Here is a 115,343-nt window from a genome sequence, read left to right as displayed (position 1 = left end):
ACAAAATGAGCTAGATATAATGACAACAACACGGCGGCGAGTGTTTAACACCCAGGTGATCTTATACTCAGCCGGGCCGCGAAATCAAATCTAGGAGATAGATCGATGAAAAATTCAACACTCGGTTTTTCCGCGGCCACCAAAGCACGCACGGAAATCGCTAACGCCCCAGTATTGGTTACTGTTGCACCACACCGCTACACCAAAGCTTATCGCATTTATGCTGCGGTTTCCGGTATCGTAGAGAGCTTCAAAAACTACATGGAGCGTCGTGCAACCGTTCGCCAGCTCTGGGACCTGAACGATCGTGAACTGAACGATATCGGCCTGAGCCGCGGCAACATCGAAGCAACTGTTAACAGCCTCTATGCTGAAGCCGTTGAGAAAGAAACCAAATCTTTCAAACCAGGTTTTGCTTTCCTGTCTTCTTCAGATTTCGTTTCCACGAAAGATACCAAGGCAGCTGAAAACCTGAACAAGGCAGCCCGCGCAGCATAATCCCCCCTTATGCCCGCGACTGCATTGGCAAAACGCGACGGAGAGAAATCTCTGTCGCGTTTTTTATTCCCGACCTAATGAAACATTGCTGTCAGTTGAACGTCTGTTCCGCTTCCCGTTCTACTTCGAATGTCTGTGATATCCTATCCAGGTAGCCACTTTTCTGAAGGATCGCGAGCGTATCGTTCACACTGCCTTGCAGTATTTTTCCCCGATTGGTATCCCGAAACAACATGACAATGTTGGATCTTGAAATAACATAATCAGGGTCAAACCAGGGAAGAGGAGCCAGTTCCAGTTTCTTGGCAATCACCTTTGTCTCAAAAGGGAAAGAAACAACCGCATCTACTCTTTCGGAATACAGCATTTTGACAAGTGAGACCTGATTGGTCGCGCTGATCAGACGGATGTCGTCGATCTCTTCCAGATTGCCATAGATATAGCCCAGCGTAACTCCAACCCTGAGCCCTTTCAGATCTTCAGGTGATGTGATCGCATCCCTGCCTGGCAAGGTCAGGACATGGCGGTCGATTGTAGCAAGTGGGTTTGAGGCGAGAAAATCACCATCAAGCTCGCGGCCAGGCGTCAGCTCTTGCTGGTTTAGCGGATAGGGAACAAGAATATCCCCCTTGCCCGACGAAAACAGTTTTGATGCTCTTTGGGCAGGAAGGATCGATAAAACGAGATCAAGTCCACCTTCTTCGTGAATCCTTGAAATCAGTTTGCTGAAAACACTCGCCTCAAGGTCGTCAAGATATACAGGGATTTGCTTTCCCAGCACCTCTATTCGCCCCAGATCTCCTTCAGATTTGGCTCCGGGGCCCTGGGCAAAAGAACAAAAAGGTGTCGACAGAAGACCAACCAGAGCAAAAGCAATGCTCTGGATCGTCCGCCTGCGGATTAACCTTTTACATATAAATAAGATTTTCAAACTCATACTTAAAAAGCATAAATCCAGATACCTAAATATAGGTAAAGAGAATGAGAAAACCTTTTACCGTGACAGAACCAATGTCGCCCACTCGCCGAGGTGAAGCTCGCGGATAACCTTGAGGCCTTGTGCCTCCTGCGCCTTTACGACCTGTTCCTGCTGGGTAATCAACAACCCGGAAAGGACGGCAATACCGCCTGGAGCAAGATTTTTTTCAAGTTCCGGCGCCATCTGGCATAGAGGTTCAGCCAGAATATTGGCCACGATCAGATCAAAGGGAGCCTGTTGGGAGACTTCAGCTGTCGCATAACCATCACCACAGATCCCGGTAATTCCAGACACCTTGTTCAGTGTCGCATTCTCAAGGGCAACCCGTACCGAATCAGCATCAATATCAATCGCCAATACCGGGCAATCCCAGAGGATTTTTATCCCCATGGCCAGGATTCCAGAGCCACAGCCCATATCAAGTGCAGAGGTAATCTTACGATCGTCGGCCAGATCCGTCAGGGCAATCAGACAGCCTTTGGTGGTATCGTGCTGCCCGGTACCGAAAGCCACATTGGCCTCGATCAGTAAAGGAACAGATCCTTCGGGAGGTGCCTGGGTAATATGAGACCCGTGCACAAAAAACTTTCCGGCAACGATGGGCGGCAGAGCCTTCTGGCTTTCCGCAACCCAGTCGATATCCGGGAGCTGTTCAATCAGAGCCTCCGGGGTTTGCCCCCCCATAACACCAGCGGTGTCCGACAAGAGTTTCTCGACCTGCTCCTGTGATGGTTTGCCATCGACATAAACTTTGGCCGAAATCATCCCTGCCGCGTCCGGGTTGGTAACGACAATCGCGCCTTCCAAGGGCTCAAGCGCCAATTCATAGATTGCCAGATGAGCCTCGGGCACATCAAAGGAAATGCACCAGACGGCGCTGTTGTTTTCACTCATTACATTCCTGCCTGTGATGCGGGGACAACAAAGTTGCTCAGCACTTTTTTCGTGCCCGCCTTATCAAATGAAATTGTCAGGCGTTCGCCTTCTACAGAAGTGACCAATCCATAGCCAAACTTTTGATGGAAGACCTTTTCGCCCCGGCTAAAGCCACTTTTACCTTCAGATATTTTCTGTGCTGCCTTGCGAACCAGCTGGGATTCTCCGCTCTGGTAGCTCCGTGCCCGTTGCATTCCCGGGCTCAGACGATCTGAAGACCGATCTGCATCCTGCCAGCGGCCACTGCCAAAACCACCATAGGAAGGCTCAAGCGGGGCTGAATAGATCCCCCGGTCACTTTCGCGTTCGACATGCTCGGGCGGCAATTCGTCAACAAACCGCGAGGGAATGGCCGATGCCCAGGAGCCATGCATCCGGCGATTGGCCGCAAAGGAAATCACGGCCCTCTGCCTTGCCCGGGTCAAACCGACATATGCCAGACGACGCTCTTCCTCAAGCCCCTTTAATCCCTGCTCATCCATGGCGCGTTGATTCGGAAACAGCCCTTCTTCCCAGCCTGGCAAAAACACTGTGTCAAACTCCAGCCCCTTCGCCCCGTGCAAGGTCATGATCGAAACCATTTCCTGTCCGACCTGACGATTGGTATCCATCACCAGACTGACGTGCTCAAGAAAACTTGCAAGACTCTCGAATTCCCCCAGAGCATTGACAAGCTCGCGCAGGTTCTCGACGCGCCCCTTGGCTTCAACTGACTTGTCATTTTGCCAGAATTCAAGATAGCCACTTTCTTCCAGCACCAGATCCGCCAGCTCCGGCGGCGCCATATCGGCTTTACGTTCGTGCCACCGCTGCATCTGCGTGACAAACCCCGCCATGGTTTTGCGGGCAGCAGGGCGCAATTCATCTGTTTCAACAATTTCGCACGCGGCCATGAACAGCGAGCAATTCCTCTCACGTGCCAGCATATGGACAACGCTGACCGCAGCAGGACCGAGCCCGCGCTTGGGTGTGTTAATAATCCGCTCAAACGCCAGGCTGTCATCCGGCGAATTAACCAGACGCAGATACCCCAGAGCATCACGGATTTCCAGCCGTTCATAAAAACGAGCCCCGCCGATAACCCGATAGGGAATACCCAGTGTCAGAAAGCGTTCTTCGAACTCGCGGGTTTGTGCTCCGGCCCGCACCAGAATCGCCATACTGTCGAGGGACTTGCCCTGCCGCTGAAAATTCTCGACCTCTTCGCCAATAAAACGGGCTTCGGCTTCCCCATCCCAAAGGCCTCGTACCCGGATTGGTTCTCCCTCGTCATCGTCTGTCCAGAGCGTCTTGCCCAAGCGGCCTTCATTGTGGCTGATAACCGAAGAAGCAGCAGCCAGAATCCGTCCGGTTGAACGATAGTTGCGCTCGAGCCGAACAACCTTGGCACCAGGAAAGTCTTTCTCAAAACGCAGGATGTTGCCAACTTCAGCCCCGCGCCAGCCGTAAATGGATTGATCATCATCTCCAACACAGCAGACGTTCTGATGCCCCTGTGCCAGCAGCCGCAACCAAAGATACTGGGCCACGTTGGTATCCTGATATTCATCGACCAGAATGTAGTGGAAGCGGCGATGGTAATCAGCCAGTACATCCGGATATTTCTGGAAGATGGTCAGGGTATGTAACAACAAATCGCCAAAATCACAGGCGTTCAGCTCCTTCAAACGTTGCTGATAACTCACATAGATCTTGTGGATCCTGCCACCAGCAAGTTCACGGGCCTCGTTGCTGGAAACCTGATCTGGTCCCTGCCCACGATCTTTCCAGCGCTGTAACGCCCCTAGCACCGCTTTCGGAGGCCAATTTTTGTCATCAAGATTTTGCTCTTTCAGCAAGGTCTTGACCAAACGAAGCTGATCATCCGTATCAATGATGGCAAAATCACTGCCCAGCCCCGCTTTCTCGGCATGTGCCCTTAACATGCGAACAGCAACAGCGTGAAAAGTCCCGAGCCACCAGCGTTCAACCGTTGGCAGGTTCAGAATCGAGGCCACCCGCTCTTTCATTTCCTGCGCAGCCTTGTTGGTGAAGGTCACCGCCAGTACCTGGCCGGGAAAAGCCTTGCCCGTGGCCAGAATGTGCGCCAGCCGCGTTGTCAGGACACGGGTTTTCCCTGTTCCCGCACCGGCAAGGACGAGCACGGGCCCGTCAGTTGCCTCAATGGCCTCAAGCTGGGCTGCGTTCAAGCCATCCATATAGGGCGCTTGTTCAGTGGAAATTTCAGTAGGGTTATATTGCGATTCGTCCATCATGTCTGGTTTATAGCGCAGCCCGCCCACAAGCTCACCCTCTTTTAACAGATGACCCTCTATTGATTGATCTTTGTACCTGAAGGTATGCTACGGCCTCTTTCAAGACAGAATCCAGACAGGACAAAAAATGGCCCGCCAAACAGAGCGCCACCCGCTTATCTCTGAAACTCCCGGAACTCAGAGAAACGTTATTTTTCACCGGTATGGTGCGGGAACTCCTGGTAAAAAAACCTATATCCAGGCAGCTCTGCATGCTGACGAAACTCCAGCTATGGCGGCAGCTCATCACCTGCTGCAAAGGTTGGAAGAAGCTGACAAAAAAGGCCTCATCAAAGGCGAGATTGTTGTCGTCCCCTATGCCAACCCCATTGGACTGGATCAATTCAGCAGTGACGTTTTACTTGGACGCTTGCATACCGGAGGAGAAGGCAACTTCAACCGCAGCTGGTACGATCTGACAGAAATGACCCGGGATCGGCTCAAGACCCGTCTGGGCAAAGATGCAGAGGAAAATGTCAGCATCATCCGTTCCGCGATGCAAGAAGCGATCAACGAGCTTGTCCCTGTAAGCGAGTTTGACAGCCTGCGGAAACTTCTTGTCGGTGAAGCATCTCGAGCAGATTTTGTTTTTGATCTGCACTGCGATGATGATTCCCTGCCCTATCTCTATATTTCAAGTCATAACTGGCCTGATTGCCAGGACTTTGCCGCCGACTTTGGCTCTTACGCTGTGATGATGGCTGAAAACTCTGGCGGCAACAGCTTCGATGAAGTCTATACACGTCCCTGGGCTGAACTGGGACGCCTTTATCCCGACCATCCGATTCCACAGGCAACCATGTCCATGACCGTGGAACTTCGGGGACGACCCGATGTTTCTGATGAGATCGGTGCCAAGGACGCAGCTGCCCTGTTCAACTTTCTGGTCCGCCGGGGACTTGTCGAAGGCAGCGCTCCTCCTCTTCCAAAAGCCCTTTGTGACGCCACCGGCACCAATGCCTGTGAGATCATCACCTCACCCGGTGCAGGTTTTGTCACCTATTGCCTGGAGCTTGGCTCAATTGTGAAAAAGGGCCAGCAGATCGCCACCCTGATCGATCCCACGGCTGAAGATCCGACCAATGCCCGGACTCCCATCTATGCCGGAACCGACGGCATTTTCTTTACGGCAAAGCAGCATAAGGCTGTGAAACCCGGAATGGTGGTTGCCAAAGTGGCTGGCACCGTTGCCCTGAAAGAAGGCTTGCTGCTTGAAGATTAAGGACGAACAGTTTCCGTAGAAAATCTTTTGATCAACAGGAGGGGATTATGGAAATGATCCTCTCCTGCGCTTTTCAGTTCCGACCTCTTAACCAGGCCTGATCCAGTATCGGGTCCTGTGTCAGGATTCCCCGCGTTCTTCTGCCCGCGCCTGCTCCAGAGCTTTTTTATAAGCAAGCGCCACATCGTGTTCGTGCAGGACACCCTTCAACACACAGTCCTCCGCATTGTTCACAACAGGAACATACACTTCCCCGCTCGCACCATGAAGCTGCAACGCCTGTTCCAGATTGGCGTTCTCAACAAGGAATACCGGTTTGCGGCGGGCAATCTCCAACGCGGTGGCGGTTTCGCCGCTCTCCTCCTGCTGTTCCAGTCCTTCCGCGAGCTCGATAAAGGAAATACTCCCTTTCAGGCTGCCTTTTTCATCGACAACAAACACCTGCCCCAATTTGGTTCGGCGGAGTTCCTGCCGCACCATCGCAAGTCCAGCGTCGGGTGCAATGGTCGTTATATCCTGCTGCACCATGTCGACAACCGTCACCCCCCTCATCAGGCTGGCTTCCCGCCCGCCCCTGATTTCAATCCCCCGTCTTTCCAGCTGCCACATAAAGAAAGAGCGCCCGTGGACCTGTTGAGTAATAACGGTGGCCAGAGAGGTCGCGATCATTACCGCAATGGTCAGCGCATAGTCATTGGTCAGCTCAAAGATCATCAGAATGGTTGAAATCGGTGCCCCCAGAACAGCCCCAGCCACAGCCCCCATACCAATGAGTGTGTAGGCCCCGTATCCAGATGACAATTCCGGAAAAAAGCTGGTCGCGATAATTCCGTAGGCTCCACCAACCATCGCCCCGATAAAGAGGGAAGGCGAAAAGACCCCGCCGGAAAAACCGCTGCCGAATGAAATCGCCGTCGCCACTGTCTTGACAACAATCAGCGCCAACAACAGCCAAAGCGGATAAAGTTCTGAAATGGCGGCATCTGTTGCCTCATAACCCACTCCGATAATCTGGGGGAAAACCAGCGCCATCAGCCCGAGTACCAGTCCACCCGCCATAGGCTGAAGCCAGAAAGGCAATTTCAGTTGCCCTATCTTGTCTTCGGCAAAGATCACCGAGCGCATAAAAGCAATCGCCGCAACAGCTGACACAACACCCAACAGGGCAAAAGCGGGAAACTCCCAGAAAGACCCCAGCGACATGGCCTTGGGCAAGATAAAGGCAGGGAAATCACCGTAATAAATCCGGCTGATGATCGTTCCCACAACCGATGCGATTACAATCGGGGCAAAGGCGGACAAGGCGTAATGGCCTACAACCACCTCAAGCGCAAAAAACACACCTGCAATCGGCGCATTAAAAGAACTGGCCACTGCAGCCGCAACCCCGCACCCCAAAAGGGTGCGCGACAGAATATACCCCAGAGAAAGACGCTTTGAGAGCCAGGAACCAAGGCTGGCCCCAAGATGGACCACAGGTCCCTCACGACCAACAGAGGCTCCAACCCCTATTGAAAAAGCCGAGGCAATTGCTGCTCTTATGCCCGTTCTGAAGGACATACGCCCGCCCTTGAGAGCCACTCCTTCGATCACATGTTGAACACCCTGGGCTTTTCCATCCGGCAGAAAATAATGGATAAAAACCCCGACAATCCCCCCGCCGATTACAGGCACAAGAACAATCTGCCACCACGGCAGGTCCATGATGCCTTCACTCACATTCGGTCCGGAGAAACCATAAAAAAACAGCTGGACCATATCAATGAAATGGCGAAAACCCACCGCAGCCAGGCCGGCAGCTGCGCCGATCACAATCGCCAGCACGGAAAGCACGACCTGTTCATTCCGAACAAAAAGACGAATCTGATGAAAGAGTGGCAGCCTTGGCGCCCGTTTTTCTGACATGGTTCTCCCCGTACCGGCAGCCCTCAGGCTTTAACGTTTTGCCAGCATCATTCCCCTAAGCATGTCATCAAGTAGTAACGCTTTCAGAAATCTCTATCCAGCACTCTTCTTGGTAAAGAGAACTTTCCCGTCAATCACTCACACCGCCCAACAGAGCCTTCTGCACAAATTTTCTTGCCATCCAGCCAGAGAGCACCCGAAAGGTCAGCCCGGGTTAAATCAGCATCTGTGAGCTGCGCATTTGTCAAGTTTGCCCCCCGAAGGTTTGCCCTGAAAAGGCGGGCACGTTTCAGGTTTGCGTTGGTAAAATCCACGGCAGTCAAATTTGCTTTGGTAAAATCCGCTTCCGGTAACGACGCTGAATGGAAAACCGCAGACTGCAGTTCTGTACTGATGAACTTGACCCGAAAAGCTGAAATCGCTGTCAGGTCTGCTCCCTTTAGCGAACTGCGCAAAAAACTCGCATCACGCAGCCGCGCACCGGTCAGATTGACTTCATCATAATCAAGGCCATCCATGTTACATCTTTGCCAGTTCACCTCAGGTTGGGGAGGATCAACGCAAGCCGCCTCTGATTTCAGCGGCAGCATAAAAGCCAGGAACAGGAAAGCCGATGCGAGATATTTGTGTTTCATATCTTTCATGTTAGGAAAATTGACCTTCACTTCAAGCTGTTTCGTCTCAGGTCTAAAGACAGATACAGTACCAACTGCCCTCTCGACAAACGATCAGGTAGATACCCAGACAACTTTACCGATAACCAGAGCCCCTATCCCCACGACATAATCGACCGTCCGATGTTAAGCGGTAAAGGTCTTTCTTTTTGTAATTCAAGAATTTTTCCAAGATTATCCATTAGAAAATCTGGCATGGGACAAGACTGGCGTCGTTTGAGATCGACATGAACTGAAATCCATTCCGAAGTTGCGGCCAAGTATCCTTCTGTATCGTGAAAAAGGGCATGATGGTAACTTAACTTTTTACGATCAAAACCGAGCAACCGGGTTTCCACCCTCATCTTTGCCCCCTTATGCAGCTCCCGCATATAGTTGACATGGTTTTCGACAACAAAAGTAGAACAGCCAGTTTGCGCCCGATACTCCTGATTCGCCCCGGAAAACTCGAGAAATCCATCCGTTCCGTGGCAGAAGACATGCATGTAATAAGCGACATTCATATGTCCGTTATAATCCAGCCAGTCAGCAGGCACCTGCCCCCGGTATGAAACAAGTGGATCGACGTCCCCGGGTTGTATCGTCACAAAAAAATCCTTTCCAATTAGTTGCTTTTTTGTCGCGTTTTCTCTCGAATCGACCAGAGCGTTAAAAAGCGGAGAAACCATTAAAATATCATTACATTTACCCATCACAAGTGAGGAATATTCCCTAAAATTTTATAAAAATGACGCACAACTGGTGCATTTATACCACAGTCATCTTTCTCTCCCGGATTTGTGGCGCTTATTACTGGTTTTACCCCCATGTCTGTGATAATTAATTTCACAAGATTGTATTTGCACCTGAAAGCTAGGGGATTTGTAAGCTTTCTGGTATACAACAGATACAGTACCAAGATTTTTTATTTTGAGTGTTCGCTTGTGTCTGGAATTTAGTCGCAGCGGTTAAGGCATGCAAAACTTTCGGAATGCGGGGGAAGCTCTGGTGAACCATAACAAAGATAGGCGAAATGTCGTGGGGTTAGGTATTTTGTCCGAGATCAATTCTCGACTCATCAATCGTGTTGCAGCTCTTGCAGCTGTCGCCGTTCTCGTAGCAGGTTGCGCCAGCCAACCAAACTCCGCGTTGCAGGATGATGCATCCAGCAATCAGGATGATCAGTGGGCGCAGGCCGATGCCTCTGCAACGGTAGAAGCCGGGGACAATGATCCTATTGAATCTGTTAACCGTTTCATTTTCGGATTCAACAAAGTTGCCGACACCCTGATTTTCAAGCCCGTCGCACAGGGCTATCGCTTTGTAGTTCCAGAACCCGTACGGGATGTGGTTCGCAACTTTATCCGCAACACCTACACACCAGTCATTCTTGCTAATGACCTGCTGCAAGGTGACATTGCCAAAGCAGAGAACACTTTTGCCCGCTTCCTGATCAACACAACTCTTGGCGCAGGCGGACTTGCCGATGTTGCCGAAGTTGTTGGTCACAGCTATGTCAAAGAAGATTTTGGCCAGACCCTGGGAACCTGGGGCGTATCAGAAGGACCATATCTGGTTCTGCCGATCCTCGGCCCCTCCAACGTTCGTGATGGTGTCGGCATGATTGCTGACACATTGATGGATCCCCTGACATATATTGCCAGCACCGAGGTTCTGATTGGTCGCCGTGTCACAGACGGCATTGATACCCGTTCGCGCAACATCGAGACTGTCGAAGAGCTGGAACGTGATTCCATTGATTTTTACGCCCGTGTTCGTTCTCTCTATCACCAGAAACGTGAAAACGAGATCAATGACGGGGAATACGAGCCAACTCAGGCTCCCGGCCTGACAGAGATCTTCCCTGAAGATGATCAGGTTTCCGATCTGGCAAACTGAGATGAACCGGATGAAACGTCTTATCTCCCTTACAACAGCCCTCTTTATGGGGGCTGCTTTGTCCCTGGTCCTCTCACAGGTGACCAGAGCTGATGATGATGCAGGCCAATTCCTTGTTGCCCTTCAGGGAAAAGCTCTAACCCATCTCGCCAACAACGACATCAGTGAAGACGAGCGCGAGACAAGATTTCGCGCGCTGATGAGTGAAAATTTCGATCTTGATGGGATTGCCAGTTTTGTGATTGGCAAATACTGGCGGAATGCAGACGAAACGGCCCGGAGTGAATTCAAACAGATCTTTGAAGACATTATGGTCCAGCGCTTCCTGCCGACCTTTAATAACTACGCAGGTGCCGCTTTCAAGATAACCAAGGTTACACCAAAGCAGGACTTCTATATCGTTTTCAGTGATGTCAAAACAGAAAACGGAGAGACTGCTCAGGTACTGTGGCGCATCGAAAAGAAAGCAGACGAAAGCTTTGTTATCACAGATGTTGCAGCAGAAGGCATCAGCCTCCGGAATACCTATCGCTCGGATTACACCTCCGCGTTAAAAAGCGTTGATGGCAATCTTACGACCCTGAATCAAAAGCTTCGGGAAAAGATAAAAGCCGGTGATTTTGCCCCTAGAACCAACAGCTAACATCGCTTTTTAGCTACTCATTAAAAAAGCCTGCTGAGAACCTCAGCAGGCTTTTTTGTGTCTAAGTTCCCAGTAGTCCCTCAAGCGGGGCTTCCGCTTCAAAAAAAAGCCCCGGAACGATACCGGGGCCTTTCTCAAACAATCAATTTTTTAAATCAACCGAGTTGTTACCTTTTCAAGGGCTTGTACTTGATCCGGTGCGGCTGGTCAGCAGCAGCTCCAAGGCGACGCTTCCGGTCGGCTTCATAATCTTCATAATTCCCCTCGAACCAGACGACCTGACTATCACCCTCAAAGGCAAGGATATGGGTTGCGATACGGTCAAGAAACCAGCGGTCATGCGACGTCACGAGGACACAGCCGCTGTATTCAAGGATGGCCTCTTCGAGAGACCGCAGAGTATCAACATCAAGATCGTTGGTCGGCTCATCGAGCAGAATAACGTTTGCACTCTTGCGTAACATCTTTGCCAGATGAACACGGTTACGCTCACCGCCAGACAGCTGTCCAACTTTTTTCTGCTGGTCGCCGCCTTTGAAATTAAAGGCACCAACATAAGATCGGGACTGATAGGTGTGTTTGCCAATCTCGATAATATCCAGACCATCCGCAATTTCCTCCCAGACAGTCTTGTCTGCAGCCAGGGCATCACGGCTCTGATCAACATAGCCGATTTCGACAGTATCACCGACGTTCAGCGTACCGCTATCAGGTTTTTCCTGCCCGGTGATCATCCGGAAGAGTGTGGTTTTACCTGCACCGTTAGGTCCGATAATCCCGACAATCGCCCCTTTCGGAATTTTGAAGCTGAGGTCTTCAACAAGCAAACGATCGCCGAAAGCCTTACCAATATTGGTTGCTTCAATAACCAGATCGCCCAGCCGCGGCGCAGGTGGAATAACAATTCGGCCCGGGTCCGGTGCCCGCTGACTTTCTTCCTGGACCAGGTTTTCATAGGCCTGCAAACGAGCCTTGGATTTGGTCTGACGCGCTTTGGCTCCCTGACGTACCCACTGGAGTTCGTCCTTAAGGAATTTCTGTTTGGCGCTTTCCTGCTTTTCTTCCAACGCCAGACGTTTGTGTTTCTGTTCCAGCCAGCTGGAGTAATTCCCTTCGTAAGGGATACCTTCCCCACGATCCAGCTCCAGTATCCAGCCCGCAACGTTATCGAGGAAATAGCGATCATGGGTTACACAGACCACGGTCCCTCTGTATTCCTCAAGGAAACGTTCCAGCCAAGCCACTGATTCAGCATCAAGGTGGTTGGTCGGCTCATCAAGCAGCAGCATGTCAGGACTGGAAAGCAGCAGACGACAGAGGGCGACACGGCGGCGCTCCCCACCGGAAAGCTTGGAAACATCGGCATCCCCTGGCGGGCAGCGCAGCGCATCCATGGCAATCTCAACCTGGCGGTCCAGATCCCAGGCATCAAGGGAGTCAATTTTCTCCTGCAGCTCACCCTGCTCTTCGATCAGAGCATCCATTTCGTCGGGATCAACCTCGGCAAACCGCGCGCTGATTTCCTCGAACTTTTCCAACAGCGCCTTGGTTTCTGCAACTCCCTCAAAAACGTTCCCCGCAACTGTCTTTGAAGCATCAAGTGCCGGTTCTTGCGACAGATATCCGACTTTCACCCCGTCGGCCGCGCGAGCTTCACCGTTGATTTCGGTATCAAGGCCAGCCATGACTTTCATCAATGTTGATTTACCCGAACCGTTCAGACCGAGAACACCAATCTTGGCGCCGGGCAGGAAGTTCAAACGGATATTTTTCAGAACCTGTTTACCGCCAGGAAAGGTCTTTGAGACCCCGTCCATCTGATAGATATACTGATATGATGCCATTCGGCGCTCCAGAAAAGGTGTTATCTCTTTTGCAGATCACTGCACTGGAGCGGTTTTACCCCATCAGTCCGACGGGTGCAATCTTATCGCGCAGGCTCTCTTTACATCAATTCAGTTCAGAGAAACTCATCGCGCCCTCACTCTCCGGCCCTGATCTGCTCCTGGTCTTCTTCTACAGGGAGAAAAACACCAAAGACTGATCCCTTGCTACTTGATTCAACCAGTTCAAGACGTCCGCCAAAATACTCGACGATCTGCCGTGAAATGCTTAACCCCAACCCGGTACCATGAGGTTTATCTGTCAGGCCTTCCCGGCTTTGATGAAATTTTTCAAATATCTTTTCTCTGGAGATCCAGGGAATGCCCCGGCCGTTATCCGAGACAAGAACCACGAGTTCTGGTCCTGACCTGCGTACCGAGACCTTGACCCGCCCCTTTTTCGGATCACAGAATTTCACCGCATTGGAAAGCAGGTTGACGATGACCTGCATCAGGCGGTCCCTGTCACCCTTTACCGCTGGTAGATTGGCCCAGATATCCTTTTCCAATTGAATAGTTCGCTCTGAGAGCAAAGCACTCATGGCCTCCACCGAGTTCTCGATGACCCGGGCCACGTCCAGCTTTTCTACCACCCATTCCATCTGCCCGGCCTCAATCTTGGCCAGATCCAGCACCTGGTTGATCAAGCGGGTCAGACGTACACTCTCTTTAACAATGATCCGGAGAAATCTGCTTTTTTCGATTTCGTCAAGATCCGGATGGTCACTCAGGATCTCGCTGAAGGAACGGATGGAGGTCAGGGGAGTTCGCAACTCGTGACTAACTGTTGAAAGGAACTCATCCTTAAGGCGATCGAGCTCCTTGAGCCTTTCATTGGCTGCCCGCAACTGCCGTGTTGTACTTTCAAGTTCGAGAGATTTCTGTTCAAGGCTCTGGCTATATTCGATAACCTGGGAGGTCTCCTCGAGGATTTTCATCACCTCTTCAATCCGTACAGCCTCCCCCTTGACGACAGAGGAAATCATCACCCTGGCCGAGGCCGTTCCGATGGCTCCGGCCATTAAGCGCTCGGTGAAGTTAACCAGATCAGCATCTGCCGTGGTCACCCGGCGACGTTCCAGCCCCCGGTCGCGAAAATAATTGCTGAAAGCGCGATCAGCCCGCGCACGCCCGATAAACCGGACCAGAAGATTAAACAGATCTTCCACCAAGGCTGATCCCTGCCATATCTGAGAGCGTGGCCCCTGATCTGCATAGCGAAAAACATCAACAAAGAGAGCTCCCTGCACCCGCTCCAGGGCTGAATGTTTGCTGTAAAGCGAAATAAAAACATAGGCACCAACATTTACTACCGTCGTCCAGAACAGGGCATGAGTGAGATTATCAAGCCCCTGCAGACCAAACAGGGCATAGGGCTTGAGCATTTCGATACCCAATGGCCCTTCTGTGATAAAGGAATGTGGCAAGATGCCGGATTTGGCAAAAGAAGGAAGCAGGAGTGTGTAGGCCCAGACAACGAAGCCCAAGAACAATCCTGTTAAGGCCCCCGACCGGTTGCCGCCCTTCCAGAACAAGCCACCAAGCATGGCAGGAGCAAACTGGAAGACTGCCGAAAAGGAGATCAGGCCAATCGTGACCAGAGCATCACTTTCACCCAGAAAACGGAAATAGGCATAGCCGAAAAACAGGATCAAAAGAATACTGCTGCGCCGGACAAAGAGCACAATTCCTGTGAAATCGCCTCTCTCAGTCAGACCAAGCCACTTCAATTGTAAAAGAGCTGGCATAACCAGATCGTTACTCACCATTGTGCTCAGGGCAATGGTCGCGACGATCACCATTCCCGTCGCTGCTGACAAGCCGCCCAAAAACACAAAAAGTGCCAACCACTCTTGATGATGTGCCATCGGCAAAGTCAGGACGAAGGTGTCGGCATCAACGACTCCCCCCGGGAACTGAAGCAGCCCCCCAAGTGCAATGGGCAGGACAAAAATATTGATTGCCAAGAGATAAAGCGGAAAAAGCCAGGCACCCTTGCGCAATTCAGGCTCATTGACATTTTCAACAGCCATGACCTGAAACTGACGGGGCAGACAAATTGCCGCGACCATAGACAATGTGGTCAGGGTCACCCAGGTGGTATAGGCCCCCTCCTGCTCGAAGGTCATTAACTTTACCAGCTCCGGATAGGCAGAAGCCTTGGCAAAAAGATCCCCAAATCCATCGTACAGGCCATAGGTGACAAAAATCCCGACCGCCAGAAAAGCCAGCAACTTAACCACGGATTCAAAGGCAATCGCCACCACGACGCCTTCATGATGCTCACTGTTATCGACGGTTCGGGTACCAAAAAGAATGGCAAATAGCGCCATCACCAACGCAACCCAGAAAGCCGTATCAGCCACCGTGGCAATTGGCGGCGAATAGCTGGGCACAATGACTTCAGGATACTGCTTGAGCACGTTAAAGCTGATGGCAACAGCTTTAAGCTGTAAGGAAATATAAGGAACGATCCCGACTATCGCGATAACTGTAACAAGGATACTCATCCTTGAGCTCTTGCCGTAGCGCGAGGAGATAAAATCGGCAATTGAGGTAATACGATGCGCTTTGGTAATCCGGATAATCTTGCGAATCACGAGCCACCAGAGAATAAAAACCAGCGTTGGGCCAATATAAATAGGTAAAAAATCCAGCCCGCTTGAAGCTGCACGTCCAACGGAACCATAAAAAGTCCAGGAAGTACAATAGACCCCCAGAGACAGCGCATAGATATAGGGGTGTGATGTTATCCCGGCCCCCCGTTCCGCCCGCTTGTCTGCAACATAGGCTACCGCAAAAAGAATGGATAGATAACCAATTGCCGCCAGAACAATAAACCAGTCAACCAGCATCCCTGGGCTCCGGCTTATTTGAAAGATCATCTTCTTTGGAAATAGAGGTATTCTCTTGGTTCATGACAGCTTCTTCGTTCATCGTCTGTTGTGAAGCTGCCAACGCCGCATCCCCCTCAAGATTGCTGCTTTCTCTTGGCTCCACCCCGGAGGGGAGTCCATGTTCAGGGACGAATTGTGCGCTCACGCCCGTGACATTATCCAGCCCGGGGACCGCGCCACCCGACGAAAGAGGTTCCCGTGGCAGATTATCATCCCCTTGTTCTCTCCAGGATGACCAGCCCACGGCAAGAATGATCACGCTCCAGGCCGCAAAAAGATAAGCAAAGAGCGGCGGCAGTCCAAAAAATAGAGCGTCATGACTAAAAATAGACAGAACCTGAGGACTAAATAACAAAACGGCCAAAAGGAAAAGTGCGATACTCCGATCAGCCTTCTCACCCGGACGTCTCATGTCTCCTCCCCGATTAAAGAAGCAAGAAGCCCCCTTCAACGGGGTACATTAAAATTCACGCTTTGCTTATGCTGTTTTTTCTTCAACACCCAGATGCTGCCGAACCAGCCGGACAATTTCCTTGGTGGAAAAAGGTTTGGTGACAAAATCGTCAGCACCGAGTTCCATCCCCTTTAAACGGTCCACATCACGACCTTTGGCCGTCAGAAGGATGACCCGTATATCCTGCCATGCTGCATTGGCCCTGACCGACTTTAAAACATCAAAACCGTCCCGCCGGGGCAGCATGATATCCAGCAACATCAGATCCGGTGGGCAGCTTTCCACCATCCGCAAGGCGGCATCACCGTCGCGTGCAATAAAGACTTCAAAACCTGCCCTCTTCATCAGAAAGCTGAGTGAGTCTACAATATGGGGCTCGTCTTCAACTACGAGAACCGTTTGAGGCATTTTCTGCCTTTCTCCGCAATCCGGTTATCTCTGTTTTTTGTATTCCCTGTTACCGCCAGACTAACGTTAGCCCAAGCCATTTGCCAAGGCGAGATTTCACCTTGGCTGCATTATCTTTGCCACGACGGGAACAATCACGATCAAATGGTCATTTTTCTACGGAGCACCGAACGTTGGGTTACTCTGCGCAATTATTTCTTCACGGGTGGCAACACACTGTCGGGATGCGTGAAATCCAGACCGTCAGCGTAAACCATATGGCGGGCAAAGGAGATCTCGCACCCCAGGCTGACGGCAAAGGTATTTCCTGCCTGCCCCACCATGGTACCCGGTTTTGTCACTGTGCGGGTGATAGAAAAATAAATAGCCATGTCTTCCGCTCGCATGGAATGGGTGCTGATTCTTCCCGGCTTGAGGAAAGCATCCTGGACCCCCCATTGCGCAGGCAACACACCATAGCGGGGAATTCTTAATCCAGAAGCACTAAAGCGTTTCGAAATCTGTCCGGCAAGATCAACCCTGACAAAATGAAACGGCACCCCTTCTTCCTGTGGTTTTTGCAAGGTGGTCAGGCGGTGGCATACCTGCTCGAAGCCGACCCGGAAACGCCGTCGCAACAGATCGATATCATGACGCAATTCAAAAGCTGCCTTGCGAAAGGCAGCGTAAGGCATCATCAGAGCACCGGCAAAATAGCTCCCCAGTGCTTTCAGGCAAAGTTGCCTGGCCTCGTCACTGCTCACATGCCCCCGTGCCAGCGTTTTTTCCAGAACGTCAGCATAGGCAACTTCGGCAACGACCCGGGCAAGACGAAAAACCAGCGAACTGACCGAAAGTGTTTCCATCAGTCGAAGCACACCGCCGTCCTCCCCTTCCAGTTCCCACATCCCTCTTTTGAGCGAGGGCTGTGTTGTCACCGGAACGATCTCGACAGATATTCCGAGCTGCTCATCCAGATAGTGAACCAGGGCATCAAAAAGTCCATAGGGCTGGGGGTTGCCAATTCTTTCCCGCAGTTGTTCAGCCGCCTCTTCCAGCTCAGGAAAATAATGATCATTAACCGAAAGCATATCCACCACTTCATCCGTGGGGGTTTCACTCAGGCTTGCGGATTCCAGAGACTCACCATTGATAAAGTCAAACAACTCCCCAACCATCAGGGTCAGTTTTTTGCTCTCGTCCACCAGGACATCGGTAAAACGTCCGCGCTGGTGGTCTGAGAGATCGTCGTTATCCTGGAGAATTTCAGCAAACGAACGTATCGACGTCAGCTGGGTCAACAGCTTGTGGCTGGTGTCCGAAAAGTAAGGGTCAGCAGAGAGGCTTTCCCGGGCCTTGAGGCGATCCTCGCGCGCATTGCGAAAGGCCCGGTAAAGCTTGAGTACCGCCCGGCAAATCTCGGGATGAACCGCGACAAAGTCACCAAGTGTTGCGCCTCCAGGACGGTTACGATCAAAAAGCGGGTCGGAAAAAAGCTCTTCCAGGGCCGACAGCATTCTTGCTTCCTCCCCCCCGGAGAGTTCCCCCTCCTTAACTGGCAGGACACTCTCCAGTTTTTTCTGCAGCTTTCTTGAAAGGGGGCGCTGGTTATGCTCAACTAGATTGAGATAGGCCGCAGAAATACCCAGCTGCCCGGCCATCGCCACCTGGGTCAGACCCAGCTGTGCTCTAAGGTGGCGAATTTTTCGCCCTGCAAATATCTGACGCGCCATATCTTTTACAACATTCACAAATATCTTTTTCAATTGATAAATATATTTACAAATATTGCTCTGCACGACAACGCTTTATTGCCGAGCTTCTGACCCCGCCCTAGTCTTCTTCCAATCCTGTATCGGACAGAAGATAGCCAACTGTCTTTCGTTTCGGCACATGAGGTATCTTCGGCTTTTTCCGGCTCGGTGAGCAGAAAAAGGAAGGACCGGAGGTTTTCGCGATCTGGTCACCGCCAACTTTGTGACCAGAGAAGCTCTATCGACCCTACTGTACGGGAGAGGTTTTCCTCTCTCGTTTTTTTGTTTCAGAGCCGGAGTAGCAGAACTTTCCGGCCCTATTATGGGGGTGATACTACACCACGACGAACTGATTAAAAGCCATATAGGCAACAATCGCGACCGTGGATATTGCCAGAAACAGGTTTACAGCAAACCGTCGCCCCGGACTCTGGATAGAAGAGATCAAACGATCCCCGCCCCAGGTCCAGATACAGTTGGTCGGGAAACCGCCAAACAGAAAAATCACACTCATGACCAGCCATTGTTCCCAGGCAGGCCTGGAATGATCAGAAAACTGGGCAAAAACCGTGGTTGCCATCAGCCATGCTTTCGGATTCATGGGGTGAACAATCAGGCCATTTATCAAACCGACAGATTTGGCGGCCGCTTCTCCCGATGATTTTTTCAAATCAATCCGGGCGATTTTCCAGGCCAGATACAGAAGATAACAGCTGCTTCCCACCGTTATCACCGGCCCCAGAGCCGGGAAGCCATCCAGCAGCGCTGTAATGCCAAATCCCGCAACAGCAAGCACCACTGTAAATCCGATAAAAACACCACAGGTAAAAGGCAATGCCCGGCGAAACCCCAAGGCCGCGCCTGTTGCCATCAGGATCATGTTTGCCGGACCCGGTGTTCCGGACATCACAACGGCAAATATCCACGCTGGTAAAATGTTTTCTGAAAGCATGTCTCTGATCCCGCCAATATTGTAAAAATCCCAAGCTCTCTCAAGGTTCTGACGAGCTTGGATATCTCCATATATCCGCTTGCATTGTTCATTGAACAATATCTATATTGTTCCTATGACAATTCTTTCTCTCATCAAGTCTCATGTCCCTGCAACGGGGCAGAAATATAGTCAGCTGGAAAACCTCTTTCGCCAAGCCATCCGGGAGGGAACTCTGCGACCAGGCGAAAAACTCCCGCCCCTGCGGGATGCTGCCTGGCAAGCTGGCTGTAGTCTGGGCACCATGTCCCGTGTATACGCGGCACTGGAGCGGAGAGGTATGGTAACTGCCGAAGTCGGTCGCGGTACTTTTGTTCGCGAAGAGACCAGCATTGGTGCCGATATCATCCTGCCACGCCCGGCACAGAACAGAAGTGATGTGAAGCTGGCAGATCTCGGGGTTATTGATCTCGCCATGAATGCCATTGCCAACGAAGAAGGAGAAGATCTGCTGCGCTGGGCTTTGCATCGGACTGCTGAGAAAGCCTCTTCCCTGACTCTTATGACCTATCGCGATGGTTATGGCACCGCGCCACAAAAACTGGCGATGCGAGCTTTTCTTCCCGCTTCTCTGCAGCAGATAGGAGAAGAAAGATTATTGATCAACCATGGTGCGCAAAATGGAATTTTCACGGCGCTCAATCGCCTGACCTCTCCGGGAGACACCATCTGTCTGGAACCCCTGTGTTATCCCGGCGTCTCAGCGGCTCTCAGCCAATCAGGCCTCTCCAGTGTCATTGTTGACTGCGACGATTTCGGAATAGATCCAATCGACTTTGAGCGGCTCTGTCGGGCCGGGCGACTACGTCTGCTCGTTACCACGGCGACAGGGCATAATCCAACCTGCATCACCACCCCCCTTGAACGTCGGCAGCTTATTGGCGAGATCGCCAAAAAATATGATGTGCTTATTATCGAAGATGACATCTATGGCTTTCTTTACCCCGACGCCCCTCCTCCCTATGCCACCCTGTTTCCGGATAATGCAATTTACCTGACCGGCCTGGCCAAGCGCCTCACCCCTTCTCTGCGTATCGGCGTATCAGTGGCTTCGCCCCAGATCACCATGCTGATGGCCCAGGGAATCACGGCCCAGAGCTGGATGGTATCCCCTGTTCTCACTGTCGCGGCGTCTGAACTGGCTCTGCGCAGCGACAGTTTACAAAAAATGACCGACACCTCTCTCGTCCAGGCGCGTGAAAGAGAGCGGCTGACCCGGGCAGAGCTGGAAGATAAAGTGGTCTCCCTCAAATTTTGCCACTCCCACGCCTGGGTCGAGCTCCCTGATCTTTGCAAAGTAGACCTTTTCATCAAGCAGGCTGAGCTGGCTGGCGTTCTCCTGACATCAGGACACCGTTTTTCCAATCGGCCTGGCTGCGGAAACAGACATGTAAGACTATCAATCATGGCCCCGGGAAAAACAGAAACGCTCGGGGTCGCCCTCAGAAAAATTGGCGCAATCCTCTCCACTCCAACACTCAACACGGCCGAATACTTTTAAAATCCTCCAGACAACTCCTGTCGAATAAACCAAAAAATACTTGAAAAAAAACCAGGATAAATTACATTATTGGAAAGATTCTAAAAAGATAGACCAACTCCCCGTAAGGAAAGAGATTTCCTTTTCTGAAAAGCTAAAAACTGAGGAACGCATCATGAAGGGCGACAAAAAAGTCATTGAGCATCTCAACATTGCTCTGACCCACGAACTCACCGCAATTAACCAGTATTTCCTCCACTCAAAGCTCCTTAATGACTGGGGTGTGAAAGCCTTAGGCAAACACGAATACAAGGAATCCATCGAGGAAATGCACCATGCGGACAAACTGATTGACCGCATTCTGCTCCTGGACGGCTTCCCGAATTTGCAGAGCCTGAACAAGTTGAAAATTGGCGAGGACGTTGAAGAAATCCTCAAGGCTGATCTGGCTGGTGAACTTGAAGCTGTTGAAGTTTACAAAGCCGGGATCAAACATTGTGAATCAGTTCAGGATTACGGCAGTCGTGATCTGCTGAAACAGATTCTGGTCGATGAAGAAGAGCATGTCGACTATCTCGAATCCCAGTTTGAACTGATCAAACGCATCGGAATTCAAAACTATGTGCAGTCCCAGAGTGGCTTGCCTGATTCAGACTAACGTCTGAAATCGTCGATATTTTAAAAGGCTGGTGGCAACACCGGCCTTTTTTGTTGCCGTAAAGCCCCGTTCATTTGTTCATGGGAAGGCTGTGAAATAAATTCTGAATTTGCAATCATCCTTGAACAAAGCCAGGTCTATCTTTCCCCAAAAAATCACATATTCAAAATTGCAACTCATTCTCATTCGTGTTAGCAGTTGCGAGTAATAATCAAAATCTGTTGATTTGACGAAATACTTCAGGGCCGTTGTTCAGGCGATCCTTCATCGCGAACTGACCCGTCCAGGAAAGGGAAATACATTGAGCCATGCATTAACGAAAACCGCACATCTTGCTGGTGTTGCCGCGCTATTAACCGGTCTCTCCACCACTGCCTCGGCAGAAGCTGTGAGTCCTGCCGACGTTCTTAACAACTATGCCAACATTGCCCTGGCTGGTTATGAAGACTCCCTGACAAGTGCCAAAGCGCTTGACAGTGCGATCAGCAATCTGGTCACAGCACCGTCCGAAGATAGCTTGACCGCCGCACGATCTGCCTGGCTGGCAGCCCGTGTGCCCTATCAGCAAACAGAAGTGTTCCGCTTCGGCAACCCCATCGTTGATGAATGGGAAGGTCGGGTGAATGCCTGGCCATTGGATGAAGGCCTGATCGACTATGTCGACACGTCTTACGGCTCAGAGTCAGACGACAACGCCCTTTACACTGTAAACGTCATCTCCAATGCCACGCTTACTGTCAATGGCAAGGAGATCGATGCAACAGAAATTACCCCGACCCTTCTTTCCGAAACTCTCCATGAAGCAGAAGAAGTCGAAGCCAATGTCGCCACTGGGTACCATGCGATTGAATTTCTGCTCTGGGGCCAGGATCTCAATGGAAATGATGCCGGTTCGGGTGCCCGTCCAGCGACTGACTTCGATGTAAAAAACTGCACTGGCGGCAACTGTGACCGTCGGGCACAGTATCTTCAGGCAGCCTCCACCCTGCTGATGTCTGATCTGGAAGAGATGATCGGCAACTGGAAAGCAGATGGAGAAGCCAGAACAACACTGCTGAACGATCCTGCTGCTGGGCTTACAGCCATACTGACCGGAATGGGTTCTCTGTCTTATGGTGAACTGGCTGGTGAACGCATGAAACTCGGTCTCCTGCTGAATGACCCGGAAGAAGAGCATGACTGCTTTTCTGACAACACCCACAATTCCCACTACTACGATCAACTGGGTATTCAGAATGTTTATCTTGGTGCCTACAAACGCATTGACGGTACAGCGGTAAAAGGCCCTTCCGTTTCTGATCTGGTTAAGGCTGGCGACGCTGCGGTTGATGCAGAGCTTGTTACCAAGCTTGATGCAACTGTTACCGCCATGGCTGCGATGAAAACCCGTGCTGAAAGCGTAGAAGCCTATGACCAGATGATCGGTGCGGGCAACACAGTCGGCAATGCTATCGTCCAGGCAGCCATTGATGGTCTGGTTGATCAGACACGTTCGATTGAACGCGCGGTTGCCACACTGGGCCTGACGACGATCGAAGTTGAAGGTTCCGACAGCCTCGACAATCCAGGTGCGGTCTTTAACTAAGACCAAAAGGAGGGGGCAGAAACACTAAACTGCGACCAACTGCCCATGTCTCCCTCATTCCATCTATGTTACTGCTGTGGGCAGCCCCTTTCAGGGCTGCCCACAGTTTTTATAAAGCGTGATCGCTCTCACCAGATACCCAGATATAATGAAACCAGACCTTATGCGGCTTGTGCACCTAACAAACACCTTCTGTCTTGCGATCCTTTTGTCTTTCTTTTCAGGAACAGCTTCAGCCGCCCCGGAAACATTGCCCTGGCGCACCGACCTTTCACAGGAAGAGTTGCAAAAGGTTCTCGCAGTTATCCAGCCTGCCGCGCTTTTTGCAAAAGCTGAAAAGTTTGAACAAAAACAGGCCGGGTCCACAACCTCTACCCGGGTAATCAACAGCGATGCCTTTTCCCATTTCTCAGAGAACCTCAGCTTTGAGGGCGAACGCGATTTCAAGCTCGGGAACGGTCTGTTCAAGAAAATTTGGGTTTCCTCTCCTTCATCCACCCGGGCTTCCGATGGGTTGGGCCCCCTGTTCAATGCCAGGTCCTGCCAGCGCTGCCACTTGAAAGACGGACGGGGACACCCACCGGAAAGCAATGAAGACATTGCAACCTCCATGTTCCTGCGCCTGTCAGTCCCTCCCCGCACAGAAGAGGACAAGGCCGCCATATCCTCTGGTCGTCTACAACGTATCCCCGAACCGACCTATGGTGGACAGCTTCAGGATCAGGCTACACCCGGCCTTCCTGCCGAAGGGCGTATGCTGATCAGCTACAGAGAAGAGCCAATTGAGCTTTCTGGTGGCGAGACAGCAACCCTGCGCCATCCCAGCTATTCTGTTGGTGAGCTGGCTTACGGCCCGATGGCCGACGATGTCATGTTGTCTCCCCGCATTGCCCAGCCAATGATTGGGCTTGGCCTGCTCGAAGCCATCCATGAAGGCGATATTCTGGCTCTCGCCGACCCTGATGACCTGAACAAGGACGGCATCTCTGGCAAGCCCAGCATGGTGCTCAACCCCGGCGACACTCAAAAACAGCTTGGGCGGTTTGGCTGGAAAGCATCGAACAGTTCCGTGCGTCATCAGTCAGCCAATGCCTTTGCTGGTGACATTGGCATTTCCACTCCCGATGTCCTCGCACACTGGGGGGATTGCACCACCGGACAGAAGACCTGTCTTGAGCAGCCCAATGGCGTCCAGGCGAACCTCGGCACCAGCGAAGCCCCAGACCCGGTACTCGACCTCGTTACCTTTTATTCCCGCAATCTCGCCGTGCCCGCCCGACGAGATGTAAATGATCCCGTGGTTCTGGCTGGCAAGAAAGTTTTTTACACCACGGGCTGTGCCTCCTGCCATCAACCCAAGTTTGTCACCCGACGGGATGCCGCGCAAAAAGAGCTGCAGTTCCAGCTGATCTGGCCCTACAGTGACCTCCTTCTCCATGACATGGGCGACGCACTTGCCGATGGGCGCCCTGTTGGGGATGCGACCGGACGGGAATGGCGCACAGCGCCACTCTGGGGAATTGGCTTGACCCAGACGGTAAATGGGCACAGTTATTTTCTTCACGATGGCCGGGCCCGAAGCTTGCTCGAAGCAGTACTCTGGCACGGTGGAGAAGCCCAGGTCGCGCGGGACAAGGTCATCGCCATGCCACCTGAAGATCGAAAATCCCTGATCCGTTTTCTGGAATCCCTCTGATGCTGAACCTCTTTCCCCGTTTACGTCTTCCTGTCATGTCTTTACTTCTCGCAGGTCTTTGCCTGAAGGGTCTTTCGGCGCAGGAGCCTCCTTCTCAAGCAGATTTCGCCCCTGTTATCAGACAGATGGTCGAGCGTTCAGTGCTTCCCGGTTACCAGAAATTTATTGCCGCAGCCAAGGCGCAGGGAACTGCGCTTGAAGCACTCTGCCAGACACCCGGACCGGAACAGCTACAACAGGGCCGGAATGAATTTGAAAATCTGGTCATCGCCTGGTCGGGGGTCGAGATGTACCGCTTTGGACCTGCACTCACAGACAACCGGCAGGAACGATTGTTTTTCTGGCCGGATCGGCGCTCCCGTGGCCTGAAACAGGTCGAAGACCTGATCAGCCAGCAAGATCCAACTGCTCTGACTGTCGGGGAGTTACGCAAAAAATCAGTTCCGACCCAGGGCATGCTGGCACTGGAATATGTTCTTTTTGGCCGGGGTTCTGAAAATCTGGCCACGGCTTCTGCCGAAAACTTTCGCTGCCAATATGGCGTAACCCTTACAAAGGCCATTACCCGGACCAGCGACGAAATTATCGCCGAATGGAAAGCTCCCGAAGGTTTTGCAGCGCTGCTCTATAACATCGGCCCTGAAAACCCGATCTATCGAAGTGAGGCAGAAGCCCTACAGGATTTTTTGCGGGTTATCAGTGAAAACCTGCAAAGCAGCCGGGATATGAAACTTGCCAACGCCCTGCGCGAAAGTCCGGCAGCATCGAAGGCCAAACTCGCCCCTTTCTGGCGATCCAGCCTCACCCTTGTTGCCCTGCAGGCCGACCTCTCCAGCATCAAACAGCTGGTCGAAGTGGGGGGACTGGCAACATTGGCCCCCCGGCTTTCAAGCTCCCTCGGCTTTGAGATCGATCAGGCAAATCAGGTTTTTTCTGAACAGCTGGAAAAACCGCAAAGCTGGACAGATCTGGTCAAAGAACCCGCCGCGCATAAACGTTTGAGCTATAGCCTGATCCCGCTGGCTGGTGCACAAAATATTGTTGCAGATTTCCTGCCCGCATATCTTGGGCTTAGCCTTGGGTTCAACTCTCTCGATGGTGACTGATTCAATGGACGGCATTACGCGAAGAAAACTGCTGGCTGGAATAGGCTGCACAACATTTCTCACTTCCATGATGATGCCCTTTGACAAAAGCGCTGCAGCGCATTCAGGAGCAGGGCAGCCAGCTTTTATTGCCGCGCGCAAAGAAGCTGGAGAACAGTTCTCTGTTGCCGTTCTGGACAGAAAAGGCGAACTTCTTTTCAGTGAGAAGCTCGAAAACCGGGGCCACGCAACGACCCTGTCCCCGGATAAGAAAACCGCCGTGACCTTTGCCCGTCGCCCCGGGCACATCGCTCTGGTTCTTGATCTCGAGAACTTCTCCCGCCAGCAGTTCTTCACACCACCACAGGGGCTGCATTTTTATGGGCACGGCTTTTTTTCACCAGACGGTCGTTTGCTTTATGCCACTGAAAATGACTATGAGAATGAACGTGGCATTCTGGGCATATACGATAGCCGCAACAGCTATAAACGTCTGGGACAGTTTGATACCCACGGTATCGGCCCTCATGAAGCCCTGCTCCTGTCAGATGGCAGGACCATCGCTGTTGCCAACGGTGGAATACTGACCCATCCGGACTACCCGCGAGAAAAGCTCAACCTTGCGACGATGGAGCCTTCCCTGGTCTATCTCGATGCCAGAGATGGGCGCTTGCTTGAGCGGGTAAAGTTACCTGCAGAATACTATCAGCTCTCAATCCGCCATATGGCAGAAGCCGGAGACGGATCTGTCTGGTTTGGCGGACAATATGAAGGGAACCCTGCAGACAGCGTTAGCCTCGTTGGCAAACACAACAGAGGAAGTGAAATAGCTTTCTCGGCCCCGCCAAAAACTTTTGCTCACATGAAGCAGTACATTGGATCCGTTGCCGCCAGCAAAGACGGCAAGCGGATCGCCACCTCCGCGCCAAGAGGCGACCGTGTCGCCATATGGGACTCCCGGGATGGCAGTCTTCTCGAAATCAAAGAACTCGTCGATGCCGGGGGCGTCGCTGCCAATCCTGACGATCCGGCAGACTTTGTCATTTCCGATGGACTGGGCAGCCTTCACCGGAAAGGGGAACGGCTCTGTCATACCCCCGACATAGCCTGGGACAACCACCTCACTTCACTGTAAGCCGCGAAGCGATCCTGTTCAATTTCGAGGCTTTGTTGCAGGCATGCTCTTTTTGCAGGGAACTCTTGCGGATCTCTGTACCTTTGGCAAAAGGATGGCTATCCTTTCCGCAGTCTTTTCCTGCTGGATTATGATCGAGGCCTTCGTATGATTCTCACCATTCCCGACTTGCTCAACAAAAGTGACCTGGAAAAAATCCAAGGCCTGCTGGAACAGGGAACCTTCAAAGACGGCAAACTCACTGCAGGCTGGCATGCGCGCCTGGTCAAGAACAACCAGCAACTTTCAGGCCGCGATACAATAGCACAGCAAGCTAAAGCGGTCCTGACCCGTGCCCTTCAGCAAAATGCCCAATTTGGCCTGGCGCTCCAGCCCCGGCGGATGCGCCCACCACTGTTCAGCCGCTATGAAGCAGGAATGGAATACGGCTTTCACGTCGATGACGCCATTATGGGCGCCGACCGGGGCCTCAGAACCGATATTTCCTTCACTGTTTTCCTGAATGATCCGGCCAGCTATGAAGGCGGAGAACTGGTGATGGAAAGCTCGACAGGAGAACAGAAATTCAAACTTCCTGCCGGCTCGGCCATTACCTACCCCTCAACCACACTGCACAAGGTTGCTCCGGTTACCAAAGGGGTACGGCTGGTTGCTGTCAGCTGGGTCCAGAGCCTTGTGCGCTCTGCCGAGCAGCGCGAGATTCTCTATGATCTTGACCGGGTACGTCGAAGCCTGTTTGACCAAGAGGGCAAGAGCCGCAATTTTGATCTGCTGAGCAAAAACTATGCAAATCTGCTCAGGCTCTGGTCTGAAACCTGAACTTTTCTGTTTGTCCGTTATCACTATAAAAAAATAGGCTGCCACGAAGGCAGCCTAAGTCTCTTGGGGAATTTAACAAGTAATCAAGCTGATAAAAACGAAAAGATCGTATCCTTCAACACCAGACGCTCTTTCTTGATCTCGGCAATATGATCATCGCTCAAGACCTCGACTTCGCTTTCGTGACGATGCACCACCCGGTTAACCCGGTGATAATCATCAGCCAGTTTGGCAAAGTGGGCATCGGACAACTTCTTGTCACGAATGCTTTCCCGATACTCCGGGAATTCGTCCATAAGTTCGTGCGGTGTATGTTGAGACATCTCTGCTCCCTTATGCCAGCCGTCTACAGCATCAGAATAGGGTGTGGTTTCAGAGCCAACCTTGACTTACGTCAATCCCCCCGGAGAAAAACACAGGTGACGGTCAAGTTAACATCAACGCAAATAGGCAACAAAATGGTTGCATTTATTTTTTTACCATAGCACATTTTACGCAACCAAGGAGTTGCGCGTGACGAATAGCATTGAACGAACCCTCGACCTGAACGCCCCAATAGAACGGGTCTGGCAAGCTCTTGCCGACTACAAAGAGTTCGGCACCTGGTTTCAGCTCAGGCTGCATGGGCCGTTTCAGGCAGGTAAGGTGACAACAGGGGAAGTCACCTCTTCCTGCCATCACGGTCTGCCTTTTTGGATGCGTCCGGAAACCATTGAACAGCCAAATCGCTTCAGCTTTGTCTGGCCGATGGATGAAACAATCAGCCCGGATGACCCGGATCTTCAAAGCAAGGTTACTCTGGTGGAATTCACGCTGACAGCAAAAGGCCCGGGAACAAGGATGACCCTCCGCGAAAGTGGCTTCGACAAGCTACCGGATAACAAAGGTATAAACGTGTTTCGCAATAATGAAGGGGGGTGGAACGCTCAAATGGAGAACATCAAATCCCATGTCGAATAATCTCGCACGATCCGTAGAGACCACTGACCTCGCCATGACCTTTGCCGCACTTGGAGACAAGCGGCGGCTTGCCCTTGTCGAGAGGCTCTATAGCGCTGATGCACTATCGGTTTCAGTACTTTGTGAGGGCATGGACGTATCGAGGCAAGCCATCAGCAAACATCTGAAAACCCTCACCGACGCACGTCTGATTTCCTCTGAAAGATCCGGACGGGAAACACTTTACTCTCTGGAAAAGAAGAAACTGGAAGAGGCCAACGCATTTTTGATGCTGGTTGGCGAAAAATGGGATGACGCACTCGGCAGACTGCAGGTGCACCTTGCCACTCCCGCAACAGACCAACCCGCGACAAGCCACCCCGTTGCGATCAACTCAGAAACGGGAAAATTGGCCCAGAGTAACCCCGCAGCCAACCACACTGACTTCACCACTTCAAAGAAACAGAACAGGGAAAAATGAAAATGACAGCCAAATTTTCTGGCGGCAAGAACATTGCCATGAAGGTTCCACCACACCAATACGATGCAACAGTAAAATTCTACCGCGATCTTCTTGGCCTGGAGCAGATCGGAGGACCTGCCGGTGATGCCGTCGGGTTCAAGTTCGGGTCGAACAATCTCTGGATCGACAAGGTGCCTGCCATGAGCCAGGCCGAATTGTGGCTGGAAATCGTGACCGACGATACCACCGCCGCAGCGAAGGTTCTGTCAGAAAGCGGTATCGTCAGGTGCGACGAGATCGAGGATCTCGGCAAGAGCTTTGACGGTTACTGGGTTTCCAGCCCCGCTTCGATCATCCATCTGGTCAATGCGCAGGACGGGTCCTGGGACTGATCGGCAACTTCGCAACAAACGAGTAGCTCGCATGACCAGAAACAGGCCTGGAGTCTGTCGATCATCTATAAGCCCGCCAGCAGGCGGGCCTCTTGGTCCGAGAGTGCAACGCCTCCCAGAAGCATATCAACATCCTGACCATTACTTGCAAGGGGTAATACCAGGCACTCGACTTCCTTGATTTTAATCTTTTCCCCGACATAGGGTAAAACAGCTCGAACCGGTTTTCTGCTGCTTACCACCTGGCTATAAAGATCAAAAATCATGCTTGGCGCACATTGATCGGGGATTTCGCTTACTCTTAACCCCGTGTATTTGCCGCGGGTAATATGATCGATCTTTGTTCCTAGCAAGCGGTAAATAAAATCCAGAGGCTCGCGTTCCACATCGATCAGTTCGCAATAGGGAAGCAACTGGGGAATATCAAGCGGATCAATGTCTTTACGTCCGGGAAGGGAGCCGGGAGGGGCCTGCTTGTTCCAATAGGCAAGCAACTCGGTCAGAAAATGACTCTCCAGTCCCAATTAATCCATAAATTTTCCTTCTGCTCCAGAGAGACTATACCTCCCCGTCTTACTCTCTACTTTACACAGTTCCTTCCTGTAAACCAAGAGATCAGAAAGTATTCCCCAAAGCGGTTACAGGCACGAACAGACTACCGCTGCAGAGCAGATATCATCCAAAATCATAGAAAGAGAGAGGTTTAAAAACCATCAGGTAGAATACAATCATCACAGCAGGAAAGGCCAGTGTCCCCAGCGCAATCCACCAGCGGTCATAATGCCAGTAACGAGGCGGCAGTTCTGTTTGGTTTTCCACACAGTGTTGCAAGATGGTAGACATGCGGATCTGTAACCAGACGACGGGCAACCAGCAGGCCCCGGCAAAAAAATAAAGAGCCAGCCCCCAGAACAACCAGCTCTCTTCAAAGCTCGCCCCCGTAACTTCAACCAGGGCCAGTCCGGTGAGCAATTGGATAATAACCGCAGGCGTGGTGAAGATCCAGTCGGCACGGACTACCTGCCGGACCACAAAATAAATCACAGCGGGATTTCTGCTGCGATTGGCAACAAACATGTAAAAAGCACTGCCAATCCCGGTGCCAAAGAGTATGGTGGAACTGACGATGTGAATCCATTTAAGCAGAAGATAATCCATCCATTTATCAAGCCAGAAGCTCTCTCAAAAGAACAGCCCCTTTCCGGGTCCTAGCCATTAATTTTCTGCTCACCGCAGATGCTCTACAGAACAGTTTTTCGATGCCGCTCTCCCCACAGACTACCCGCCCTCTTTTTGAGAAAATATTCGGTGCAGACTGGGAGAACCTCCCACCTGTCCTGCAGAAGCACTATGCCATCCGCCCCTTCAGCCATGACAGTGTCACAGCAGAAGGCACCCTTGATGTAATCATATCTCCCGCTATGGCAATCCTGGCCCGTTTGACCGGGATGCTGGTCGCTGATTCAGGCAAGAACATACCCGTTTTCGTTACCTACAGAAGTTGTCAGAAAAATGTGTTTCGTCTGGAGCGACGGTTTCACTTCCCTGATAAACCTCCGGTGAGCTTTCATTCAACCATGGAGCCAATCGGGGAAAACAAGCTGGTCGAATTCATGCGCTTTGGTATTGGCTGGAAACTTTCCTATGACTGGGATGGAGAAAAAATATCCCTGCGCCATCAAGGGTATGTCTGGCGAGTTCTTGGTCAGTTAATCCCGATCCCCCTATCCTTTTTGATTGGCCGGGGGCATGCAGAAGAATTTGCTCTGGACGAAAGCAGCTTTCGCATGTGGACCCACGCAAGACACCCCCTGTTCGGTGTTACCTTCGGCTATGCAGGCGAATTTAGAATTACAGAGGTATCATGCAACAACCCGTTCTGATTCTTGGTGGTTACGGCAATTTCGGCAAACGCATTGCCACAGCCCTGACCAACGGAAAAACTGCTGCACCTCTTCCGGTCATCATTGCCGGACGGAATGCTGACAAGGCAGCTGCTTTCGCTCGGGAACTTGCTCCTGGTATGGCAAGCTTTGCCAGCTTTGACGTCTTTACCGGGCTGGATCAGCACCTCACCCGTCTCAAACCAGCCGTGGTGATCAACACCTGTGGCCCCTTTCAGGATAGTGACTACAGCATCCCTGACTGCTGTATCAAACATGGTATTCCCTATATTGATCTTGCAGATGGCAGGGATTTTGTCACCGGGATCACCTGCCTGGATGCTAGCGCCCGCAACCAGAAGGTCGCGGTTATCAGTGGAGCAAGCACAGTTCCGGGCCTTTCCTCTGCCGTGATAGAACATTTCTCCGGAGAATTTTCAGCAATCGAAAGCTGTTCTTACGGTATCAGCCCGGGCCAGAAGGCCGAACGCGGCCTCGCCACCACCCGTGGTATTCTGGGCTATACTGGCAAAGCATTAAAACTCGCTCCCGGACAAAAATTATCCCGTTATGGCTGGCAGAATATTTTCCGGCAATCCTTCCCGCTCCTCGGCAAACGCTGGATGGCCAACTGCGACATCCCGGATATTGACCTTTTCCCGCAGAAATACGGCCTCAGAAATCTGATTTTTTCTGCAGGGCTGGAACTGGCACCGCTTCACCTCGGCCTGTGGGCTTTGTCGTGGCTGGTCCGATGGGGTCTGCTCTCGAAACTGCAAAAACACGCCGAGCTGCTGCTCAGGGCCAGTAATTTTTTTGACCGTTTTGGATCAGCAGATGGCGGGATGTTTTTCCATATCTCCGGACTTGATCACCATGGCAAGCCCCACAGCCGCAACTGGTTTATCATCGCGCTTGATGGCGACGGACCGCAAATTCCGACAATCCCGGCAATTATCCTGGCGCGAAAACTCGCCTCACAAAAATGTGATCTTGTCGGTGCGATGCCCTCTGTCGGGCTGGTCAGGCTCACTGAATACCTTGAGGAATTGAAGCCCTTTAAAATTCAGGTCTTCACCGAATGAAACGCATGTTTCTGCTGATACAACAGTCTTTCCTTCCGGAACACCTTTCACCAACCCTGGCGGGTTCCTATATGTGATCTCCGACACTATCCCCACCGATAATGCAACCCGTCAAACATGACCATAGCGACAATACGGAGTTCAAGACGTGAGTGAAGCAAACACATACACACCGCCAAAAGTCTGGAAATGGGAGTCTGAGAATGGTGGTACTTTTGCCAAGATCAACCGCCCCATAGCTGGTGCGACCCATGAAAAGAAGCTCCCGGTAGGGAAACACCCCCTTCAGCTCTACTCCCTTGCGACACCGAACGGGGTAAAGGTTACTGTGATGCTGGAAGAGCTGCTTGCCCTCGGATTCAGCGGCGCAGAATATGACGCCCATCTCATCAGGATCGGCGATGGAGACCAGTTTGGCAGTGGCTTTGTCGAGGTCAACCCCAACTCCAAAATCCCGGCCCTGATGGACCACAGCACAGCAACGCCGACCAGAGTTTTTGAATCCGGTGCCATTTTGTTGTATCTCGCCGAAAAATTTGGCGCGTTGCTGCCGACAGACCCGACCAAACGGACCGAATGCCTCTCCTGGCTTTTCTGGCAGATGGGCAGTGCCCCCTATGTGGGCGGCGGCTTTGGTCACTTCTACAGCTATGCACCGGAAAAAATCCAGTACTGTATTGACCGCTTTACCATGGAGGTCAAACGCCAGCTGGATGTACTGGACCGACACCTCGCTAACAACCACTATATCTGTGGCGACGAATACAGCATTGCCGATATTGCGATCTGGCCCTGGTATGGCGGGCTCGTGGTAAACAACCAGTACGACGCCACGGAATTCCTGGACGCCCGGTCATACAAACACGTAAGCCGCTGGGCAGAAGAAATCAAAGCCCGGCCAGCGGTCAAACGTGGCCGCATGGTCAACCGGACCTTTGGCCCGGAAGAAGAACAGCTGCACGAACGCCACGACGCCAGCGACTTCGACACAAAAACGCAGGACAAGCTGGCAGCGAAGAACTAGAAACTAAACTACCCTGATCAGTAATACCGACTCTATCACAATGAATTGATTTTCTTCTGCCTTCCTGTACCCCTCTAGTACCTGTCTAAATCTTAAGTGAGGTACTAGAGGGGAGGGCTTACTCTGTTAACAAATATAATCAGGGGGATATAACGTGGCTCATTCAGCAAATTTCTGGGACAAGATCGCCGTCAAATATTCTAAACGACCCGTTGGAAATGAAGCCGCCTATCAACAAAAGCTTCAGAAAAGCCGGGAGTACTTCCGATCTGACATGGAAGTCCTCGAAATCGGTTGCGGCACAGGAACAACGGCGCTCAGCCATGCCCCTTTTGTCAAACACATCCGGGCAACCGACATCTCCTCGGAGATGCTCAAGATCGCACGGGACAAAGCCAAAGCCCAGAACATTAAAAATGTGACCTTTGAACAATCCGATATTGATCACCTGACAGTGCCGGATCAAAGTCTTGATGCTGCTCTGGCACTCAGTCTTTTACACCTCGTCGAAAACAAGGAAGATGTTATCAAGCGCGTGTACAAAATGCTTAAACCCGGAGGTTATTTCATCACCAGTACGGTATGTCTGGGCGATAACATGAAATACTTCAAGCTCATTGCCCCCATAGGAAAATTTTTCCGCCTCATGCCCCTGCTCAAAATCTTCTCGGCCAAAGAGATGGAAACTGCCCTGACCGATGCCGGTTTTGAAATCGACCATCTCTGGCAACCGGAAAAAGCCGTGTCTATATTTATCATTGCCAGAAAAGTGCCTTCCACCTGAATATCTTGTACAATACCTACTCCAACACTTCTTATTCCCCTTAATTGGTCATAGAAGGGATATCTGGTTCAGCTAAAGTTAATCCAAACAATGTCTTCAATTCCTTGGGATACTGAATCTGAGAAATGTTTTTGATGTACCCGACTGAATTTTCCCTCATCTATCAGTTCATCTAAAGCTCTACTCAAAACTAGACTGATACTCTGGGTCATTTAAATCCCGATGATTTCATACAGATATAATGATAATGTTTTTACTGTATGGGTTTGCCGACTTTTAGGAGTGGGAAATTGATAGCAGAATTTGAGAAGGTTGTTGTGGATGTCACCAATTTAGAAGAGGGACTTACGTTTTGGTCTAAGCTGACAGGCCTAGAGCGATCACTCAAAGACCCGGCGGGCCGTTTTCATGGCCTCGGCATTAAGACTGTTCAGGGAGAAGAAAATAGTGTGATCCTTCTCCAACTTGTCGATGAAGTTAAGCCCGGGGGAGGAACTCATATTGATCTCAGGGTGAAAAACGTTGAAATCGCAGTTGAACAGGTGCTTAAAATTGGTGGAAAATTACGGAAGAAACCAGATTTTTACCCAAACAAATCTAGTGCATTTCTCGAGTGGGCCGTTATGCAAGATCCATACGGGAACCCATTCTGCTTGATTCGAACACAGCTGGAATAACCCTATCAAACCAATCGTTATTGCTGAGCAAGTTTCAGAATACGAGTTACCCAAACTTACACTGGGACGAGCCTCTTAAAAAAAATGCAGATCCTGCACGAGGCGACCGCCCTCTGCTCAAGATAATATCTGCCAGAAGGCCTAGGCGAGTAAAAATACTGTAAATACAAGGAGCCCAGATTTTTATAACGGGTCTGGGAAATGGTGGGCCCGGCAGGACTCGAACCTGCGACGGCTCCGTTATGAGCGGAGGGTTCTAACCAACTGAACTACAGGCCCACTTGAGGTCGCTAATGTTGCCCAGACAAAGAGAATCTTCAAGTGCTAATTCACGATTCTCAAATCCACAACAGCTTTTTTATTTCGATTTTCTGCAGAGGGGCGATCTGCCCTCAGGCATAGGATACCCGCGCGACACCATAGGCGACTGTTTTACTCACCGGATCAACCCGCATCAGATCTTCACCCACCAGCACCGGACCGTCGAAACTCTGTTTCACTTCGGCCAGTAGTTCGTCCCGGTTGCTGTTGGGGGGGACAATGTGGGTCAGCAGCAGACAGTCAACCCCGGCCGCGCTCGCAACCTTGCCGACTTCGTGAGACAGCGTGTGATAGCCTGCAACAGCCTCGATGGTCTCGGCTGAACGCAGTCCCTCGACCACGTGCATTTCGCGGTGAACAAAGACTTCGTGCACCAGAAGATCCACAGCTTTAGCGGCCTCGATCAGGGCCGGGCAATAGGTGGTGTCTCCGGACAGCGCGATTTTTGTTCCCGCCGCGGAAAAAACAAAACCGAAGGCCGGGTCTATCGGCTGGTGATCAACCGGTACGACTGCGACGCTGACCTCGCCAAATTCCAGTCTCTGTCCGGCTTCGATTTCCGTGATATCCAGATCAAGCGCCGCGGTTGAAGGGCGACGTTCATGCTTGATGCGCAGATTCAGCTCCTCGCGCCAGACTGCCATCATACCCTCGACAAACTTGCGTGTCCCTGTCGGGCCATAAATCCGCTGAGGTTTTGCCCGCCCCTGATGCCAGGCAGAAACAATAAGCTGGTAGATATCAATCAGATGATCGGAATGCAGATGTGTCAGAAGCACAGCTTCGAGTCTGGCGCCCGAGCTTCCCGCACCGACAAGACGTTGGGTCACACCCGAGCCGCAATCAATCAGGATTTCTGTATCCCCGTGACGGATCAGCTGCCCCGCCCCATAACGTTCCGTGTGAACAGCCGGACAGCCGGTTCCAAGTAACGTGATATCCATAACCCACCTCTGCTGTAATAATTTTATATTTTATGCTTTCGCATATATCACCTTGAAGTACTCAAGGACCAGAGTGATATTTTCATCAAAAACATTTCCGGTCTCTGCCGCCCGGCGTTCAAAAAAGGCTTGATGCCCGGCTCTCCAGCTTTTCAGGCTCCGGTCGCCCTCCCCTTCGGCGGCAGCAAAATCAGCTGTAACACCCCCGAAGGTGCAAATTTTCACGTTACTCAGCTGTATCAGACACCTCGGCTCACCAGAAAAATCCGTAACGATGTGATAACTGCCGACTTCGGGAATGGAGATCCCTTCCCACTCATAATCAAACAGCGCCCCGCAGGTCGCCGTTTTGACGCCCGAAATAACCAACCCCAACAGCTCCTCGGCCAACGCAGCACTGTCACCAAAAAACCAGGAAGAAAAAGAGGCGTCCCGGTCCTCCACCGGGAGATACTCCCGGCAGGATTTCCAAAACGCCTCTATTTTGCCTTCGGTTTCCTGATTGCGCGTTTGAGACACTTTCAGGAAATCCGGATCAGGTATCCAGGAAGCTGCGCAGTTTGCGCGAACGACTTGGGTGTTTGAGTTTACGCAAGGCTTTCGCCTCGATCTGACGAATACGTTCACGGGTCACAGAGAACTGCTGCCCGACTTCCTCAAGGGTGTGGTCCGTATTCATCCCGATGCCGAAGCGCATGCGCAGCACGCGCTCTTCACGGGGTGTCAGACTGGCGAGAACCCGTGTTGTGGTCTCGCGCAGGTTTGACTGAATAGCAGAATCCAGAGGAATTACCGCATTTTTGTCTTCGATAAAATCACCGAGGTGGCTGTCTTCCTCGTCCCCGATCGGGGTTTCGAGAGAGATCGGCTCCTTGGCGATCTTCAGGACCTTGCGCACTTTTTCCAGCGGCATACCCAGACGTTCGGCCAGTTCTTCCGGCTGTGGCTCGCGCCCGATTTCGTGGAGCATCTGGCGGCTGGTCCGAACCAGCTTGTTGATGGTCTCGATCATGTGAACCGGGATACGGATTGTCCGGGCCTGATCCGCAATAGAGCGGGTAATGGCCTGACGGATCCACCAGGTTGCATAGGTCGAAAACTTGTATCCACGACGGTATTCGAACTTGTCCACCGCCTTCATCAACCCGATGTTTCCTTCTTGAATCAGATCCAGGAACTGCAGGCCACGGTTGGTGTATTTTTTGGCAATCGAGATCACCAGACGCAGGTTGGCCTCGACCATTTCCGTCTTGGCTTTGGTTGCTTCCTTCTCTCCGGTCTGCACCGTCTTCACGATACGGCGGAATTCAGGGATAGGCAGCCCGACCTCGTCAGCAACTTTAGAGATGCTCTCGCGGATCGTCATGATGTCTTCAGCGTGACGCTCGGCAAACTTGGCCCAGCCCTTGCCAGCATAGCCGCTGATTTCCTCAAGCCAATTCGGGTGCAGTTCGCTCCCGAAATAGGTTTCAAGGAATTCCTCGCGGGCAACGCCGGATTTTTCCGCCAGACGCAGCAGTTTGCCTTCCTGCGACATCAGGTTCTTGTTCAGGCCGTAAAGCTGGTCCATGAGCTGCTCAAGGCGGTTGGAGTTAAAGTGAACCCCTTCCATCAGCTCAACCATTTCCTGCTTTAGTTTGGCACATTTCTTTTCGATGGTATCAACGACCGGCTCACCGGCAAGCAGGGAAGCGAGACGCTTGTCCTGAATTTTGCTCAGTTTCTGCTGGGTATCGGCGATGTTCTCAAACATTTCGAGAACCTGGGGCAACAAAGCTTCTTCCATGGCCGCAAGGGACATGTTGTTTTCTTCTTCGTCATCATCACCATCGTCGCCGTCACGAGATTCCTCACCCTCTTCACCTTCAGGTTTTGCGGGTTTGTCCTCATCATCGTCGTCGTCTTTGCCTTCACCAGCCTGACTGGCGATTTCATCGTCGACATCGGTTTTGTCGCCACCACCGGCTTCTTCGAAAGCAATGTCGTCGTCGTTCGGTCCATTGCCATAGGTCGCGTCGAGATCGATAATGTCCCGCAGCAGCAGGTTGCCTTCAATCAGGCCTTCACGCCAGTGCAACAATGAATGAATTGTCAGGGGACTTTCGCAGATCCCGCCAATCATCTTGTCACGCCCGGCCTCAATACGCTTGGCAATGGCAATCTCACCTTCGCGAGAGAGCAATTCTACCGTGCCCATTTCGCGCAGGTACATGCGTACCGGATCATCCGTGCGGCCTACATCTTCTTCTTTGACGTTTCCGGTAACGGCTTCTTCGGTCGCTTCTTCATTATCATTAGAATCGTCTGTCTCTTCGTTCTCGACGACATTAATGCCCATCTCGGAAAGAAGCGACATGATGTCTTCGATCTGTTCAGAAGACATTTCATCAGACGGCAGAACCTTGTTCAGCTCGTCATAGGTAACGTAGCCAACCTCTTTTGCCTTGGCGATCATCTTCTTGACGGTCGCGGAGGTGATATCCATCAAAGGTCCGTCGGAGTTATCTTCCCGATTTTCCGTGCTTGTTTCAGCGTTTTCGGTCGCCTTGGTCGCCATTTAACCTCGTACCCCAAATAGCAATTCAGCACGCCCGCCGATTCGATCATCGATTCGATTACCGATTATCAATGGCCAACGTGCCCTCTTCTAACGCTCAGTGACTGTCTTCAAAAGCATCGGGGTCGTAACTATCAAGGTCGATAGAAACCCCAGACACTTCCTGCCGGTGCAGCTTGCGCTCCTCCAGCTGGGCCAGTCCCGTTTCGTCCATATTCGCTGCAAATTCACGACTATGAATGCTCTTTTCCCGTTCTGCCTGCTTCTCGCGGAACATCGCCGCAATATGCGAAACACCATGTTCGGCAGCGTAGCTGTCCGTTGCTGGTCTCGCAAATTTTCCATGATCCAAAACTGCCGGGCCCAAGAGTTCATCCACTAATCGAGAATATCCCTTATCGCAGAGTTGGCATTTAAGCGCCTCTCTGTCAAGGTCCGGCTCTCGAACAACAGCGTCAACAAGCTCCTGCAAAACCACATCGAAGTCCTTGCTCGGCAAGCGCAGTGTCGCCAGATCTTCCAGATGTTTTGACAGAACGGCGGGATGGTTGATCAGCGCTGCCAGCAGAACCTGTTCCTGACGTCGCGCCAGCATCTTCGGTGGCATGCTTGCGCGGGGAATGCGCGGGTCTGGTTCATAGGCATTCTTTTGACCTTTTCCCCGTCCAGCGCCTTTCCAGTTGGTGTTTTTATTATAGGGCTTCTGATAGTTCTGAGCGCCATAACCTGTGTTCCGGCCCTGCCCGCCGTAGGCCGCAGCGCTCTGTCCGGAAGCGCCTCCACTGCCCCCCGTCAGGGTGTCGTATCGACGGAACATTTCTTTCTGATATTCAAAAGACAGATCCTTGTCGGTAATTACGGAAATCTGTTTACGCAATTCCGCTTTCAGCGCCGCCCGCCTCTCTGGCGTGTCGAGCTTCAGCCCTTCGATCGTTTTTTTCCAAAGCATTTCAGACAGCGGGCGCGCCCGAGAAAGATGCTCGCGCATCGTGGTCGCGCCCTGCGTCTGGATCAGACTGTCAGGATCTTCCCCTTCGGGCAAAGTACAGAAGAGAAGAGATTTGCCCGGTTTTATAATCGGAAGCGCGCGCTCCACCACCCTGTAAGCGGCACGAATGCCCGCCTGATCCCCGTCGAGGCAAAGTGTCGGCTCAGCAACCATACGCCAGAGCTCCTGGATCTGATCCTCGGTTACCGCTGTCCCCAAAGGCGCCACGGCTGCCGGAAAACCTGCCTGTGACAGGGCAATAACATCCATATAGCCTTCGGTTACAATCACCTCACCCAGATCATGTGCAGCCTGGCGGGCATACGCCAGATTATAGAGAACCTTGCCTTTGTGGAACAAGGTGGTGTCCGGTGAGTTCAGATATTTTGCCTTGCTTTCACCCAGCGCCCTGCCGCCGAAAGCGATAATACGTCCGCGCCGGTCGGTAATCGGGAACATCAGGCGGTTGATGAAATAGTCCCAGAAATCATCTCCGTCGTTACGACCGCCTCCTTCCGAAGGTTTGATCACCCCGACATCAACCAGCTGTTCATCCCCAATGCCACGGGCATTCATAGCTTTGCGCAACAGGCCGCGCTGATTGGGAGCAAAACCGAGGCGAAAACGACTGACCGTCTCCCCCCGCAAGCCCCGACGATTGACATAGTCCCGCGCCTCCTGCCCGCCCTTTGCCGCAAGCTGCTCTTCAAACCAGCGTGAAATCTCTTCCATCACATCATAAAGACTGGCACGTTTTTTCGAGAGTTCGATATCTTCCCGACTGCCCTTTGGCACCTGTAGTCCGGCCTGTTCCGCCAAACGTTCAACAGATTCTGGAAAGGTCAGACCTTCTGTTTCTGTGACAAAGGTAATAACATCACCATGTGCCCCGCAGCCGAAACAATGATAGAAACCCTTGTCATCATTCACGGTGAAAGAGGGGCTTTTTTCATTGTGAAACGGACATAGGCCGCTGAATTCACGGCCACGCTTTATCAGCTTGACCTTGCGTCCCACCACCCCTGAAACCGGCACACGGGCGCGCAACTCATCCAAAAATTCCGGAGTGAATGACATAGAAAACAGGAACCCCAAACCGCAACACAGAACCAATGACCCAGCTTAACATAGCAGCAGGGGCATCCATAGCCTCAGTTCCACACCTGAAAGATTTTTCCCCGGCTTCCAGCAGTGCGTTACAGCTATAAAACGAGAAAACAGAACCTGCATCACCTGCAGGTTCTGTTTCGGTTTCCCGAAGACGGGAACTTTTTGTAAAGCCGCACCTCCCAATAGGAGGACAGCCTGGACCAGAAAGGCGTCAGACCAGTTTGGTTTTCACCAGACCACTTGCTTTACCAAAATCCATTTTCCCGGCGTATCTTTCTTTCAGCACGCCCATAACCCGGCCCATATCCTTGATGGAATCTGCGCCAAGTTCTGCAACAAGATCGGTCACGACCTGCTCGACCTCTTCAACAGACATCTGCTGAGGAAGGAAGCCCTCGATTACCGTGATCTCGCTCAGTTCACGTTCGGCCAATTCAGAACGACCGGCTTTTTCATACATTTCTACAGAATCACGCCGCTGACGAATCATCTTCTGGAGCATTTCCAGAACTTCTTCTTCGCCAATCTGATCCCGTGCTTCACCACGCGCCGCAATATCACGGTCTTTTAAAGCAGCAAGGATAAGTCTAAGCGTTGAAATCGCTAGTTTATCTTTGCTTCGCATGGCTTCTTTAAGCGCATCATTCAAGCTGTTGCGTAGCATCGTTTGCCCCGAACACGTTGGAAAGGACCAGAACCTAACCTAAAACGCACAAAATGGCAAAGTTTAGATGAATGGGCTAAGATGTTGTTTTAAAACAACATTTTATTAAACTCTTTTTCTTGACCTTCGGGGAACTTATGCTTATACAAAGGCCTCAGCCATTAATTTGCTGACGCACACGTCTGTCTGCACGTTTGCCTGAAGGACGCTCCATCCATGAATGAGATGAAATCGCATGAAACCCCCGTCGCACAGACAGGGGCTATTGATTCTGCCTGCCAACAGCCCGCCGGAGCCACTGCCGTTCTTGTACTCGCAGATGGCAAGGTCTTCTGGGGTATGGGCCTCGGCGCTGAGGGAGAGGCCGTTGCAGAAGTCTGCTTCAACACCTCGATGACCGGATATCAGGAAATTCTGACCGACCCCTCCTACGCCGGACAGATCATTACCTTTACCTTCCCCCATATCGGGAATGTCGGGACCAACGAGCAGGATATCGAGACCGTTACCCCCTCCTGTCGCGGTGCAATTTTCCGGGTTGATATCACCCAGCCCTCCAACTGGCGCGCGACCCGCGATCTGGACACCTGGCTGAAGTCACACAATCTGAGCGCGATCTCCGGTATTGATACCCGGGTTCTCACCCGCCTGATCCGTGATGGTGGCGCGCCTAACGGCTGCATTGCCCACCATCCCGACGGCAAATTTGACCTTGAAGCCCTGCGCGCCAAAGCAGCAGCCTGGCCGGGGCTTAACGGCATGGACCTGGCCAAGGAAGTCACCTGTACCCAGACAACAAGCTGGAAGGAACAACGCTGGGACCTGGAAACAGGCTACACAGCGCTCACCGATCCGGAGTTTCATGTTGTCGCCGTCGATTTTGGCGCCAAGCGCAACATTCTCCGGTCACTGGCCTCCCAGGGGTGCCGGGTCACTGTTGTCCCCGCAGAAACAACGGCAAGTGAAATTCTGGCACATAAGCCGGATGGCGTTTTCCTTTCCAACGGCCCGGGCGACCCCGCTGCCACAGGGGTTTACGCCATTCCCATGGTTCAGGAACTGCTGAGCCACAAAGATCTGCCGATTTTTGGCATCTGTCTGGGTCACCAGATCTTGGCACTGGCTCTTGGCGCAAAGACAACCAAAATGCACCTCGGGCACCGTGGCGCCAACCACCCGGTCAAAGATTTCACCACCAACAAGGTCGAAATCACCAGCCAGAACCATGGTTTTATGGTTGATAAAGCCAGCCTTCCGGCCAACGTTGAAGAGACCCACATATCCCTGTTCGACAGCACAAATCAGGGAATACGTCTCAAGGACCGGCCGGTCTTTTCGGTACAGTACCACCCCGAGGCTTCACCTGGCCCCCAGGACAGTCAGTATCTGTTCAAACGGTTCCGGGATCTGATGGCCGAGCGACGATAATAAAGTTTTGTGGCGGCGCTGATATCCCAGCAGCCGCCACTTCTTTGAGATTGATAAACAAACAAGTCCGACTGTCTTTCGAAGACAAGTACAGGACAGCTAGATAAAGACGAGTAGAGCAGACCATGCCAAAGAGAACAGACATCAAATCGATTATGATCATCGGCGCCGGACCAATTATCATCGGGCAGGCCTGTGAATTTGATTACTCCGGTGCCCAGGCCTGTAAAGCTCTGCGCGAAGAAGGGTATCGGGTTATCCTGGTTAACTCCAACCCCGCAACGATCATGACTGACCCCGGTTTGGCCGACGCGACCTACATCGAGCCAATCACCCCGGAGATCGTTGAAAAGATCATCGAGAAAGAAAAACCCGATGCCCTGTTGCCCACCATGGGCGGACAGACAGCCCTCAATACCGGCCTTGCACTTGAGCGCAGTGGCGTACTGCATAAACACGGTGTTGAACTGATCGGGGCGAAAGCCGACGTTATTGAAAAGGCTGAAGATCGCCTGCTGTTCCGCACAGCCATGGAAAAGATCGGCCTGAAATCCCCGCGTTCAGAGGTCGTGCACAGCTACGAGGAAGCTCTGGAAGCTCTGGAGGTCGTAGGATTACCTGCAATCATCCGTCCTTCCTTCACCCTGGGCGGTACTGGCGGCGGGATTGCCTACAACCAGCAGGAATTTGAAGAGATCATCAAAAGTGGTCTCAAAGCTTCTCCGACCAAAGAGGTTCTGGTTGAACAGTCTGTCCTGGGCTGGAAAGAGTATGAAATGGAAGTTGTCCGCGACTGCGCTGACAACTGCATTATCATCTGTTCGATCGAGAACATTGATCCGATGGGTATTCACACCGGGGATTCCGTCACTGTTGCTCCGGCGCTGACCCTGACGGACAAGGAATATCAAATCCTCCGCGATGCCTCGATTGCCTGCCTGCGGGAAATTGGCGTTGATACCGGTGGCTCCAACGTCCAGTTCGGCCTCAACCCAGAAAACGGTGAACTCGTTGTCATCGAGATGAACCCGAGGGTATCGCGTTCTTCCGCGCTGGCGTCCAAAGCCACCGGCTTCCCGATCGCCAAAATTGCCGCCAAACTGGCTGTTGGCTATACGCTGGACGAACTGAAAAACGACATCACCAAGGTCACTCCGGCATCTTTCGAGCCGACCATCGACTATGTCGTCACCAAGATCCCGCGCTTTACCTTTGAAAAATTCCCGGGTGCAGAAGACTACCTGACAACCGCGATGAAATCAGTCGGCGAAGCCATGTCAATCGGCCGCAGTTTTGCCGAATCGGTACAAAAAGCCCTGCGCTCCATGGAAACCGGCCTAACTGGTTTTAACGAGGTCAAGATCCCCGGCGCCGTGAACAGTGACGGCCAGGTTGACAAGGATGCCGTAAGATCTTTCCTCGCGAAGCCGACAAAAGATCGCATGCTGACCATCGCCCAGGCGATCCGTCACGGCCTGAGCGTTCAGGAAATCTTTAGCGTTACCAAGTTTGACCCCTGGTTTATTCGCCAAATCGAAGACATCGTTCAGATTGAAGAAGAGATCCGGAACAAAGGCCTTCCGTCAGATCGTCAATCTTTCCTCGGCCTCAAGAAAATGGGCTTTGCCGATGTGCGTCTGGCCGAGCTGACAGGTCAGGAAGAAGCGGTAGTGTCTGCGCATCGCCGCAGCCTGAATGTTCTGCCGGTATACAAGCGGATCGACACCTGTGCAGGTGAGTTCCCCTCGACAACACCCTACATGTATTCCTGTTATGAAGGCGATGGCGTTAACCCTGCAGAGTGTGAAGCGGAGCCAACTGACCGGGAGAAAATCATGATCCTCGGCGGCGGACCAAACCGTATTGGCCAGGGTATCGAATTTGACTATTGCTGTGTACATGCCGCTTATGCTTTGAGCGAAGCCGGATACGAGACCATTATGGTCAACTGTAACCCGGAGACTGTTTCCACAGATTACGATACCTCTGACCGGCTCTATTTTGAGCCCCTCACCGCTGAGGACGTCATAGAAATCGCCCGCAAGGAACAGAGCAACGGCACTCTAAAGGGTGTGATTGTCCAGTTCGGTGGACAGACGCCTTTGAAACTTTCACAGGCACTGGAAGACGCCGGCATTCCTATTCTTGGGACCTCTCCAGACGCGATTGACCTTGCTGAAGATCGCGAACGTTTCCAGAAGCTTCTGCAGAACCTCGATCTGCGCCAACCAATAAATGGTACAGCAACGACCCGGGAGCAGGCTTTTGCCGTTGCCGAGCGTATCGGTTTCCCCGTCGTCATCCGGCCTTCTTACGTGCTCGGTGGGCGGGCTATGGAAATCATCCACAATACTGATCAGCTGGAACGCTACATTACCACGGCCGTGCAGGTTTCCGGTAAAAACCCTGTTCTGATTGACGGTTATCTGCAGGATGCTATCGAAGTTGACGTCGATGCCATTTGCGACGGCAGCGATGTTTTTATCGCCGGTATCATGGAACACATTGAAGAAGCTGGTATCCACTCTGGTGACTCGGCTTGTTCCCTGCCTCCCCACAGCCTGAAGCCAGAGATCATTGCCGAAATTTCCCTGCAGGCAGAAAAACTTGCCATCGCGCTCAATGTCGTCGGCCTGATGAATATCCAGTTCGCGGTAAAGGATGATGTAATCTACATCCTCGAAGTTAACCCCCGTGCCAGCCGAACCGTACCTTTCGTCGCCAAGGCAACCGGGAACGCCATCGCCAAGATCGCCTCACGCATCATGGCAGGTGAAAAACTGGCGGCGATGGAAATCAATCGTGATCGCGGCGATCACATTGCAATCAAGGAAGCCGTCTTCCCCTTCAACCGTTTTCCTGGTGTTGATGTGGTCCTCGGGCCAGAAATGCGGTCGACCGGTGAAGTTATGGGCCTCGACACTTCTTTTGGTCGCGCTTTCCTCAAATCCCAGATCGCCGCAGGCTCCAACCTGCCGGACAGCGGCACCGTTTTCCTCTCCGTCAAGGACCGGGACAAGCCGGAAATGGTCAGTATTGCCCGTGATCTTCTTGATCTGGGGTACAAACTGGTTGCCACCAGCGGTACAGCAGAACATCTTCAGGAACAGGGGATTGAAGTCACATCCGTTCTCAAGGTTCGTGAAGGTCGCCCCAATATCCTTGATGCAATCAAATCCGGTCAGGTACACCTGATCATCAACACAACCGAGGGACCAAAAGCGATTGCAGACAGCTTTAACATCCGTCGGGGAGCGCTGGATAACTCGGTTCCTTACTCCACAACAGCCAATGGTGCCTGGGCTATGGTTGAGGCATTAAAGGCAAAACGTGAAGGACGACTTGAAGTCGCGCCACTTCAGGCCTATTTTAATACTTCGTTCTAGTATAGCTGGCTCCCGATTCCGCCTGAATCATGCGGTAGAATCGGGAGTTGCTGTTTGTATCAACGCCTGCGCCTGGAAACGCGAATGAGTGAAAAGTTCCCTATGACCAAGGAGGGCCTCGCCCGACTTGAAGAAGAGTTACGCAACCTCAAAGTGGTTGAACGGCCGACTGTTATTCGTGCGATTGCTGAAGCACGTGAGCACGGTGATCTCTCCGAGAACGCCGAATATCACGCAGCACGCGAGAAACAGAGCTTCATCGAAGGGCGCGTTCTGGAACTGGAAGCACGGATTTCCCGTGCCGAAGTCATCGACGTGGCCACCATGTCTGGCTCGACAGTCAAATTCGGCGCAACTGTAACCATTGCCGATGAAGACACCGACGAAGAATCCACCTACCAGTTGGTAGGAGACCTCGAAGCCGACGTCAAAGCCGGACGCATTGCCATTACTTCTCCTATCGCCCGTGCCATGATTGGCAAGGAAGAAGGCGATACGATTGAAGTAAGGACTCCTGCTGGCGACAAAGGCTATGAAATCGTAAAGATCCAGTACATCTGAACGATCAAGAGCTACTAAAAAACCAGTTCAAAAATCAAGAGGCACGAACATCGTAACAAATGTTCGTGCCTCTTGATGTATAAGCTCCGCCTTTCAATAGGACGGGGCTTATTTTATGAAGGCTGCACGCTTAGCGTGCTTTCAAGGCTGGCTGTTGCTGGGTAATGCAATGTATTCCGCCGCCCCCTCTGGCAATATGATCAATAGAGAGAGAGATAACCTTTCGTTCCGGGAACAGATTTGCCAGAACAGCTTCCGCCCTGGCATCGGCAGGCACACCGTACTTCGGCATAATCACCCCGTTATTGACCAGATAAAAATTAATATAAGACAGACAAAATTTATCATTGGGCTCTTCAACCCCCCAGGCATCCTCAATAAAAGCCAGCTCCAACCTTCGGCCCCGCGCATCGAGCTGTCCCTGCAAGGCGGCAACGTTGGCTTTCTGTTCTTCATAGAAGGGGTGCCCCGGATCTCTTGACTGCTCAACAAGCACAACCCCCGGACGGACAAAAACAGCCACCCCGTCAACGTGACCATTCGTTTCCTCTTCCTTGGGATTACCAGGCAACCAGATCACCTTTTCTCCCCCAAGAGTCCTGCATAGCTCCTTCTCGACATCCTCCTTGCTCCAGCCCGGATTACGATTGCGATTGAGCAGGCAAGATTCTGTCGTCAGGATAGTTCCCTCTCCATCAACCGAGATCGCCCCGCCTTCCCCAACCAAGGGGGAGGAAAGAATCTCACCCCCAGCCTCTCGAACCACGCGCGCGGCCAACGCTGCGTCGTTATGATAAGGATGATATTTTTCCCCCCAGGCATTGAACCGCCAACAGGTTCCCAACAATTTGCCCTCAGTACTGACAAGGAAGTTGGGTCCGCTATCACGGGCCCAGGAATCGTCAATCTTGACCGGCAAAATCTCGATATCCGAGGCAAGATACTGACCTGCCTCACCCAGATCTTTAGGATGAACAATCATCGTAAGTGGCTCGAATTCCCGAATCACATTGGCAACGGTCGCATACTCCCGTTTGGTTTCCTCCAGGTAAGATCCCCAGACTTCATTCCGGCTGGGCCAAGCCATCCAGGTACGGTGATGTACCTCCCATTCAGCAGGCATCTGACCATGAGAAAATCCCGGACTGGACTTCGGTTTATCTAGCTGAGCTTCCTTCATAGAAACCATCTCCTCTATTACCTCAACACATTAAAGACCAAAATATTTCATCATTTTGCCAGCAACAAATTTATCCTGTTTGCTGACAGCCAATATTTATCCTATGATTTCGCAATGAACTCCGTCACACAAACGATCCCTTTTCATCTCATCTATCAATTTTACTCATGAATAGAAAATTTGGACGTCTCCCGCCCCTGACCTCGCTTGAAGGCTTCGAAGCAGCAGCCCGATTGGGCAGCTTTTCCCTGGCCTCTGCAGAATTGAACATCACCCAATCCGCAGTAAGTCATCAAATCAAGGCCTTGGAGGAATTTTTTGGGCAACCCCTGTTTCGGCGGGTCAAACGCTCGGTAACCCTGACGGATGCCGGACATGATTTTCTGGAAACAGCTACCAGAATGTTGGAGACCCTCTCTCAAGGCCAACAACGTCTGGGACACTACCTCAAACCCGGCTCAGTTGTTCTTGCCACAACCCCGATGATCGCCCGAAAATGGCTTTTGCCCCGTCTAAGCATGCTCAAGGCAAGTTGTCCTGAAATCCAGCCATGGATCTATACCAGCGACGACCCCCTAGACCTCGAAAGCAGCGAGATTGATCTTGCAATTGCTTACGGGGACGGCAACTGGCATGGGATAGAGGCAATCAAGCTTTTTCCGGATTACCTCACGCCACTTTATGCGCCAGGGATGCCTACGTCGGAACGACCTATTATCGTTCCGACAGATCTTGCCCCATACCCTCTCCTTCACGATGAACGAAAAGATGACTGGCAATCCTGGCTGCATCACGCAGGCGCCGCAGAACTCGATTTTATTACGGGCATGAACTTCAGCGATCCAGCCTTGGCTCTGGACGCTGCGGCCCTGGGCCATGGCGTTGCACTTGGCAGCCTAACCATGGCCTCTGACCTGATCAAAAATGGTCGTCTCGTCAAGCCCTTTGATCTCACTCTCGAAACACAGGAAGCCTTTTACCTTCTCAAGAACCCGCGTTTTGCCAAACGATCCTCCGTCGAGAAACTGCATAGCTGGATCATCAAAGGCGCCGTAAAGACCGGCATCTAGGCCTCTAGCCTTCACCAGCAAGCGACAGGATCCCCTTGTACCAACTGGGGCGCCGATCACGGAAAATACCCCAACCCTCGCGATCATCACGGACGGCGTCCAGATCAAACTCTGTTACAATCACAGCCTCACCCGCTCGATCAGCTTCTGCAACGATAGCTCCGAAATGATCAGCGACAAAAGAAGAGCCATAAAACTCGACAGATGTTTGGCCCACGCTTTCTTGACCGATACGGTTTGAAGCAATAACAGGAACCAGATTGGCCCCCGCATGCCCTTGCATCACTCTTTGCCAATGTTCCCGGCTATCGTAGCCTTCCACTCCCGGCTCACTGCCGATCGCGGTAGGAAAAAACATTAACTCCGCCCCCTGAAGTGCTAGGCTGCGTGCTGTTTCCGGAAACCATTGATCCCAGCAGATCCCCACGCCTACCCGCCCATAACGAGTATCGACCACCACAAATCCGGTATCCCCAGGACTGAAGTAATATTTCTCCTCATAACCTGGTGAGTGAGGAATATGGGTTTTGCGATAGTGCCCGGCAATCCCACCATCGGCATCAATCACCACAAGTGAATTAAAGCGGGTATTGCCAGCTTTTTCAAAAAAAGAGAGCGGCAGGACGACCTTGAGCTCACGCGCCAGTGACTGAAATCGCTGGATAAGCGGGTTATCAACCTTTGACCTGGCCAAAGAAAAGTATGAGGGATCTTCCTCAATACAAAAATACGGCGTTTCAAAAAGCTCTTGCAGCAGGATAATTTGTGCGCCCTGATCCGCAGACAGACGCACCAGCCGTTCGGCTGTCGCTACATTGTCCTCCAGCGCCCAGCTACAAGCCATCTGCGTGGCTGCCACTTTGACAATTCTCATGATCGTTCCCTTCTTGTTTCTTCTTATCAGTCGAGGGAAGATATCTGGGCTATCTACTGGCAGGAATACCAACAGAGGTCTACTTCTTTAGGGGGATGGTCGCGGGTTTGGACTTGCCCTATCCTGTCAGGCTTGTTTCGGCGTCAGGCTCAATTTTCTTTTCATCATCAACGGCAGCAAGCAATGCAGATCAACGCCTTATCAACGGTAATCGACCATCTGCACGATGAAGATTTTCCCCGCCTTTTTGTCAACTTTACCAGAAGTGTCTTGCGTTTTGACCACGCGCTTATCCTTGCCTACCACGGCAAGACAGCCCCCCATCTTCTGTTCAAGGATTACAGTACCCCCTCCGTCGAGAAAACCATCCCTGATTACATGACCGCAGCCTATATGCTGGACCCGATCTTCGAAGCCCATCTTGGCAAAATCCCCCCCGGCTTATATCGGCTGGAAGATTTGACTGCAGACCACTTCCGCCGCTCCAGCTACTACAAGTCCTATTATCAGCAGACTGGCAATCGGGACGAACTGGTTATCCTGACCAGCAGTGGCTCAGGATACAGTCTTGCTTTCTCCCTCTTGCGTGGCTCCAATTTACCTCAGAGGTTTACGAAAACAGAAGAAAAAGTTCTGAGACAACTCACCCCTCTACTGTGCGCGTTGATGCAGCAGCACTGGCAGAACTTTTCTGACTTGCCCAAAATACCGGACGAGCAAACGCCTGATCCACTTTCCCCCCGAATAAAATCTGCTTTTCAGAAACATCATGGCCTCGCCCTGACGGATCGGCAGGCGGAAATTATCGCCCTGATCCTGCGGGGGCATTCCTCTTTTTCTATTGGAATTTTGTTGGGTATCAGCTCTGAAACCGTAAAAACCCATCGCCGAAATATCTATAATCGGCTTCGCATTTCGTCACAGAGCCAACTCTTTAACCTGACAATACAGGCAATCGGCCCCCTGGTTCCTCACGCACGCTAGCCGTTCCCGGAGAGGTATTCCATCCATTGATTTTTTGCATCAAATTGATGAGGAAGTTTCACTTTTCTCATCAACTTGATGCAATTATCTATGGGCCTATACAAACGGGAAGTATTCCAACACCATGAACTGCAGGCTTCCTGCCCGGCCAATCCAGACAAAGGATAGACATGATGCCCAGCCACACCACAACGCCCATCACATTGGCAACGGCCCTCTCCTTTGCCTTTTCCTTGCCAGTTACCGGGACACAAGCTGCAGATTTGCTTATCACAAATGCCACGATCTACACGGTAAACCCGGCCCAACCTTGGGCAGAAGCAATGGTGGTAGACCAAGGCGAAATTATTTTTATCGGCAAGGCCACAGAAGCTGAATCTTTCTCGAGCGAAACAACACAGGTCATCGACCTGAACGGTAAATTTGTCATGCCCGGGATCCATGATGTTCATATGCACCCCCTTGAGGCTGGCAATCTTGCTGCAGGAACCTGCATGCTTGAAGCTGGCAGGGATCCAGAAACCTACCATGAAGAATTCATCGACTGTGCCCCCCGGCAGATTGGTACAAACTGGGTACTGGGCTGGGGACATTATATTGGAGACCTGCTCGATACAGCGCGTCCTCCTATCGAAATTCTCGATCAATCCATCAATGATCGTCCAGCATTGATGATGGAATTCACCTCTCACTCCCACTGGGCCAACAGCCAGGCTCTGGAAGCAGCAGGCATTACAGCCGATACACCAAACCCACCTGGGGGGATTATTGTCAAAGACCCGGACACAGGTCAGCCCAACGGTATATTGATTGACAATGCCGGCATGATGATTGAGGCCAATGCACACAAAAAAACACCCCAGTTCATGGACCTCATGTACGAAGGCTTACTGGAAAATCTCGAACTGCTGGCTGAGAACGGCATTACATCAGCTGTTGATGCGCGCAGTTACTGGACCCGCAACCACCACACCGTTTGGCAAAGGGCAGAACGGGAAGAAACCCTGACCGCCCGTGTCAACCTGGCCTTGTGGGCTTATCCTGAGCTTGCCGATGACCAGATGGAGACAATGAAGTCTCTCTATTCCAACAATCCCGATAGATTGCTGAGAATCAACCAGATCAAGGTCTATAGCGATGGCATTGTCGGCAACACCACCGCAAAGATGAAAGCGCCCTATAAAGCCGATCTCGGGCTGGGCATCGAAGGCAATAAAGGTCTCAACTATTTCAACGAAGAGCGCCTGACTACTTTTATGACAGAGCTGGAACAAACTGGGTTTGACTTCCTTATCCACACCATTGGTGATCAGGCTGTACACGAATCCCTCAATGCGATTGAAAAGGTCCGTAGCCGAAACGGCCTGGCTGTAGATCGGCGTCACCGTCTGACTCATGTTGAAATCGCGGACCCTCTCGATCTTCCACGTTTTCAACAGCTGGATACCGTTGCTGACTTCCAGGTTGCCGGTGACTGGACCTTCCCCGAAGAGTATGCCCCTGAAGGTGAACTGATAGGTGATCGCGCCAACAATCCGATCCCTCTGCGGACGGTTTACGATACCGGTGCACGGATTACCCTGAGCAGTGACTATGATGTCAGCCCGATGAACCCCTTCATCGGCATGGAGCATGCTTTGACCCGGGGAACAGAAGCTCTGCCTGACCTTGCCTCGGTCATAGAGGCTTATACAGTCAACGGCGCCTACAGCATGCGACAGGAAGACCGTGTTGGCTCGCTTGAAGTCGGCAAGCTGGCTGACTTCATTGTCCTTGATCAAAACCTGTTCGAAGTTTCAACAGACCGTATCAGCAGCACCAAAGTACTGGCCACCTTCCTTGAAGGAGAGAATATATATCAGGCACAAGCTTTCCCGTGAGAGATTCCCTCCAATGAAAAGTACGCTCTGCGTGAAGCAGGCTTTTTCTGTGTATGATGGAGGCACTTATCCCATCAGAAAGACTAACCATGAAATGGATTCTGCCCCTTAGATACATCAGCCTGATCGCCACGGCTTCTTCTGTGGCAGGCTCGGTCTTTCTCTTTTATCTCGGTAGCTATAAAACCTATTCGGCAATTATTGGTTATTTCCAGCGCATTCTGCCTGAAGAATATAACCACCTGAGCCACGGCGAAGTTGCGCTGGTCACCATGGTTGAGGCGGTAGACACCTTTCTATTTGCGTTGGTTCTACTGATTCTTGCCTGCGGTATTTACAGAATTTTTGTTATCTGCCCCGATCCAGCACCAGATTCCAATACCGCGCCCCACGAAAATGCCCCTCATACAGCATCAAACCCCTGGTGGCATATCAGTACCGTTACAGAGCTCAAAGCACTCTTACTTGAAATCGTGATCGTTATCCTTGCTGTTTTGTTCCTCAAATCAATCCTGCTTGAACAGATGACCTGGGAGCTTCTTATCATGCCGTTAGGTGCCCTGATTTTGGGCACCATCCTCTATCTCTTTAAAAAAATGCCTCACTGACCACAACCACTCCACCAGATCTCAAAAATGACCGCTCAGGGCTGTGAGGCTACTGGTGAACTGATATCAAGGATCGTCCCTTCAGGATCGCGAACCAGCATTCTTCGTTGACCATACGCCATGTCCGTAGGCTTTTCGACAACTTCCGCCTGCATTCGCAGCGCTTGCTGATAAATGGCATCACAGTCCATTACTACAAAGGTCATGATAATACCTGCTGGTGCAGCTCGTGCTGGCTCAGGAACTATTGCATGATCACGCCGCAATAGTCCGTACTCCAGCCCCTCAATATCGGGGTGCGACAGGATAATAAACCAGTCCGAGTCAAAATGCCGGGTCATCCCGAGAAGCTCCTCGTAAAACTTTGCGGTCCCCGAAATATTGTCACTCAGTATATTGGCAAAGGCGCGTTGCATCAGATCTACTCCAAAAGAGTTTTGTTTTGGTCCGATCACCAAGGCTATTACGGTAAATATGCCCAAATTATCGAGAGAAAGGCCATGAAAATTCCTGAAAAATTTTTGATGACTTCATGACAAGCGTTCATATCAATCCTATAGGGCTCCATCTCCGAAAATCTGAAAAAGCAAATTAAATCAGTTTCCAAGCCAGACATTCGGCCAATAACCATATACTCGCTAACGCCTTTGGTTTTGCAAAACATCTCGTTACAGCCTTGGCCGGACCATTGTCAGAGTCGGAAATGTCGCATAGCGTCAATGCCAGTGATCACAGGTTAAATGAAGCTCGAGCCTCGCAAATCGACTGATGGAGGCAAAAAGAATGCAGTCAAATATCAAATCAGCTCTACTTGTCCTGGCGGGCTTTCTGGTCCTGTCTTATCCGGCAATGTCACAGGATCGGGTAGTTCATGTATACAACTGGTCCGACTATATTGATGAAGAGATCCTTCAGGAATTCGAAGCCAAGACCGGCATCAGAGTTGTCTATGATGTTTTTGATTCCAATGATTTGTTAGAAACAAAGCTCTTGGCAGGCAACTCCGGGTATGACGTGGTCGTACCGGGAGATGCCTTTCTGACCAGGCAGATCCAGGCTGGTGTTTTTCAGAAGCTTGATAAATCCAAACTTGATAACTGGGATAACCTCTGGGATCTGATAGCACAGCGGACCGACCAGTTTGATCCCGGGAACCAGTACGCCATCAATTACATGTGGGGCACAACCAGCTTTGGGTATAACGAAGCTAAAATCCTCGAGCGCATGCCCAATGCCCCTGTAAACTCCTGGCGTATGATCTTTGACCCGGAAGTTGTCTCCAAATTTGCGGACTGCGGCGTTTACATGGTCGATGCCGGGGATGAAATGATTGTTTCTGCCCTGCATTATATCGGCGAAGATCCCGACAGCAAAGATCCTGAGGTCATCAAAAAGGCCGAGGCTGTGCTGAAAGCCATTCGCCCCTACATCAGCAAATTCACCTCCTCAGAATATATCTCTGCACTGGCTGCGGGCGATATCTGTCTGACCACAGGTTTCTCGGGAGACGTCTTTCAGGCAAGAGCAAGGGCTAACGACGCCGGAGATGGTATCAACATCAAATATGTCATCCCTGAAACCGGCGCCCTGATGTGGTTCGACATGATGGCCATCCCCAAAGATGCCCCTCATCCAGATGAAGCCCATGCCTTCATCAACCATATCCTTGGAGCCGAGACCATCGCCAAGGCCTCTAACTATGTCTATTACGCCAATGGCAACAAAGCGTCACAAGCCTACCTGGAACCCTTAGTTCTAGACGACCCTGCAATCTATCCTTCAGAAGATGTAATGAAAAAACTCTTCATCACAACAACCAACCCGCCAAAGATTCAGCGCCTGGTCACTCGAATCTGGTCGAGGGTAAAAACAGCCCAGCCCTGAGAACCATCAAAAACAACAAGGTCAGGCGGTGCCGGAATGGCGCTCCCTGACCTTACAAAAGAGATCAAGGAAAGCTTCCTGTCACACGATTGTACGGATTTGCTTTGACTTTTCTCACGACATTTCCATCATGTGCAGATGCAAAAAACTCTCCATACCAAACCATTTTATTATATCCGTCACGGACAAACTGACTGGAATATTATCCATCGGCTTCAAGGGCATACTGATGTTCCCCTCAACGCTACAGGAATTGCCCAGGCCTATTCTGCAGCTGAAGCAATCCGGGGTATCGAGATCGCAACCATTTGCGCCAGCCCGCTGTCGCGGGCCCTTGATACCGCGAAGATTTTACAAAAGGCTCTCGGCGCTGAAATTGAGATCCTGGACGACCTCAAGGAATGCTGCTTTGGAGAATACGAGGGGCAAACGGGCCATAACTGGATGCCCGACTGGGAAGCAGGTCATTTCACCCCCAAAGGCGCTGAAAGCTATCAGGATTTTATTGATCGCTCGACTGCTGCTATAAACCAGGCGCTCACGCGGCCAGGACCTGTACTGATTGTTGCCCATGGCGGTATCTACTGGGCCGTTACAGAGCATGCCAAATACGAAAAGGGTACAACTCTTCCCAACTGTACCCTGGTACTGAACACCCCGCCGTCACAGGACGAACCTTTCTGGCGACAAAAACTTGTCCGGTGACAGGCATTAGTCCGTAAAGTAGCGCGACAGAGTTCCCGCCGCGCCCAGCGTTCCCGTCATTGACAATTACGCTGCAAATACCTTCAGCAGAAAAGCATCCATCAAGGCAACTTCCTTCAAGCGCTCAAAACGCCCCGAAGCTCCACCATGCCCTGCCGACATATTGGTTTTGAACAGCAGCAGGTTAGTATCGGTTTTCAGCTCGCGCAGACGGGCAACCCATTTTGCCGGCTCCCAGTAAGTCACTCTTGGATCCGTTAGGCCTGCTGTTACCAGCATGTTTGGATACCCCTGAGACGTGACATTATCTACGGGAGAATAGGAGCGAATATACTCATAAGCCGCGATATCCGTGATTGGATTACCCCATTCAGGCCATTCTGGCGGTGTCAGAGGCAAACTTGGGTCTGACATGGTGGTCAGCACATCGACAAAAGGCACATCGGCCACCACCGCCTTGAACAGATCCGGCCGTTGATTGCTGATAACCCCCATCAACATGCCACCAGCACTGCCGCCATGGGCTGCAATGCGGCCGGCCGAGGTAAAACCTTTGGCGATCAGATGTTCTGCTGCTGCAATAAAATCAAGAAAGGTGTTTTTCTTTTTCAACATCTTCCCGTCTTTATACCAACCATACCCCTTATCCGTACCACCGCGAATATGGGCAATGGCGTAAACAAAGCCCCGGTCAACCAAAGAGAAACTGTTGCGCTGAAACCCGGCAGGTATGGCGTTACCATAGGAACCATAGGCATAGAGAAGCAGGGGTGCCTTACCATCGAGTTCGACATCTTTGCGGTAGAGAATTGAGACAGGCACCAGTGCGCCGTCATGAGACGGCGCCATCACACGACGGACGATATAATCTTCCGGGTTATGACCGCTGGGGATCTCGTCTTCCTTACGCAGTACCCGCTCCCGACTGGCCATGTCATAATCATAAACCCGTGAAGGCGTCGAAAGAGAAGAATAGGAAAAGCGCAAACTGGTGGTTTTGAACTCATACCCGCCGGACATTCCCAGACTATAGGCTTCTTCATCAAAAGAAATCTGGTGCTCTTGGTCATCAACAAAACTGGTAATGACAATCCGGGGTAAACCTTCGACCCTTTCCAGACGCACCATAAAGCCTTCAAACACAAGCAGGCTCAGGATAAGCACACCTGGCTGATGCGGCACCCGATCCTGCCAATGTTCCTGTGATGGCGTGGCAATCGGTGTCGTGCAGATTTTAAAGTCTTCGGCCTCATCCGCATTGGTCAGAATCAGAAGCTGGTCATCATAGTCACTGACCTCATATTCCAGTCCAGTCTGGCGTACGGCGACCACTGCAGGTGCTGTAGTCGGGGCACTGGCCGGAACCAGATGGACTTCCGATGTCTGATGGTCGTGAGCCAGTATCTGGATAAAGCGACCGGATTCACTTTTCCCGACCCCGACAAAAAAACCCGCATCCGGCTCTTCATACACCAGGACATCAAGGTTCTCGTCATCCCCGAGCAGGTGACGCAGTACTTTTGAGGGTCGATGATTCTCATCCAGAACCGTATAAAACACTGTTCTGTTATCCCCTGCCCAGACCACAGCCCCCGAGGTATTCTCGATCAGGTCGTCCAGTTCAGCGCCAGTTTCCAGATCCCGGACCTTCAAACTGTAATATTCCGAGCCCTTCTCATCGACGCTATAGGCAAGATAGCGGTGATCCGGGCTGTGCACACAGCTGGCAAGCTGGAAATACCCCTTCCCTTCTGCTTCCTTGTTACCATCGAGCAGAACTGTTTCACCAGAGACACCATCACGCCCCTTGCGGCAAAAGATTGGATGCTGAGAGCCTTCTTCATACCGGGTGTAATACAGCCAGGGGCCATCTGGCGATGGCACAGAAGAATCATCTTCCTTGATCCGGCCCTTCAACTCCTCGAACAGCTGCCGTTTCAGATCCTTCTGATCAGCCATAACCGCTTCACAGTATCCATTTTCCTGTTCCAGATAATCCCGAATATCAGGTGCCAGCTTGGCAGGTTCCCGCATAACCTCTTGCCAGTTTTCCGCCCTCAACCAGGCATAACTGTCCTCTCTCTGCAACCCGTGAAGCTCGTGTACAAAAGGCTTCTTTTCCGCTTTGGGTGCAAGGCTATTCACAGAAATGCTCGGGGTGGTCATAATGGCTCCGTCTGACTTCATAAAATTCTGGTGTCGTAGCTTTAAATGGTTACAGCGTGCCAGGAAACAATAAAGACGGGTTTGTAAGCCCTAAAAGATTAGAGCCAACAGTGCCAAGTTTTTTTTTGAGGAAAATTCTCAATGCCCAAGATCATAAATCTCAATCAACTGCGCAAACAGAAAGCACGGACGGATAAGGCAAATCGGGCAGCCGACAACCGCATTACCTTTGGCAGGACAAAAGCAGAGAAAAAAGCCACCCAGGCAAAAAAAGAACTTCATATGAAACAGCTTGATGCACACAAACTGGATCAGGGTCAGACTGAATAACATCAGGAGCAGCAAAAATCAGAGAAACCCAATGAAAAAAGCGCCCTGACAAGGCGCTTTCTCTATCTCGGCAATGTAAACAGCAAGCCAGCTCGATCAATAACTTTTAATCGTCCAGCTCCAGAACAGCCACTTCGAGATCGTCATCACTTTTCTCGCGGTAGAAAATATGGCGGCCAATGGTCGGGCCCTCGTCAAAAGCCTCACGCCACTTCGGCGCAACATAGTCAGCATGATACCACAGGGCACCTTCGCTGACGTCCTTGGACAGTCCCCAATAGACATAACGAGCCAGTTTCATTGCCTCATCCCAGGCAACCTGATTGGTGATCTCGTCCTTACGCCCATCACACCACCAGGAAAACTGGCAGCTGTTGGATTGTTTTGCCCCACCTTGCTGTACAACGTCGCAAATGGTTGATGGAAAGCGTTCACTGGCCACCCGGTTGAGAACAACATGAGCAACGGCACGTCGGCCACCGACAGTTTCGCTACGGGCTTCGAAATAGATATTCTGCGCCAGACAAGCCAGTTCGCTATCGACAGCGGCCTCTGTCGGCCGACGGCGGGCAAGCTCGGGCTGCACAGCATATTCCCGCGCAAGAACCAGCACATCAACAGGGGCGATAAAATCGCTTGCCGAAACCTGCACGGCAGTCTTTGTAACCGATTGTTCAGGAGCCAACACACCTGCACAGATCGTCGCAGCAAACATAAATGAAGACAGGCCATACCAATGCCCCCGGAATCGTCCCCTCATCCGGTAACCCGAAAGTTTAATCTGTCGTAAACCACGTCGCATAGAAGTACCTCAGTTCATCACTTCAGCAGCTTTTTAAGCCCGTGCCCACACAGCCTGGATCATTAGTGAGCTTGACCCCGGAAATAGGGTCGATTGTTCAATGCAAACACCCCCGGTGCCTGCTGCCCAATTCTTTACAAGAGATTAACATCAAGAGTCAAAGAAATATTTATCATGAATTCGCGTCAAAAACCCGACAAAATATTTATTAACCCAAGAATTACACAGGATTAATTTGAACGTTACTTTAAAAAATCAACATTTACTTTAAATAAAAAATAAATATCCATGCAGTGATCGCATAGTCCCTATGCTTGAAAATGAAAGCCCTGATAAATTATTAGCCAAAATGAATAAACAGATTTTCGCCATAATTTTAAGATTTAATTCCTTGATAATTCGCCATAAAACACAAAATTTTCACAATACAAGGCATATATACCTATTATTGAAACTTCCAATCTTTACTTGGCACCAACACCAGTCTCCATCGAGGGGCCCGAACCAGCCACAGAGCACCCCGAAAACAAGAACTTAATCCCGTTAACCTTTTTACTTAAAACACAGGATATCAGCAGAAAATTACTGTCTTCTCCAACATTTATGAGCTTATCTATGAATAGGTTTCCCCCTCCGCAAATAAGACATCCCTGCTGCCTCTTCTTACCCTGAAATAGCCTCTCAGCATCTGCAAAACTATCCCCGACCACAATGAGAGTTAAGTAACTTTAAGATGAAGGCAGGGAACCGATCTCCTACAAAAGGACATTCAGGTAGATTTTTTCTCCCTTAAATGTTAAGCCGCTAGCTATAGGAAACGGGGATTCAAAGCCATGAACAAAGCCATCAAAGTAGCCAGCATCACTCTTATTACTCTCGCTCTGCTGATTGTCGGTGGATTTATTTTTATATATTCCTCTCTCGACTCTGTGATCAAAACAGCCGTAGAAAGCATCGCCTCAGACATGACCCAAACTCGGGTTGAACTTGGTGAGGTCCAGATTTCTCCAACAACCGGTGAAGGACGTATCCAGGGGTTTGTGATGAGCAATCCGGACGGCTACAAAGCTAATCAGGCCCTTCAGTTTGAAGAGATCACCGTCAAGGTCGATATGTCCACACTGACCTCGGATGTTGTGGTGATTAATGAAATACGCATCCTTGCCCCCCATATCACCTATGAACTCGGTCCGAATGAAAGTAACATTGACACGATCAACAGGAATACCCAATCCTACAATGGAGAGACCAATTCAAGCAGCAGTGATGGTCCCGAAAAAGAATTCATCGTTGAACATCTCTATCTTAATGACGGGGAAATATCAGTAACCGCTGCCCCCCTCGGCGACAAAACCATCGACCTTGCTCTTCCCAACATCCACCTGAAAGACATTGGCAAGAATGACAAGGGGGCAAGCCCGGAAGTTATTCTCCAGGCCGCTTTGGCCGCCGTTACCAAAAACATCACCGGAGCCGTCAGCAAAATTGACCTCAAAGGTCTCGCTGGAGACGTGGCCAAAGGCGTAACCGATGGTGTTTCTGCCGTAACAGATACTGTCGGCAGTGGTGTCGAAGGTGCTGCATCAGGCACTGCCGACACGGTCAAGGGCGCAGCAGACAGTGCAGGCAATGCCTTAAAAGGCCTTCTCGGCAACTAGGGCAACTGCGGCAAACAGACTCTTGCTGCCGAACAGCAGCAAGAGTATCTCATCAAGACGGATTAACTTGCAGGAACCGGGCAGCAATGTCGCGAAGACAGATGACAGATTCTTCCTCACGATCAAACTCCAGCCAATCTGAACCAGTCACAAGCCAGGTTCAGATCGTCGGAGGCGGTTTGGCAGGGTTGAGCCTTGCTGCGGCTTTGGGGTCAGCAGGCATAACAACTCTGCTGATCGATCAGGAAGCCCCTGCTTCGACTGCGCCTTACAGTGAAGCCACTGATAACCGGACCACTGCCCTGATCCTCAATTCGATCAACCTGCTGAAAGCCTGCGGCGCCTGGGAAGGCTGTGAGGAATACGCGACAGCCCTGACTGTCATGCGCATTATTAACTTACCCCGTGGACGTCAAACCAGGGCCAGCAGTACAGATTTCGATTCCCGTGAAACCGAGACCAGCCCCTTTGGTTATAATGTCCCCAATGCTGTTTTACGTCAGGTGTTGTGCCAACGCCTGTCCCGGTTATCGTCTGTCACGCACCTGACCCAGACCAGAGTGGATAGTATGAGTTACTCGGAAAACGGCTGGCTTCTGGCGCTTTCGAACGGCAGCAAGGCAACAGCTCAACTCACTGTCGGTGCGGACGGGAAGAATTCTTTCTGTCGCAAAACTGCGGGCATTAGAAGTATGTCCTGGCCTTACCCGCAAACGGCCATAACCTGCTATATCGAACATAGCAAGCCGCATCAGAATATATCCACAGAAACCCACTATCCTGCCGGTCCTTTCACTCTGGTTCCCATGATGGGCAAGCGGTCTTCCATTGTCTGGGTTGAGGAAACACGTCTGGCCAGGAAGTTACTCCAGCAAGATGATCAAACCTTCAGTAAAACCTTGATCGAAAAAATCGGTGGACGGCTTGGGAATGTAAAGCTCTTTGGTCATCGCGGCGGGTTCCCGCTGTCGGCAATGTTAAGCAACAGCTTCCATGGCCCCCGACTGGCTCTTGTCGCGGAAGCTGCTCACGCCCTTCCCCCCATCGCCGCACAGGGGCTAAATCTCAGCTTAAGGGATATTGCTGTCCTGGCAGAAGCCCTGATCGACCAGCACAACAGCGGACAAGATCTGGGTGACAGCAATCTGCTCGAGAATTATGACCGGGCCCGTCGCCTCGACGTGGTGACCCGGATGGCAGCAGCAGATGGCTTGAACCGCTTTGCCTCGAACGACAGCGGCATTCTGCACGGTATTCGAGGGTTAGGACTGGCCGCCATTCGCAATTTCCCGCCCTTGCGTCAATTCATGATGAATACCGGTATGCGTTCTCCCGGGGGCACCCCCGCACTGATGAGCGGCAAAGAAATCACCCCAGAATAAATCAGTGAATAAATCAGCGAATGAACCAGCACATAAATCAACGTTGCGCCAGACCCTTTGGTCGCTCTCCAGAACAAGAAGGACGCATTCACCCTAGCGTCAACCAAGATATTCCTTATAAATAAAGGGGATATATTGTATATATGCAGAGGGCATAGCTGATACCTGAGGGATCGGCATCGCCGCAATTAAGAAAAGCAACACGTCGAACACAGGGGATTAAGGCATTGGACCTGCGCCAACTTGAATTACTCTGCGCTCTGGCCCGGGAAAAACATTTCGGTCGCGCAGCAAAAAACTGCAACATATCCCAGCCAGCCTTTTCAGCCCGTATTCGCCAGTTGGAAAACGAACTCGGTGTCCCCATTGTTCAAAGGGAACGATCCTTTCAAGGACTGACCACTGAAGGTGAGCTTGTTGTTACTACGGCCCAGCGTATTCTTGCAGAGGCCAGAACACTTAAGCAGTCCCTCAGTCAGATGAGCAAAGGTCTTGCTGGTCACCTTCGGATTGGTGCCATTCCCTCTGCCATGCCGATGATGTCCCTGATCAAAAATCCCTTCTGTGCCGCCCACCCCAATATCACCATTTCGCTGCTATCTCTCTCATCAGTAGAAATTCAGCTTGGACTTGAAAAATTCGATCTTGAAGTTGGCGTTACCTACCTGAGCAAGGAACTAACCGGAAACATCGAAACCCACGAGCTCTACCAGGAAGAGTATTCCCTTATACACAATGCCAATGGCCCCCTGAAGGACCGGAAAAGCATCACATGGCAGGAAGCGGCCGAGCTCCCTCTCAGCCTGCTGACACCGGACATGCAATATCGCCGGATTATCGACAAGACTTTCGAAGAACTGGACTGTCATATTGTCCCGCATACACAGACTAATTCGATCACCCAGCTTCTGCATGAAACCAGGTTTGGCAACACATCCAGCATTGTCCCCATCAGCCTTATTCACGTACTGCGAAATCTGGACGGCGTTGTCGCCATTCCTCTGTCAGAACCCAGACTCATCAACAAAATTGCAATGGTTATTGCCAAACGTGAGCCAGGATCCCCGATAGCTCTGGAGTTTTTCAAACACACCAAACGCCTCGATGTTCAAAAACTGCTGCGCGAAGCATCAGAGAAATCCTGACTTGTATCTAGCGGACTTTCATCTATAGAGTGCAGTAGAGCTAAGCCAATGATTATCCGAGATTTTTCAGATAAATTCTGTTAATCTGTTTTAAGGATCATCGGCACAGATTGATCGGTTTTGGAGAAGCGTATGAGTGTAAAAGTCGCCGTTATCTTGTCAGGCTGTGGTTTTCTGGACGGAGCCGAGATCCACGAAGCTGTCATGACGCTCTATGCCTTACAGAAGCTCGGTGCAAAAACCTATTGCTTTGCCCCTGATATTGACCAGCGGGATGTCGTCAATCACCTGACGGGCGAGATCGCCAGAAATGAAAAAAGAAACGTTCTGGTTGAATCTGCCCGTATTGCCCGGGGACAGATCCAGGATATTGCCGCCTTTGACCCGGAACAATTCGCCGCTATGGCTCTCCCCGGTGGTTTTGGAGCAGCAAAGAACCTCTCCAGCTTCGCCGTCGATGGAGCTGCCTGCATCATCAACCCGGATGTCGAGAATGCGATCAAGGGAATGATCAAACGCAACAAGCCTGTTGCCGCTCTATGTATTTCTCCGGCAGTTGTTGCCCGCTTATATACCTCCCCAACCCTGACTATTGGACAGGATGTTGAGACTGCCAGTACACTTGTGGCCATGGGAGCCCGCCATGAAACCACAGGGCACGGCGAAGTTGTTGTTGATCGCGCCAACAAACTCGTCACCACCCCCTGCTATATGCTGGATGCAACAGTTCCCGATATCGCCAGCGGGGCCGAGAATGCCATGGAAGTTCTTCTTACTCTTATTGATGATTGATCCTCCCAGACGGTTTTAAGCCAGACGGTTTTAAGCCAGACGGTTTTAAGCCAGACTGTTTCCTGCCGACAGGAAATTTGATATTCAAGATAAATGACTGATCAGATCAAACTTGTGGAAAGCTGGAAAGTCCCGCTTGCCCCGGAATTCAACAAAGACTACATGCGTAATCTGAAAGCTTTTCTCCAGCAGCAAAAGCAGCAGGGGAAAACCATATTTCCGCGCGGGAGGGAATACTTTCAGGCCCTGAATCTTACCCCGCTCGAAGGGGTCAAACTCGTGATCCTTGGCCAGGACCCCTATCATGGCCCGGGACAGGCACACGGTCTTTGTTTCTCGGTCAAACCCGGTGTCCCTGCCCCGCCATCACTCAAGAACATCTACAAGGAAATGGCCCAGGATCTCGGCATCGACCAGCCTTCCCATGGCTGTCTTTTGCCCTGGGCACAACAGGGGGTGCTCTTGCTCAACGCGGTTTTGACCGTCGAACAACACAAGGCAGGATCACATCAGGGCAGAGGCTGGGAACTTTTCACAGACAAGATCATTGAGGTCTTGAACAGATCTCATGACGGTCTCGTTTTCCTTCTCTGGGGAAGTTATGCCCAGAAGAAAGGAGCAGCCATCGACCGGGATCGCCATCTTGTCCTGCAATCGCCTCATCCCTCCCCTTTGTCCGCTCACAGAGGTTTTTTTGGCAACGGTCATTTTTCAAAGGCCAACCATTATCTGGAGCAACAGGGAAAGAAACCGGTTAACTGGCTTCTGCCACCTCTGTCCGATATCGATCTTGATCAAGATCTCTAAAGAGCAGAACAAACAAAGGGCAAAGCCAACGATCCCGCCCTTTGTTCAAAACTTTAATGCCAGACTAAAGGCTAGATCTGGACAACGCTGCCTTCCAGATCATCCATGGTGATATCAACCATCAATTCGTTGGCAAGGTCTTCCAGTTCATCCCGGATGCTGTCAACGGATACATTCACCGGAACCGAGATGTTGATATCGGCACTGAAAATTCTTTCCGACGACATGGCGCCATCCCGACAATCGGTGGAAATACTGCTGATCCCGATGTTCTTGGTCGCCAGAGCATGAGAAATATCATGTACGATACCGGGATGATCCGGCCCAAGGACTTCAAGGTGAAGTGCCTTTTGCGGCCCCTCATCGGCACCTGCCGTTTCATGTGCGATGACCAGCTGAAGGCTGTCCCCGGTCAGATGCTGCAAGGCAGCTTCCATACTGACAAGCTGTTCTTCAGGCACAGAAACGCGGAGGATACCGGCAAAATATCCAGACAGCCTGGACATCCGGCTTTCCAGCCAGTTCCCGCCATGATCGGTGATTGTTGCTGAAAGCTGGTCGACCAATCCGGAACGATCTGTCCCGATAACCGTCATGATGATATTCGCCATATGCCAATTCCTTTCAGCCACGCCTAAAAAAATCAGTATACAGTGCTCACTGGAATTCAATTAAACAAATACGACTTTTTTTCCTTATTTTTTGACATATAATTTCAAGAAACAAGATATTCCTTAAGTGTTTGCTGTTTCAAAGCAGAGAACCATTCGGACTCGGCTTTCCACCAGTAGAGATTTTCCAGAGCTTTTTCCTGCTTATAGAGGTCACTAAACCGCTTGCTCTCTGCCACATCCATTTGCTTTTCTGCGCCAAGAGCCGCACTGTGAAACCCCGAATGTGCACTATAGAGTGCCGCCGCTTTGGGCGAGAGCAGCCAATTCATCAGTTCATAAGCCTGATCAACATTGCTTGCCTGCACAGGAACAGCCATTGCCCCCTGCCAGGCCAGGCCACCTTCTTTGGGCAGGAGAAACCGGAAGCGATTGTCACTCTCTTCTGACAGATGTGCCGCTGTCCCTTCCCAGGATTGTCCGATAACACAACCCTGCTCAAGAAAAGCCGCCCTCAATTCCTCGCTGTCACGCCAGAACTGATGAACATGGGATTTATAAGCCCGAGCAAACCCGAGGGCATCAGCAAAAACCTCTTTTGCCTCTTCTGGATCCTGATAGGCACGATCCAGACGCTCTCCGGTACCATCAAGCATCAGCGCCATCANCATCAGCGCCGACATTGGCCGGACCGTTATCAGCCCGCGGTTTACATCCGACCAAAGATCAGACCAGGAAAGCTTCCCCGGAAGATATTCACGCAGCTGACTGTCATAAGCCACCCCCTCCACCCCCCAGTTAAAAGGCATTGCATAGCGGCGGCCACGATATCGCGCTCCGAGATCCATCGACTGTTCCAGAAACCCGGGTCTGATCCGGTCCAGCTGGAGCTTATTTTCATCAAGGGACTGCAACAGTCCTGCCGCGTACCAGCCTTTAAGCGCAGTTGTCGTCGGGAAAACCAGGTCCACAGTTTCCCCATTCGCAGAAGCCAGTCTATCAAGAGCTTCAGCGTTTGAACGATAGCGAACAAGCCTGATCTGGATACCACTGTCTTCTTTGAAGGCAGAAATCATCTGGTCATTGATCTGGCCTTGCCATCCCCAGACGGTAACCTCTGCTGGTGTTACTCCTGCGGCTGCCGATTGACGGCACAAAAGAGGCACGCTCGCCCCCCCCAGAAGCATAGCCGCATTCTTTAAAAGACCGCGACGGGTAAACATCCTTGCTGTAGTCAGGGTTTTCAACGTTTCTTTCACCAGTATCCAGTCCCTCTTATCTATAGCAGGGCTTGCCAATTCCAAACCTGCTTGCCCTTTGGATCAAAGCTTTACCGCATCCGGAGCTATCATGCAGGATATTTTTGTGAAAAACGAAGGTCAAAAAAAGGGCCGGGCGTTCAAGCCCGGCCAGACATCGTGGGAGCGACGTATCCCTCGGTAATCTTTTTATTCCGGCGAGGCCGTACGATCACGCTGAACAAAAACAGAAATCAGAGCCAGTCCACCCGAGACCACCATCAGCATCAGGGAAGCCGCGTTTAGCGCAGGAGTAGACCCCTGTTTAAGGCGGTCGAACATGGTAATGGTCAAGGGCGAATCAGAGCCGACCAGCATCAGGGTGGTATTGAAATTCTCGAAAGACATCAAGAAACAGACAATCCCGGCACCGATCATGGCTGGCTTGAGAAATGGCAGGGTAATGGTCTGTACAGCTTCCCATTTAGTCGCCCCCAGATTAAGCGCAGCCTCTTCCAAAGAGGTATCAAACTTGCGCAAACGGGCAGAAATCACCAACGTCGTAATCGTTGTGACAAAAGCAAATTGCCCGAGAATAACCAGAAAGAGACCTGGCCGTAATATATCCAGTTCAAACCCGAACAGATCCTCAATGCCGTTCACCAGTGAATTGGCAAAAACCAGCATCGATATCCCCAGAATCACCCCCGGCACCACTAGCGGCATCAGGGCAACGATGTAGAGAATATTCTTGAAGGGAAAAGAATGACGCTCGAACAGGAAAGCATTACAGGTTCCCACGGCAACAGCCATCAGGGTAACGCAGATGGCGATAAAAGCAGAATAGCCAATGCTCTCCAGAAGCTGTGAATCGTGGAACACACCAACCCGGGGAGATTCTGTGCCCAGGAACCAGTCAAAGGTTACCCCGTTCCAGGGCATGGAGGGAAAAAGGCTGTCGTTAAAGGCAAAAACCCCGACCACGATAAGCGGTGCCGCCAGATAGAGAAAGAACAGCGTTACATAAGCCGCATAAAGCCGGGTGCTGAACTTGGACTGTGGTATGGATGGTATCATTGTGTCCCGCTCCCTTATTTCACGGTATCAGCAAGCGTCTGTCGGCTCAGTTTCAAGCCGACAAAAACAATTGCAGAAGACAGAATTAACAGCAGGAAGCCAAAAGCAGAACCGGATTCCCAGTTAAAGCGGGTGATAAACTGGTTGTAGATCTGCTCTGTAAACCACAAACCATCCTTACCGCCCAGCAAGGTCGGGGTCAGATAGTTGCCCAGCGTCAGCATGAAAACAACAATGCAGCCAGAAGCAATCCCCGGCATGGCATGCGGAATAACAATCTCGCGCAGGATATTAAAGGTATTCCCACCCAGATCATATCCGGCTTCAATCAGGCTGTCGTCCAGGGTATCGAGAACAGACACCAGAGGCACGACCATGAAAAGCATCGAGGTATAAACCAGCCCCACCATCAGCGATGCATCGTTGTAAAGCATCTCTACCGGACCATCAACAACCCCCGCCCACTGTAGGAAACTGCTGATCACACCACTTTCCCGCAGCAGGATCATCCAGCCAAAGGTTCTGACAAGCTCGGACACCCAGAAAGGGATCAGGCACATCATAAATAACAGACTGCGCTTTTTCCCTTTCAGTACTTTGGCGATGTAATAGGAAATCGGGAAACCGACAACCAGAGTGATAACTGTTGCGATGATCGACATCACTGCTGTGCGAACAAATGTGTTCCAGTAAAGCGGTTCGGTGAAGAACTCGATATAGTTCTGAAAACTGAAAGCATATTCGCGATAGCCAAGCTTCTCGCGCAGCGAAACCATCAAGAGGTCTACATGTGGCAGGATAATCAGAAGAAAGAGCCACAGAAGAAGCGGCAGCATCAGCAAGAAGGTACCAAGCTTGATGACCGGTACTTTTCTCTCCTGCTCCGCTGTTCCAGACAGAGTACTGACACTACTCATGCGGCTATTCCCTGACTGGCAGCTTTCGTCGCCTTGAAAGCCCGGGTCTTTTCTACGTCCCAAGACAGGACCAGCGCCTCACCTGACTTCAAATCACTAAAGGCTCCGGTTTGCGGCAGGGAGACCATGACTTCATGCCCGGTAGCCTGATCACGGACCAGTGCCCGGCTGTTGGCACCATCAAACAGAAGATTCTGCACCACACCCGAAAGAGTATTTTTACCGCCAGAAAGGCGAGCTTTTTCCTGCGCTGCCTTGCTGCGTTCAATGACGATTGCTTCCGGTCGAACAAAAAGATCGACAGTTTCTCCAGCAGAAAAAGAAGTGCCCGGCGCAAAAGACGTTGCAATTACCCCGCCTTCCTCAAGAGCAACCATGGCCTGGCCCCCCTCAAGAGACTCGATCCGACCCTCCCAGCGATTGGCATCACCGACAAACCCGGCAACAAAAGCCGTAGAAGGATTATAATAAAGATCCTGTGGTGTGCCGACCTGCTCGAAGCGACCTTCGTTCATAACGGCCACATTGTCTGACATGACCAGAGCTTCCGACTGATCATGAGTGATATAGACAAAAGTGGTTCCGACCTCATGCTGAAGCTGCTTGAGTTCCACTTTCATATGCTCACGCAGCTTGAGATCAAGCGCTCCAAGCGGCTCGTCAAGCAGCAGCAAGGCAGGTTCCAGAACCAGTGAACGGGCAATGGCAATACGCTGGCGCTGTCCACCGGAAAGCTGCTCAATACGTTTTTCTCCGGCATCCGGAAGGCTCACGCGCTCCAGCACATCGGCAACCTTGCGGTCTATTTCGGCCTGACCAATTTTGCGGCGTTTCAGCCCATAGGCAATGTTCTCGGCCACATTCATCATCGGAAACAGGGCGAGATGCTGAAACACCATATTGGCAGGGCGTTTGTTCGGAGGCACGCCCAACATGGACTTGTCCTTGATGCGAATGTCACCCGTGGTGGGTTCGATAAAACCTGCCAGCATTCTCAGCAGTGTGGTTTTACCGCAGCCACTTGGTCCGAGGATCGAAAAGAACGACCCTTGCGGAATTTCGAGAGATACATTGTCAACAGCCGTAAATTTCCCAAAGGATTTTACAACCTGGCGACATTCAAGATCCAGTTGAGTGCTCATATTTTATACCTAGTTGTCTGGCCTCGGTCATCATTACCTGACAAAGGCGAGGCCGTTTTCATAGCCGGACATGTTGGGGATTGAACCGGAACAGGACCGGTGATGGCAAGACCCCCGATCTTTTGCAAGACCGGGGGAAGCCAGAATTGTAACCGTGTTAACTGGCTTGCTTAGTTGGAAGAAGCCGCTTTTACACGATCCAGAACTTTACCTTCAATGGTTTCCAGTCCCGCAGGAACAGTTGGATACCACTTGATGTTGTTCAGATCCTGCTCAGGGAAACTGGCCTGAAACTGAGCTTTCAGCTTGTCTTCTGCAAAGGCATCAGCCCCTTTGGAAGCTGTAAAGTTGCCAGCTTCAGCCGTGATCTGAGCCGCAATTTCAGGACGCATAACAAAGTTGATCCACTTGTATGCCGCTTCTTCATTTTCAGTTTTGCGTGGCAGGGCAAAGGTATCAATCCAGCCAAGCGCACCGGAAGCAGGTGCTACGAATGTCACATCAGGATTGTCACCATTGAGTTTCCAGCCGCCGGTATCCCATGCCATGGCGGCAACGACTTCACCGGAACGAACCAGGTTCAGCAGCGCGTCGCCACCTTCCCAATAGGTTTTAACATTGGCTTTACAGGAAATCAGCTTGGCTTCAACCTTGTCCATGATTTCCTGATATTTTGCTGTATCGCCATAGGCCTCAAACGGGTCCATGCCCATAGAGAAAGCAAAACCGATCAGGGTAGGACGCTTCAGACGATAAGATACTTTACCTGCATGCGCTTCGTTACAAAGATCGGCGTAATCTTTCACGTCGCCAGCTTTTTTGGTGTCGAGAACCAGGCCACTCGTGCCCCAAATGTGTGGCACGCCGTAAACTTCACCTTCGTAGGTGGTGTTCGTCTTGGTTGCATCAAGCATGGAAGAGATAAAGAGGCTGCTGTCGATCTTGGACAGGTCCATTGGCTTGTAGATACGGTTTTCTGCCTGTGCTCCAGCAATACGATCCTGACTTGGCTGTGCCAGGTCAAACCCGCCGCCGCCCGTCGCGCGGAGCTTGGCAATCATTTCTTCGTTGTTGGATTTTGTGACTTTTACGTCAATTCCGGTTTCAGCTTTAAACTGCTCGACAACCGCATCAGGGGCATAACCACCCCAGGTCAGCAGTCTCAGTTCTTCAGCCTGGGCCTGAGCAGAAAATGCCAATCCGACGATGGCAGTAACACCCAGAATCGCCTTCTTCAGGGAAAGCGTGGTTTTTGCAGATTTCATAAAATACCTCCATGTTGATATCATGCGCATGTTCGAATGCGTCACGGGACAAACCCCTTTATTTTCACCGAACAATTGCTTCCAAAGTCCCGTTAACGCCTCACACACGGCGTCATGGCATTGTAAAATCAGACCTAACAGGCATCTATTACAATCAGGTTGAACTTTGTTTGCAAAAAAGTTTTTAAGCGGAATTGCTTGCGGCTTTATTGTTAAAGAAATATTACACAAAGATTGGCACCTCTTTAAGATCCATTATCCGTCGTGCTATCATACCAATTTAACGGCAAGCGTTTATCATGGCTAAATTTGCATCAGGGGCTCTGCTCGACGGGATCAAACTGGATCCAAATTCTCTCAGTCCACTTTACCGTCAGCTCTATACCGGCATACGCCGCCTGATTCTCTCCGGAGACCTTCCACCGGGGATCAAGCTCCCTGCCAGCCGAACCATTGCAACCGAGCTGAGTATATCCCGAACCACTGTGATCAACACTATTGAACAGATGATCTCGGAAGGTTTTCTCGAAACCCGTCGAGGTGCCGGAACCTATGTGTCACATCATTTGCCGGCGATGACCGATTTTTATCAGGCCATCGACGAGGACGATCCCGAACAGGACGTAGAATCCCCGAACCTGAAACTTTCCCGCCGAGGGCAAGGATATGCAGATCAACCACATCAATACGAACCAGAGGGTATCTATACCTTTCGCCCCAGTCAGTCGGCATACGAGCTTTTACCTCATGAGGTCTTTGCCCGTCTGACCAACCGCTATCAACGTCGTCCGACCCCGGCGGACCTGACCTATGCCGACCGGGGGGGCTTCATGCCCCTGCGCGAAGCGATCTCCAGCTACCTGAAAACCTCCCGCTCCATCCGCTGTACCCCGGAGCAGGTTATCATTACATCCGGCACCCAGTCCGCATTGCATCTGATCAGCCAGTTGCTTCTGGATCCAGGTGATGCAGTCTGGATGGAAGACCCCGGTCATATGGCTGCCCGTTGCGTCTTCGAAGGCAGCGGCGCCAATGTCGTCCCTGTTCCTCTGGATGAACAGGGGTTCAACCCCGAGCTCTGCCCGCCTGAGCACAAAGACAAACCCGTAAAGCTCGCCTATGTCACCCCATCAAGCCAACATCCTCTGGGCTGTCGCATGCCGTTAACGCGAAGGATCGAGCTGCTGGAATGGGCCCAGCAGAACGACAGCTGGATTTTCGAAGATGATTACAACAGCGAGTTTCGCTACACCGGACGCCCTCTTGCCGCACTGCAAGGTCTCGACAAGAGCGGACGCGTGCTTTACGTCGGCTCTTTTACCAAGATTCTCTACCCCGGAATTCGCCTGGGCTACATGATTGTGCCAAGTTCCATGTCAGAGGCCTTTGCCCATGCCTCGACCATCATGCAGCGTTCAACGCCAAAGTTGATCCAGCAGGTCATCACAGATTTTATCAACGAAGGATTCTTTGCCACGCATATGCGCAAAATGCGCAAAATCTATGACCAGCGCCAAAAAGTCCTGCTCGCTGCCGCCGAAGAGCACCTGAAAGGCCTTGTGGACATTTCACCGGTGGAACAGGGCTTTCACTGTAATGCCTGGTTACCTGATCATGTGGACGCACAGGAAGTGGAAGACACCTTGCGCCAGGCAGGTTACGCCGTGAATAACATTGATTATTACTGCATGCGGCCCTACCGACGAAAGGGGTTCATGATCGGCTTTGCCGGAACACCAGAAGAAGAGATCCCGGCAGGAGTTCAAGGCCTGGCCAAAATCCTGCGTCAGATCCTCTAATTCTCGCCTGTATTCTGTAAAAACTGTCGTTTACGAAAACAGCACCTTCAAACGCCGGACCGCCTCTTCGAGTACCGACATTTTTTTACTGAAACAGAAGCGCGCCATCTTGGTCGGGCCTTCCATTTCGTAGAACACACTGATGGGAACAGCCGCGACCTTGGCTTCGGTTGTTATATGGCGGCAGAACGCCTCGTCAGTACCACGGTAAAGCCCGGAAAAATCGACCGTAATAAAGAAGGTCCCCTCACAAGGCAAAACCCTGAACCCCATATCGGCAAGCTCTTTCGAGAGGTAATCCCGCTTGCCCTGCAGTTCCTTGATCAGGCCATCAAAATAAGCTCGATCCTTGGCCAGACCTTCTGCGACTGCCTTCTGCAAATGCGGGGCGGTCGTAAAGGTATTGAACTGATGCGCCTTGGCAATCGGTGCTAGAACCTCTGGGGCAGCACAGATATAGCCAACTTTCCACCCGGTCAGCGCAAAGCTTTTTCCGGCTGAGCCAATTCTGACAGTACGATCCCGCATGCCCGGCAAGGTCAAAAGTGGATAGTGTTTCTGCCCGCCAAAAACCAGATGTTCATAGACCTCGTCACAAACAGCAAAGGCATCATAGCGCAGGCACATCTCTGCCAGACTTTCCAGTTCATCCCAGCTAAACACTTTGCCCACCGGATTCATGGGGCTGTTAATCATGATCAGCTTGGTATCCTGGGTAAAAGCCTCTTCCAGCTCTTCCAGAGGCAGTTTCCAGTCAGGGGGAGACATCCTTACCACCTTGGGAATACCCCCGGCACGTTTGATCAGCGGCAGATAACAGTCGTAATAAGGTTCAAGAACAATGACTTCATCCCCCGGCTCGATCAAACCGAGCAGGCAATCGGCAAGGGCTTCAGTCGCCCCTGACGTCACCATTACCTCGGTTTTCCAGTCCAGATTCAATCCATAAAATCTCTTGTCATGACTGGCAACGGCCTGCCTCAACACCGGTAATCCCATCATGGGCGGGTACTGATTTGGCCCGGTAATCAAGGCTTCCGCTGCAACCCGCCGGAGATCTTCGGGACCATCTTCATCAGGGAAACCCTGTCCCAGATTGATTGCATCATGTTCCAGCGCCAGGCGGGACATAACTTCAAAGACTGTGGTGCTATAGGATGAGAGGACGGAATTGGCTTCTTTCATGGTGTCGTTCCCCGACTCTTGTGACTGTCCCCATGGTAACACCCCTGTGTCTTCCCAGGCAATCAAAGAGCCGAATCATTTAACGGGAAGTTCTTCTGATTTAAGAGAAAAACTGAACGATCAGTAAAATAATATCACTTTTCTCTCTGCAGGAAGAAGTTCAAGTTCACAGCAGGAAAGATTGGAACAACCCTGTGTTCGACCAATCCTGCACCAAAGCGTATTAACGGAGTGAGATCATGAATTCAGCCGCGCCTTTAACCTGCTCCAGCATGACAATAGAGTCGCTTGAACAGACAGGTCATGCCCTGAAAATCGTCTGGGCAGATGGCAGAAAAGCCACCTATCACTATCTTTGGCTTCGCGACAATTGCCCCAGCGGATTTCACCCCTCGACAGAGGAACGTCTCTTTAATCTCACCTCTGTCAGCGCCGGGATCCATGCCATCGCCTCAAGCTTCGATGAAGAACATCTCTATGTCTCCTGGTCTGAAGAAGCTCACAAAAGCGTCTATCGCCTGCAGTGGCTCTATGATCATGCCTATTCACCGGATTTCAAATCTGCACCCGGGAAATGGGCCGAGCCCTGGGGTGTGGAAATGCGTGATCGTATCTACGAAATCCAGTACGAGGACCTGATGCGTGATGACCGGGTCCTGTTCGACTGGCTCAAGGCCGTCAAGCGTGACGGTATTTCCTATGTGCGGAATGTTCCCTGCAACGATCAAGGCATTACCGATGTTGCTCAACGCATTGCCTTTTTGCGTGAAACCAACTTTGGCAAGATATTCAATGTGCGGTCTGTCGCCAACCCGATCAACAATGCCTATACCTCCGAAGGCTTGCCGCTGCACATTGACCTGATCAATCAGGAAATTCCGCCTGGTTTCCAGTTCCTGCACTGCCTGGTAAACGACAGCCGCGGGGGAGAATCCACCTATGCCGACGGTTTCCGAATTATTGAGGAGTTGAAGGCAACCGACCCAGAAGCTTTCAAACTGTTAAGCTCTGTAACCGTTCCCATGCGCTTTCACGATAGCGAAACCGATATCCGCAGCCGCCATCCGATTATCAACGTCGATGAGAACGGCCATCTGGTAGAGCTGCGCTACAGCCCGCATCTGGTTGACACCTTCGACATGGATGAAGACATCATGGAAAGCTTCTATCTCGCCTTCCGCAGATTGATGGTTCTGATCAACGACAGTCGTTTCGTGATTTCAATCAAGATGAAATCAGGTGACCTCTGCATTTTTGACAACAGGCGTGTCATGCACGGGCGCAATGCTTTTGATGCGACAGGCGCTCGGCATCTGCGCGGCTGTTATGTTGACAGAAGTGACTTCGACAGCCGCCTGCGTGTTCTCAGCAAACGATACGGCGAAACGATCTCCGGCCTTTAACTCCTTCAAAGCCGCATACGAACAAGTAACCGGGCAACTGTTTCACAGCTATTGCCCGGTTATTTGTGGCAGCTTTCCTAAGAAAAACTGTCAAAGATCAGCTTGATCCCGGCAATCACCATCATAATGTAGCTTATTTTATAGAAAAGATCGGGTGACAGCACCTTATGCAATCTCAGACCAAGCCAGATTCCAAGCGGCACCAGAGGTGCGAATACCAGCGAGAGCAAAAGGTTATCTGCTGAAAACTGCCCGATCCAGGCATAGGGGATAATCTTGACCTGATTGACCACCAGGAAGAAGACAACGTTGGTTCCGACAAAAAGTGTCTTGTCCATACGCTGCCGTAGCAAAAAGAATTTCACCGGCGGTCCACCTGCATGGGCCACAAAGCTGGTGAAGCCGGAAAGCAAGCCGCAGGCAAGTCCAAGCGGGGTTGAGGGCTCCGTGGTGACAGCTTCGACTTTCTGCCGTGTTACAAAATAGCTCAGTCCAAAAACCAGCGTCACAATCCCGAGCAACAAACGTACATTATCCGGGTCAACATAACTAAAGGTCAGCGTACCAATTGCGATCCCGGGCAAAGCACCGGAAAGCAACAGCAACAGGTTTCGTCCATGCCAGTTTTTCCGATAGGCAAGAATACTCAGAAGATCCATAAAACAGAGGATCGGCAGCATGATTGCCGCGGCTTTGAGCGGCGAAACAAACAACGCCATCATCGGAACCGTCAAGGCACCGATACCTCCAGAGAAGCCGCTTTTTGAAATTCCGGTGATCAGAACAGCAATAGCTGCGACAAAATAAAAACCATAGCTGTATTCAAGCAACATCTGGAAATCCACCAAACAAAAGGAAGTTCTTGATTAAAAATGATCTGTCAGAAACAGCGGAGAGAAGAGCGAGAGGAATAAAACTCTGTCCCCTGATCGGAACAGGATCTATGTGAATTTTGGATAAGGCAGCTTATTCGCCCAGGTGAGTATGGGAACGTTCTGGCGGGAAAGATACCTGTACTTTTGTGCCCTGCCCGACTTTGCTTTCAAGGGAAAAAACCGCACCATGCAACTCGGCCAACTTTTTTGCCAGAGGAAGCCCCAGGCCCGTCCCCCTGCCCGGAGATTTAATCAGGTAGTCATCATGAACTTGATTAAACGGTTGGGCCACCCGCAAAAGGTTTTCCTCGGCAATCCCGATCCCTGTATCCTCAACGATGAGGGTTACCACATTCTGGTCATCCACCTCAGCAAGAACGGTCACTTTCCCTTTTGCTGGGGTAAACTTGACTGCATTTGACAGGAGGTTGAAAAGGATCTGCTTCAAACAGCGCGCATCAGCCCATAAAACCGGGCAGCCCGCCGCAACAGCATAACTCACCTGAAGTTCATTGGCTTTCGGATCGCCAGAGATAACAACCAGGGCTTCTTCAAGCAGCTGGTTGAGATCACAGGCCACTTCCTTGAGTATAACTGTGCCAGAATCGACCTTGGCTGTATCCAGGATATCATTGATCAGATCGAGCAGGTGTTTTCCAGCCGAGTTTATGGATCCGATATAATCCCGATACTTTTCATTCCCCAACTCCCCGAGATACTCCCCGGTGATAAAGTCGGAAAACCCGATGATTGCGTTCAGGGGAGTCCTTAGTTCATGGCTCATGTTGGCCAGAAAGGCTGTTTTTGCTGCATTTGCCTCTTCGGCTGCTTCCTTTGCCAGCAAAAGCTCAAGCTCAACCCGCTTCTGCACCTGTTCCTTCTCCAGGAGCATCAGCTTGGCACTCATCATCGCCGCAATGGTTGTCAAAATTTTCTGGTGGTCATCTCCAAACCAACCCGGATGGGGATTTTCACAATCAATCACTCCCAAAAGCTGATCATCATGCCCTAACAGTGGCACACAGATCTCGGAACGCATCCCCTCCAGATCGACAATATACCGGGAATCTTGTCTGATATCATCGATACAAACCGGCACTTTTGACCGGGCAACGCTACCGACAATGCCGTTTTCGATTGGAATTGTCAGCTGATTAAAGATGGTATCGCTCTCGGGGTTTTTCTCCCCTATCGCTGACATCTGACGAAGGCGTGTTCCATCAGGCTCAAGATAGTAGACCACACAATCGACAAAACCAAATCGTTGAACGACTTCCCTGGCTACAAACCAGGCGAGCTCCGCTTTTGTCGGAATACCGATAAGCTTGACCGCAAAATTATTAAAAATGCCGAGGTGCAGATTTTCAGCAAGAAGCTCAGCAACATCAGCTTCTCCGGCCTTTCGCCTCCTATTCTGCTGCTTCACACTCACGGCTCATATTTCCTGACATCTATCAGTAGGATCACTCTTGCCTGCTCAACGGCCTCTGAAACAGCTCGCGCTTTGCATTGCAGATCCAGTCTTAATGGCCAGAACAAAAGGGCGCGCCCCACAACACAAAAACTGAATGTTTTAGAAAAACGACAACAGCTTAGCAGGTTTTCCCCCGGATGTTACTTCCGACTTCAATACAATAGAAAGCAAAAAGACCCGGCCACGAGCTTTCTTCTGTTTCTGACGTCAGGAAATCCCTAAAATCAGGGCAAATGATTATGATCACTGAACAGCAGTGGAAACTTACCGGACGTCTTCACTTTCAACGCTTCCCAACGATTACTTTGGGAGAGGCCTTTGGCAGCTTTTGTCAAGGTAGAGATATGTATTCGCTGGCCGGATTTTTTCGACGCAACCAGCCAGACAACGCGACAGTTGAGAAAATAGGGTTTGCTAAAATCGTCCCAGGACATCTTGTGATGCTGGATTGCAGCATCCAGCACGGGCAGGGTTCCAACAACTGCCTCTACCCGCTCCTGTTTCATGAGCCAAAGAGCTTCAGTGTAGTTTGCCGTTCCTATTTTCTCGATTTTGTTGCTGCGATCAATCCAGCTGCCGCTGCTGGATCCCCGGACCACAGCCATCTTCAGGCCCAGAATATCTTTGTCAGACTGAAGCACCAGCCCCTTGCGGGTAATAACCATCTTGTCCAGGCGGACTGTCGGGGTAACCGGAGTCAGAACGTTTTCCATCCCCTCCTGCCAGAACATGACAGAAAGGTCGTACAGGCCTTTTTCCAACCCGTATTTCAGCCTTTTCTCCGGTACGGCATGGACTTCAATCGGCTCTCCGAGCTCCTTAGAAAGAGCATCGAAATAGTCGACTACAACACCGACCAGCTGCCCTTTCTCATCGACATAACCCCACGGTTTTTCAAGCGGGATCACAGCTTTGAGCGTCTCATGACTGGCTTGGGCCAATGAGGAAAGCGATATAAGAAATATCTGTAAGATTAAAACAAATTTCATTCTGGAAGGAATACCAATTACGAACACCAATATACATCAATCAGAGAATAGACCCTGCAAAGACCCCCACAATCTGGATCATCTGCTATAACCTTGCAAGCATGACAATAAGGTTAACTCGTTGAATTTTCGAATTCCCAAATATGAAACTATTATGACAGCCCTGTCTTGAACTGGCATAAACTTACAAAACAGAGTATTGAAAGTTCGTGGTATCCCTTGGGAATGGCGTGATATGCCGGTAGAAAACGAATATAAATTTGCCCTCCACGACCCTGATGGGGTTTTGGAGACACGCCTGCAAGCATCTGATTTTTTTCGCGTTTCCATTAAACAGGGCTATATCCGCAAAGGATCACGAGTCCGGGAGTGGACCGATCTTAAAACCGGCAGAATCCGTTATATCTATACCTATAAACATCGGGTTGGCGATGATGTAGTCGAGGTAGAGACAGATATTGCAAAAGAGGATTTCACTGCCCTCTGGTCTGTTCGGGAGCTGGATGTTCACAAAGTCCGCTACAAGTTTATTGTTGATGGCCTCACCTGGGATGTCGACTTTTTGAAACATAAAGGCAAAACCTATTTTGCCCTGGCCGAAGTCGAACTCCCCAGTGAAGAACGGGTAGTCCCGGAACCTCCAGAACTGATCCAGGAATTTGTCCTCGGCGGCACAGGTCGCCATGACAAGACGCTCTCAAACAAGCGACTGGCAGATCTCAGCTACGCTCGCCGGGTACTCTCCACCTTCTTAAACGGAGAATCTGATAACAACAAAATCCTGAGCGCAGCAATGTAAGCAAAATGGCCGCTCGCCCTCCTCTCCTATCAGTCGGGAGGAAAACGAGGCTTTTGCAAACACCCGCAGTTGATCTAGACTACGTCCACCTTTCAACAACCTCGCGGCGCTTCCCAGCTTGACCACTCCCCAATTTCAGACATCAGAAGACAAAAACCAGACTGTTATACGGCTGTCCGGTTCCTGGATAACCCAGGAATTGAGTATCCTTCTTCCTCTGATCGAGACATTTGCAAGCAAGCAGGACAGCAGGGTTGTCCTCAACCTTCAGCACGTTGAAATTATGGACAGCGCCGGAGCTTTGCTGTTGCATAAGCTTCGAAAGCGGATTGAAGAAAGTGGCCGGAATACAGCCCTTGAAGGTATCCCCGATCATGTAAAACGCATCCTCTTGGCAATAGAGGAACATCACATCAGAACCGTCGCCGCCTCGTCGGAGAGACAAGGCATCGCAGTTTTCTTTGCGGAAACTGGACGGCACTTTCTTGAGCTTTGCAACAAAGCCAGCGAGTTGATCGCCTTCCTCGGGCTGGTCATCACTGCTTCTTTGCGCCAGATACGCCATCCCGGTCGTATCAGATTCACGTCGCTGATCGCCCAGATGGAACAGGCGGGACTTCATGCCCTGCCGATCGTTGGCCTGATCTCCTTTCTGATCGGAGTGGTTCTGGCCTTTCAGGGATCAGATCAGCTGGAACGATTCGGGGCCCAGATCTTCACGATCAATTTGGTCGCCGTCGGGGTTCTGCGTGAAATGGGCATACTGCTGACAGCCATTATTGTTGCCGGGCGTTCCGGCAGTGCCTTTACTGCCCAGATCGGCACAATGAAGGTTAATGAAGAAATCGATGCCATGCGCACAATCGGTCTCGATCCGATTGAAACGCTGGTTCTGCCCAGAATCTTCGGACTGGTTCTGGTCCTGCCGCTCCTGACATTCTACGCGGATATCATGGGGTTGATCGGGGGCGCAGCCATGACAATGGTCACGCTGGATCTCTCGCTATTTCAATATCTCCGCCATCTGCAGGATGCGGCAAAGCTGGGCGATTTTCTGGTCGGCATGATCAAGGCCCCGATCTTTGCCTTTATTATTGCCCTGATTGGCTGCCATGAAGGATTACAGGTCAGCCGCAGTGCAGAATCAGTTGGCCGCCAGACAACCCGGTCAGTCGTTGAGGCCAGCTTCTTGATTATTGTCCTTGATGCCATGCTCTCGATCCTCTTTTCCATACTGGGGGTATAAGAGATGTCTGGCGCAACTTCACAGAACGAGATCATCATTTCCCTCACCGATATCCGGAATCAATTCGGTGAGCATATTCTCCATGAAGCGCTCACTCTTGATATCCGCAAAGGAGAGGTTCTGGGAATTGTCGGCGGGTCAGGCACGGGGAAATCTGTCCTGCTTCGAACGATTGTCGGCCTGAACCAGAAAACCGCGGGGACTATTTCCATTCTGGGCCAGGATATTGACCGGCTTGGCCTGGATGATCTCAACCGTCTGCGCCAACGCATGGGGGTTCTGTTTCAGGACGGGGCGCTGTTTTCTTCCCTGACCGTATCCCAAAACATCGAAGCGGTCCTGAAGGAACATACCCGCCTCCCGCTATCCTTTCTCAAGGAAATTGCCGCTCTGAAAATATCCCTCGCGGGTCTTCCTGCCGATGCTGGCGGCAAGTATCCTTCAGAACTCTCCGGCGGCATGCGCAAACGTGCCGGTCTTGCCCGGGCTCTGGCACTTGACCCTGACATCGTGTTCCTTGACGAACCGACAGCAGGGCTGGACCCGATTGGTGCAGCCCAATTTGACCAGTTGATCTCCGATCTTCAGACTGCTTTGGGTCTCACGGTGGTCATGATCACCCACGATCTTGATTCCCTGCATGCCATCTGCAACCGGATCGGTGTGCTGTTGAACAAACGCATCAAGGTTGGCACCATAGCAGAACTGACGAAAGAGCCGGATCCCTGGATCAAGGAGTATTTTGGCGGGCCTCGTGGACGGGCAGCAACCCGGTCACATGCAAGCCAAAACCAGAAAGCAACCTCATCACAGAGCTGAGGAAATTTTTCTGAAGTTACAGCGACTAAACCGGCAAGTCATAGCCAAGAAGGACAGTTTATGGAAACCCGTGCCAACCATATGATCGTAGGTGTTTTTGTCATCGCCTTTATGCTCGGCGCGATGGGCTTTGTCATCTGGCTGGCAAAATTCCAGTCTGACCAGGTCTTCACGCGCTACAACATCATCTATCAAGGCGATGTCACCGGGCTGAAATCCGGTAGTGCCGTGCGTTTTCGGGGCGTCAGTGTCGGAGAAGTTGTTGATGTCGAACTCTCGCCGGATAAACCAGCCGAGGAAATTGTCATCCTGATCGAGGTCGATCACACCACCCCGGTTATGACAGACACTGTCGCGATACTTCAACTTGAGGGCATTACCGGGGTTCGCTCGGTTCTGCTCAATATGGGCACCAACGAAGCAGGACCACTGCACGAAAAAGGCCCCTATGGGTACCCTGTCATCCGTTCCGGCAGCTCCGCCCTCGACAAGCTGATCAAAGGTGCTCCAGAACTTCTGGGAAATACCAATATACTGGTTTCCAGGGGCAACGATCTCCTCAATGATCAAAACCGTCAAAACATTGCAGATACTCTGGTACATATCCGCACACTGACGCAGGCTCTGGCAGAACGCGAAAACCAGATTGCGACCATGATTGACGATACCTCAACAACCGCAAAAAATCTGAAAGAGATGTCCGCTTCGGTCAAAGACCTTACAGCCGACCTGCAATCAGGAAGCAAGGATCTGATCACGCGGGCCAACCATGCGGTATCAGCGCTGGACAAGGCCGCGACGACCATCAATACAGTGGTGGGGGACAGCAGTCCGGAAATTCGTTCCCTAGTCAAAGACTTGCAGAGCACCGCCCAGAGCTTTGCCAAAACCAGCAATCAGGTCGAAGCGCTGATCCGTGAAAATCGCGAACCTATCCAGGACTTTACCTCCAGTGGTCTTTATGAATTTTCAAATCTTCTGTCTGAGTCAAGAAAACTGGTAGAGGATCTGCAACATCTTACTGCTGAAATCGAGCGCGATCCTGCCCGGTTCTTTTTTGGGGATAAACAAAAGGGATACGAAACGCCGCAGTAGTGAAAGCCGCACATCCAGTAATCCAGGTTAAAGGAAAAATTTCCTCTTCAAGGCCTTTTTCCTTTAACCTGTAAAAAAAGAAGCCATGCCGAAAGAGACAAGACCACCATGAACAACCGCCGTACCTTCCTGAAATTCGCCTCTCTTTTGCCTCTTGCAGGGGCAACGGCTGCCTGTGCATCCCTGATTCCCGGACAAGGGCCTTTGCCTGATCTCTATCGCCTGTCGCCCAAAAGTACCTTTGATCCGGACCTGCCCACTGTTCCCTGGCAGCTTGTACTGGAACAGACCACCGCCAATGCCAGCCTGAACACCACCAAAATTGCCCTGCAACGTCAACCCAACCAGATGGAATATTACGCCAATGCCGGCTGGGTCGATAAAGCTTCGGCCATGATCCAGAGTCTGCTGGTTGAATCTTTTGAAAACACGCGCAAGATTGTCTCGGTTGGCCGGGAAACCGTCGGCCTGCGGTCCGACTTTATCCTCAAGACCGAGCTGCGGGAATTCCAGACCCAGTATTTTGATGGCAGCCCGACGGTCCTGATCACGATCAACGCAAAAATCGTCCAGATGCCTCGCCGCAACATCATCGGCTCAAACTCTTTCGAAGCCCGGGTTCCCGCCACCGCCGACCAGCTCGACAAAATCATTGAAGCCTTTGATCAGGCACTGGGCAAAGTCACAAAACATCTGGTTGAATGGAGCCTGACCACAGCCGATGCGGCCTATCAAAAGAAAAAGAACGGCAGTTAAGCCCCAAAAAACAAGATCAACGCCCTTCATCAAAGTTCAGAAACGGTTCAAATTTGATGTTCTTGATCGCAAAATAACTGTTGATTGAGCGGATCTCGGGCAGGCTGGTCAGGGGCTCGGTTATCCTGGCTTCAAAGTCAGCCATATCCGTCAGGGTCGAGATAAACATCAGGTCATAATCTCCGGTGACGTTATAACAGATCATCACCTCGGGAATATTCCGGATCAACCGAATGGCCTGATCGCGGGCCTGTCGGTTGTGATTGTTCAGCCGGACTTCTGAAATAGCAATCAGGTTGTCCCCCGCCTTTTCCGGATTAACCAACGCAATCTCGCGCTCGATGTAGCCCTCGGCTCTCAGCCGGCGCACTCGCCGCGTACAGGAGGGGGCAGAGGTGCCAACCAGTTCTGCCAGATCAACATTCGCTATTCGGCAATCCCGCTGCAGAGCATTGAGAAGTTTCCGGTCGATCTGGTCCAGCTCCTGGCCACGTTTCCCCATAAATTCCCTCCAATTACACCTGTGAAATTTTTGATCATAATATCAACAATATTGATTGAAAATTTCATATTTTCCAGAAATTTGTTCACTATACTCTCCCCTGCTTCGCAATACTGTCGTCATGAAAACACGAACAAGGACCAGCGTGTGCCCCCTATTGACTTGAGAAGCGACACCCTGACAGCTCCCTGCAAAACCATGCGCACCCGCATGGCAACCGCAGAAGTCGGCGACGATTATTATCGTGAAGACCCGACAGTCCGGGAACTGGAAGACTATACAGCAGAGCTTCTGGGCAAGGAGGCCGCGCTTTTTGTTCTCAGCGGCACCATGGGAAACCTCCTTTCCATCAGGGCACAGGTCCCCCCGGGCAGTGCGGCTCTTGTCAGCAGCAGCTCTCACCTTCATCTAAATGAAACCGGGCATCTCGCGTCTATTTGCGGCATCACCTCTCATCCGGTTCCAACACCCGCTGGCAAATACCTGATGACGGATCTGGAGAAAAACTGGCCCGTCCCGACAGGAAGTCAGCGCGGCTCTGTTCTCAATCCGCGCCTGAAGCTTATCGCCATCGAAAACACCCACAATGGCGAGGGCGGTCGTTGCCTTGACCTTGCCTATCTCGACAAGCTGGGCCGTTTTGCAAGGGAACGCGCGCTTACTTTTCATATGGACGGGGCCAGGCTGTTCAATGCAGCCGTGTCCCTCGGCGTCGAAGCTTCTGCTCTCGCCGCCCCTTTAGACAGCATATCTTTTTGTCTTTCCAAAGGTCTCGGTGCACCGGGTGGAGCCATGATTGTCGGCGACCGGGATTTTATCGAAGAAGCCCGTCACTGGCGGCAGATGGTTGGGGGTGGCATGCGTCAGGCCGGTGTTCTTGCCGCTGCTGGTCTTTTTGCCCTTGAGCAGAATATTGATCGCCTTGGAGAAGATCATGTCATCGCCCGGCGCCTGGCAGAAGGTCTGCTGTCTCTTGGCTTGACGGTAGATCTATCCGCTGTGGAAACCAATATCGTAATGGCCTATCTGCCCAGCCACCTGCCGTCGCCAGCAACATTTCACCAGCTTCTCACCGACGAAAATGTTCTCGTTCTACCGCCCAAAGGCAACAGATTCCGTTTCGTCATCCACAAGGATCTGTCGGCAGATGATGTTGATCTTGCTCTGACCCGAATGGGGACCATCACAAATTACGACCGAAGGTTCCGATAAATGCAGGACGCACCAATCTGTATCGCACAGGTAAAAAACACCTTGGGCGAATGCCCTCTTTGGGATGAGCAGGAGCAGGTTCTCTACTGGACCGACATCACGGAACGGCAAGTTTATCGGCTGGTTCCCGAGACAGGAGTTCTCACCCGCTGGCCTGTAGCTGTTGAGATCAGCGCTCTTGCCCTGCGGAAAAGTGCACCGGGTTTTATCACTGGTGGCAAGGAGGGTTTTGCCCTAATCGACCTTCAAACAGAAAGCTTTGATCTTCTCGCGGCCCCTGAAGCTGATCTTCCCGACAACCGGATGAACGATGGCAAGTGTGATCCCCGGGGTCGTTTCTGGTGTGGCAGCATCCATGAAGTCTCTGACCCCGGCTTGCGCCAGCCCATCGCCTCGGTCTATCGTCTGGACCCGACCAAGGGACCTGAGCCAGACAAGGTAATCCAGAAAATGCGATCCGGCGTAAAAACCAGTAATGGCTTCGCCTGGAGCCCAGATGGGAAAACTCTCTATTTCACGGACACACCAACGTTACAGATCCTGGCTTTTGATTACGACCTTGAAAGTGGTGATCTCGCCAACGAACGGGTTTTTGCCACAGTGCTGCCCGGCAAGGGACGTCCTGATGGTGCAACTGTTGATCAGGAAGGTTGCCTCTGGAGTGCCCACTTCGCCGGGTCCTGTATTACGCGCTATGCACCGGACGGCTCTATTCTGCAGGTCATAGATTTGCCTGTGGCCAATGTCACCTCCTGCTGCTTTGGCGGCAGGGACCTCGACACGCTTTTCATCACAACCGCCTGTGAAGACCTGTCCGATGCCGAGTTGCTGTCCCAACCGCTTGCAGGCGGGCTGTTCAGCTTCAAGCCCGGTGTAGCCGGCTTTCCCATGGACCGTTATGCAGGGTAAGATCTCCTGCTGCCGCCCAAAGACTTAAACTGAAAGAATAACAATGGAACGAATTCTGATCACCGGAGCAGCTGGACGTATTGGCCGGGTTCTGCGAAAAGGCCTCGCCTCTCCAAATCGGGTTCTCCGGCTGGTTGACAAATCCGCTCTGGGTGAGGTTGCCGAAGGGGAAGAGCATTACGAAATCGATGCTACCAACCTTCATGCCATGACCGGGGCAATGAAGGGGGTGGACAGCGTCATCCACCTTGCCGCCTACCCGGAAGAAGCGCCCTGGGATGTGATCTTTCCCCTGAACTATCAGTTGGCCCACAGTCTGTTCGAAGCAGCCCGTCTTGAACAGGTAAAGCGGGTTATCTTTGCAAGTTCAGTCCAGGCCGTTGGTTTTCACCCCATTGCAACCACCATCACCGACGACACCCGCCTGCGCCCCAGCGGTCTCTATGGTGTCTCCAAGGCTTTTGGCGAATCACTGGCCAGTCTTTATGCCGACAAATACGCTCTCCAGGTGGCTTGTGTCCGTATCGCCTCCTTCGAGGAAAAACCAACGGACCAGCGCATGCTCTCCACCTGGTTCAGCCATGAAGACGCCCTGCACCTTTTTGAACAGTGTCTCCGGGCTCCAGATTTTCATTTCTTCCGGGTTTACGGCGTCTCCAACAATACCCGCTCTCGCGTTGACAACAGCCATGTCGACTGGCTCGGTTATCGTCCACAATCGGACGCAGAAACCTATCTCAACGAGATATTGGAGAACGGCGAAACCCTCGGACCACTCGCCGCAAGAACCCAAGGCGGCGGAGCTTGCGATGTTGATTTCGCTGGAGATATCGAACAATCTATGCAGTCAAAGTAGATAAACAAGCGGGTGGAAACATGAACACCAGACTCTTCACCTACACCTTACCTCTCCTCCTTATGGGACCGAATGCAGCTTGGTCAGAAGTATGTGATAAAGAAGTACCAAGCTGGGCTCCACAGCAAGGATCAGTGGATACAATAGATGAGCTTTTATTCTTCACCACACCACTCGGCATTTTTCTGATTTTCTTATGTCTTGTTTCAACGAGATTCCCCAACCGCCTGCTTCGTTTGAGTAATACAGCAATATCTACATTGATTGCAGCCTTCCTTTTAAGCGAGTGGCTTTTCCCAGATGCTGTTTACCAATCTGCAGTCCAAGAGGGCTGCCGATCGTCCCCGATCCTTGTTATTTTCGCGCTTCTCTTGATCGCAGTTGCACCATTTGTCAAAAATAGGCTTCGTTCACAACACCTCTAAGGTTCGAGATACGGAGCACAAAAGAACTCTGCATTTGTCATTTGATAATCAGCCGCCCCTTCAGTGACAGCAGGTAATCCCACACCTTCATAATCGAGGGGCTCTCCAGCGCTGAGGGGTGGGCGAGCATGGTAATGCGGGTTGAAACCAACGCCGACGGCCAGGAAAGTCTGATCAGGCTTTCCTGCTTTGCCGCCAGATAATCCGGAAGGATGGCGATGCCGAATCCCGCCTGGGCCGCCCGTGCCTGAACCGCGACATTATCAGACCGGAAGACAATGTTTTTTGCCAGCTGCTCAGATCGGAACAGCCGCATGGTATCCAGACCCATATAATTTTCGGAAAAGGTGACCAACAGGTGGTTTTCCAGATCAGCTTCGGAAGTGGGGTGCCCTCGCCGTGCCAGATAGGATTCTGAAGCCCAGAGACCATAGTCCAGCTCCAACAAGTTTTCTTCCAGCAATCCAGCCGTACTGCCGCCCCCGGTACGAAAGGCGATATCAACCTCGCGCTTGGCAACATTTTCAAAGCTGTTGCCCGGTAACAACAGGTAAGGAATATCCGGCTCCTTCAGATGGAAAGTCGCCAAGACTTCCGGAAGCCAATAGAGCGCCAGACCGTCTGTACTGGTCAGGCGCACAGGGGGTAACAGGTTATCCCCAAAGCCTTCCAGTTCGCGCTCCAGCCGGCCCGCACTGGCCACCAATGGCTCAATCTTGTCAGCAAGCAACCGTCCATAACCGGTCAGACGGACATACTTGCCATCACGCTCGAACAGCTCCTGTCCAAGCCGCTCCTCCAACCCTGCAATCCGCCTGCCAATAGTAGGTTGGGTTACATCCAGAACCCGGGCCGCAGCCGAAAAGCTTCCCTGCGTTACAACGGCCTGAAAATATCGATAATCATCCCAATCACTCATCAGCCAATCAATTCATTTTTGTATTGATAATGTTAAAAAACAAATATTTTTAATCAAAATACTTCTCGATTATAATTTGGCAACAAGAGAAATTTCTGCATCGTATTTCCCACATCAATCAGATCCGAACTCTCCGTATTCGTATTTTAAATCCATCAAAGAGCAATTCAATGACGCGTCCGACTCTCCTCATCCATGGCCTGTTCGGGAACCTCAAGGTGCCCCAGATCCTGACCCCTTTTGTCCATCTGGATATGGACATCCATACACCAGACCTGATTGGATATGGATCTCTTGCAGAGCAGCCGACAGACAGGCTTGTCCTGACCGATCAGGCAGAACACATCGCAACCTACATTACATCCAACAATCTCGGCCCCGTTAATCTTGTGGGTCATTCTGTCGGCGGGGCGGTGGCTGTTTTTTTGGTTAAGCGTCACCCCGAACTGGTCGCCTCCCTGATCTCGGTTGAAGGAAACTTCACCCTGAAGGACGCCTTCTGGTCAGAAAAAATTTCCAGAACAGCTCTGCCCGAGGTCGAGGAAATTATCCAGGGGTACAAAGTAGATTCCGACGGCTGGATCGCCACCTCCGGTGTCGAGATAACCGACTGGACCTCAGCACTGGCTTATAGCTGGCTTGGCAACCAACCAGCCTCTACCATCAAGGCCCAAGCCAGGGCTGTGGTACAAGCCACCGACAATCTGGAATATCTTAATATCATCCGAGACCTCCTGCGCTCCGATATGCCCTTCAGCCTGATCGCAGGCGAAAACTCTGCTTCAGGATGGGATGTCCCGGAATGGGTGCGTGAAATGGCAACAGAAGACATTGTGATTCCAGGAACGGGCCACCTGATGATGTTGCAGGAACCAGAAATTTTTGCGCAGTCTGTCCTGAAATGCTGCCGATAATAAGCTGCTAACAAATCATGCACACTTTTCGCCCCCTTATGAGATACAGGCAAGAACATGTCCCAAGAACACCATTATCAAACTCATCTGGTCTGGACTGGAAATCGCGGCAGCGGAACAGCCGACTATAAAACCTACGACCGGAACTATGAGATCGCAATCACAGGAAAACCCGTGTTACCCGGCTCGTCCGATCCCGCCTTTCGCGGTGACCCAGGCCGGCACAATCCCGAAGACATGCTGCTCAGTGCCATTTCCTCCTGCCATATGCTCTGGTATCTGCACCTCTGCGCGGTGAACAACATTGTTGTCACTCATTATGAAGACAAGGCCAGCGCCACCATGACCATGAACCGGGATGGCAGCGGCCAGTTTACCGCCGCCACGCTTAAGCCCGAGATTACGATCACAGCAGCTTCTGATCCTGCCAAAGCCCGGGAGCTGCACCATAAGGCATCTGAAATGTGTTTTGTCGCCCGCTCCCTCAACTTTCCGGTTACGCATGAATCGGTAATTCAAAGTGAATAATGCCAAACAGACACAATAGGGCCGAAGCTCCCCGGACAGTCTCTATTGAAACCTGAAAAGCCCCAGTGCAGCGGTCACTTCAGCATAAGTTGCTGCTGTAAGGCTCTGGGCTCGCTCTGTTCCTTCAAGGATCACCTGCTCTACATAGTCAAGGTCTCGTGACAATAGAGCACGCCTTTCCCGAATAGGTCCCAGCAAGTTCTGCAGAATCTCGTCAAGCCGACGTTTTAGGCGCACATCGCCAAGACCACCTTTACGATACGCCATCTTCAAACGCTCTACCTCTGCTCGATCTTCATCAAAAGCATCAAGGTAGGTAAAGACCGTGTTACCTTCGACCTGGCCCGGGTCCTCTATCCGCAAGTGATTGGGGTCGGTAAACATCTGCTTCACTGCCACCGAAATTTCATCTGGCGATGCTGAAAGTGCAATCGCATTTCCAAGAGATTTGCTCATCTTGGCCTTGCCGTTGATCCCCGGCAAACGACCGGATTTTGAAACAACAGCCGACACCTCCGGCAGAACAGACTTGCCCGCTGCCCCGTTAATCCGCCGGATGATTTCATTGGTTTGCTCCAGGATCGGCACCTGATCCTCCCCAACGGGAACAATTGTCGCTTTGAAAGCCGTGATGTCAGCCGCTTGCGCAGCAGGATAACAGAGAAAACCAGCGGGAATGTCTCGACCAAACCCCCGTGCTCTGATCTCCTCACGGATTGTCGGGTTTCGTTCCAGTCGTGCCACCGTCACAAAATTCAGATAGAGCATCGACAGTTCGGCCAGAGCAGGAAGCTGAGACTGCAGACAGACGGTAGACTGTGTTGGATCGATGCCAATAGCAAGATAGTCCAATGCGACTTCCAGCACATTGGAACGTACCTTTGCTATATTGCTCGCATTATCGGTCAGTGCCTGCATGTCCGCCAAAAGCAGGTACTGTTCGTGATCATGTTGAAAACGCAGACGGTTTCGCAGCGAACCTGCGTAGTGCCCGATATGAAGAGGCCCGGTTGTTCGATCTCCTGTCAAGATGACAGGCATGGAATGTGACATTTACTTTCTCCAATAAAGAAAGCCGCCACATGATGCTGCAGAAATAGAAAAGCCGCCCATATGGCGGCTCAAACATAAAATCAAAACATGAAATATTATCGCGCCGCTCCTATTCGGAACGCCACCAATTCAGGGGTGATACTGTGCGATGCTGTTTCATGATTCCCTATTAACATCACCAGGATTGCGGTGCAAGCTTCACAGAGTTTTGAAAAAAGACCCGTCACAAAAAAACTCTTGCGACCCGATAACACTACCCGTGAAATTATATTTAATAACTGCCCGATCCTGGACGGACAGTCTTTTCATAAAAAGATATGATATTCTCTATTGTTCCAGCAACAGATCGCTTATCCATGTTATTCCAGTCTCCTGATCACAACACCCTTTATACCGCTCTGGTTGAACGCAATCCGGCTTATGATGGCCGCGCCTTTGTTGGCGTCAAATCCACAGGCGTTTTCTGCCGTCTGACCTGTCCGGCCCGCAAACCAAAGTCAGAGAATTGCCATTTTTTTGATACCGTGGCCGAGTGTATCGATGCCGGGTATCGTCCTTGCAAACGCTGTTACCCCCTGGCCCCGGCAGCCGAAACCGACCCTTCAATCCAGCAGCTGCTCACAGCTCTGGAAAAAGATCCAGCCTACCGTTGGGGAGAAGACGACATTGTCCGGCTTGGTCTGGACCCTTCAACCATACGCCGTCTTTTCAAAAGGCACTTTGGCATGACCTTTCTGGAAATGGCCCGGCGTTCGCGCATCCGAGATGGTTTTGAAACTCTTTCCAGCGGAGGTCGCATGATTGACGCCCAGCTTGATGCCGGTTTTTCCTCCCCCAGCGCCTTTAGAACAGCCTTTGCCAAGCTTCTGGGGACCACCCCGGCCAGTTTCACCAAGGATGCCCTGCTCAGAGCCGACTGGATTGACACACCTCTGGGGGCCATGATTGCTGTGAGCGATAAATCAGCTCTGCACCTGTTGGAATTTGCCGACCGCAAAGCGCTGCCCACACAGCTGCAAAAACTGCGCAAGATGTCCCGAGGAAATTTGGGGTTTGGACGCTACCCCCCTACCGAGCAGATAGAGTCAGAACTCGATACATTTTTCAAGGCAGAAACCCGGACCTTTGATGTCTCTCTGGTCTTGCACGGAACCGATTTCACGCGCAGTGTCTGGCAGGCGCTGCGGGAAATACCCGCCGGGGAGACCCGCAGTTACAGCGACATTGCCCGCAGGATAGGACGACCAACAGCGACACGTGCTGTTGCGCAGGCGAACGGTGCCAACCAGATTGCCATCGTTATCCCCTGCCACCGTGTCATTGGCGCAGATGGCTCCTTAACCGGATATGGTGGAGGTATCTGGCGCAAACAGAAACTTATTGAACTTGAACACCGAGTTTCCGCTAAACCTCAATGATAATTTGCAGAGATTTTTATGACTGAAATTCAGAAATCACAAATTGACAAAGCCCGCACTTTTGCCTCTCTCCACATTAAGGGCGATCCTCTGGTCCTCTACAACATCTGGGATGCTGGCGGAGCCAAAGCGCTTGCCGAAACCGAGGCCAAAGCCATCGCAACAGGCAGCTGGTCCGTCGCTGCGGCACAGGGATATCCCGACGGAGAAGCTCTGCCACTCGAGCTGCTGGCAAGCATCGCTGAACGGATTGTGTCAACAGTAGAGCTCCCCGTCAGCATTGATTTTGAAGGGGGCTATGCAGAAGATTGCGAAACCCTGGCGAAGAACGTGACCCGGATCATTTCTGCCGGAGCTGTCGGGATTAATTTTGAAGACCAGCAGGTCGGAAAAACAGACCTCTATGCGGTTGAGATCCAGCAAAAGCGTATCACGGCCATCAGGCAAACAGCCGAGACCAAAGGCCTGCCGTTTTTTATCAACGCCCGGACCGATCTCTTTTTAAAAGAGACCGATCGAGACAAGCATACCGGATTGGTTCAGCAGGCCATTGAACGTGCTGCAGCCTTCAAAGAGGCCGGGGCCAGTGGCTTTTTCGTTCCCGGTCTGGTCGATGCTGACTTGATCGCCGGGATCTGTGAAGCCGTTGCCCTTCCGGTAAACGTCATGAAAACAGATGTTTCACCCGATCTTGCCACGCTCGCCTCTCTGGGAGCCTCAAGAATAAGCTACGGCCCAAGGCCTTATTTCCATCTTATGAAAGTGCTGGCAGAAAATTATCAGAACATACGTTAGCTATTGCAACTCACCGTATGCCTTCTAATGAGGCATACGGTTCCAGGCATCTAATGCCGCAACCTTGTAGGCCTCTGCAAGTGTTGGATAGTTAAAGGTATTCTCGACGAAATACTCGAGAGTGCCTTTAAGGTTCAGCACCGCCTGCCCGATGTGGATCAGCTCTGTTGCCCCTTCACCCACAATGTGGACGCCCAGCAAACGGCGGGTCTTGAGTGAGAAGATCATCTTCATCATCCCGCTGCTTAGGCCCATGATCTGGCCACGGGCTGTTTCGCGGAAATGGCACACCCCACATTCGTAGGGGATGCCGCGTTGCTGGACTTCTTCTTCTGACATCCCGACCGTCGAGATTTCGGGAACAGAATAAACCCCGTAAGGGAAGTATTCCGGTGCATCATAGGCGTCCTGCTCAAAAGCATGACAGGCGACAATCCGGCCCTGTTCCATCGAAGTAGATGCCAGACTGGGAAAGCCGATAACATCCCCGGCGGCATAGATATGCGGCACCTCGGTCTGAAAGTGTTCATTCACCTTGATCCGCTGGCGGTGATCCGTTGGCACTCCGGCTTTGTCAAGCCCGAGCTTGTCCGTTGCCCCCATACGCCCGGCCGAAAACAGCACCATATCTGCTTTGACGATCCGCTTGTTTTCCAGATGGATAATACTGCCACCGTTCACCGTTTTTTCGATCTTCTCGACACCCTGACCAAAACGGAAGGTCACATTTTGCAGGCGGAGAAGATGGGTAAACTCGGCGATGATTTCCCGATCGATAAAATCGAGCATGGTATCGCGGGGTTCGATAACGGTAACCGTAACATCCAGCGCACTGAAAATCGTGGCATACTCGATGCCGATCACTCCGGCCCCAATCACGGCAAGCGAGCGGGGCAGGTTTTTCAGTTCGATAATTTCATCGCTGTCGATAATGGTTTCCCCATCAAAGGGAATATAGTCCGGTCGGTGCGGCTGTGTCCCGGTCGCAATCAGGATCTTGTCCCCCTGGACCCGGGTAGTTTCACCAGCTTCATCAACGATCTCAAGGGTATTGGGATCAACAAAATGGGCCAGGCCATGGGCCCAGTCGACCTTGTTACGCACGAACTGATGTTCGAGGTTTTCAACCTCGTGTTCCAGCGTCATATGCAGACGTTCCAGCAGGTCAGCAGCCGTGATGTTGTCCTTGACCCGATAGGAGCGGCCATAAAAGGTGCGCTCGCGCCAGCCTGAAAGATTCAGTACCGTCTCGCGCAGTGTCTTGCTCGGGAGTGTTCCAGTGTGAACCGACACCCCGCCGATCGCAGGGCTTTTTTCGATCACCAGTACCCGCTTGTTCCACTTTGCCGCCTGCACCGCCGCGCGACGTCCCGAGGGGCCACTGCCAATCACAATCAGTTCGTATCGTTCCATCTTCCCACCTAACAACCTTGGACACTCTGCAAAATACGGGATTTGTTATGAAAGACAAATTAATACTGACCATTAAGGACAGCTTATCTTCCCTTTGCAGGATCGTTATAGGGCAAGTGTAACGCCAGGACGATTGATCTCCGTCAAGATGGCAGGAATATCTACTCCGCCGGAGCAGCGATTTTGTCGATCACCCGGTCTTTGCCTACACGGGGATGAACACGCGCCGCAATCCCGACAATCCCGAACATCAAGGCACCGGTTGCCAGGAAAACGGCGGAAAGATCAAAAGACCGTAACAGCAGGGCATAGATGCCCGGAGGCACCAGCTCGGAAGCATCCCTGTAGGTCATGAACACAGATGTCATTTCCGAGCGTTCTCTGGGGCGCACCGCAACCATGAACGGCAGGTTACCGATTGCATCCTGAAACGACATTCCCAGGGCCGCGATCAGCAAAAGACCAACGCCAAGATAGGCATAGCCGTTCAAGAAAGCCACCAGAGACGTCCCTGTTCCCGCGACAATAAAGGCAATCATCAGCACTTTGCGCGCGCCAATGCGCCGGGCAATCCGCGCCCAGATCGGCAGCAGAAACAGACAGGCATTGCCAGCAGAGACAATCAGTCCGCCGATGATCTCGCCCAGTCCGGATTCAACCGCATAGATCGGGGTATAGATAAAAAACATCGACCACCAGGATGCCCGGCAAAAAGCGATAATCCAGGCCATATTCAGACGGGGTTGTCGAATAAACTGCCGGATACTGCTCAAAGGATTTGGCGCAGGACGTCGACTGCCTGCTGTAATAACCAATCCCCCCCCCAGCCGCAGACACCAGAAGTAGCCAAGCATGACAGCTGCACAACAGGCACTGACCGCAAAAGGTGCCCACATGCCCCACCACTGCATCAAGAGAGCGCCACAAACGGGTCCGATCGACCAGCTCAACGCAGAATAAAAAATCCGGGTGGGTTCGGACCGGCTGAGATCCCGGCGGGCAATGAAATCGAGAATATAGAGGTTCATGCAAATGGTCGTCGAGACCAGCCCGACCACCCGCGCGATCATCCCGATCACCAAACTGGTTTCATCCTCCGTCATCAGGAAAAATGCCGCGACGATAAAGCCGACCGCCCCAAAGGTATAGACCCAGCGCCGGGGAATGATGCCCACAATCATCGGCAAAAAAAGCGCAAAAATCATTCCAACACAGCTGGCTGTAAAATAAAGAACACTGACCTGCTGGCTGTCCCCGAGAACCCGGAGAAGCTGGATTGGAATCACCGAGGAAATAATGGATCTGGAAAGGGATTCAGCTGCAAATACTAGGGCAAAGGTCTCTGAACCAGGGCGCGTGGCATTCTGCAACCACACAGGGTGGCGCACAAACATAACGACTCTCCAAAGCGGACTTTAATTTACCGAAAATCAAGTCTCGGGAAATTACAGCTATTTGAAAAGCGATATATATTGATATGATCAATCGTCTTTTCCGATATCAGTATGGTGCTATGAATCTCACACACCTCGAAACCTTTCTCGAAATCGCCGAAACTGGCAACTTTAACAAGGCGGCAGAAAATCTGCATGTCACCCAGTCCACCGTCAGCGCCCGCGTCAAAGCCCTGGAGGATTCACTGGGGCGTACACTTTTCAAACGTAATCACAACGGTGTGGAACTCAGTCCGGCTGGTCGTCAGCTTCAGCGTTATACCGCAAGTATGCTCCGGCTCTGGAAACAAGCTCGACATGAAGTCTGCCTGCCGCCGGGTCTGAACGCCACTCTGGCGCTATCTTCCCAGTTCAGCCTCTGGTCACGTTTGATTCTGCACTGGATGCCCTGGATGAGACAGCATGCCCCCGATGTTGCCTTGCGGCTGGATACAAACTATTCCAACGCCATGATGCGCCAGCTGTCAGACGGCGTCCTTGATATCGGGGTGATGTACAGCCCCCGACAAATTCCGGGACTGAGAATTGAAAAACTGCTCGAGGAACAGTTGGTCATGGTCTCCACCTCCCCCGTAAAGGAGCCGGATGACTGGCGAAAAAACTACATTCTGGTTGATTGGGGGGATGTTTTTCGCAACATTCACAATGAACATTTTCCCGATATGGCTACCCCGCCGATTTATGTCGGTTTGGGCGATCTGGGTCTGCGCTATATTCTGGAGAATGGCGGAAGCGGGTATTTCCCCATGCGCGTGGTTCGACCTCATCTTCAGGCAGGGGAACTGTTTCTCGTCCCTGATACGCCGACCATTCAGCGCCCTGCCTATATGGTTTATGCCAAAAGCTCGAACAACAAGGCCCTGGTTGATCAGGCGCTTGAAGGCTTGCGTATTATTGCCGCTTCTGAGAGCGAGGAATAGCTCAGGCCTGTTTCAAAAATCACTCTGCTATACGATCTGATACCCGCAAGAACTCGGCTGATATCTGCAGCTTCACCTCGTCCCCAATCGCAGGTACGAGATAGCTGATCCCGAAATCTGAGCGTTTGATAGTCCCTTCGGCCGAAAAACCCAAGGTATATTTCCCGCTAAGCAGATTATTCGCACCGCCGTTAAATCTCACGTTAAAGGTAACAGGGTGGGTTGTACCCTTCAGGGTAAGCTTGGCCTGAAGTTCAGCCGTTTGCTCTCCTGTCAGGGTAATTCCCGTGCTTTCCAGATAGGCTGTGGGGAAGGTCGCGGCATCAAACCAGCTTGGTCCTTTCAACTCCTCTGCAAAGGAGGGATTGTTCACATCAAGACTGGTCACAGCAACCTCGGCAAACAGTCTGGTTTCCAGTGGTTTTTCCGGATCAAAATCCAGTGACGCATCCAGCAGATTGAACCTCCCGACATAGTTGGAAAAACCAAGATGATCGAGCGAAAAAACCAGGCTGGCATGGTCAGGATCAAGTCTGTAAGCCCCTTGTCTCCAGGCCGTAATTTCATTTTCCTGATGACCGGAGGGAATCAGACGGCCACAACCCGCCAGAAAAAACATGAGCAGTAGAAAAGCTGACGTGTTTTTTCTGGCAAACATTGTCTTCCGATCAGACTGTAAGTCTTTGGAGTGCGTCAATAACCTGGTATTTTATATGATAGAGAAAACTCCCGGCTCAAGCTTTTTGACTCAGGGCTCCAGATAAAACGCGGCTTTGTGAGAGCGCAGAGAATAATATCTGGTTTCTGGCTTGCCCCGTTTCTCCAAAGCTCCGGCTTCTGCCAGCTGTGACAGATCATGTTCATCACTGGCCCAGGAAAAGGCGTGCAACCCACCGATATAGGTCGGGACGGCTGCATAATAAAAGCCCCCAAATTTGAATTTTGACTGCATACGCTCGCGCATATGAACCACCACGGAATCCTGAAACGCCGGACAGCCAGCCTGTGCAACCAGAATGCCACCGGGTGCGAGACGGTCTTTACAGGATGCATAGAAGGCATCGGTAAAGAGACCTTCACTGTTTTCGTCCGGATCGGTCGAATCAATAATAATCACATCAAAAAGCTGATCGGTTTCAAGCAGAAAACGCGCCCCGTCCCCTATGATCAACTCAACCCGGGGATCGTCATAGGCCCCATTCTGAATCGCGGAAAAATGTTCTTGGCAAAGAGAGACAAGAGCCCCGTCCAGATCAACCATCGTGACCTTTTCCAGCCCCTTGTGCTTGACCACTTCGCGTAAAATCGTGCCATCGCCCCCGCCAATAATCAGCACCCGAGTTGCCGTCGGGTGAGACATGACAGCAACATGTGTCAGGCTTTCGCTGTAGATGTGTTCATCAAACTCGGTCAACTGAACTGCACCGTCGATTACCATAACCCGCCCCAGCAGATCATTATCAAAGATCTGAACCGACTGGAAATCGGTTTTACCTTCATAAACCCGGTGATCCATACGAATAACCTGACGGATTTCCGGGTGGATATTTTCCTCAAACCAGAGCATGTCCTGCAACTTTCAAAAATGCGATGAGCTAACCGGAAACATATCCCCCGACAGCAATCAAGTCCAAGGGTTTCAACGCCTCACTGATCTGCCTTGGTTACTTAGTCAGCAAAGAATCTTTCTGGCTTCTTCCGCGGCCTGAAGTCCTGTCAGATACGCGCCCGGTGCCATAGTCGCCCAGGGACCGTGCAGTGCTTCCCCGGCAAAAAACAGACGATCCGCCAAGGGGCGCCGAGCTTCCTCTCGCTGATGGTTCTGTCCAACATTGGAATAGGCATAAGCCCCTCGTGCCAGCGGGTCTGCCAACCAGCGGGTAAAGTGCCCCTTGATAAACATCTTCCTGACATCAGAACCAAAAACACCCGCCAGCGTTTCCAGCGCCATTTCACAGGCCGCCTCTTCTCCGTCTTTGTCAGCGGTAAGATCCCGTGCCAAATCCCCTCCGACAAAGACAGTATCCATCGCAAGCCCATAAGGTCGCAGAACATGATTGCGCCATCCTGCTCTCGGACCCTTTTTCAGCCCGGGAGGCAGGTGGTCCCGAATATAACAGCTGGCAGTATTCATACCGGGCAGCAACTGATTGAAAGTTTCTGTAAACTGCAGCGTTACCTTATCCAGAACCGCCATGGGTAATTGTTGAAACGCGGTCATTTTCCAGTCGGGCAAACGTGGTTCAAACTGCAAGGTTTCATCGGCGATGATCTCTGTAGGCACAGTTATGATCACGGCCTTGCAACGGAAATCACCCTGGTCCGTTCTCAGCCGGACCCCCGCCCCGCTCCAGTCAATTTTCTCAACCCGGATATTCAGTTTGATCGGCGTCGGTCCAAGCGCTGCAAAAACCGCCGTGGCCATACCCCCGGGGACCATCCACTCTGTTCCGCTCTCATGCTGGGTCTGATAATCAGCAACCGACAGCTTTTCACTTTCGACCCCTGCCTCAAACTCACCTTTACGCAGCTGGGCCAGGCCATCCCAACTGTTTTTCGGCGGCCTGAGATCGTGGATTGAAATATCACCCTGCCCGGCAACATCATAGGCATTCAGATCATCAAACAGCGCGTCTTCGGCCTGTTCAAGTGCGGCGAGATCAGCACCTGTTACCGGAGCCCCTTCGCAATAGAAGTACTCGTCCCCTGCCCCATAATCAAAGATACCAAAACCTGCATCCTCCGTGACCAGAGGTGTGAGCGGGTTAACATCGGCTGAATGCAACCAGGTGCAACCATGATCATAAGCAACGCCAAAGGTGGTGCTTTCCGTATAGGCCCGGCCACCGATGCGGTTACGTGCCTCCAGCACCAGAACAGAAACACCTTTTTCCTGCAAAGCCTTTGCCGCAGCCATGCCTGCAATCCCGGCACCGATGACAACAACATCGGGATCAGAAGGCAGAGACACTGTAAAGGGCCGCGCAGAAAACAGCGACATGGAAACCTCAATGCTGGATAAGAAAGAGCCCTGGGATTACCCAATCCGATAGAGTATTCCGCTTTCCGTGACAAGCCTTCCAAGCCTGATAACAGAGACGGTTGTCAGCAGACCGGGAAGACGTCACAGAAACACTGTTTTCGGAAAAGTCAGCCCTTCAGTTTTTTATAGGCAGCCGGGGTAAAGGAATCAACTTCGATCACTGCGTCGGCCAAGGCCTCTGCAACCTGTAACTCCTTGAACTCTTCTGCGGTGATGATGCCCTCTTTGGCGGCAGCTTCATGAAGCTCTTCCCTTGGAATGCCCTTCAACTTGCCAGCTTTGCGGGCTTCACGAATGCGATCATCAAGAACCGCAACTTCAAGCACTTTGGCATAGGCCTGCTCCAGAGCGCCCAAAGCTTCATCACTGTCCTTGGATACAGCCAGATCAGCTGCCAGGCGATCACGCCCACCTTTTTCTCCCATAACCCGGCGGGATAGTTCCAGATTCTGGGCATCTTTTGGTCCATGCGCCGTACGCCCAAGGAAAAAGGCTCGCAAACGCAACATTGTCCCCAGATACTTGACCGGATAATTGTGGGTTATGGTAATCAACGCCTGTTCAATCTGTTGAAACGCATAGGCACAGAACCAGTCAAGATAGATCCGGTCGTCGTCCTGGGCCCCTTCATCCTCAAAGCGTTTGATCGCAGCGGTTGCCAGATAAAGCCAGGACAACGCATCGGCCAGTCGGCCACTGAGTGTTTCTCGCCGTTTCAGGCTGCTGCCGAGCACCAGCATCGAAACATCCGCCAGAAGAACAAAAGCCGAGCAATAGCGCGTCAGCCGTTGTTTATGCCGTCGCGATGCCGTAGGGCCAGTGACTTTGATAAAACGCCCGTCTGTCAGACCATCAAGGCCTGCCCGGACTGCGTTGCTCGCCGTGAAATTGATATGTCCCCAAAAGGCTTCATCAAAGGCGTTGAGATCGTTCTTTGCCACAGATTGCAGTTCCTGCGGCACAAAAGGATGCCCCCGGATTGACCCCTGCCCGAAGATAATCATGGAACGGGTCAGGATGTTGGCCCCTTCAACCGTGATCGCAATGGGAATGCCATCATAGGCTCGACTCAAAAGATTTCGCGGCCCCCGGCAGATGGCGGCACCCCCGAGAATATCCATGGCATCCAGAAAAATCGTCCGCATGTTTTCGGTCAGATAGGCCTTGGCAATACCTGACAAGACAGAGGGGCGTTCTCCCGCATCGACCGCAGCACAGGTCAGGCGGCGGGCCGCATCCATACCGTAAGTCAGCCCCCCGATCCGGGCGAGGCGTTCTGCTACACCTTCAAACTTGCCAATAGGGGTCCCGAACTGGCGGCGCACGGTGGCATAGGCCCCACTGACCCGGGTAGAGAGCTGTGCCGCCCCGAGCGACAGCGACGGCAGGGAAACCGACCGGCCGGCAGCAAGGGATTCCATCAGCATGCGCCAGCCCTGCCCCACGCCTTTTTCACCCCCGATGACCCAGTCCAGCGGGATAAACACATCCTTGCCTTCAATAGGGCCGTTGGGGAACGGTACGCCCATGGGATCATGGCGCTTGCCAATCACCATACCTTTGGTCTCGCGCGGGATTAGGGCACAGGTGATACCAAGGTTCTTTTCATCCCCAAGCAGTCCATCAGGATCGTGCAGCTGGAAAGCCAGACCAACAACCGTGGCAACAGGAGCCAGGGTGATATAGCGTTTGCGCCAGTTCAGCCGGATACCAAGGACTTCCTTGCCTTCAAATTTTTCTTTACACAGTACACCATTACTCTGGATCGACGCTGCATCACTGCCTGCTTTGGGCTCCGTCAGGGCAAAACAGGGCATTTCCTCGCCGCGTGCCAGGCGGGGAAGATAATATTTTTTTTGCTGATCGGTTCCATAGTGCAGCAACAGCTCGGCAGGACCGAGAGAGTTTGGCACCATGACAATGACAGAAAGCGGCAGGCTGCGGGAGGAAAGCTTCAGAACCACGGCAGAATGCGCCTGGGCAGAGAAACCAAGACCGCCGTATTCTTTGGGAATAATCATACCAAAGAACTTCTGGTCTTTCAGTTCCTGCCACAGTTCCGGCGAGAGGTCGCGATCCTGGGCGACCTGCCAGTCGTTGGTTTTGCGACAAATTTCCTCTACTGGCCCATCCAGAAACGCCTGTTCCTCTGCCGTCAGCCCGGTAACATTAAACTCGCTCAACCTTTTCCAGTCTGGCCGCCCGGTGAACAGCTCGGCATCCCACCAGACAGTTCCGGCATCCAGTGCCGTCTGTTCGGTTTCACTGATCACTGGCAGATTACGCCGAACAATTTTCATCAAAGCTTTGGTTAAAAGACCACGCCTTAAACTGTGCATACCAAAAACCAGAGAAAGCGATCCTGTCAGAATAAGCGCCAATCCGGTTAACACGGGCGATGCTCCACTAAAGTGTCCCCCCGCAATAAGAACCAGAAGCGCCCCGACCCAGGCCCAATACCCCCGCCCGAGATACAACAGGATTGCCAGAACCAGAACAGCAATCAGAATTGCCATTACCATCGTCATTGCCTTACTCCCACTTTCCCTGAAACTTTTTGGTTATGCCATCGGTCATATTCGGTGGCTATACCTGTCAATTTCTGAGGGGTTTTCCCGTTTTCAACATATGATTGACCCGCCGGATTGTATCCGGGTGTCGGCAAAGCTCATGAAAAGCCTTGCGCTCCAGCTCCAGTAATCTTGCCTCACTCACTGTTGCCGTCATGTCTGTGTCACCCCCGCTCAGCACCTCAGCCAGGGCTGCTGAGACCACCACATCATGCGGGGTCGCCTTGCCTGACTGACGAAAGCCCGATACAGCCAGATCCAGGGCCACCCGCCCGCTTGGCCCGGGAAGCACAATCTCGAGCGGTTCCGGCGCCACATAACCTTCGGCAAGCTCCAGTGCCTTCTCCTTGGCATCGGCAAGGACCCGCTCCCGATTCATGGTAATGCCATCCGTCTTGCGCAGGATTTTCATCTCCCGTGCTTCTTCAGCTGACTTGGCAACTTTGGCCAGACCGATCTGCTCGAAAGCCTGGGCAACCGGAGGCATTGGCCCCTGTGGCCCGTCTTTTGAGGTGGCCCAGCGACAAAGAACTTCCTTGCAACCGCCCCAGCCCGGAATAATTCCGACCCCAACCTCGACCAATCCGGTATAAGTTTCGGCATGAGCCTGTACCGCATCACTGTGCAGCAGCAGTTCACAGGCTCCCCCTAAGGCCATTCCTGACGGGGCAGACACCACGGGGAAAGGGGCAAACTTCAGCGCCTGATAGGTCTCCTGTCCCTTGCGCACCATATAATCGATAAAGGGGAAAGCCCTCAGCTTGGCCGCAACCATTAAAAGGCCGATATTCGCCCCAACGGAAAAATTTGAACCATCATTGTAGACAACAAGGGCTTTATAATCGCTGGCAATAATCTGGGGGATCGCCCGTTGCATCATGCTCAGGCTCCAGAGATTGAGCGAGTTCATCTTGCTGTGAAACTCAAGCCCCATAACCCCGTCACCGAGATCCCAGAGCGATGCAGAAGGGTTGCTGTCGATTGGACCGCCGCGGGCCTTGATATCCTCCAGCTTCAGAACACCCGGACGCGGCAGGAGCTTGCGATAGCCCTTCTGCGCAGAAAGCAGTTCCCTTGTGCCATACCGAACCCGGTAAAACCCGTGCTCTTCAGCCGCCTTGAGAACAGGAGGAACAGCCTGCCCGTCTACGGCAAGATTATGTGCAAACCAGGCCGTCCCGATCTGGTCCATCAGCTCAAAGGGACCATACTTCCAGTTATAGCCCGCCTTCATGGCCTCATCTATGGCCGCTATATCTTCTGTCACTTCCGGTACGAGCGAGGCGGCATAAGCCAGTGTACGAGACATTACTGCCCAGGCATAACAGCCTGCATCACTGGTATCCTGCAACACCTTTCGAGGGTTCTTTGTTCCGGCTTTTTTGACGGCACCGACCCGCGGTCTTGAAGCTTCGCTATATTCACCTGTGGTCAGGTTGATTGCCTCTTTTACCTTGTCCGGACTATCAGGCCTCAGACGGTAAAATCCGCCCTTGCCCTTCCGTCCGGTATAACCTTCCCCGATCATTTTTTTGATCAGTTCCGGCTCACGGTAAATCTTGTGGAACTCATCTTCTGGCGGCAAGTGCCTGGCCATAGACCCGAGCACATGCGGCATCAGATCAAGCCCGACCATGTCGAGCAGAGCAAACACTCCGGTCTTGGGAATACCAAAAGGGCGTCCGATCACCGCATCGGCGACCTCGATGGTAATGCCGCGATCCATTGCCTCGACCACAGCGCATTGCAGCCAGAAAATACCGATCCGGTTACCGATAAACCCCGGTGTATCCTTGCAGACCACCACGCCTTTGCCCAGGGCATGATCACAAAAAGCACTTACTTTATCGAGCAAGCCCTCAGGCGTTTCCTTACCGCCCACCAGCTCGAGCAGACGCATATACCGCGGCGGATTAAAGAAATGGGTAATCAGAAAATCCCGGCAAAAATTTTCTGACATTCCTTCGATCAAATCACTACGGCGCAGGGTCGAGGTATTGGACGACACCACAGAACCCGCCTTGCGATGTTTTTCAAGGTGGTTATAAAGCTTTTGCTTGATCCCGATATCTTCAATAATCGCTTCGATAATCCAGTCACACTCGGCCAGCTTGTCGACATCATCCTCGGTATTTCCAGGGGTAATCAGCTTCGCCTTGCGTTTGTGCATCAGCGGAGCCGGATCGGTTTTGAGCAGACGTGCAACACCATCGCGGGCGATTGAGCTTCTGTCTTCGCCCTCACCCGGTCGATCAAGCAAAAGGACTTCGACCCCGGCATTGGCCACCTGAGCAGCGATTCCTGCGCCCATCACTCCGGCACCGATAACCGCAACTTTTTCAATTTTGCTCATTCCGCGGCCTCCAGCACAGTCGCGATCCCCTGACCACCGCCAATACACTGGGTTGCAAGAGCAAACCTGCCCCCTTCGCGTTTGAGCAACTGGGCCGCTTTTCCGGTGATGCGGGCACCTGTTGCCCCCAGAGGATGCCCTAGAGCAATCGCCCCCCCATCAATATTGATCTTTGCCGGGTCCAGATTGAGGTCAGACATACAGGCCAGCGCCTGACTGGCAAAAGCTTCATTCAATTCAATAACATCCAGATCCTTGATTGAAATACCCGCACGCTCAACAGCCTTTTTTGTCGCAGCTACCGGACCAATACCCATAATTTCAGGCGCACAACCCGCCACAGCTATGCTGCGAATTTTTGCCAGAACAGGTAAAGAATTCTCTTTGGCATAGTCAGCAGTACAGACCAGAACCACCGAAGCGCCATCCGTCAGCGGAGACGAACTTCCCGCTGTCACACAACCGCCTTCACGAAAGGCAGGAGAAAGCGACCCTAATCCCTCAAGTGTACTCTCGGCACGGATACAGCCATCCCGTTCAACCACAGCGCCATCAGGGCCGGTAATGGCAATAATCTCTTCTTTAAACCGTCCTTCCGACTGGGCTTTGGCTGCTTTTTTATGACTTTGGAGAGAGAAAGCATCCTGGTCAACCCGGCTCATTCCGTATTTATCAGCAACGTTCTCTGCTGTTTCTCCCATCGAGATAAATGCCGGCGGGAAACTCTTGGCCAAAGCAGGATTGAGCAGCGGGTTATATCCCATCATCGGCACCCGGGTCATGGATTCAATCCCGGCACAGATATAGGCTTGCCCCGCTCCCATGGCGATGGCCCCGGCGGCCATATGAATTGCCTGCATTGAAGAACCACAGAAATGATTGACCGTTGCCCCGCCGACCGATTGGGGTAAATCAGCCAGGAACACAGCCAACCGGGCGATATTCAACCCCTGCTCTCCTTCCGGAAAAGCACAGCCCATGAAAATGGCCTCGATATCCTTCCCGGCAACCCCGGTTTTATGAACCAGCCCCCTGATCACCTGTGCAACCAGATCATCTGGCCGCACCCGTGCCAGCGCGCCCTTGTTGGCGAAGTGGAAGGGAGAACGGGCATATCCTGCCAATACAATATCTACCATTTGGGTTTCCTTGGCTTATTTACGGCTCAAATCGGAGCGGACACCGGATGGGCCCGTTATTCGTGTTATTCTTAAGGAGAAGCAGAACTCATGAAGGTCCATCATCATTCCCCTTCGCTGTGTTCTTTCTGTCACCCATTCCTTCGGCTAAGTCCTGTTCCTCCTGCCGGAGCTCTTTTTTGGACAGCTTGCCAATCATGGTTTTTGGCAGCTCCTTGCGAAATTCGATAATCCGGGGGCGCTCAATGACAGAAAGATATTTTTGCAAAAACTCCTGCAGGTCAGCTTCGTTCAGCAGTTGTCCTGCATGCAGCTTGACAAAAGCCTTGGGGATTTCGCCATGTTCCTTGTCGGGGACACCGATCACTGTGACTTCCGCGACGGCAGGATGACGATTGATTGCTTCTTCAATGTTGCGGGGATAGACATTATAGCCGTTACAGAGGATTAGGTCCTTGAGGCGGTCAAGCAGGAAGACATAACCTTCCTTGTCCATATACCCAATGTCACCACTGCGCAGACGGCCTTCACAAATTGTTTTTTCAGTTGCTTCCGGATTGTGCCAGTACTCGATCATGACCTGGGGGCCAGTGATACAAAGCTCGCCCTTCTCCCCTTTGGGCAAGACCTCAAAGGGGGCTTCCGGGGAGCGAATTTCAAGCAAGGTTCCCGGCATCGGCAGGCCAATGGAACCTTCCTTGTTTTGTCCGGCAACCGGATTGCAGGCACAGACAGGGGATGCTTCGCTCAACCCGTACCCTTCAACCAACACACAGCCCGTCAGCTCTTCAAAACGATGCTTGCAGTCCAGCGGCAGAGGCGCACCGCCAGAAATACAGTATTTGATCGAGGAGAGATCATACTGATCAACCACCGGGCTATTGTTCACCGCGTTATAAAGGGTTGGCACTCCCATCATCAAAGTCGGTTTCAGCCGATCAATGGTTTTGAGCATCTGCCCCAGCTGAAAGCGTGGCAACAGGATAATCTGTGCCCCGAGAGAAATCCCCATATTCAGGACCGTCGTCATGGCAAAGACATGAAACAGCGGCAGCACCCCCAATATGCGTTCTTCGCCGGGTACTGCATTGGAAAACCAGGCCGTCACCTGCTCGGTATTTGCCATCACATTGGCGTGGGACAATGCTGCTCCTTTTGGCGCTCCTGTCGTACCGCCCGTATATTGCAAGACGGCAAGATCCGAAGGACTGACATCCACCGGATAAGCGCCCTCAAGGCTGTTAGACAGATCTTCGAACTCCAGAACTTCCGGTCCTGTCGGATGAGATATCTTGTGGAACTGCAAAAGCGAAAAAAGTGCCCCTTTTAGTGTTGGCATCGCCTGGGACAGACGACAGATAACCACTTTACGCAGCGCTGTCCGCTCCAGCTGCTTGATTGCTTTCTGGCACAGCTCCTTGATGTCAATCGTGATCAGGATCTCTGCCCCGCTATCCTTCAGCTGATGCTCCAGTTCGCTTTCCGCATAAAGCGGATTACTGTTGACGACCACGGCTCCGATTTTCAGAATTGCGTAATAACAAACGACAAAATAGGGGGAGTTTGGCAGGAACAGAACAACCCTGTCTCCCTTTCTCACGCCCTGGCGTTGCAACCCTGCTGCGACCCTGTGCACCTGATCCAGAATTTCCCGATAGCTGTAGTCTCGCCCGAGAAATTCGACGCAGGAATTTTGGCCAAAAACCAGGGCAACCTGTTCCAGATTTTCATACAGGGATTTGTTGCCAGGCCGCACCGGATCTTTTCGCGCCACAGCGCTCAAGGGTATACGCCCCATATGCGAGGAAAGTCCCATCAGACGGCCTCACTTTCTTTTTTCAGACGGCTCAGAAGAGCCCCCCCCAAACTCTCCCCCTCATCCTTTGAAAGGCCTTCGTTCCTTACAGCTTCAAGTTCAGTGAGGAACGAGACAATCTCTGCACGACATCCACCGATATTTTCATAAAGAATACCGTGCCGTTTGGACGGTACCATCTTTAACTCCTTCGCCGTTGCCCCGATCAGCTCAAACACGCTGTTGATTCCTCGCGCATCGACGATGGGGTCATCCGTCCCTTGTAATAGCCGGACCGGGCAGTCGACATCTGGAAGACGTGTCAAAAGCTGCTGGCGGAGTTGATGCAGCTCATAAGCGGTGCGTACGGGCACATTCTGATAATTCACGTTGGGATGTTCCGCCGGATGGGAACGGAAAATCGCTTTTTCCTCCAGCTTCGGCACCCAGCTGGCCAAACGTTCAAACCCCTGGGCCAGGTGGGCAAGGACAAGGTTACGGGTCTTGAATTTCCAGGGCACTGAAATCGCCACAACTCCGGCAACATTTTGAGGATGGGTCGCGGCTTCGTAGAGAGACAGAGATCCCCCGGTCGCAAAGCCGACAATCACAATCTCATCGACAAAGCTTGAAAGGATTTCCCGACCCCGGCTCACCGACGCCGACCAATCCTGCCAGTGCCGATCCCGGAGATCCCAGGGGGATGTTCCATGTCCTTTGAGGCGCAAGCCCATAACCGGAAAGCGCTTTTCTGCCAGTTCCTTGCCAAAATCATCCATTTCTGCCGGGGACGCCAGAAGTCCATGAACCAGAAGCACCCCGATTTTCTTGGGTTTATCTGGTATAATCAGAAAGGGTTCCGGTTTCGCAAACGCGGTCTCTTTTGCATTGGTCTCCCGATATTGCTCCTTGGAAAAGGTCTTGCGGTCACAATCCAGCGAAAGCAGTTCATCATCAAAAAGCAGTAACGCCATTCGTTCAAGGGATACTGTTTCAGCGTCGTCAAGAGCCTCTTTCACATGCGTTATCGCATGGTCAATCGGCGTAACCTCGTTGGCATAGACCAGAATAAGGTTTTCAAGCCGCACCCGGTTAAAACTGCGCGTGTCCATAACCGAAGCCGAAAATCCATAGTCCTCACCTTCAAAAGTCAGATGCTCGACACAGCCTTCCGATGCAAAAAACTTGTCCAGTACCGGACAGCTGTCACCATCCCAGAGATTCCAGTAGTTCTCAGGCTTGGTCAGGCTGCGGTGCAGATGGACTTCGTCATCTTTCTGGCATCGTTTAATGCTGAGATAGAGCGCCTGATGAAACAGTTTTTTCCCGACCCGTAATTGCCCTTTTTGTACCAACTCCCGGATCAGGGCCGAGGCAAGGTGATGCAGGTTTACCGTAACCCCGGCATAGATAGCCTCCATATAATAGTCCCTGAGGCGGTTGGTCCCGCGCGAAGTGCACATCTTGAACATGCGCTCATTCAGGGTATCCGCCGTGGCATTGAGAGAAAAGAAATCATCGAGAGAATTGATCTGGCTGAAAAGGCGGGACAGCATAATCTTTTCCCACCAGCGCCAGACCTGTTGAACCTCAAGCGGGCGGCTGACACGAATATCCATGTCGCAATCCTTGAGCAGGATATTCGCCTCGATCAGGACCTCCTCTACCATCCGGGGATGGTTGCCTTTGCTGAGAAACTCAGCACTTCTGCTGAGAATATTGTCACTGGCACGGATAGGGTAGAAGGTGATATTTGCCGGAATAATCTCGGTCGGTTTGCCCGCCACCGCAAGCAAGGCCTCAGTAGATTTGATATTCAGCGCCCGGGCCCAACGCTCCAGCCTATCGTGTTCGCCCTTTTCAAAGACAGAAAGAACCCGCTGTTTGAATAGCTCAACCGTCAGGGCCAGGATAGCTGCTCCGGTGTGATGTTTCCGTCGTTTTTGTGCCGTCGGCGAGAAGATACTCAATTCTCCCCCCGGACCAACGACCTGCTTGTCCTTGATCATTCCCCCTTCGGGAAAGATGATAACCTTGTGCCCCCGCATAATCTCCGCCGCCAGAAACGGCAACAACCGGGGATGATTGTGGGGAACAGCACCAACACCATAGAGAAACTTGGCAAAGTTCTCGTTGCCTTCGAACAACTCTCCCGAGGCAACACAGCGACAATAGCCGCCAGTGGCTTCATGGATAAGGTACTGCGGGATGATCGTTTCGAAACGGGCAAAGTGATTAAAGAGATAGATATCCCCGCCCGGGAAGTCACCGTTCTCGTCATGAAGCTTGATGTTGATTCCCAAGCGACGCTTCATAAGAGAAAAGGCCCGGACACACCAGTCGTAGGTTGGCTTGAAGTCTAGGTCCTGCTCTGTATCCATCGCCCCACCCAAATAACAATAACGATCAGGGAATATCAGGTCTCATCAAATTTCTATATTTTATAGATCATGATTAACCTGCTCACTTATAACTCACTTTCAAGCGAAGATGGTTAAAATTCCCGGAATGATCTCCCTGAACTTCAGTAAAGCATACTACTGGCTAAGGTAGTGTTAAAATACACTCTCCACTACCTGCCTTTCTGGCGGGGCTCCCCCCTATATAAACGACAAAAGGCCGAAGCCCCGATAAGGGAACAACAGCCTTTTGCAACATACCCTGGATACAGGTGTCCTCTGCTTATCTCCAGAAAGACGCTAGATAAAGCCCTTCTCTTTCAAGGCAGCAATCACCTGGTCCGCCAGAATTTCCGGCTCGGCGCTTCCACCAGCCAGCACGATCTCGGCATTTTCAGGAGCCTCATAGGCCGAATCAATCCCGGTAAAGTTCTTGATATTGCCTGCCCGTGCTTTTTTATACAGCCCCTTGGGGTCGCGTTCTTCACAGACCTCAAGCGGCGTATCAACAAAGACCTCGATAAACTCCTGTTCCCCCATCAGCTCACGCGCCATACGTCGCTCACTGCGGAACGGGGAGATGAACGAGACCAGAACCAGCAGACCTGCATCAACAAAAAGCCTGGCTGTTTCCGACACGCGACGGATGTTTTCCACCCGGTCAGCATCGGTAAAGCCCAGATCCTTGTTCAGGCCGTGGCGGACGTTATCACCATCAAGAGTGTAGGTATGCCGACCTTCAGCAAAAAGCTTCTTCTCGACAAGGTTGGCAACCGTGGATTTTCCGGCGCCGGACAGACCGGTAAACCAGAGCACACAAGGTTTTTGCCCTTTTTGTTCGGCCCGCTTGTCTTTATTGATGTCCAGCTCCTGCCAGACAATATTACTTGCCCGGCGCAGGCCAAAATCGATCATCCCGGCACCGACTGTTGCATTGCTGTAGCGGTCGATCAGGATAAAGGAACCTGTTTCCCGGTTGTCCTTGTAGGCATCAAAGGGAATCGCACGATCAAGCGCCAGATTACAGACCCCGACTTCATTCAATTCCAGTTTTTTCCCGGCCTGCTCTTCAAGCGTGTTTACATTCACTTTGTGATGCAGGTCGGAAATCACCACAGGAACAGTGGTCGCCGCTGTTTTGAGCAGATAGGACCGTCCTGGCAACATGGCATCTTCCTGCATCCAGAGAATATGCGCCCGCAGCTGATCACTCAGCCCCGGCATTTCATCTGCTTTTGACAGCACATCGCCACGACTGATATCAATCTCGTCAGTCAGGGTGATGGTGACGGCCTGTCCGGCAATGGCTTCTTCCAGGTCGCCATCAAAGGTAACGATCCGCTCAACTGTCGAGGTTTTACCAGAGGGAGAGACTGCCAGCTTGTCACCAGGTCTCACTCGACCAGAAGCCAGCGTTCCACTAAACCCGCGGAAATCAAGATTTGGCCGGTTGACCCACTGAACCGGCATCCGGAAGGGGGTTTGTGTCAGATCGGAAATAACATCAACCGTTTCCAGATGCTCCAGTAGGGTCGGCCCCTGATACCACTCCATCAATGCGCTGCGCCCGGTGACATTTTCACCTTTGAGCGCGGAAATTGGCGTTGAAATGATATTTGGAATATTCAGCTTCTCGGCAAAAGCGAGATAGTCTTTCACCACCTCGTCATAACGGGCCTGGGAATAGTCAACCAGATCCATCTTGTTGACCACCAGCACCACGTTCTTGATGCCCAGAAGCGATACAATATAGCTATGCCGACGGGTCTGGGTCAGGACACCTTTACGGGCATCGACCAGGATCAGCGCCAACTCGGCCCCGGAAGCTCCGGTGGCCATATTGCGGGTATACTGCTCATGCCCCGGTGTATCGGCGACGATAAACTTGCGCTTGTCGGTCGAGAAAAACCGATAGGCCACATCAATCGTGATCCCCTGCTCGCGTTCGGCCTGAAGGCCGTCAACCAGTAAGGCCAGATCTATATCATCACCGGTCGTTCCGACTTTTTTGCTGTCACTTTCCAGGGCTGAAAGCTGATCTTCAAAAATCAATTTTGAATCAAACAGCAATCTCCCGATCAGGGTGGACTTTCCATCATCGACGGACCCGCAGGTAATAAAACGCAGCAGGCTTTTATCTTCCTGTACCTTAAGATAGGCGAGAATATCTTCAGAGATAAGTTTGTCTTTATGGGCCATCAGAAGTAGCCCTCCTGCTTTTTCTTTTCCATGGACCCGGCCTGGTCGTGATCAATCACGCGACCCTGTCGCTCGGAGGTTGTTGTAAGAAGCATTTCCTGAATAATATCAGGCAAGGTCGCTGCCGTGGACTCAACCGCACCGGTCAGCGGATAACACCCAAGTGTCCGGAAACGGACAGATCGCAAGGAGGGCGTTTCACCCGGTTTGAGTGGCATACGCTCATCATCGACCATGATCAGGGCACCGTCACGCTCGACCACCGGGCGTTCAGCAGAATAATATAGCGGCACAATCGGAATGTTTTCGCGATAGATATACTGCCAGATATCCAGCTCGGTCCAGTTCGAGATCGGGAAGGCCCGGATGCTTTCACCGGGCTTTACTCTTGCATTATAGATGTTCCACAGTTCCGGGCGCTGGTTTTTGGGGTCCCAGCGATGGCTTTCTGACCGGAAAGAGAAAACCCGCTCTTTTGCCCGTGACTTTTCTTCGTCACGACGGGCACCACCAAAGGCCGCATCGAACTTGTATTTGTTCAAGGCCTGCTTGAGAGCTTCGGTTTTCATCACATCGGTATAGAGCGCCGAACCATGCTCGAAGGGGCTCATCCCCTTGCTGCGGCCCTCCTCGTTAGTATGCACGATCAGGTCAAAGCCATATTCACTGGCGATCTTGTCCCGAAATGCAATCATCTCGCGGAACTTCCAGGTTGTGTCCACATGCAACAGCGGGAAAGGTGGCTTCGAAGGATAGAAAGCCTTGCGTGCCAGATGCAGCATGACAGCAGAGTCCTTGCCGATGGAATAAAGCATCACCGGATTGCGGAACTCCGCGGCAACTTCCCGGATGATATGGATGCTCTCGGCTTCCAGCTGTTTTAAATGCGTCAGATAGGGATCACTCACCGAAATCTCCGAACCCTGCCAGTCTGTCAGCAGGTCATAAAAGTACATCTTCAGCCGCTCAGCATCCACATCCTCGACAGTAATCTTGGTCGCAGACGTCTGTGCAGGCTCACATTTTTTTACCAATTTTGGGCTGGATCGAACCGGATCTCCCCCGCCACAAGTTGAAAATAGTATGTAACGTGAATTACACAAGAATAAAAGCAAAATATTTTTATATAACAAATTTTTTATGTATTATAAGGGAGGCACGCAATATCAATAAAAACAAACAGATAATAACAACACACACAAACAAATCGGAAATTGAGTAAATTATTCACCATCTTTATTTTATTAACACACAATAACTATGTTAATAATGTTGTCTCACAGCTTAGAGGGATCAGAGAAGAAACTGTCCTCTCGTCAAAGAGAGCGCTATAAAGACTGACAAGATCGACAGCTCCCTTACCCAGCAATGCAGACCAATGCCCCAAAATTTTACCACACCCGATTTCCCCTTTGTCAGTTCCAGTGGAATCTGGGAAGAACTGCGCGCTCCCAACTCATCAGAACCAAGACCCGCCCTGTTTCTTGATCGCGACGGCGTGATCGTTGAAGAGGTCAACTATCTGCACAAAGCCGAAGATCTGGTTCTGGTCGCCGGAGCAGCCGAAGTCATCGCGAAAGCCAACAGATTGAAAATTCCGGTTGTTATCGTGACCAACCAGGCTGGTATCGCCTATGGATATTTTGGCTGGCAGGAATTTGAAGTCGTACAGAACAAGCTGCACAGGGAACTGGAAGCACTGGGTGCTACAGTTGATGCTGTCTACGCCTGCCCTTTTCACCAGAAAGGCGAAACGATCTGGAGCCATGCAGACGACCACGAGGCAAGAAAGCCCAACCCCGGGATGTTGACCCGCGCCCAGGAACAGCTGAACCTGGATCTGCAGCGCTCCTGGATCGTCGGCGACCGGGATAGCGATATTCTCGCAGGGAAAAAAGCCGGGCTTGCTGGCGGGCTTCACGTCCTCACCGGGCATGGTAAACGTCCGGGCGAAAGGGGTGCTGCCTTACAGGCAGGCACCCAGGCCTATCAAATCAAAACTGGCAATGACCTGCGAGCAGCTCTTGAACTCCCGCTTCTCAAATAGAGCAGGCGCCTTTGCCGGGGATTTAGTCTAGTTCAGGCTGCCAAGACGATTTTCAGTAACGCCACAGAGATAATGCCCAACGGCGATATGCATTTCCTGGATATGGTTTGTCTTATCAGAAGGCACCTTGATACAGAGATCACATGCCTCTGCCAGCTGACCGCCGCTCTTGCCGGTGAAGCCCATCACCTTGATGCCCATCTTCCGCGCGACTTTAACAGCTGCCAGAATATTCCCGCTGTTGCCACTGGTTGTGATGCCGACAAAAACATCCCCTGCTTTTCCCAAACCGCTCAGCTGCCGGGCAAAAACCTGTTCATATCCATAATCATTGGCGATAGCTGTCAGGGCTGAGCTGTCGACAGTCAGGGCGATTGAAGGCAGGGATTCCCGCTCCAGAATATAGCGACCAACCAGCTCGGCTGCGAGATGCTGGGAATCAGCAGCCGATCCTCCATTGCCAC

Annotated in this window: 102 protein-coding genes and 1 tRNA gene (1 of these 103 only partly in view); 51 read left to right on the top strand and 52 right to left on the bottom strand. The window is 51.7% G+C overall.

Annotated elements, in window-relative coordinates:
• The first annotated feature begins 105 nt into the window (after positions 1–105).
• Positions 106–498, top strand: coding sequence for a DUF1127 domain-containing protein (locus B152_RS23445; RefSeq protein WP_020592579.1), 393 nt, complete (start codon positions 106–108; stop codon positions 496–498).
• Positions 499–589: 91 nt separating this feature from the next.
• Here the strand turns inward: B152_RS23445 and B152_RS0111530 are convergent, their stop codons facing one another.
• The 3 genes from B152_RS0111530 to B152_RS0111520 form a co-directional block, all read right to left on the bottom strand.
• Positions 590–1,279: a substrate-binding periplasmic protein gene (locus B152_RS0111530; RefSeq protein WP_157231053.1), complete on the bottom strand. Its 690-nt coding sequence runs from the start codon at positions 1,277–1,279 to the stop codon at positions 590–592.
• Positions 1,280–1,492: 213 nt separating this feature from the next.
• Entirely contained in the window at positions 1,493–2,371 is an 879-nt protein-coding gene (locus tag B152_RS0111525; protein WP_020592577.1) for a 50S ribosomal protein L11 methyltransferase, read from the bottom strand.
• A complete protein-coding gene (locus B152_RS0111520) occupies positions 2,371–4,668 on the bottom strand; it encodes an ATP-dependent helicase (protein ID WP_033406187.1) in 2,298 nt (765 codons plus the stop codon). Before B152_RS0111520 ends, B152_RS0111525 begins: the two co-directional genes overlap by 1 nt.
• A gap of 127 nt (positions 4,669–4,795) precedes the next feature.
• Between B152_RS0111520 and B152_RS0111515 the strand changes: the two genes are divergently transcribed.
• Complete coding sequence (locus B152_RS0111515) at positions 4,796–5,929, top strand: succinylglutamate desuccinylase/aspartoacylase family protein (protein WP_020592575.1); 1,134 nt, start codon at positions 4,796–4,798, stop codon at positions 5,927–5,929.
• Positions 5,930–6,049: 120 nt separating this feature from the next.
• Here B152_RS0111515 and B152_RS0111510 read toward each other — a convergent pair whose 3' ends face one another.
• The 3 genes from B152_RS0111510 to B152_RS0111500 all read right to left on the bottom strand — a co-directional run bounded on the left by B152_RS0111510 (position 6,050) and on the right by B152_RS0111500 (position 9,200).
• Positions 6,050–7,834: a chloride channel protein gene (locus B152_RS0111510; protein ID WP_020592574.1), complete on the bottom strand. Its 1,785-nt coding sequence runs from the start codon at positions 7,832–7,834 to the stop codon at positions 6,050–6,052.
• Between the two features lie 134 nt (positions 7,835–7,968).
• Entirely contained in the window at positions 7,969–8,478 is a 510-nt protein-coding gene (locus B152_RS0111505; RefSeq protein WP_020592573.1) for a pentapeptide repeat-containing protein, read from the bottom strand.
• Between the two features lie 125 nt (positions 8,479–8,603).
• The gene (locus tag B152_RS0111500) at positions 8,604–9,200 is read right to left on the bottom strand and encodes a thioesterase family protein (protein WP_020592572.1); all 597 of its coding nucleotides are present in this window, start codon (positions 9,198–9,200) and stop codon (positions 8,604–8,606) included.
• Positions 9,201–9,495: 295 nt separating this feature from the next.
• Between B152_RS0111500 and B152_RS0111495 the strand changes: the two genes are divergently transcribed.
• Together B152_RS0111495 and B152_RS0111490 are read left to right on the top strand one after the other, a co-directional pair.
• Positions 9,496–10,386 carry an MlaA family lipoprotein gene (locus tag B152_RS0111495; protein ID WP_157231051.1) on the top strand — a complete coding sequence of 297 codons (891 nt, stop codon included), beginning with the start codon at positions 9,496–9,498 and terminating at the stop codon, positions 10,384–10,386.
• Positions 10,387–10,396: 10 nt separating this feature from the next.
• Positions 10,397–11,029: an MlaC/ttg2D family ABC transporter substrate-binding protein gene (locus B152_RS0111490; RefSeq protein WP_157231050.1), complete on the top strand. Its 633-nt coding sequence runs from the start codon at positions 10,397–10,399 to the stop codon at positions 11,027–11,029.
• Positions 11,030–11,196: 167 nt separating this feature from the next.
• Here the strand turns inward: B152_RS0111490 and ettA are convergent, their stop codons facing one another.
• From ettA to B152_RS25340, 6 genes are all read right to left on the bottom strand, one after another.
• On the bottom strand, positions 11,197–12,873 hold the full coding sequence (gene ettA, locus B152_RS0111485; protein ID WP_020592569.1) for an energy-dependent translational throttle protein EttA: 1,677 nt from the start codon (positions 12,871–12,873) through the stop codon (positions 11,197–11,199).
• A gap of 137 nt (positions 12,874–13,010) precedes the next feature.
• Positions 13,011–15,767: a sensor histidine kinase gene (locus B152_RS0111480; RefSeq protein ID WP_020592568.1), complete on the bottom strand. Its 2,757-nt coding sequence runs from the start codon at positions 15,765–15,767 to the stop codon at positions 13,011–13,013.
• Positions 15,757–16,221 (bottom strand): hypothetical protein, encoded by a 465-nt coding sequence (locus tag B152_RS23440; RefSeq protein WP_020592567.1) that lies wholly within the window; start codon positions 16,219–16,221, stop codon positions 15,757–15,759. Before B152_RS23440 ends, B152_RS0111480 begins: the two co-directional genes overlap by 11 nt.
• Before the next feature lie 66 nt (positions 16,222–16,287).
• Positions 16,288–16,671 (bottom strand): response regulator transcription factor, encoded by a 384-nt coding sequence (locus B152_RS0111470; protein WP_020592566.1) that lies wholly within the window; start codon positions 16,669–16,671, stop codon positions 16,288–16,290.
• Positions 16,672–16,862: 191 nt separating this feature from the next.
• Positions 16,863–18,401 (bottom strand): helix-turn-helix domain-containing protein, encoded by a 1,539-nt coding sequence (locus tag B152_RS25345; protein WP_157231049.1) that lies wholly within the window; start codon positions 18,399–18,401, stop codon positions 16,863–16,865.
• A gap of 337 nt (positions 18,402–18,738) precedes the next feature.
• On the bottom strand, positions 18,739–19,356 hold the full coding sequence (locus B152_RS25340; protein ID WP_020592564.1) for a LysE family translocator: 618 nt from the start codon (positions 19,354–19,356) through the stop codon (positions 18,739–18,741).
• 115 nt (positions 19,357–19,471) lie between these two features.
• Between B152_RS25340 and B152_RS0111455 the strand changes: the two genes are divergently transcribed.
• From B152_RS0111455 to B152_RS0111420, 7 genes are all read left to right on the top strand, one after another.
• Positions 19,472–20,896, top strand: coding sequence for an aminotransferase-like domain-containing protein (locus B152_RS0111455; protein WP_169337416.1), 1,425 nt, complete (start codon positions 19,472–19,474; stop codon positions 20,894–20,896).
• Between the two features lie 154 nt (positions 20,897–21,050).
• On the top strand, positions 21,051–21,533 hold the full coding sequence (gene bfr / locus B152_RS0111450; protein WP_020592562.1) for a bacterioferritin: 483 nt from the start codon (positions 21,051–21,053) through the stop codon (positions 21,531–21,533).
• 301 nt (positions 21,534–21,834) lie between these two features.
• On the top strand, positions 21,835–23,118 hold the full coding sequence (locus tag B152_RS0111445) for an imelysin family protein (RefSeq protein WP_020592561.1): 1,284 nt from the start codon (positions 21,835–21,837) through the stop codon (positions 23,116–23,118).
• Positions 23,119–23,266: 148 nt separating this feature from the next.
• Entirely contained in the window at positions 23,267–24,814 is a 1,548-nt protein-coding gene (locus B152_RS0111440) for a di-heme oxidoreductase family protein (protein WP_020592560.1), read from the top strand.
• On the top strand, positions 24,814–25,920 hold the full coding sequence (locus B152_RS0111435; protein WP_020592559.1) for an imelysin family protein: 1,107 nt from the start codon (positions 24,814–24,816) through the stop codon (positions 25,918–25,920). Before B152_RS0111440 ends, B152_RS0111435 begins: the two co-directional genes overlap by 1 nt.
• Entirely contained in the window at positions 25,910–27,034 is a 1,125-nt protein-coding gene (locus tag B152_RS0111430) for a DUF1513 domain-containing protein (protein ID WP_033406116.1), read from the top strand. The genes B152_RS0111435 and B152_RS0111430 overlap by 11 nt, the downstream gene beginning before the upstream one ends.
• Positions 27,035–27,181: 147 nt before the next feature.
• The gene (locus B152_RS0111420; protein ID WP_020592556.1) at positions 27,182–27,853 is read left to right on the top strand and encodes a Fe2+-dependent dioxygenase; all 672 of its coding nucleotides are present in this window, start codon (positions 27,182–27,184) and stop codon (positions 27,851–27,853) included.
• Positions 27,854–27,936: 83 nt separating this feature from the next.
• Here B152_RS0111420 and B152_RS0111415 read toward each other — a convergent pair whose 3' ends face one another.
• Positions 27,937–28,176 (bottom strand): HP1242/YdcH family protein, encoded by a 240-nt coding sequence (locus B152_RS0111415; RefSeq protein WP_033406113.1) that lies wholly within the window; start codon positions 28,174–28,176, stop codon positions 27,937–27,939.
• Between the two features lie 190 nt (positions 28,177–28,366).
• Here B152_RS0111415 and B152_RS0111410 point away from each other — a divergent pair, with 190 nt between their 5' ends.
• Genes B152_RS0111410 through B152_RS0111400 form a run of 3 tightly spaced genes read left to right on the top strand, consistent with a single transcriptional unit; the run spans position 28,367 to position 29,647 of the window.
• Positions 28,367–28,813, top strand: a complete 447-nt coding sequence (locus tag B152_RS0111410) for an SRPBCC family protein (RefSeq protein WP_020592554.1) — start codon at positions 28,367–28,369, stop codon at positions 28,811–28,813.
• Positions 28,803–29,273, top strand: coding sequence for an ArsR/SmtB family transcription factor (locus B152_RS23425; protein WP_020592553.1), 471 nt, complete (start codon positions 28,803–28,805; stop codon positions 29,271–29,273). The genes B152_RS0111410 and B152_RS23425 overlap by 11 nt, the downstream gene beginning before the upstream one ends.
• Positions 29,274–29,275: 2 nt before the next feature.
• On the top strand, positions 29,276–29,647 hold the full coding sequence (locus B152_RS0111400) for a VOC family protein (protein ID WP_026261493.1): 372 nt from the start codon (positions 29,276–29,278) through the stop codon (positions 29,645–29,647).
• Between the two features lie 65 nt (positions 29,648–29,712).
• Here B152_RS0111400 and B152_RS0111395 read toward each other — a convergent pair whose 3' ends face one another.
• A complete protein-coding gene (locus tag B152_RS0111395) occupies positions 29,713–30,171 on the bottom strand; it encodes a PAS domain-containing protein (protein ID WP_020592551.1) in 459 nt (152 codons plus the stop codon).
• Positions 30,172–30,322: 151 nt separating this feature from the next.
• On the bottom strand, positions 30,323–30,805 hold the full coding sequence (locus B152_RS0111390) for a DUF2269 family protein (RefSeq protein ID WP_020592550.1): 483 nt from the start codon (positions 30,803–30,805) through the stop codon (positions 30,323–30,325).
• 101 nt (positions 30,806–30,906) lie between these two features.
• Here B152_RS0111390 and B152_RS0111385 point away from each other — a divergent pair, with 101 nt between their 5' ends.
• From B152_RS0111385 to B152_RS0111360, 5 genes are all read left to right on the top strand, one after another.
• Positions 30,907–31,530: a DUF4166 domain-containing protein gene (locus B152_RS0111385; RefSeq protein ID WP_020592549.1), complete on the top strand. Its 624-nt coding sequence runs from the start codon at positions 30,907–30,909 to the stop codon at positions 31,528–31,530.
• Positions 31,512–32,615, top strand: a complete 1,104-nt coding sequence (locus B152_RS0111380) for a saccharopine dehydrogenase family protein (protein WP_020592548.1) — start codon at positions 31,512–31,514, stop codon at positions 32,613–32,615. The genes B152_RS0111385 and B152_RS0111380 overlap by 19 nt, the downstream gene beginning before the upstream one ends.
• Before the next feature lie 148 nt (positions 32,616–32,763).
• The gene (gene yghU, locus B152_RS0111370; RefSeq protein WP_020592547.1) at positions 32,764–33,639 is read left to right on the top strand and encodes a glutathione-dependent disulfide-bond oxidoreductase; all 876 of its coding nucleotides are present in this window, start codon (positions 32,764–32,766) and stop codon (positions 33,637–33,639) included.
• 154 nt (positions 33,640–33,793) lie between these two features.
• On the top strand, positions 33,794–34,423 hold the full coding sequence (locus B152_RS0111365; RefSeq protein WP_020592546.1) for a class I SAM-dependent methyltransferase: 630 nt from the start codon (positions 33,794–33,796) through the stop codon (positions 34,421–34,423).
• Positions 34,424–34,713: 290 nt separating this feature from the next.
• On the top strand, positions 34,714–35,100 hold the full coding sequence (locus B152_RS0111360; RefSeq protein WP_157231048.1) for a VOC family protein: 387 nt from the start codon (positions 34,714–34,716) through the stop codon (positions 35,098–35,100).
• 202 nt (positions 35,101–35,302) lie between these two features.
• Here the strand turns inward: B152_RS0111360 and B152_RS0111355 are convergent.
• From B152_RS0111355 to B152_RS0111330, 6 genes are all read right to left on the bottom strand, one after another.
• A tRNA-Ile gene (locus B152_RS0111355) sits at positions 35,303–35,379 on the bottom strand.
• 113 nt (positions 35,380–35,492) lie between these two features.
• Entirely contained in the window at positions 35,493–36,365 is an 873-nt protein-coding gene (locus B152_RS0111350) for an MBL fold metallo-hydrolase (protein ID WP_020592544.1), read from the bottom strand.
• Between the two features lie 30 nt (positions 36,366–36,395).
• The gene (locus B152_RS0111345) at positions 36,396–36,884 is read right to left on the bottom strand and encodes an ASCH domain-containing protein (protein WP_020592543.1); all 489 of its coding nucleotides are present in this window, start codon (positions 36,882–36,884) and stop codon (positions 36,396–36,398) included.
• A gap of 16 nt (positions 36,885–36,900) precedes the next feature.
• A complete protein-coding gene (gene rpoD / locus B152_RS0111340; RefSeq protein WP_020592542.1) occupies positions 36,901–38,922 on the bottom strand; it encodes an RNA polymerase sigma factor RpoD in 2,022 nt (673 codons plus the stop codon).
• Between the two features lie 97 nt (positions 38,923–39,019).
• A complete protein-coding gene (gene dnaG / locus B152_RS0111335) occupies positions 39,020–40,987 on the bottom strand; it encodes a DNA primase (protein ID WP_026261490.1) in 1,968 nt (655 codons plus the stop codon).
• Positions 40,988–41,231: 244 nt separating this feature from the next.
• On the bottom strand, positions 41,232–41,684 hold the full coding sequence (locus tag B152_RS0111330) for a GatB/YqeY domain-containing protein (RefSeq protein WP_020592539.1): 453 nt from the start codon (positions 41,682–41,684) through the stop codon (positions 41,232–41,234).
• A gap of 225 nt (positions 41,685–41,909) precedes the next feature.
• Here B152_RS0111330 and carA point away from each other — a divergent pair, with 225 nt between their 5' ends.
• The 3 genes from carA to greA all read left to right on the top strand — a co-directional run bounded on the left by carA (position 41,910) and on the right by greA (position 47,059).
• Positions 41,910–43,112, top strand: a complete 1,203-nt coding sequence (carA, locus tag B152_RS0111325) for a glutamine-hydrolyzing carbamoyl-phosphate synthase small subunit (protein WP_051083041.1) — start codon at positions 41,910–41,912, stop codon at positions 43,110–43,112.
• A 125-nt stretch (positions 43,113–43,237) separates the two neighbouring features.
• Positions 43,238–46,498, top strand: coding sequence for a carbamoyl-phosphate synthase large subunit (gene carB / locus B152_RS0111320; RefSeq protein WP_020592537.1), 3,261 nt, complete (start codon positions 43,238–43,240; stop codon positions 46,496–46,498).
• Positions 46,499–46,582: 84 nt separating this feature from the next.
• Positions 46,583–47,059: a transcription elongation factor GreA gene (gene greA, locus B152_RS0111315; RefSeq protein ID WP_020592536.1), complete on the top strand. Its 477-nt coding sequence runs from the start codon at positions 46,583–46,585 to the stop codon at positions 47,057–47,059.
• Between the two features lie 130 nt (positions 47,060–47,189).
• Here greA and B152_RS0111310 read toward each other — a convergent pair whose 3' ends face one another.
• Positions 47,190–48,239, bottom strand: coding sequence for an agmatine deiminase family protein (locus B152_RS0111310; protein WP_020592535.1), 1,050 nt, complete (start codon positions 48,237–48,239; stop codon positions 47,190–47,192).
• Positions 48,240–48,406: 167 nt separating this feature from the next.
• Here B152_RS0111310 and B152_RS0111305 point away from each other — a divergent pair, with 167 nt between their 5' ends.
• Positions 48,407–49,309, top strand: a complete 903-nt coding sequence (locus tag B152_RS0111305) for a LysR substrate-binding domain-containing protein (protein ID WP_020592534.1) — start codon at positions 48,407–48,409, stop codon at positions 49,307–49,309.
• Between the two features lie 4 nt (positions 49,310–49,313).
• Here B152_RS0111305 and aguB read toward each other — a convergent pair whose 3' ends face one another.
• Positions 49,314–50,183: an N-carbamoylputrescine amidase gene (aguB, locus tag B152_RS0111300; protein ID WP_020592533.1), complete on the bottom strand. Its 870-nt coding sequence runs from the start codon at positions 50,181–50,183 to the stop codon at positions 49,314–49,316.
• Between the two features lie 183 nt (positions 50,184–50,366).
• On the opposite strand from aguB, the gene B152_RS0111295 reads away from it, so the two are divergent.
• From B152_RS0111295 to B152_RS0111285, 3 genes are all read left to right on the top strand, one after another.
• Entirely contained in the window at positions 50,367–51,167 is an 801-nt protein-coding gene (locus tag B152_RS0111295) for a helix-turn-helix transcriptional regulator (protein WP_020592532.1), read from the top strand.
• Between the two features lie 170 nt (positions 51,168–51,337).
• Positions 51,338–53,047 (top strand): amidohydrolase, encoded by a 1,710-nt coding sequence (locus B152_RS23420; protein ID WP_020592531.1) that lies wholly within the window; start codon positions 51,338–51,340, stop codon positions 53,045–53,047.
• Positions 53,048–53,136: 89 nt separating this feature from the next.
• Entirely contained in the window at positions 53,137–53,655 is a 519-nt protein-coding gene (locus B152_RS0111285) for a YqhA family protein (RefSeq protein WP_020592530.1), read from the top strand.
• A gap of 35 nt (positions 53,656–53,690) precedes the next feature.
• Here the strand turns inward: B152_RS0111285 and B152_RS0111280 are convergent, their stop codons facing one another.
• Positions 53,691–54,071 (bottom strand): VOC family protein, encoded by a 381-nt coding sequence (locus B152_RS0111280; RefSeq protein WP_026261486.1) that lies wholly within the window; start codon positions 54,069–54,071, stop codon positions 53,691–53,693.
• A 367-nt stretch (positions 54,072–54,438) separates the two neighbouring features.
• Here B152_RS0111280 and B152_RS0111275 point away from each other — a divergent pair, with 367 nt between their 5' ends.
• Positions 54,439–55,539: a polyamine ABC transporter substrate-binding protein gene (locus B152_RS0111275; RefSeq protein ID WP_026261485.1), complete on the top strand. Its 1,101-nt coding sequence runs from the start codon at positions 54,439–54,441 to the stop codon at positions 55,537–55,539.
• 138 nt (positions 55,540–55,677) lie between these two features.
• Positions 55,678–56,244: a histidine phosphatase family protein gene (locus tag B152_RS23415; protein ID WP_157231047.1), complete on the top strand. Its 567-nt coding sequence runs from the start codon at positions 55,678–55,680 to the stop codon at positions 56,242–56,244.
• A 66-nt stretch (positions 56,245–56,310) separates the two neighbouring features.
• On the opposite strand, the gene B152_RS0111265 is transcribed toward B152_RS23415, so the two are convergent.
• Positions 56,311–58,410 (bottom strand): S9 family peptidase, encoded by a 2,100-nt coding sequence (locus B152_RS0111265; RefSeq protein ID WP_157231046.1) that lies wholly within the window; start codon positions 58,408–58,410, stop codon positions 56,311–56,313.
• Between the two features lie 141 nt (positions 58,411–58,551).
• Between B152_RS0111265 and B152_RS0111260 the strand changes: the two genes are divergently transcribed.
• Positions 58,552–58,740 carry a DUF4169 family protein gene (locus B152_RS0111260; protein ID WP_020592525.1) on the top strand — a complete coding sequence of 63 codons (189 nt, stop codon included), beginning with the start codon at positions 58,552–58,554 and terminating at the stop codon, positions 58,738–58,740.
• A gap of 106 nt (positions 58,741–58,846) precedes the next feature.
• Here the strand turns inward: B152_RS0111260 and B152_RS23410 are convergent, their stop codons facing one another.
• Positions 58,847–59,542: a cell wall hydrolase gene (locus B152_RS23410; protein ID WP_083921869.1), complete on the bottom strand. Its 696-nt coding sequence runs from the start codon at positions 59,540–59,542 to the stop codon at positions 58,847–58,849.
• Positions 59,543–60,375: 833 nt separating this feature from the next.
• Here B152_RS23410 and B152_RS0111250 point away from each other — a divergent pair.
• From B152_RS0111250 to ung, 5 genes are all read left to right on the top strand, one after another.
• Positions 60,376–61,200 carry a DUF748 domain-containing protein gene (locus tag B152_RS0111250; protein WP_020592523.1) on the top strand — a complete coding sequence of 275 codons (825 nt, stop codon included), beginning with the start codon at positions 60,376–60,378 and terminating at the stop codon, positions 61,198–61,200.
• 86 nt (positions 61,201–61,286) lie between these two features.
• Positions 61,287–62,582 carry an FAD-dependent monooxygenase gene (locus tag B152_RS23405; protein ID WP_083921868.1) on the top strand — a complete coding sequence of 432 codons (1,296 nt, stop codon included), beginning with the start codon at positions 61,287–61,289 and terminating at the stop codon, positions 62,580–62,582.
• 227 nt (positions 62,583–62,809) lie between these two features.
• On the top strand, positions 62,810–63,727 hold the full coding sequence (locus B152_RS0111240; RefSeq protein ID WP_020592521.1) for a LysR family transcriptional regulator: 918 nt from the start codon (positions 62,810–62,812) through the stop codon (positions 63,725–63,727).
• Between the two features lie 132 nt (positions 63,728–63,859).
• Complete coding sequence (elbB, locus tag B152_RS0111235) at positions 63,860–64,519, top strand: isoprenoid biosynthesis glyoxalase ElbB (RefSeq protein WP_020592520.1); 660 nt, start codon at positions 63,860–63,862, stop codon at positions 64,517–64,519.
• Positions 64,520–64,612: 93 nt separating this feature from the next.
• Positions 64,613–65,326 (top strand): uracil-DNA glycosylase, encoded by a 714-nt coding sequence (ung, locus tag B152_RS0111230; RefSeq protein ID WP_020592519.1) that lies wholly within the window; start codon positions 64,613–64,615, stop codon positions 65,324–65,326.
• A gap of 71 nt (positions 65,327–65,397) precedes the next feature.
• Here the strand turns inward: ung and B152_RS0111225 are convergent, their stop codons facing one another.
• The 6 genes from B152_RS0111225 to B152_RS0111200 all read right to left on the bottom strand — a co-directional run bounded on the left by B152_RS0111225 (position 65,398) and on the right by B152_RS0111200 (position 71,576).
• On the bottom strand, positions 65,398–65,937 hold the full coding sequence (locus tag B152_RS0111225; RefSeq protein ID WP_020592518.1) for a glycine cleavage system transcriptional repressor: 540 nt from the start codon (positions 65,935–65,937) through the stop codon (positions 65,398–65,400).
• A 104-nt stretch (positions 65,938–66,041) separates the two neighbouring features.
• Positions 66,042–67,013, bottom strand: a complete 972-nt coding sequence (locus tag B152_RS0111220; protein ID WP_425402027.1) for an extracellular solute-binding protein — start codon at positions 67,011–67,013, stop codon at positions 66,042–66,044.
• 372 nt (positions 67,014–67,385) lie between these two features.
• Positions 67,386–68,252 (bottom strand): ABC transporter permease, encoded by an 867-nt coding sequence (locus tag B152_RS0111215; protein WP_020592516.1) that lies wholly within the window; start codon positions 68,250–68,252, stop codon positions 67,386–67,388.
• Between the two features lie 14 nt (positions 68,253–68,266).
• Positions 68,267–69,169 carry an ABC transporter permease gene (locus B152_RS0111210; protein WP_020592515.1) on the bottom strand — a complete coding sequence of 301 codons (903 nt, stop codon included), beginning with the start codon at positions 69,167–69,169 and terminating at the stop codon, positions 68,267–68,269.
• Positions 69,166–70,311 (bottom strand): ABC transporter ATP-binding protein, encoded by a 1,146-nt coding sequence (locus B152_RS0111205; RefSeq protein ID WP_020592514.1) that lies wholly within the window; start codon positions 70,309–70,311, stop codon positions 69,166–69,168. The genes B152_RS0111210 and B152_RS0111205 overlap by 4 nt, the downstream gene beginning before the upstream one ends.
• A gap of 170 nt (positions 70,312–70,481) precedes the next feature.
• Positions 70,482–71,576 (bottom strand): extracellular solute-binding protein, encoded by a 1,095-nt coding sequence (locus B152_RS0111200; RefSeq protein WP_020592513.1) that lies wholly within the window; start codon positions 71,574–71,576, stop codon positions 70,482–70,484.
• Between the two features lie 299 nt (positions 71,577–71,875).
• Here B152_RS0111200 and pdxR point away from each other — a divergent pair, with 299 nt between their 5' ends.
• Positions 71,876–73,375, top strand: coding sequence for a MocR-like pyridoxine biosynthesis transcription factor PdxR (gene pdxR, locus B152_RS0111195; protein WP_020592512.1), 1,500 nt, complete (start codon positions 71,876–71,878; stop codon positions 73,373–73,375).
• 30 nt (positions 73,376–73,405) lie between these two features.
• Here pdxR and B152_RS0111190 read toward each other — a convergent pair whose 3' ends face one another.
• Complete coding sequence (locus tag B152_RS0111190; RefSeq protein ID WP_020592511.1) at positions 73,406–74,560, bottom strand: aminotransferase; 1,155 nt, start codon at positions 74,558–74,560, stop codon at positions 73,406–73,408.
• 239 nt (positions 74,561–74,799) lie between these two features.
• Between B152_RS0111190 and B152_RS0111185 the strand changes: the two genes are divergently transcribed.
• Positions 74,800–75,963, top strand: a complete 1,164-nt coding sequence (locus B152_RS0111185; RefSeq protein WP_020592510.1) for a TauD/TfdA family dioxygenase — start codon at positions 74,800–74,802, stop codon at positions 75,961–75,963.
• Between the two features lie 77 nt (positions 75,964–76,040).
• On the opposite strand, the gene B152_RS0111180 is transcribed toward B152_RS0111185, so the two are convergent.
• The 3 genes from B152_RS0111180 to B152_RS0111170 all read right to left on the bottom strand — a co-directional run bounded on the left by B152_RS0111180 (position 76,041) and on the right by B152_RS0111170 (position 79,301).
• Complete coding sequence (locus B152_RS0111180; protein WP_020592509.1) at positions 76,041–76,796, bottom strand: sulfite exporter TauE/SafE family protein; 756 nt, start codon at positions 76,794–76,796, stop codon at positions 76,041–76,043.
• Between the two features lie 133 nt (positions 76,797–76,929).
• Entirely contained in the window at positions 76,930–78,270 is a 1,341-nt protein-coding gene (locus B152_RS25335) for a GAF domain-containing sensor histidine kinase (RefSeq protein WP_020592508.1), read from the bottom strand.
• Positions 78,271–78,536: 266 nt separating this feature from the next.
• Complete coding sequence (locus B152_RS0111170; protein ID WP_157231044.1) at positions 78,537–79,301, bottom strand: substrate-binding periplasmic protein; 765 nt, start codon at positions 79,299–79,301, stop codon at positions 78,537–78,539.
• A 235-nt stretch (positions 79,302–79,536) separates the two neighbouring features.
• Here B152_RS0111170 and B152_RS0111165 point away from each other — a divergent pair, with 235 nt between their 5' ends.
• The 5 genes from B152_RS0111165 (at position 79,537) to B152_RS23390 (ending at position 84,016) form a co-directional block, all read left to right on the top strand.
• Positions 79,537–80,100 (top strand): CYTH domain-containing protein, encoded by a 564-nt coding sequence (locus B152_RS0111165; RefSeq protein WP_020592506.1) that lies wholly within the window; start codon positions 79,537–79,539, stop codon positions 80,098–80,100.
• Between the two features lie 118 nt (positions 80,101–80,218).
• Positions 80,219–81,346, top strand: a complete 1,128-nt coding sequence (locus tag B152_RS0111160) for an MlaE family lipid ABC transporter permease subunit (RefSeq protein WP_157231043.1) — start codon at positions 80,219–80,221, stop codon at positions 81,344–81,346.
• A 3-nt stretch (positions 81,347–81,349) separates the two neighbouring features.
• Entirely contained in the window at positions 81,350–82,165 is an 816-nt protein-coding gene (locus tag B152_RS0111155; protein WP_020592504.1) for an ABC transporter ATP-binding protein, read from the top strand.
• A gap of 60 nt (positions 82,166–82,225) precedes the next feature.
• Positions 82,226–83,260 (top strand): MlaD family protein, encoded by a 1,035-nt coding sequence (locus tag B152_RS25330; RefSeq protein WP_020592503.1) that lies wholly within the window; start codon positions 82,226–82,228, stop codon positions 83,258–83,260.
• A 108-nt stretch (positions 83,261–83,368) separates the two neighbouring features.
• A complete protein-coding gene (locus B152_RS23390) occupies positions 83,369–84,016 on the top strand; it encodes an ABC-type transport auxiliary lipoprotein family protein (protein ID WP_020592502.1) in 648 nt (215 codons plus the stop codon).
• Positions 84,017–84,032: 16 nt separating this feature from the next.
• On the opposite strand, the gene B152_RS0111140 is transcribed toward B152_RS23390, so the two are convergent.
• A complete protein-coding gene (locus B152_RS0111140) occupies positions 84,033–84,518 on the bottom strand; it encodes an Lrp/AsnC family transcriptional regulator (RefSeq protein ID WP_020592501.1) in 486 nt (161 codons plus the stop codon).
• A 147-nt stretch (positions 84,519–84,665) separates the two neighbouring features.
• On the opposite strand from B152_RS0111140, the gene B152_RS0111135 reads away from it, so the two are divergent.
• From B152_RS0111135 to B152_RS26015, 4 genes are read left to right on the top strand one after another with little or no spacing between them, the layout of a single operon-like run.
• A complete protein-coding gene (locus tag B152_RS0111135; protein ID WP_026261480.1) occupies positions 84,666–85,730 on the top strand; it encodes a threonine aldolase family protein in 1,065 nt (354 codons plus the stop codon).
• Positions 85,731–86,639, top strand: a complete 909-nt coding sequence (locus B152_RS0111130; protein ID WP_020592499.1) for an SMP-30/gluconolactonase/LRE family protein — start codon at positions 85,731–85,733, stop codon at positions 86,637–86,639.
• A gap of 43 nt (positions 86,640–86,682) precedes the next feature.
• On the top strand, positions 86,683–87,495 hold the full coding sequence (locus B152_RS0111125) for an NAD-dependent epimerase/dehydratase family protein (protein WP_020592498.1): 813 nt from the start codon (positions 86,683–86,685) through the stop codon (positions 87,493–87,495).
• A gap of 20 nt (positions 87,496–87,515) precedes the next feature.
• Complete coding sequence (locus B152_RS26015; protein WP_157231042.1) at positions 87,516–87,920, top strand: hypothetical protein; 405 nt, start codon at positions 87,516–87,518, stop codon at positions 87,918–87,920.
• A gap of 37 nt (positions 87,921–87,957) precedes the next feature.
• On the opposite strand, the gene B152_RS0111120 is transcribed toward B152_RS26015, so the two are convergent.
• Positions 87,958–88,839 carry a LysR family transcriptional regulator gene (locus B152_RS0111120; protein WP_020592497.1) on the bottom strand — a complete coding sequence of 294 codons (882 nt, stop codon included), beginning with the start codon at positions 88,837–88,839 and terminating at the stop codon, positions 87,958–87,960.
• Positions 88,840–89,009: 170 nt separating this feature from the next.
• On the opposite strand from B152_RS0111120, the gene B152_RS0111115 reads away from it, so the two are divergent.
• Together B152_RS0111115 and B152_RS0111110 are read left to right on the top strand one after the other, a co-directional pair.
• Positions 89,010–89,753 (top strand): alpha/beta fold hydrolase, encoded by a 744-nt coding sequence (locus tag B152_RS0111115; RefSeq protein ID WP_020592496.1) that lies wholly within the window; start codon positions 89,010–89,012, stop codon positions 89,751–89,753.
• 57 nt (positions 89,754–89,810) lie between these two features.
• On the top strand, positions 89,811–90,281 hold the full coding sequence (locus tag B152_RS0111110) for an OsmC family protein (RefSeq protein ID WP_020592495.1): 471 nt from the start codon (positions 89,811–89,813) through the stop codon (positions 90,279–90,281).
• 42 nt (positions 90,282–90,323) lie between these two features.
• On the opposite strand, the gene trpS is transcribed toward B152_RS0111110, so the two are convergent.
• A complete protein-coding gene (gene trpS, locus B152_RS0111105) occupies positions 90,324–91,334 on the bottom strand; it encodes a tryptophan--tRNA ligase (RefSeq protein ID WP_026261478.1) in 1,011 nt (336 codons plus the stop codon).
• A 356-nt stretch (positions 91,335–91,690) separates the two neighbouring features.
• Here trpS and B152_RS26545 point away from each other — a divergent pair, with 356 nt between their 5' ends.
• Both B152_RS26545 and B152_RS0111095 read left to right on the top strand, forming a co-directional pair.
• Positions 91,691–92,752 (top strand): bifunctional transcriptional activator/DNA repair enzyme AdaA, encoded by a 1,062-nt coding sequence (locus tag B152_RS26545; RefSeq protein ID WP_020592493.1) that lies wholly within the window; start codon positions 91,691–91,693, stop codon positions 92,750–92,752.
• An 18-nt stretch (positions 92,753–92,770) separates the two neighbouring features.
• Positions 92,771–93,547, top strand: a complete 777-nt coding sequence (locus B152_RS0111095) for an isocitrate lyase/PEP mutase family protein (RefSeq protein WP_020592492.1) — start codon at positions 92,771–92,773, stop codon at positions 93,545–93,547.
• Positions 93,548–93,571: 24 nt separating this feature from the next.
• Here the strand turns inward: B152_RS0111095 and sthA are convergent, their stop codons facing one another.
• Complete coding sequence (sthA, locus tag B152_RS0111090) at positions 93,572–94,960, bottom strand: Si-specific NAD(P)(+) transhydrogenase (protein WP_020592491.1); 1,389 nt, start codon at positions 94,958–94,960, stop codon at positions 93,572–93,574.
• A 161-nt stretch (positions 94,961–95,121) separates the two neighbouring features.
• Positions 95,122–96,354: an MFS transporter gene (locus tag B152_RS23385; protein ID WP_020592490.1), complete on the bottom strand. Its 1,233-nt coding sequence runs from the start codon at positions 96,352–96,354 to the stop codon at positions 95,122–95,124.
• A gap of 119 nt (positions 96,355–96,473) precedes the next feature.
• On the opposite strand from B152_RS23385, the gene B152_RS0111080 reads away from it, so the two are divergent.
• On the top strand, positions 96,474–97,334 hold the full coding sequence (locus B152_RS0111080) for a LysR family transcriptional regulator (protein WP_026261477.1): 861 nt from the start codon (positions 96,474–96,476) through the stop codon (positions 97,332–97,334).
• A gap of 19 nt (positions 97,335–97,353) precedes the next feature.
• On the opposite strand, the gene B152_RS0111075 is transcribed toward B152_RS0111080, so the two are convergent.
• The 10 genes from B152_RS0111075 to cysD form a co-directional block, all read right to left on the bottom strand.
• Positions 97,354–97,992, bottom strand: a complete 639-nt coding sequence (locus tag B152_RS0111075) for a YceI family protein (RefSeq protein WP_026261476.1) — start codon at positions 97,990–97,992, stop codon at positions 97,354–97,356.
• A 90-nt stretch (positions 97,993–98,082) separates the two neighbouring features.
• Positions 98,083–98,901 (bottom strand): polyamine aminopropyltransferase, encoded by an 819-nt coding sequence (speE, locus tag B152_RS0111070; RefSeq protein ID WP_020592487.1) that lies wholly within the window; start codon positions 98,899–98,901, stop codon positions 98,083–98,085.
• A gap of 105 nt (positions 98,902–99,006) precedes the next feature.
• On the bottom strand, positions 99,007–100,335 hold the full coding sequence (locus B152_RS0111065; protein ID WP_020592486.1) for a flavin monoamine oxidase family protein: 1,329 nt from the start codon (positions 100,333–100,335) through the stop codon (positions 99,007–99,009).
• A 149-nt stretch (positions 100,336–100,484) separates the two neighbouring features.
• Positions 100,485–102,905 carry an acyl-CoA dehydrogenase gene (locus B152_RS0111060; protein WP_211212188.1) on the bottom strand — a complete coding sequence of 807 codons (2,421 nt, stop codon included), beginning with the start codon at positions 102,903–102,905 and terminating at the stop codon, positions 100,485–100,487.
• 67 nt (positions 102,906–102,972) lie between these two features.
• On the bottom strand, positions 102,973–105,300 hold the full coding sequence (locus B152_RS0111055) for a 3-hydroxyacyl-CoA dehydrogenase/enoyl-CoA hydratase family protein (RefSeq protein ID WP_020592484.1): 2,328 nt from the start codon (positions 105,298–105,300) through the stop codon (positions 102,973–102,975).
• Positions 105,297–106,439: a thiolase family protein gene (locus tag B152_RS0111050; RefSeq protein ID WP_020592483.1), complete on the bottom strand. Its 1,143-nt coding sequence runs from the start codon at positions 106,437–106,439 to the stop codon at positions 105,297–105,299. The genes B152_RS0111055 and B152_RS0111050 overlap by 4 nt, the downstream gene beginning before the upstream one ends.
• An 88-nt stretch (positions 106,440–106,527) precedes the next feature.
• Positions 106,528–108,255 carry a long-chain-fatty-acid--CoA ligase gene (locus tag B152_RS0111045; protein WP_020592482.1) on the bottom strand — a complete coding sequence of 576 codons (1,728 nt, stop codon included), beginning with the start codon at positions 108,253–108,255 and terminating at the stop codon, positions 106,528–106,530.
• Positions 108,255–110,615 carry an alpha/beta fold hydrolase gene (locus B152_RS23380; protein WP_020592481.1) on the bottom strand — a complete coding sequence of 787 codons (2,361 nt, stop codon included), beginning with the start codon at positions 110,613–110,615 and terminating at the stop codon, positions 108,255–108,257. Before B152_RS23380 ends, B152_RS0111045 begins: the two co-directional genes overlap by 1 nt.
• 318 nt (positions 110,616–110,933) lie before the next feature.
• Positions 110,934–112,832, bottom strand: coding sequence for a sulfate adenylyltransferase subunit CysN (cysN, locus tag B152_RS0111035; RefSeq protein ID WP_020592480.1), 1,899 nt, complete (start codon positions 112,830–112,832; stop codon positions 110,934–110,936).
• Complete coding sequence (gene cysD / locus B152_RS0111030; RefSeq protein ID WP_245549965.1) at positions 112,832–113,725, bottom strand: sulfate adenylyltransferase subunit CysD; 894 nt, start codon at positions 113,723–113,725, stop codon at positions 112,832–112,834. Before cysD ends, cysN begins: the two co-directional genes overlap by 1 nt.
• A gap of 485 nt (positions 113,726–114,210) precedes the next feature.
• On the opposite strand from cysD, the gene B152_RS0111025 reads away from it, so the two are divergent.
• Positions 114,211–114,879, top strand: coding sequence for a D-glycero-alpha-D-manno-heptose-1,7-bisphosphate 7-phosphatase (locus tag B152_RS0111025; RefSeq protein ID WP_020592478.1), 669 nt, complete (start codon positions 114,211–114,213; stop codon positions 114,877–114,879).
• A 27-nt stretch (positions 114,880–114,906) separates the two neighbouring features.
• Here the strand turns inward: B152_RS0111025 and B152_RS0111020 are convergent, their stop codons facing one another.
• Positions 114,907–115,343 carry the 3' portion of a D-sedoheptulose-7-phosphate isomerase gene (locus B152_RS0111020; RefSeq protein WP_020592477.1) on the bottom strand. Its footprint extends 130 nt past the window's final position, so the window shows 437 of its 567 coding nt (coding positions 131–567); the start codon falls outside the window, past its right edge; the stop codon is at positions 114,907–114,909.

This window comes from Kiloniella laminariae DSM 19542, assembly GCF_000374005.1.
Lineage (GTDB): Bacteria > Pseudomonadota > Alphaproteobacteria > Kiloniellales > Kiloniellaceae > Kiloniella > Kiloniella laminariae.
This window is presented reverse-complemented; position numbering and strand designations above follow the sequence as displayed.

Bases quoted from the DNA above. Each gene is read 5' to 3' on its own strand.
- B152_RS23445 (WP_020592579.1), top strand. From the start codon at position 106: ATGAAAAATTCAACACTCGGTTTTTCCGCGGCCACCAAAGCACGCACG.
- B152_RS0111525 (WP_020592577.1), bottom strand. From the start codon at position 2,371: ATGAGTGAAAACAACAGCGCCGTCTGGTGCATTTCCTTTGATGTGCCC.
- B152_RS0111520 (WP_033406187.1), bottom strand. From the start codon at position 4,668: ATGATGGACGAATCGCAATATAACCCTACTGAAATTTCCACTGAACAA.
- B152_RS0111515 (WP_020592575.1), top strand. From the start codon at position 4,796: ATGGCCCGCCAAACAGAGCGCCACCCGCTTATCTCTGAAACTCCCGGA.
- B152_RS0111510 (WP_020592574.1), bottom strand. From the start codon at position 7,834: ATGTCAGAAAAACGGGCGCCAAGGCTGCCACTCTTTCATCAGATTCGT.
- B152_RS0111505 (WP_020592573.1), bottom strand. From the start codon at position 8,478: ATGAAAGATATGAAACACAAATATCTCGCATCGGCTTTCCTGTTCCTG.
- B152_RS0111500 (WP_020592572.1), bottom strand. From the start codon at position 9,200: ATGGGTAAATGTAATGATATTTTAATGGTTTCTCCGCTTTTTAACGCT.
- B152_RS0111490 (WP_157231050.1), top strand. From the start codon at position 10,397: ATGAAACGTCTTATCTCCCTTACAACAGCCCTCTTTATGGGGGCTGCT.
- ettA (WP_020592569.1), bottom strand. From the start codon at position 12,873: ATGGCATCATATCAGTATATCTATCAGATGGACGGGGTCTCAAAGACC.
- B152_RS0111480 (WP_020592568.1), bottom strand. From the start codon at position 15,767: ATGCTGGTTGACTGGTTTATTGTTCTGGCGGCAATTGGTTATCTATCC.
- B152_RS23440 (WP_020592567.1), bottom strand. From the start codon at position 16,221: ATGAGACGTCCGGGTGAGAAGGCTGATCGGAGTATCGCACTTTTCCTT.
- B152_RS0111470 (WP_020592566.1), bottom strand. From the start codon at position 16,671: ATGCCTCAAACGGTTCTCGTAGTTGAAGACGAGCCCCATATTGTAGAC.
- B152_RS25340 (WP_020592564.1), bottom strand. From the start codon at position 19,356: ATGCTTTCAGAAAACATTTTACCAGCGTGGATATTTGCCGTTGTGATG.
- B152_RS0111455 (WP_169337416.1), top strand. From the start codon at position 19,472: ATGACAATTCTTTCTCTCATCAAGTCTCATGTCCCTGCAACGGGGCAG.
- bfr (WP_020592562.1), top strand. From the start codon at position 21,051: ATGAAGGGCGACAAAAAAGTCATTGAGCATCTCAACATTGCTCTGACC.
- B152_RS0111440 (WP_020592560.1), top strand. From the start codon at position 23,267: ATGAAACCAGACCTTATGCGGCTTGTGCACCTAACAAACACCTTCTGT.
- B152_RS0111435 (WP_020592559.1), top strand. From the start codon at position 24,814: ATGCTGAACCTCTTTCCCCGTTTACGTCTTCCTGTCATGTCTTTACTT.
- B152_RS0111430 (WP_033406116.1), top strand. From the start codon at position 25,910: ATGGTGACTGATTCAATGGACGGCATTACGCGAAGAAAACTGCTGGCT.
- B152_RS0111420 (WP_020592556.1), top strand. From the start codon at position 27,182: ATGATTCTCACCATTCCCGACTTGCTCAACAAAAGTGACCTGGAAAAA.
- B152_RS0111415 (WP_033406113.1), bottom strand. From the start codon at position 28,176: ATGTCTCAACATACACCGCACGAACTTATGGACGAATTCCCGGAGTAT.
- B152_RS23425 (WP_020592553.1), top strand. From the start codon at position 28,803: ATGTCGAATAATCTCGCACGATCCGTAGAGACCACTGACCTCGCCATG.
- B152_RS0111400 (WP_026261493.1), top strand. From the start codon at position 29,276: ATGACAGCCAAATTTTCTGGCGGCAAGAACATTGCCATGAAGGTTCCA.
- B152_RS0111390 (WP_020592550.1), bottom strand. From the start codon at position 30,805: ATGGATTATCTTCTGCTTAAATGGATTCACATCGTCAGTTCCACCATA.
- B152_RS0111385 (WP_020592549.1), top strand. From the start codon at position 30,907: ATGCCGCTCTCCCCACAGACTACCCGCCCTCTTTTTGAGAAAATATTC.
- B152_RS0111380 (WP_020592548.1), top strand. From the start codon at position 31,512: ATGCAACAACCCGTTCTGATTCTTGGTGGTTACGGCAATTTCGGCAAA.
- B152_RS0111350 (WP_020592544.1), bottom strand. From the start codon at position 36,365: ATGGATATCACGTTACTTGGAACCGGCTGTCCGGCTGTTCACACGGAA.
- rpoD (WP_020592542.1), bottom strand. From the start codon at position 38,922: ATGGCGACCAAGGCGACCGAAAACGCTGAAACAAGCACGGAAAATCGG.
- dnaG (WP_026261490.1), bottom strand. From the start codon at position 40,987: ATGTCATTCACTCCGGAATTTTTGGATGAGTTGCGCGCCCGTGTGCCG.
- B152_RS0111330 (WP_020592539.1), bottom strand. From the start codon at position 41,684: ATGCTACGCAACAGCTTGAATGATGCGCTTAAAGAAGCCATGCGAAGC.
- carA (WP_051083041.1), top strand. From the start codon at position 41,910: ATGAAATCGCATGAAACCCCCGTCGCACAGACAGGGGCTATTGATTCT.
- carB (WP_020592537.1), top strand. From the start codon at position 43,238: ATGCCAAAGAGAACAGACATCAAATCGATTATGATCATCGGCGCCGGA.
- greA (WP_020592536.1), top strand. From the start codon at position 46,583: ATGAGTGAAAAGTTCCCTATGACCAAGGAGGGCCTCGCCCGACTTGAA.
- B152_RS0111310 (WP_020592535.1), bottom strand. From the start codon at position 48,239: ATGAAGGAAGCTCAGCTAGATAAACCGAAGTCCAGTCCGGGATTTTCT.
- B152_RS0111305 (WP_020592534.1), top strand. From the start codon at position 48,407: ATGAATAGAAAATTTGGACGTCTCCCGCCCCTGACCTCGCTTGAAGGC.
- aguB (WP_020592533.1), bottom strand. From the start codon at position 50,183: ATGAGAATTGTCAAAGTGGCAGCCACGCAGATGGCTTGTAGCTGGGCG.
- B152_RS0111295 (WP_020592532.1), top strand. From the start codon at position 50,367: ATGCAGATCAACGCCTTATCAACGGTAATCGACCATCTGCACGATGAA.
- B152_RS23420 (WP_020592531.1), top strand. From the start codon at position 51,338: ATGATGCCCAGCCACACCACAACGCCCATCACATTGGCAACGGCCCTC.
- B152_RS0111285 (WP_020592530.1), top strand. From the start codon at position 53,137: ATGAAATGGATTCTGCCCCTTAGATACATCAGCCTGATCGCCACGGCT.
- B152_RS0111280 (WP_026261486.1), bottom strand. From the start codon at position 54,071: ATGCAACGCGCCTTTGCCAATATACTGAGTGACAATATTTCGGGGACC.
- B152_RS0111275 (WP_026261485.1), top strand. From the start codon at position 54,439: ATGCAGTCAAATATCAAATCAGCTCTACTTGTCCTGGCGGGCTTTCTG.
- B152_RS23415 (WP_157231047.1), top strand. From the start codon at position 55,678: ATGCAAAAAACTCTCCATACCAAACCATTTTATTATATCCGTCACGGA.
- B152_RS0111265 (WP_157231046.1), bottom strand. From the start codon at position 58,410: ATGACCACCCCGAGCATTTCTGTGAATAGCCTTGCACCCAAAGCGGAA.
- B152_RS0111260 (WP_020592525.1), top strand. From the start codon at position 58,552: ATGCCCAAGATCATAAATCTCAATCAACTGCGCAAACAGAAAGCACGG.
- B152_RS23410 (WP_083921869.1), bottom strand. From the start codon at position 59,542: ATGCGACGTGGTTTACGACAGATTAAACTTTCGGGTTACCGGATGAGG.
- B152_RS0111250 (WP_020592523.1), top strand. From the start codon at position 60,376: ATGAACAAAGCCATCAAAGTAGCCAGCATCACTCTTATTACTCTCGCT.
- B152_RS23405 (WP_083921868.1), top strand. From the start codon at position 61,287: ATGTCGCGAAGACAGATGACAGATTCTTCCTCACGATCAAACTCCAGC.
- elbB (WP_020592520.1), top strand. From the start codon at position 63,860: ATGAGTGTAAAAGTCGCCGTTATCTTGTCAGGCTGTGGTTTTCTGGAC.
- ung (WP_020592519.1), top strand. From the start codon at position 64,613: ATGACTGATCAGATCAAACTTGTGGAAAGCTGGAAAGTCCCGCTTGCC.
- B152_RS0111225 (WP_020592518.1), bottom strand. From the start codon at position 65,937: ATGGCGAATATCATCATGACGGTTATCGGGACAGATCGTTCCGGATTG.
- B152_RS0111215 (WP_020592516.1), bottom strand. From the start codon at position 68,252: ATGATACCATCCATACCACAGTCCAAGTTCAGCACCCGGCTTTATGCG.
- B152_RS0111210 (WP_020592515.1), bottom strand. From the start codon at position 69,169: ATGAGTAGTGTCAGTACTCTGTCTGGAACAGCGGAGCAGGAGAGAAAA.
- B152_RS0111205 (WP_020592514.1), bottom strand. From the start codon at position 70,311: ATGAGCACTCAACTGGATCTTGAATGTCGCCAGGTTGTAAAATCCTTT.
- B152_RS0111200 (WP_020592513.1), bottom strand. From the start codon at position 71,576: ATGAAATCTGCAAAAACCACGCTTTCCCTGAAGAAGGCGATTCTGGGT.
- pdxR (WP_020592512.1), top strand. From the start codon at position 71,876: ATGGCTAAATTTGCATCAGGGGCTCTGCTCGACGGGATCAAACTGGAT.
- B152_RS0111190 (WP_020592511.1), bottom strand. From the start codon at position 74,560: ATGAAAGAAGCCAATTCCGTCCTCTCATCCTATAGCACCACAGTCTTT.
- B152_RS0111185 (WP_020592510.1), top strand. From the start codon at position 74,800: ATGAATTCAGCCGCGCCTTTAACCTGCTCCAGCATGACAATAGAGTCG.
- B152_RS0111180 (WP_020592509.1), bottom strand. From the start codon at position 76,796: ATGTTGCTTGAATACAGCTATGGTTTTTATTTTGTCGCAGCTATTGCT.
- B152_RS0111170 (WP_157231044.1), bottom strand. From the start codon at position 79,301: ATGAAATTTGTTTTAATCTTACAGATATTTCTTATATCGCTTTCCTCA.
- B152_RS0111165 (WP_020592506.1), top strand. From the start codon at position 79,537: ATGCCGGTAGAAAACGAATATAAATTTGCCCTCCACGACCCTGATGGG.
- B152_RS0111155 (WP_020592504.1), top strand. From the start codon at position 81,350: ATGTCTGGCGCAACTTCACAGAACGAGATCATCATTTCCCTCACCGAT.
- B152_RS25330 (WP_020592503.1), top strand. From the start codon at position 82,226: ATGGAAACCCGTGCCAACCATATGATCGTAGGTGTTTTTGTCATCGCC.
- B152_RS23390 (WP_020592502.1), top strand. From the start codon at position 83,369: ATGAACAACCGCCGTACCTTCCTGAAATTCGCCTCTCTTTTGCCTCTT.
- B152_RS0111140 (WP_020592501.1), bottom strand. From the start codon at position 84,518: ATGGGGAAACGTGGCCAGGAGCTGGACCAGATCGACCGGAAACTTCTC.
- B152_RS0111130 (WP_020592499.1), top strand. From the start codon at position 85,731: ATGCAGGACGCACCAATCTGTATCGCACAGGTAAAAAACACCTTGGGC.
- B152_RS0111125 (WP_020592498.1), top strand. From the start codon at position 86,683: ATGGAACGAATTCTGATCACCGGAGCAGCTGGACGTATTGGCCGGGTT.
- B152_RS26015 (WP_157231042.1), top strand. From the start codon at position 87,516: ATGAACACCAGACTCTTCACCTACACCTTACCTCTCCTCCTTATGGGA.
- B152_RS0111120 (WP_020592497.1), bottom strand. From the start codon at position 88,839: ATGAGTGATTGGGATGATTATCGATATTTTCAGGCCGTTGTAACGCAG.
- B152_RS0111115 (WP_020592496.1), top strand. From the start codon at position 89,010: ATGACGCGTCCGACTCTCCTCATCCATGGCCTGTTCGGGAACCTCAAG.
- B152_RS0111110 (WP_020592495.1), top strand. From the start codon at position 89,811: ATGTCCCAAGAACACCATTATCAAACTCATCTGGTCTGGACTGGAAAT.
- trpS (WP_026261478.1), bottom strand. From the start codon at position 91,334: ATGTCACATTCCATGCCTGTCATCTTGACAGGAGATCGAACAACCGGG.
- B152_RS26545 (WP_020592493.1), top strand. From the start codon at position 91,691: ATGTTATTCCAGTCTCCTGATCACAACACCCTTTATACCGCTCTGGTT.
- B152_RS0111095 (WP_020592492.1), top strand. From the start codon at position 92,771: ATGACTGAAATTCAGAAATCACAAATTGACAAAGCCCGCACTTTTGCC.
- sthA (WP_020592491.1), bottom strand. From the start codon at position 94,960: ATGGAACGATACGAACTGATTGTGATTGGCAGTGGCCCCTCGGGACGT.
- B152_RS23385 (WP_020592490.1), bottom strand. From the start codon at position 96,354: ATGTTTGTGCGCCACCCTGTGTGGTTGCAGAATGCCACGCGCCCTGGT.
- B152_RS0111080 (WP_026261477.1), top strand. From the start codon at position 96,474: ATGAATCTCACACACCTCGAAACCTTTCTCGAAATCGCCGAAACTGGC.
- B152_RS0111075 (WP_026261476.1), bottom strand. From the start codon at position 97,992: ATGTTTGCCAGAAAAAACACGTCAGCTTTTCTACTGCTCATGTTTTTT.
- speE (WP_020592487.1), bottom strand. From the start codon at position 98,901: ATGCTCTGGTTTGAGGAAAATATCCACCCGGAAATCCGTCAGGTTATT.
- B152_RS0111065 (WP_020592486.1), bottom strand. From the start codon at position 100,335: ATGTCGCTGTTTTCTGCGCGGCCCTTTACAGTGTCTCTGCCTTCTGAT.
- B152_RS0111060 (WP_211212188.1), bottom strand. From the start codon at position 102,905: ATGACGATGGTAATGGCAATTCTGATTGCTGTTCTGGTTCTGGCAATC.
- B152_RS0111055 (WP_020592484.1), bottom strand. From the start codon at position 105,300: ATGAGCAAAATTGAAAAAGTTGCGGTTATCGGTGCCGGAGTGATGGGC.
- B152_RS0111050 (WP_020592483.1), bottom strand. From the start codon at position 106,439: ATGGTAGATATTGTATTGGCAGGATATGCCCGTTCTCCCTTCCACTTC.
- B152_RS0111045 (WP_020592482.1), bottom strand. From the start codon at position 108,255: ATGGGACTTTCCTCGCATATGGGGCGTATACCCTTGAGCGCTGTGGCG.
- B152_RS23380 (WP_020592481.1), bottom strand. From the start codon at position 110,615: ATGGATACAGAGCAGGACCTAGACTTCAAGCCAACCTACGACTGGTGT.
- cysN (WP_020592480.1), bottom strand. From the start codon at position 112,832: ATGGCCCATAAAGACAAACTTATCTCTGAAGATATTCTCGCCTATCTT.
- B152_RS0111025 (WP_020592478.1), top strand. From the start codon at position 114,211: ATGCCCCAAAATTTTACCACACCCGATTTCCCCTTTGTCAGTTCCAGT.